The sequence below is a fragment of the Oceanobacillus sojae genome (assembly GCF_007991515.1).
GTDB lineage: Bacteria > Bacillota > Bacilli > Bacillales > Amphibacillaceae > Oceanobacillus > Oceanobacillus sojae.
The window spans coordinates 1-115343 of record NZ_BJYM01000002.1; the positions used below are offsets into that span (position 1 = coordinate 1).

Here is a 115343-nt window from a genome sequence, read left to right on the forward strand (position 1 = left end):
ACCTATCCTTCTACATACGGTTTTATTTAGGTCTGCCAATATTACTGAATGGATAAATCCGGAATGTAACTTCACCAATAATTGCCTGTTCATTTAAAAATCCAAAGAAGCGGCTGTCATTGCTGTTTCCACGATTATCCCCCAAAACAAAATAGGTGTTTTCAGGGACAGTTGAGTAACCTGTTAACTCTTCTAAAGTAAAGTTTCCGGTTTGAAAGGCGCGTTTTGCAGGACTGTTTTCATTCAGCAGGTATGGCTCATCTACCGGTTCTCCATTTAAGTATAAAACATTATTTATATATTCAATCTGATCGCCTGGTATGCCAATCACACGCTTTACATAGTAATTATCAGAGTCAGGAGCATGAAATACGATCACATCAAACCGGTCAATGGATGCAACTTTATTTACAATAATCTTATCTTGATCCGAGAAAGTAGGCTGCATGGATTCTCCCCAGACAACAGAAGGTGCCAGAAGGAAATTTTTAACAATAAATGCCGCAATAATAATAATCGCTGCTATTCTGCATAATAGATAAATTTTTCTCTTCAGAAGACCTTTCTCCATGCTCCGCACCTCCTTTAAGTAAATTATATCTCTTACCATATTTCAATTTTATTATACTATATAATCAGGAAAAATGTCACACAAATAAAATTCATTGTACAAATAGACTATATGAATTGGTATATAAGGGTTCTTCCATAAAGATAAATCATAAAAAACATATCATACAGTATTGATTTGTAAAAGAATAATACGAGAGCAGACATTTAAAGAAAGGGCTTTCTTCTTTTTTTATAAGAGAAAAACCTTAACAATATTTTCTAAATTTATTTTAGTAAAATCAACACGGCCAAACTTATTAACTATTTTTATGTACCTGTCTTCATAATTGATGCTATCAATATATCCCTGCTCCATATAAAAATTATTATCCTTATGATACTCAATTTTAATTAGTAGATTATCTTTATGGGCCATCATCAACTGAAAACCAATTTCTTGTTGTACATATAAGCTCATGCTCCGACACTCCTTTTCAACTGCCCAAAAGACAGTATGCTGTCTATTTTAAAACTTCTCACTTGTTTACGATAATAGCAGTAAGCTAAAATTTTGGTGTTATCTATGTCGACTACTCTTATTATTCGTTGGCTGATCTTTCCTTTAGAGTCTATATAATAGATCATTACCTTTTCTTTTTTCTCCATCGCACTTGTTAAGAAACCAATCATTTTAACCACCCCTCGATAAGAACTTTTGTTCTGAACATTTGTTCTTATTATATCAAAACAGATAAAGTTGTAAACATGAAATAAATGGATAAAATTATTTCAAACTAAATTAACCTTTGTTTACTTTATCTGATATAAATTCGTATTAACAGGACTATTTTTACACGTAAAAAAATAAGCCCTAAAAGGAAGGACTTATTTTTAGTAACTGATGCATTTCCCCAAGCTGCTGCCAGACAATTGTACCCGTACCAAAAAATTTTCTGTGTTTTTATTTTCAGCTTTCTTGATGTTCTCTTATTTTTTGTTTTCTTTTTAACAGTATAACTGCAATAACAAACAATGCGAGAACGGAAACAATAAAACCGATAAACAGCCAATTAAAGCCTTTATCTTCTTCTAAGATATATACTTCTACGGATTCTCTTGGTATTCCAATCCGGTAATTGCCCTCTTTGTTTTCACGTACTAAATTATCCTCTAAGATACCTTTTAATTGCATACCAGATTCTATATTATCTACATCTATATATGCTGACTCACTGCCATTATTAATAGCAGCATACATTATCTCATCTTGATAGCTACGACGGAACACCAACATCGATGCTTCAGACCCGACATATTCAAAATCACCAAACCTTAATGCAGGAAATTCATTATGCAGGGAAGCAATACGTTTATGAAATTCCTTTAAATCCTCATCTCCACTGTTAAATGGAACGAGCCGCTGTGATTCCTCAGCATCCCCGCCATACATTGGAAGCTCTGTCCCTTGAGTAATCATCGTTGCACCCGGTGTTGTATACATATATGTTAATGCCAGCGTCCAAGCAGTTACTGCATTACGTTGATTTTCTGAAAAAATATTTGTAAAACGTTCCTGACCGAAGCCGTCTATCTGTTTATAAAAATCGGTTAATCCCTGTTCTTTCCAGATATCATAAATCGCAGAAACATCATTGTCACTTTTTGCAAATGTTTCACTTAATCCTTGATTTAACTCCGGATAATTAATAATATCCAGCGATGTATTTTCTAATAAATCCACTGCTTCATCCATAGTTGCTTCTGTTATATCACCAATAAGATAAAAATCAGGACGATTTTCTTTTAAAGCCGCAGTCAAATCTTTGATAAACGCTTCTGGTGCAAGATCAACATTAGGCAGCTTAAATCCATCAATATCCGTTTCTGACTCCCAATATATAGCAGCATCTAACATATAATCTGCAGCGTCAGGATTCGTTAAGTCTAATTGAACCGTTTCTGATAATCTTTCATCATCTGAAGCAGGTGTTCCCAGCCACCAATCTTCTTTATCCGGGTCATTCGTCAAAGGATTTGTATCTGCAGCATAGTTAAACACGAAATCAATAACTATTTTCATATCACGCTGATGCACTTCTGATACAAGACGCTCAAAATCTTCCATTGTTCCAAATTGTGGATTTACTTGATAAAAATCAGTAATCCAAAACCCATGATAGCCTTTTTCTTTATTATCCATAATTGGTGACAGAGAAATCGTAGTAATTCCAATATCCTGCAGATCATCTAATTTATTTATGATTCCCTGAAAATCACCACCATGATAGTTATGAGGATCATCAATATCTATTTCTCCCTGGATTTTAGCGTCTCCATTATTAAACCGGTCAACCAATATTTGATAAAATACTTCATTATGTATATCTTCATCCTGTGCATGAGCAGGCTCTTGTATAATGAACATACTTATGATAGCAGCAAGTCCAATACTTATTTTTTTGATCATAGATTTTCCCCCAATGATAATAAAACTGTAATTTTCATTCCACCCTATTCTCTATTATCACTTATTTTCTTAAAAAATCATACCTTGATTAAAATGATGTAAAAAAGCGTTCACAATTATCTTTGCAAATAAATAAAGCACCTCAGCCAGCTGACCAAGGCACTTTATTTTATCCTGTTCAACAGGGAGTTATTGTTTTACTTATTTTAGAAATAAAAGCCCATTGGCAGGCGGAAGAATCCTAAAATAATGACAATAATCAGTGCAATAAGGAATTGAATCCATTTGCCTGTTGCTGATTTGCCCTTTTTTGCGGAAACTAATATCATTTCCATCATTACTACAATCCAAAGACCGGCAAGTGCTTTTACAATTACTTCACCAAGTATCGGCATGGAATAGCCTTGAATATAATCCCAGGTTAATAATCCTCCCGTGATGATGATAAATAAATACACAAGACGTAAAATCATATGAACAATCGTTGCAGGCTTATTACTGCTTTTTTTGTACAAGACTAATGCAATAATAAAGAGAATCAGTCCTAGTACCCACGCAGTAATATGCAGATGTGTTCCTCCCATTTAAGTTTCCTCCTTCATTTTTATAAGTACATGTAATAATCATCTTCCACATTTAACAAAAATGACTAATAATCCGTTTACTATAAGTGCTTGTTCAAAAAGTAGTCAAATTAAAAGCAAGAAGGTCAAGGCGACGTAACTTTTACGAACGGAGCGTATGCTTTTAAATACGTGAGTAACGCTTTTGGTGGGGCGAGTAATCGCAGTCCCATCGGAAAAGATACGTCAACGCAGAGATTCGCAGCTTATCATTTGGGGACTTTTTGAACATCCTCTATAATACCATTTTCTTCCCTAAGATGACATTTTAATGTCCCTTTGTCAACAAATCGCCATGATTAACGTCTGAACGGCTGCATTTTTTTATATGTGATACATCTCCATAACCACTCGACAGGCCCAAACTGAAAATAACGAAGCCAAATCGTACTGCCGATAATTTGCAGGCAGAAAATAACAAGGACAATCAAAATTTGCTGAACAGGACGAATTTCTCCATAAAGTCCGAAACCGGCACCGTAGAAAAGACAAAAGGAAATAACTGATTGGAGCAAATAATTGGACAATGCCATTTTGCCAATCGGTGTCAGTACACGAAGTATTTTTCGTGGGATATCCTGTTGCCACAATAACGTAATGGTGGTCAGATAGAAGACTGCGGATGCTGTCCCTCCGATGTTATCCTGCACAAGAGCAAACCAGAGCGGGTTACCAAATAGATAAGGTCCGATTTTAAACAGAATAAATACAACTAATGAGAAAGCCCAAATCTTTTTCAATATACTCCTGTAGGAGAGTGGATCATGAAGCCATCTCTTTCTTGCCAGATACATCCCAAATAAAAATAAAGGGAGAATAATGAATGGGTATATAATAAAGCCTAAAAGTCCATTCGACAGCTGCCAATCTTGAAAATTTTGCGCCAGAATAATAGATAAATCATTGGAGCGATAGCTTTGAAAAGCCTGCTCTATTTCGGATGTATTACCCAGAACAATAAAATCCCTTGCTAAATACTGCAGACCTGTAAATGCAATTGTTGAAAATCCTAATAGACCAATCCCCCAGCCTGCCAGGGTCTTATCTCTGCTATTTAAGAATAACAGCAGTAAAAATCCCATCGTTCCATAGGTTAAGAGAATATCTCCATTCCAAACCGCAAAAGCATGGATGATTCCAAAAACAATTAATGTTCCCAGTCTTCTTCCGAAAAAAGCATATGGTGAGATTTTCTTTTTATCCAGGCTATCCTTTTGAATTTGAATCCCAAAGCCAAAGAGAATAGAGAACAAAGTGTAAAAACTGGCTTGAAAGAAGATATCAATAAAAGCCAGACTAAATTGATCAATTCCAGCAGTCCAGGCATCTTCTGCTCCTCCATAGAGAAAATAAGGAGCAGAAAATGATCCTATATTAACCATGAATATACCTAAAATTGCAAAGCCTCTTGCAGCATCTATCCATTCTAAACGTTTATTCACTTGATAAGGTTGCACTATTATTCTCCTTTGATAAGAAGCTTTTTAGAAAAGAAATAAAGGTATGTTTCCTTAACAGGCTGCTTCCAGATTTCTTCAATTGCATACCGGTAAAGCTCCAGCTGTGTTTTATACCGTTTTCTCAGCTGCTCCTCTAATTTTTCCGTGACATCTTCTGTTATCATATCTGTTTTGTAATCAAGAATAATACAGCCCTCTTTCTGAGGAATAATACAATCGATAACCCCTTGGATTAATACCTTTTCTTTCACGGGATCCTTCCAGTCTGGATATACTTTTTCCGCTGGCAGCATCAAACTGAATGGCACTTCTTTATATACTCTATTCTCCACAAAAATTTTCTGGGCGATCGTTGATTCTAAAAAATCTACAATAGCTGAAGCGGAAACACTTTCCGCTTCGGGAGCTGACATTTTCTCCTCTTGAACCAATTTCTCAATAAACTCCTTCACTTCCTCTTCAGATAGTTTATCCTTCAAAGGAAGATGCTGCATCACTGTATGCAGTGCAGTTCCCTTCTCAGCCGCAGTTAATTTTTTTTCAGCCTGCATAAATCTCGGTCTGTTTGTAATCGGACGTACCGCAGATTGAGGAATCATTCTCTCATCACTGTATGCATCTTTCTGCTCCTGCTGACGTTTTAATTCTGTTACAGATTGCTTTGCACGGGAGTGTACAGCCTGTTGATATGGATATTGATAGGAAAGTCGTCTATCGACCCAACTATCCAGGTCTTTATTATCCTGTTCAAGCCGGTCCCAATTTCTGATTTGATTTTTTAATGCATCTTGTTTTTGCTGCAGCGTATTTTCAAGGAAAATAAGATCCTGACTCGGATGAATTTGTACATCCCACTTTGATGAGTCCTGTGTGATTTCAGATAAAACGCTGGTTCCTATCTCCTCTTTTCTCAAAATTTCTGCTTGCGGATGACGGATCAATGCAGGTCCGACCCAATCCAGATAATTCTTTGCTCCAACCCGAAAATACGCCGGTAACACCCAGTCTGCATGATGAGCAATCCATGACCATGATGCTTTCCGCTTCTCTGCAGAATTGACTGTTCCTACCATAAACAACTTCTCTTCTGCACGTGTTAAGGCTACATATAATAAGCGGATTTCTTCCGACAACTGTTCTCTTCTGATTTTTTCTCTCAACGCATGATAAAATAAAGTTGAATATTGAATCCGTTTATCAGGATCAATAAATTTACTGGCAAATCCCAGATCTTTATGAAGCAGATATTTCTCGTTTAAATCCATCATATTAAATTCTTTATCCATACCTCCGAGTATCACAACAGGAAATTCCAAACCTTTACTTTTATGAATCGTCATTATCCGGACAACATCTTCCTGTTCACTAAGGGCACGTGCAGCACCCAAATCCTTCTGCTCTTCTTCCATTCTTTCAATAAAGCGCAGGAAACGATATAAACCTCGAAAAGAGGTCTCTTCATAGCTTCTTGCCCTGTCATATAAAGCCCGTAAGTTTGCCTGGCGCTGTTTACCGCCGGGGATGCCTCCAACAAAATCATAATAGCCGGTCTCCCGGTATATTTGCCATATTAATTCTGACAACGCTCCTTGCTGCGCAGATTGTCTTAATGTATCCAACAACTCCCGGAATTCTTTTAATTGTACTGTAACCTGATTCTCTTCTTTTTCCAAATATGCTATAAGAGCATCATAAAAATTCCCATGGCGATTTGCTAATCGAATTGCTGCTAAATCATTTTCTTGCAAACCGACAACGGGCGAACGCAATACAGCGGCCAGCGGAATATCCTGACGCGGATTATCAATTATCTTTAATAAACTGATCATGACCCGAATTTCAATCGCTTCAAAGTAGCCTGATGTTAATTCTGCATAAACGGGAATGCCTTGTTTTTTCAGCTCATCCATAATAATAGATGTCCACGTCATGGAACGCATTAAGATTACAATATCACGATACATCAAATTTCTATGCTGGCCAGTTCCCTTATCTACTACTTGCATAGGTGTATCTGTACCTTCAGTGCCAATCCATTCCCGGATTTTTTTAGCATAGGCCCGTGCTTCAATTTGTGCTTTTTCTAAATCTTCTCCTGTCTCTTCCGCTTCTCCAGACTTCTGTCCTTGAGGAGTATCAATCATCAGCAATTCCGGATTAGAATGAAGTGGAAATTCATCATACACACTATTACCGTAAATAAGCTCGGCATCCTGGTCGTATTCAATATCACCGACCTCTTCATCAAAAAGCTGACGGAATAAATAGTTAGCGCCAACCAGCACCTCGTCCCGGCTTCGGAAATTCCGGTTCAAATCAATTCGTTCGGCAGGATAATTGGTTGCTGCAAACTTTTTATATTTCTCAATAAACAGGGAAGGCTCTGCGTGTCGAAATCCATAAATACTCTGTTTCACATCACCAACCATAAACATATTTCCATTATCCTCAGGATTACGGACTAACTGAAGAATACTTTCCTGCACAAGGTTTGTATCCTGATACTCATCAACGAGAACCTCTTTAAACTGCTTTTGCAGCTGCATAGCAATGGAGGAAGCACCGATTAGAGCACCTTCTTCATCTGTCTCCATTAAAATCTCCAGGCAATAATGCTCTAAATCGTTAAAATCAACAATAGCCTGTTCCTTTTTACGATGCTGAAACTTATCCATATAGTTTTCTACCATAGAGGTCATCTGTTTTAAAACAGGAGCCATGCCCTGCATATCCTGAATGTGGGCAGCCAGATTGCGGACAAACCATTTTTCCTTCATTTTGTCCCATCTATCTTTGACTTTTTTTCGGAAAGCCTTCACCTGTTCCCGTTTCTCTGGATTATCCTCTATTTTTTTTCTTGATAAAGCCGCAAACTTCGTATCATGAACAAATTGGTGTAATTCATCCCATTTTGATAATTTTCCCGCCGCAGCTTCCAGCACCGCGGTGTCTTTTTCCAACGCATCCAAATAATGATATGGCCCATCAGGCTCTCTTGCCACAGCAATAGCTAAAGCGTTCTCTTGCCTCATTGCTTTCAATTGGTTGGTAATCTCTTCCTTGACTTCCTGGAGCCAGGGAATGGTTTCTTCTGTCCAGTTTTCCTCTATTTCGTAATTTGCTGTCAGCTGGTGCAGCCACTTTTTTGGTGACGGATGTTGAACTGCAAAATTTGCTGTTTTCAGGATTAATTCTTCCACATCCCGATCACTTCTATCATTCGAAAAACGGTTTACTACTTCAAAAAATTGTTCCTGCTCCTGATTCGAATCATCATACCAGCCTTCCAGCAGATCATCCAAAACCTCCCGCTTTATCATATCCATTTCTACATCATCGGCAATGCGGAAAGAAGGATCTAAATCAATCATATATGCATTTTTCCGTACAATATCTAAGCAAAAGGAATGCAGCGTTGAAATAGACGCTCTCTGTAATAAAGAAAGCTGTTTTTTTAAATGAAGAGATCCCGGTTTTTCAGCCAATGACTTCTCCAGTGCTGCTCCGACTCTCGCCCGCATTTCCTGTGCTGCTGCGTTCGTAAAGGTAACAACGAGTAATTCATCAATATTAATCGCATCTTCTTCCTTTAAGAGTTTCTGAATAATACGCTCTACGAGGACAGCTGTTTTTCCAGAGCCCGCTGCTGCGGCTACAAGGATATCCGTACCGCTTCGATAAATTGCCTGTTCCTGTTCTTTTGTCCATTTAACCACGGATTTCCCCTCCTTTTAGCCGCTCAATAATTTCTTTTTCTTTTATATTTGGTATTTTTCTATAATTATTTCCCTGCAATGCCGGGTCAAATTGACAAACTGCATGAAAAGGACAATACGTACATGCCGCTGTATCCTTCTTCAAAAACGGATTAATCTCTACACCGCCGGATGTCATATCCAGCCCTGCCTTTTCAAGCAATACGTGGATATGGTTTTTAAGCTTATCAAAGGTATCATTATCCGCAATTTTCGAATGATGGTTGAATGTCCCATCTTTTTTCAGACCAGCAGGAATAATATTACTTGTCCCCATTTCTAACGATTCGTCCATCGCCCTGGCGATTTCTTCATCAGATAAAAGCAGCCCTCTCATTTTATAAGACTTAAAAATCTGTCCCTCTATATCACTGTCTATTTTTTCTTTATCCAGATTAATCATTGGATTGTGCACATGGAAATAAAGGACGCCTGCCGGATTCGCCTGCTGACCGAGCCATTTTTCCGAATGTGTCAATACAACATCTAAATAAGTTAACATTTGCAGGGCGAGGCCATAATAAACCTCCAGCAGATCCAAAGCACGTGAGCTTGATTTATAGTCGATAATCCGCAAATATAAATCCTGATGAAGCTCTGCTTTATCTACACGGTCAATCCTCCCGCGTAAGAGAAGCTCATAGCCATTTTCCAGTGGCAAAATAAGCGGCGGCAGCGGACTGTTCTTCTCTCCAAAACTGAGCTCCAGACCTACCGGGCTAAAATCTGTCTGTCTTGCCTGCTCACTTAATATAAATGCTGCTCTGGCAATTATTTCTTCCAGCTTCTGCTGAATATAGGTATAACGATTGGAGCTATGCAGAATTTGATGCTGGAGCACAGGTGATAATTTTTGAATTGCCCGGTGCGCGTAACTCGCTGATGTTTCCCTGGTAAGCAGTTTGAAATCTGTTTTTTCAGTTTGAACCCACTCTGTAATTAAACGTAACGCCTCATGAAATAGTTGTCCAATATCAGGAGCGTCTAATTTATAAGTCTGCCGTTCCTGTAAATTCAGGCTGTAACGGGCAAAATGCTGATAGGAGCAGCGATAGTAGGATTCCAGCCGGCTGACACTTGCTTTGATTTGTTTTGGATAAAGCTCTTCAGCTGTTTCTTTATTCAATTGCTCTGGCTGGTTTTTATAAAATAAACCTTGTAAAATTCGGTAGGTCATCCCATACTTCGGCTGATTTTTCACATACCAGTTGTAAACAGCAAACCAGGCTTCACTAATCTCATATCCCCGCTGCAGCCTGGCAAATTGCGTTGTCAGAGCAGCCCTGGTTTTTGTCTTTGTAGTAATAAATCTCAGTGTATCTGCAGTATCTTCCACATCCTGAAATAATAAATGCTCCTGGCATTTCGGAAAAAGATCCTCAATCCTGCTGATTACTTGAGAAGGAACTTTCGCTTTTCCCTCTTCATCACTGATTGGATAACTAATCATCAACCTATCCTTGGCAATCGTTAACGATAAATAGATATAAAACCAATCATCAAGCAGCTGTCTTTTTCCGTTTTCAGCAAGCTTTAATCCGTTTTGCTCCAATAGCTCTCTCTCTTCATCATCAATCATGCCGTCTACCGGCGGCTTCATTGGCCATACTCCTTCATTTACACCAAGTAAAAAAGCACAGCGGACACCTGACATCCGCGATCTGTCAATGGTTCCCACTAATACATGGTCCATCGTAGGCGGGACATGTGAAAACTCTAATGCTTCAAATCCCGCATTGATCGATACATTAAAGGTAGACAAATCCAGTTCTTCATCACCGGCAATCTCGACCATTTCATCCATCAATTGTATGAGTGCATCCCATACCTGCTGCTGCTCCCTTCCTTTTTCAGGAATACCCTGCTCATCAAAGGAAGCGCGCATTTCCTCCAGCTGTTCAGGAACCCCCAGTGATTCCAGCCAAATAAAAATAGCTTCACAGCGTTCTTTAACGCTTGCGGCCGTACGAAAGCTCTCATCAAAAGACTTTAACGCTTTTGTGATTTGGTCCCGGTATCTGTTGATTTCCTCCTGCATTTTGCTTTCAAAGCTCGTCTGCGCAGCCTGGTCAAACCCACGGAAGCGCTGATATTTCCATGGCTTATCATCTAACCACTGCTTCCGATAACGAATTCCGTACTCTATTGTATAATTCTCCAATTGATCAATTGCATCTCTTGTTAGTGGAAACTCCTCATCACTGGCAGGTATAAATTCTGTTTTTAAAACACGGAATATTGCATCCGAGCGCCAGCCATTTTCAATTGCTTCCAGCATCGAACGGATCAACTCAATTAAAGGATGATGCAGCATAGAGCGTTTCTGATCAAGAAAGACAGGAATATTATAATCTCCAAAGATTGTTTCAATTAAATCAGCATATACATCTGATTGCCTCATTAAAATAGAAATATCACGATAGCGATATCCACCGTCTCTTACCAGCGAAAGAATTTCCTCTGCAACACCTTCTACTTCTGCACGTGGATGAACCGCTTCAGCTATTTGAATGGGCGCATCTTCTGTATACTCCGGAGAGGGACGGACATCGAAATTTTGTTCCAGATGGGCAAAATAGGTCCGATCTTTAAATTGATCGTCTGCCGGATTTAAATAAACTGACTGTTCGAACGAAATCCCGGTTTCCTCGGCAATAGCTGTCAATTGCTGATAGGTCAGGTTTGTCTGATAAAAGATATCTAACTCCTCCAGCTTTTCTGCATTGGCCGGATCTAACGTCAAACCGATATGAACAGCAGCACACTTTTTCATTAATTCCCCAATCACGGATATTTCCTGCGGCGTAAAACGATGAAAGCCATCTATATAGATATGTGCTCCCTCAAGCATGCTGGCTTTTGGAATTTTTTCCTTTAATATTTGTAATCTGTCTTCATTGTCCATATAAGAATGCTGCAGCTGTTTAAGAAGCTGTTCATAAATATAAATGAAATCATCCAGTTTTCGTGCTAATCCCATTTCCGATGGAGATTGATGGACAAATTTGTTTAATTGATCCTGCTGGGCTCGAAGTGTGTCAGGTGTAATTTCATATCTTTTAAATTCTTGAATAACGGATTCCAGCTGATCAAGAAATCCCTGCTTTTTCATTGCTTTTTGAAATGCCATCCAATCTCCATTTTTCTCAGCAATAATTTTCCGAAGCATCATTTGTGTTCCAACCGAGCTGATAAAAGGCTGTAGCCCTCCTCCTGTTTCTTGTAAAACGCGCCATGCAAGTCTTGAAAAACTGGCTACCTGGGCCCTGATACTTCCACTTAAATGCTTCCGGCTAAATAAAGAGGTTTCTAATTGAAATGTCATTTGATCCGGAACAATGTAAAAAATAGCCGGTCCTATTGGCTCTTTTTGCAAACGATTTTCAATATCATTCATCATCCATTCACTTTTATCTGTACCGGATCTTCCTAAAATAAATTGTACAGTCAATCGCACACACTCCTCTTGTAGTGACATATGTATTTATATATCGAGCACATTCTATTAATGTTCAAACACAAATTTTCTTTTCTATTTTTCATACAATTATCTAACGTAACAGTAAAGCGATATAATCCCTGCCAACACAACAATAATACCGTATATAAAAACAGGAAAAAAAGCGGTGAAGGACGAGGGCTATTCAGCAATTATTTCACTTGAAGTTACCAGGATATAGTCTTCTATTTAATTTTTCCAGTAATTAGTCTATTTTATAATTTGCTTGCTTCAATACACGTTTTATATGAAGAAGCTTCCCTAATTTTAATGGTTAATCACCTGCTAAACAATATATTTATAAATTAACAAAACAAGAATTAAAATAATAAACATGGCTGTTTTATCTGGAGTAAACAAAGCTGCGAGCATTGCAAATGATACCAGTACAAATAAAGTGGCCTGTACCTATATTCCTTCCTGTTTATATGCATCTCACTACTCCTGCTGCTCCTGTTAATACAGCATATAAACCGATTAAGAAATAAATAATAATTGACATTATACTCCCTCCAATCTTTTATTATTCATACTATAAAAGATAGAGTTAACTCCATGTCAATTATATTTAATATACCAGTTCTTGGGCATTTATCATTCATATTTTCAAAGATATTCTAATATTGCCGAAGGAGCTTCTTCACATACATTTCCATAAAATGATGAAAATGACTTACTTTCAGTTTGAGTTTTATACTTTTTTAAGTGCGAAAAAAACTCCTATCTTTATTTTAGCAAAGATGGGAGCCTGTTCCTAATAAAATTATTTTATATTTTCTTCTGTTCTGCAGTGATAAGATTCTGTCCATAAGGATATTCAACGATGGCAATTTCCGCTGTTGAAACGTTCACTTGAATTAACGAGGCTGCTTAAATAACTGTGTTATCGGCCAATAAGTAATGTCAACCTTTCCAACCACCTCATCCATAGGGACAAAGCCAATGGACCTGCTGTCTAAGCTGTCTCCGCGGTTATCACCTAATACAAAAATCTGATCTTCTGGCACAGTCTCCTCACCCGTTATTTCAAGAAGGGTAAAATCTTCTGTTAATGGCTTCGTTTCTGCATTATCTTTTTCTTCCTCCAGAAAATCCTCAGCAATATACTCACCATTTACATATAACTGATCATCCTTGTATTCTACGGTCTCTCCCGGTAATCCGACTACCCGTTTTACATAATCATTTTCTTCGGTTGCATGAAATACAATAACATCAAAACGGTGGATATTTGAAATGTTACTTGTGACCGTATTTACCATCATTAAATTTCCGTCATAGAGTGTTGGTTCCATGGATTTTCCATTGACAACATAGTTCTCAAATAAAAAAGCCCGAACAATTACAAACACAGCGATTAACAAAACAGCTACAATAGAAACCCTTAAATAATTATATTTTTTCACTGTTATTCTTCCTTCGCTTTAGTTTATTACTTACATCATACCCCAAAGCAAAGGATTCTAACCTTTCTATCACAGACAGGAAGTACATATGCGTCAAAAAAAGCCCCGCTGGATAAAGGTTCACTTTATTTTCCAGCGGAGTTTTATCATGTAATGTATTATCCACTATGCTTATCCACTTTTTTATGAAGCCTTTTCTCTAAAAACTTACCGAACATCCAAAAAATAACAATACCTATACCGACTACAATCGTCCGTACCGGATTCTGGGCAAATTCCATGATACTGGAGCCGACGTAGGAAATAGAGAAAATCATTACTGTCTTTCCTAAAAGTACAGCTAATATAAATGGGTAGATATTGATTTTGGACAAACCTGCCACGACATTGATAACAGAAGACGGGGAAAACGGGAAACAAAGCAATAAGAACAAAGGTCCAAACCCATGTTTTTCCACCCATGCCGTAATTTTGCTCACCTGTTTATTATGGCGAATCTTTTTTAATAGCCTTGTATTTCCTAAACGGCGAATAACCAGAAACACAATGACAGCACCAAGACTTGCACCAAGCCAGGAGTACAGAAAGCCTTCAAATAACCCGTAGGCGGCTGCATTTCCGAGAACAAATACAATGAGCGGCAAGAATGGTAAAAAAGCTTCAAAAAAAGGCAATGCAATACCAGGCAATGGTCCCAACCCTTCATATTGCTCCAGCAGCTGACGGATAAATTCCTCCCAGCCTTCTTCTTTTAAATATTCCTGCCAATTTGAAAATGTAATATTCATTACGTACATGCGGTCAGTCTCCCTCAAAATTCCAACAATCTTATTGATGATTATATGCTACTGCAGATTTTTTGAAAAGTATAAACTTCTCTATTAAATGAAGCTTAACAAACTCAAATTGTCACCAGGGTTTACTTTTTTATTATTTTAATATTTATTCATGCTTCAAGAAAGAAATAAGCAGAGAAGTATTCATAATGATATTCTTAGAAAATAACATTATTTTATGCAGTTTTTATTATAAAAGATTTTTTTGCACTATCTAGGTAAGGGGAAATCTTAAGTTAGTGAGAATCTTTTGGAAGGAAAGCAGAACATAATAAATTTAACCATACAGAGCATTATTTATAGTCAAACGCAGTGCTCCGCTCATCGATAAGAAAGCGAATTTGGGCTGTCCGCTGTATTTGATTGATTACAATACCGTGAGAAACCTCTACATCAATCGTTTTTCCATTTTTAAATAGAATTTGTGTGGATGTACTGTCTATTTTTTTCACTTCATCTATATGGGAATGTGAGATCCAGGAACAGCTTTCATGTGATGGGGATTTCGTTGGGAAGAAGTACATCCTGTTTCTTGGGTCAACCGGTATTGGAGTTTTATGTGTGATACCAGAAATACTTTTAATACCATTTTGTCTGCCCTTTAAATCAGATCCAAAATAGGCGCATGCATACTCGATCACTTTTGTCGGTTTTCCTTCTAATACGTATTCTACTTCGTCTTCTAAAACTCTGGAAACATATTTCCCGTTTTCATCTTTAACAGATATTACCGCCATGGTATAAGGCGTTATTTCTCTCATTTTCATTTCGTATGCCTCCTAATTACCCAGTGACATAAGTGAGGTTAGAATTATTATAGCACTCAAATAAGTAAAAAGATATATTTATTTTGAATTTTTGTGTTAATTTAAAAATAAAAAGAAATTAGTAAAGCTAAAGTATATATTGTTTCAACTAAAATAATCTCTTTCTGCCAATCTATTATTTACTGATAAAAAAACTCCATTCTTTTCAAGGCTTTAATCCGCGCTTTAGAATGAAGTTTTTTCTATCTCAAAATGTATTAATAAAGCAGTTCTAAAAATTCTTCTTTAGAAATCCTTCCAAGATAATGTGAAACATCAATCTGGTCCAGTGCTTCTTTAATGGCATCACGATTATGGCGGGTGCCTGTTAAAGCATCCTCCAGCTCTTTTACATTACCTATACCAAAGAAATCACCGTAGATAATACAATTTTCGATAACTCCTTTTTTTACATCTAAACGGACATCGACCAGCCCGCCGGGAAATTTCTTAGTCTCCTGATAGTTGAAAGAAGGTGATTTACCATAATTCCAATCCCATTGCTGATAACGTTTTTCCGAAATCTCGTAAATTTTTTCCCAATCATCCTCAGTTAACACATACTGTGGAACATCTTTAACATCTTCAACATCAAAGATATATCGCAAAATTAATTCTTTAAACTCATCCATTGATATCGGATTATCAAGATATTCAGCAATATTCGCTACACGGCTGCGGATGGATTTAATTCCTTTAGATTCAATTTTGATTTTCTTCACCTTTAATGCTTTGGTTAATTCTTCTAATTGTGAATCCAGCATTAAAGTTCCATGGCTGAACATACGTCCGCGTGTAGAGAACATGGCATTACCCGAGATTTTTCTTCCTTCTACCGCTAAATCGTTTCTTCCCTGTAATTCAACTGGAACACCGATATTATTTAAAGCATCAACAACAGGCTGTGTAAATTTAGCAAAGTTTTGGAAGCTGTCGCCATCATCCTTTGTGATAAAACTGAAATTTAAATTCTGTTCATCATGATAAACAGCTCCGCCTCCGGAAAGACGCCGGACAACTTTAATTCCTTTTTCATCTACATAGTCCGTATTAATTTCTTCAATAGTATTTTGGTTTCTTCCAATAATAATAGAAGGACTATTTACATAAAATAATAGATATGTATCTTTCTCACCAAAATTTTCAAGAATATATTCCTCAATAGCCAGATTGATACGAGGATCAGTAATTCCTTTATTATCAATAAATTTCAACTTAATTCCTCCCTTATTTTGCTAGTCCTATTTTAACGCATAAACCATTGCAAATCAAAACTTCTACCTAGATACTATTCCCATACATATCCTTCACCTGCTAACACAATTTCACCTGTATAAATCTGTTTCGCTTCTTCTTTCAACTGTTCTAGTACACCGAATTGTGGCAGATGACTGAGCACTAACTGCTTTACGCCAGCAGACTGTGCAATACTTGCTGCTTCCTCACTGTTCATGTGTCCTGCTTTTGTTCCATCCTGCCCTTTAAAATAGTTGCAGTCTGTTATCAGTAAATCCGCCCCTTTTGCAAATGGAATCCATGCTTCTGTATAACTGCTGTCTGCAGTGTATACAATTGTCTTTTTACCATCTGTAATACGCATTCCAAAGCATGGAACCGGATGCTCTGTTCTTAAAAATGTAATCTCAAACGGACCTGCTTTTAAAACTTCATCCGGATGATAAGGAACCCCCTCTGTATATTGATGTGACAAAGAAAGGTAGCCATCTTTATCTTCCAAGTGACCGTATATTTTCAATTTCTTTTCATTATTATTAACATAATAATCAATGAGCTTCGCATACTGTAATACACCGATATCTGCTACGTGATCATGATGATAATGTGATAAAATCACTGCATCTAATTCAGATACAGAAAGGAATTTCTGAAGCTTGGACAAAGATCCGCTTCCCATATCCAGCATAAGTTTATAATTATCTTTTTCTAATAAGTAGCTTGATGTAGCACCATCCTTATTGGGATAGCCTCCCCAAAATCCAATTATAGTTAATTTCATTCTAACCTCTCCTTATATTTTATATAATTGTATCAATACAGTATTGACACAAATAAACTGTTATAGTACAATGTTTTTAAATCAATTAAAACCTTAGGAGGAATTGAAATGACTGGAATTATCGAATTTTTTAAAAATCTGCCAAAGAAGAAATGCGCAAAATGCGGGAACGCAATAGTAAATGAAAAAGCAGACTGTTATGGTAATATTTGCGATGATTGTGATTATCCGGGACGTTAAAGCTGTCAGTAATCGGACTATTATAAATTACTGTTTTTAACGCCTTGTTTAATAAAGTGAAACTTCAATCAGTGAGGAGTTCCTTCCTCCCCACTGATTGGGACTGCGATAAATTATGATTTCCCATAAGTTATAATCCTTCTCCTGGATAGCCTGTTATATGGCTATTCTTTTTTTGCATTCCTTTATTTTGCAAATTAACTTTTGAATTATTTAAAAAATCCTATAATTTTTTCTCTTCCTGTACTATAATTAATTAGGTAGTCGAATTAATTGATAAAGTATTGCTGTATCTTTATTTTCTTTTACATGGATCAATATTTCAAGTATTTAGGGAGGAATGAATATGTCAAATTCAAACAGACAATATCGGAAAGATGTTCCAGTCGAACAAACATGGGATTTAACAGATCTTTTTCCAGACAAAGAGAGCTGGGAAAAAGCACTACAGTCAGCCGTTCAGGAAGCTGAGCAAATAACGGCTTTTAAGGGGAGACTTTCTGAGAGTGCAAAGACTTTGTCCAAGGCTTTAAAAACAACAGAGGCTTATCAACAGAAGGTTATTCACGTTGCTGTTTATGCTAATTTATTAATAAGTGCAGACGGAAGCGACCCTTCTAATCAGAGTGCCGCAGCTAAAAGCGGCGCTGCTCTGGCAGAAATCAGTTCGAAGCTTTCCTTCTTTGAATCAGAGCTTCTTAAGCTTACTTCCTCAGACATAGAACAGTTTATAAAAGACGAACCGGAACTCGAAACATACCGTAAATATTTATTTGATATTCTTGAAAAGAAAGAGCATATCCTTTCACCTGAATTAGAGGAAGCTTTCTCTGCATTAGGTGAGGTATTAGACGCACCGCATAATATCTTTTCGCGTAGTAAACAGTCCGATATGCAGTTTGAAACAATTGTTGATGGACAGGAAAATACACAGCCAATGAGTGAACCACTATACGAAGAAAGCTACGAATATTCTGAGGATACTGTGTTGAGAAGAAACGCATATGCATCATATGTAAATACGTTTGAACAATATAAAAATACGTATGCAGCAACGTATCAGACAGAAATCACAAAACAAGTACAGCTTTCTAAATTAAGAAAATATGATTCTGTCACAGATATGCTTTTAGCTCCGCAGCAGGTTACAACAGAAATGTATCATAATCAATTAGATGTCATTCAAGAAAAATTAGCACCGCATATGCGGAAGTACGCAAAGTTATTAAAGGAAAAGCTTGGCTTAGAAGAATTGCGCTTCTGTGATTTAAAAGCACCGCTGGATCCGTCTTTTAACCCGAGCACGTCTTATGAAGATGCTTCGGAAACAATCTTAACCGCATTAGATGTTATGGGCCCAGAATATTTAGAAGGAATGAAAAAAGCACTATCAAACCGTTGGGTGGACCGTGCTCAAAACGTCGGCAAGGCTAATGGCGCTTTCTGTTCCAGTCCTTATGGAGCCCATCCATATATTCTTGTGACCTGGGCTGACAAGATGCGCAATGCTTTTATTTTAGCTCATGAGCTTGGACATGCAGGTCATTTTTACTTAGCTGGTAAATATCAGAGTTTATTCAATACCAGACCATCGACTTACTTTATCGAAGCGCCTTCTACATTAAATGAGTTACTGCTCGCAGATCATTTAATGAAGACAAATAAAGACGATCCGCGTATGAAACGCTGGGTTATTACACAATTATTAGGAACATACTATCATAACTTTATTACACATTTATTAGAAGGAGCGTTCCAGCGCAAGGTTTATGCACTTGCTGAAGCCGGAACACCATTAACTGCCGATGTTTTATGCAGGGAAAAACGTAATGTTTTAGAATCCTTCTGGGGTGATACAGTTACATTTGATGAAGGGGCTGGATTAACCTGGATGCGCCAGCAGCATTATTATATGGGCTTATATCCATATACTTACTCTGCGGGACTTACCGTTTCTACAACTGTCGCCAAACGAATTAGGGAAGAAGGACAACCAGCTGTTGACGATTGGTTAAATGTTTTAAAATCGGGTGGTACGAAGAAACCACTTGATTTAATTAAGGATGCAGGCATCGATATGTCCGATCCGGAAAACATCGAGATAGCTGTCAATTATGTCGGTTCTTTGATTGATGAATTAGTCGAAAGCTATTCCGAATAAAATTTATTTGTCAAAAACCAGGCTGGACATGAGGACAGCCTGGTTTTCTTGGATATAAAAAAAGACTGTCCCCTAATTAACCTGCAAAGACTGAAGAGAATTTTTTAACCTCTACTTTCCCATTCCCCTCTTAGCATACCGTAGACTTCTCTGTCATGTAATATATCTCCAATCACTTCATCGGCCCGGATTGTCCCCTCGTGTTTAAATCTGAGTTTTTTAGGAATAGCTGCGCTCCTGCTATTCTTTACCGCTGTTTTTATTTCGATTTTATTTAATTCCAGTTCATTAAATGCATAATCTGCCATTGCAGCACAGACACTTGTCATAATCCCCTTTCCTGTGTAAGCTTCTCCAAGCCAATATCCAATTTCAGTTTTCTTTACCTTCCAATCAAAATATAAAAATCCAGCAGAACCGGCTAAGTTTCCCTTATACCAAATGCCCACCCAAAAACCTTCCCTATTCACAAAACGAAATAATGACCTTTGTATAAAGTATTTTGAGTCTTCCAGCTTATTGGTTACAGACGGAAAGTTTAACCAATTGCCTAAAAACACTTTATTTACTGTCACTAAATTGAACAATGTTTGTGTGTCATTTTCTTCCAGTAATGAAAGCATAATATCCTCATTAACCTGATTATTAAGCAATGCTTCTCCTCCTCTTCTCTGTCTCTCGATTATATTCACAAACATGGTTATCTGGTAATGTCTATAACAATATTTCTTTAAAGTATAAAACAAAACCTCACTTAATGGGAATTTTTGTTCTTTCTCCAATAAAAGCTGATGCCATAATTACTTTGCCTAGGCAAGGGATTTTATGTTTATTTCATCAAAAATATTGTATTTAATGCCCTGTTAAGCAAACAACTTCATAATAAAAACAGCTATGAAATTATTTTCTATTTCACAGCTGTTATAAAATCAATTGTTTATTTATTTTCAGTTAATGCTTTGAGCGCCAATTCAGCACCTTTTTGTCCATGTTCAATACAATCTGGAAGCCCTGTTCCATCATAGGAACTGCCGATTAATGTCAAGTTGGGAAGATGACCGGCTACATAGTCTCTGATACGGCTGACAAGATCTAAATGGCCAGTGTGATACTGCGGGCGGGCCCCGATAAATCTTGTAATCTCATAGAATAAAGGCTCTCCCTTGATTTTCATCACTTTGTTTAAATCTTTTAACACAATATCAACCAGTACCTCATCCGATTCCTTCACTATCTCCTGATCTCCAGGCTTACCGACATAGCAGCGCAGTAAAGCTTTCCCTGCAGGTGCAGTCCCTTCCCATTTACGATGAGTCCAGGTGCATGCAGTAATTCGGTAATTACTGTTTCTCGTCACCAAAAATCCGGTTCCGTCTAAATCACGTTTAATCTGCTTTTCATCAAAAGCAAGCACAACATTAGCTGTTGATGTCGCAGGAATATCAAATAATTCCTTTAATGGCTGATGTTTGCTTAGCATCCCCGGGACCTGTGTATGCGGTACTGCAACTAAAACAAAATCTGCAGCTAAAACATTTCCAGAATCTAAAAGAAGATGATACCCCTCTTCTTTTTTCTCAATATGGTTTACTCTATTATCACGGATAATTTCTATAGTATCCAACTGTGCTTCAAGTTCATCAACAAGAGTTTGCAAACCATTTGTAAAAGAGAAGAATTGGCCTTGAGCAGGCTTTGCTTTTCTATTTTTCTCAGGCTTTGGCATTCTCTTGGCAAGACCTTTCATTACGCTGCCGTAATCTTGCTCCATCTTCCCAAAGATTGGATAAATTGCTTGAAGACTCATTTTATCAATATCACCAGAATGAATTCCAGAAAGCAAAGGATCAATTTGATTATCTACAATTTCATTCCCAAAACGGCGTCGCATAAAATGCCCTAAAGATTCATCTTCTGTACTTTTATTCTTTGGTTTAATTAAATCCATCAAACCACGGATTTTACCTGATAATGTAAATGATTTAGAACGCATGAGCGGCCCAATTTCCTTTGGCACGCCCATAAATGCACCTTTTGGCATTTTATGTAATCGATTTTGAATAAGCATAAAGGATTGACCTGTAGAGTTATATCTCGTTTGATTAAGAATACCTAATTCCTTTGCCAGCTCCATTGCAACTGGTTTACGTGCTAAAAGAGAATCTGGTCCCTTTTCAATTGTAAATCCATCACGTTTTATAGTATGAATCCGGCCACCAAGGCGGTTTGAACCTTCTATCAGAGTAATTTCGATTGGAAGCTTTGCTGATTGCACCTGTTTTTGAAGATGATAGGCGGCAGACAATCCTGTCACACCGCCTCCAACAATGACTACTCTTTTTTTATCCATCAGGAAGCACGCTTAACTTTCTTTAATACCACATTTGCTAATGTTTCAATAAATTCTGGACGGGCATTTGGCATTTCCGGACGATAGTAGCTTGCTCCAATCTCATCACAGACTACTTTACATTCATGGTCGTTATCATATAAAACTTCCAGGTGATCTGCTACAAATCCAACAGGTGTATAAACAAATGCTTTGTATCCCTCTTTGTTATACAATTCACGTGTTAAATCCTGAACATCTGGTCCAAGCCATGGGTCCGGTGTATTCCCTTCACTTTGCCAGCCAACTTCGTAATTCTTCACATCTGCTGCTTCAGCTACTAATTGTGCTGTTTCCTCTAATTGCTGCTTATATGGATCTCCATTTTGAAGAATTTTTTCAGGAAGACTGTGAGCAGAAACAATTAATACAGATTTTTCTTTTTCCTCAGCAGGCATTTCCGCAAAAGCTTTCTGCACGCCTTTTGCCCAGAAGTCAATAAACCCCGGTTCTGTATACCAATCTTGTACGGATTCGATTTTCATACCATGATTTTCTGCTGTACTATTAGCCCTTTCATTATATGATTTAACACTGAATGTAGAGTAATGAGGTGCTAAAACAATAGAAACAGCTTCTTTTATTCCATCCTTCGCCATTTCTTCTACTGCATCCTCAATAAATGGTGCAATATGTTTTAACCCGATATACGCTTTAAATTCATACTCATCCTGCACTTCATTTAACTTGCTTTCTAACGCATAAGTTTGTTCTTTTGTTATTTTTGCTAAAGGTGAAATGCCGCCGATTGCTTCATAACGGTCCTTTAAGTCCTGCAACGCTTCAGGATCAGGCTTTCTGCCATGGCGAATATGTGTGTAATAAGGCTCAATATCTTCTTCTTTGTACGGAGTTCCGTATGCCATTACTAATAATCCTAATTTCTTCTTTTCCATTATCAATACACCTCGTTACTTTTTGTTTAAGAGTAAAAATTTAGCTTATATGCATCTGTTCTAAGGACATGGTAATAACTGATTTTAAACAGTTATTACCAGGCTATGAACTTTTCTTACTTTTGCTGTGAATAATTGTGAATAAGGTCCGTCAATCGTTTTAATGTTTCCGGCTTAATATCAGGAGTAACGCCATGGCCAAGATTGAAGACATAACCTTCTGTGTTCATACCCTGGTCCAGTATAGCTTTCGTTCTTTTTTCAATTGTTTCCCAATCACTAAGTAAAATAGCAGGATCCAGATTTCCTTGTAATGTTTTTGTGACACCTAGGCTTCTGGCTTCTTCTACAGAAGTACGCCAATCCAAACCAATTACATCTACTGGCAAGTCATTCCACTCCAGTAATAGATGGCTTGCACCTACGCCAAAGGTAATCAGCGGAACATCATACTTTTTCAATGCTGAAAAAATATCTGTCATTACCGGTTTAATAAAATAACGGTAATCTTCCACGTTTAATGCGCCAACCCAAGAATCAAAGATTTGAATAGCACTTGCTCCAGCTTTAATTTGTGCTTCCACATAACGAATAATCATACTTGCTAACTTATCCATTAATGCAAACCAAGTCTTCGGCTCACGATACATTAATGCTTTTGTTTTCGTATAATTTTTAGAAGGGCCACCTTCAATCATATAGCTTGCTAATGTAAATGGCGCTCCGGAAAAGCCTATTAATGGTACATCAAGCTGCTCCTCAGTCAATAAACGGATTGTATCAAGGACATATGGGACATCACTTGACGGATTAATCTCACCGAGTTTTTCCACATCCTGAATGGTCTGGATCGGTTTTTCAATAACCGGGCCAATTCCACTTTTGATCTCTACATCAACTCCGATAGCCGGAAGAGGCGTCATAATATCTTTATAAAGAATAGCCGCATCTACTCCATAATTTTCAACTGGAAGTCTTGTAACATAAGCACAAAGCTCTGGCTGATGGGTAATTTCAAAAAGGGAATACTTTTCTTTTAATGCCCGGTATTCTGGTTGTGATCTCCCAGCCTGACGCATAAACCAGGCTGGTGTGTAATCTGTTTTGTTTCCGCGATAAGCGTCTAAAATTGTTGTGTTTTTCACTTTTACCATGCAACGTTCATCCTTTTATATTCTTTTTCCATCTCTAACTATATCTATTTATCACGCTCATGTATAGGGAAGAGAATTGTTTGTCATTAAATTGTCTCATTTTAAAATAATTCTAAAGAAATATCTTTTACAGTGTGCATTCAAAAAGTAGTCAAATAAGAAACAAGAAGTCCGTGTCAACTAAAGAGTTCGCCGCTTATCATTTGGGGACTTTTTGAACATCCTCTTATAAAGTATTAGAAAAATGATACGGATTCAGAATGTGTCCCTTCCATATTCGTAATTGGGTCAAATGGTACAACATAATAGTATTCATTGCGGAACCAGATATCATCAATGATAAATTCTGTTTCCCCTTCTACTTCTCCCACCAGTTCATCTGTACCCTCTTCCTCTTTATAAATACGGTATACAATACGGTCATCTGTTGAACCATTCCAGGTAAGCTTTCCTTTCACCAATGCCATTCCTCCAAAGGTATAGCTTGCATCTACATTCTCAATGACCGGTAAATCAATTGGATCTGGCAAAGGCTCTACATCGTCCGGCCTTGAAAAGGATGCAGTAAATGCAGATCCGGTTTGATTATCAATTTCTGTCAGTATTTTCTTAGTTAACGAGGTGGGGTAGGCACTCCCTCCTGTTAAATAATGTTCCTCATCTGACTTATCATACCCCATCCACATGGCTGTAACATAATCCGGTGTATATCCGACAAACCATGCATCCTTAGACGCTCCATCTACATAAGTATGCTGTGTAGTTCCTGTTTTACCTGCAAGCTCTTTGGCATAATAGCCGCTGCTGGCAGTTCCTGACCGGACCGTCTCCTTAAGCATTTCTGTCATATCCCAGGCAACCTGTGGTGTAAATATTTCTTTGTTACTTGTTTCTGATTGATATATCACTTCACCATTCCGGTCCTTTATCTCTGCAATAGCTGTTGCTTCAGACATACTGCCGTTATTCGCAAAAGCTTGGTAGCTTTGAGCCATTTGTAGTGGCGTCACACCTTTTTCCAAGCCTCCTAAAGCAATAGATGTCCCCTTATCTTTCTCATCGAGAGGTAAATCCAGTTTGTTCAGATAAGATTTAGAATAATCTATCCCTATCTGATCAAGCAGCCAGACAGCAGAAGTATTTGTTGATTCTACAATAGCCTGATAAATCGTAATATTATTCTTATATTCTCCACTAACATTCTTAACTTCATACTCCTCCATATATTGATCAGGAATTATAGTAAAAGGATTATATTTATCCTCCTTCATTAACGCCGGTCCATAAACAGCCACTGGTTTAAAGGTAGACCCAGGCTGGCGCTGCACATTTGTCCTGTTTAAATCACCAATGCTGAAATTACGTCCGCCTACAGCCGAGACAAGATGGCCGTTATCCTTATCCAGCATTACAAATGCCCCCTCTGTTCCCTCTGTATTTCCAGGAAAAAAAGCATCCTCCTTAAAGTTTTGATAAGCAATCTGCTGAAAATCATCATTCATATATACGGTAATTTCATAGCCGCCGCTTTGTAAATCTGCGAAGCTTAAATCATGCTTTTCTGCAGCCTCTTTTATTGCTATATCAACATAGCTGTCAACCCAGGGGTTTGTTCCTCTTTCTTCTTTTGACAAATTTATCCCTAAATCTTTTTCCTGCTCAAGCACTTTTGTTTCTTCATCTATAAAACCGGCTGATTCCATTGTCTGAAGAACGACATTTCTGCGCTCAGCTGCTTTTTCCGGATGGTTCAAGGGAGAATATCCATTCGGTGCTTTCATTAAACCGGCAAGCAATGCTCCTTCAGAGATAGTTAAATCATCAACATCCTTAGAAAAGAAATATTGTGAAGCCTTTTGGACCCCGTATACTCCCTCTCCAAAATAGACCTGGTTAACATATAATTCTAATATCTCATCCTTACTCAATCTTCTTTCCAGATATAGGGAAGCCATAGATTCTTTTATTTTTCTGGTCCACGATTTATCATTTGTAAGAAAAAGATTTTTGGATAATTGCTGTGTAATTGTACTGCCGCCTTCTACTTTACTTCTCGCTAATATGTCACGATAGACAGCCCGTCCAATAGACTGCAAATCAATCCCCTGATGCTCATAAAAACGACGGTCTTCGACAGCCACAAATGCTTGCAGCACATGGTCCGGGATATGATCTACGGATACATATTCTCTGTTTTCATTATATAGAGTTTTGACAACTTCTCCATCTTCCGTACGGACAGTGGTTGTCAAATCAAGCTGCAGATCATCCTCATCAGCAACCATTTTCCCTCCTAAAATAAGCAGTCCATAACCGCTTAACAAAAATACAAAAACAGCAGCAACAGCAATCCCCAGCCACTTTATTTTTTGTCGAAATACATTCTTTTGATTTTTTCTTCTATCTTTTCTTTTTTCATTTCTTCGTTCAGTTCTCATAAGCTCACCTCGGTGCATATACGTTATTATTATACGTTATTCTAACTTTTTGATAAAGAATGGACATCTCTGAATTACATAAAGATTCGACAGGAAATATGTATTATTTTCAATATTATTTGTATTTGTGTACAATTTAATTATAAGAGGATGTTCAAAAAGCCCGTTCATATAAGGAGGAATTTCAATGAAAGCGTTTATGTCAAGAGGAACCATCAATTTTTTGGAAACCTTAGAGAAAAAAAATACAGATATTGATTTTTACTTTATCTCCAGCAATGATGGTGGTATTGCTTATTATGAAAATAGCCCTAAAAATATTTTTTCAGCCGGTCAAGCCTTCGAAGTATTAAAAGCTGTCGGAGAATTATCCAAAGAAGGATATGTAGTTATGAACCATCTTCCTATTTCCGAAGACAGCAGTTCAACCTTCGAATATCGCATGAAGCAAAGTGACAGCGGCATTGAAGAAATGGACGGTTTCCAGGCATGGCGCTTTTTACGTCAGGAAAAGACAAGCAAATACGTTGTTTTGACACAATGGAAATCCTTTGCCGACTTTGAAAACTGGAAAAACTCTGATCAATTTAAAAAAGCACATGATTCCCAAAAAGCAAAACAGCCAAGCTACTTTATGGATCGTCCATTTGTTATTTCTGGTCACATGCATGAAAAAGAAGAATAAATGAGACAGCAGTATGCTGTATTCATAATTCTTGACTTTTCTTATTCAACTTGTAGATAAAAAAGGTTGTCCCGTCGATGGGATAACCTTTTTTTATGATAAATATTAAAAATTGTTTTAAGAAAATGTTCAAAAAGTCCAATAAAAATAACATGCACTATAAACGAATTAATCTCCAGTTGCTTTAAACAATTGATTTCGATGGACATAAACAGCAGCCTGCGTTCTATCATTAACACCCAGCTTACTTAAAATATTACTCACATGAGTTTTGACCGTTTTTATACCAATATAAAGTTTTTCACTGATTTCCTGGTTTGTCATACCGTCTCCAATACATAAGAGCACCTCTAATTCCCGTTCTGTAAGATCTTCATGTGGTTTCTTAACTGATGAACGAAAACGACTCATCATCTTTTGGGCAACTTTTGGTTCAATCACATTTTCATCTTTAGCAGCTTTACGTACTGCATCAGCAATTTCCTGTGCATTTGATGTTTTTAGTAAATAACTGAACGCTCCTGCCTCTAACGCAGGGATAACCTGTTCATTATCATAATAGGACGTAAGAATAATGACTTTGCATGCAGGATAAGCGGACATTATTTGCTTTGTCGCTTCTATCCCATTCCCGTTCTCCATTATCAGATCCATCAGAACCACTTCCGGCTGCTCCTTTAATACAAGCTCAGCACCACCAAATCCACTGTTCGCCTGCCCGATAACCTCCATATCATCTTCTGTCTGCAGAAAAGAAATAATTCCTTTCCGGACTATATCGTGATCATCAATGACAACAATACGAATCATAAAATCTTCTCCCCCTTTTAACTTCCTTGATTTGGAATTCGAATATGAATATATGTACCTTGGCCCTGCTTTGAACGAATGGCAAAGGTCCCTCCCAGCTCTTCACTGCGTTCCTTCATCGTTTTCAGCCCATAAGAAGCTTTATTGTCCTGCTGATTTTCAGATTCAAATCCAACTCCATCATCTTCAATACGGACATAGAGCTCCTCCTGCTTCCGTTTTATTTCTACCTTTACTGTATTTGCATTCGCGTGGCGCAATATATTTGACAAAGATTCCTGAATAATCCGAAAGAGATGCTCTTCGACCACTTCTTTTAAATCTGGCATTTCATCAATATCGACTTGAAATGTCAGGTTGCTCTTCTGCTCCAATGCGTCTATCAGCTTCTGTACACCTTCTTCCAATGTTTCCCCGCTTGTCAGATAAACCGGCCGTAAATGAAGCAGTAATGCTCGCATTTCTGCCTGAGCCTGATGTGCTGAATGCACGACTTCCTGCATCTGTTCTTTTGCAGTAGAAGGGCTTTTATCAAATAGCTTTAATGCTGTTTCCGATAACATTGCCAGTCCGAAAAGCTCCTGACTGACAGCATCATGAAGGTCTCTGGCAATCCGCTGTCTTTCCTCGATGACCGCTGCTTTATGAGCTGATTTCGCATAATCTGCTTTCTCATCAGCCATCCGCTGTAATGACTGAACCTGGCGCTGTAATTTGTCCCCTAAATCATTGAGTTCGTCAATAATTCGATCTGTTTCATCTATTTCTTCATGAACCTTCGAAATTTTAGCAGTATAATTCCCATTGGCATATTGCTTAATTTGAATAGAAATGGCATCTAAACGGACTTTTAAAAAGTTCCCTATTTGCGTAAATCCTGCTTGTAAGGATAAAATAAAACCGATAATCATATACAGGCCGATAAATAAAAATATACTTTGTGCGGTTAACCATTCCGGCTCCCAAATAACAAACAAGGATAGAATAATTGCCAGCAGGATACAAGCCGTTAAAAATAAATTATATAAATACAATTTTATAAAACTGAATCGGACACTTCTCCATCGTTGTTTCATTCTATCCCCCCTTATACCCGGTCAATACGAATAGAACCCGCCTTTAACCGAATAATAATATCTAATTTTTTTGCAGCATTGGCAAACTGGTCTGTTTCATAAAATAATTCTGTATTCACCCCGGTAGATTCCTGATCCAAAATATTAATATCTCCAAACTGTGCAGTTGCCTGAGCTTGAAACTCTATTTCTTCTGGAATAAGGATAGTTACATCGCCTGCTAAGGAGCGTATATGTATTTCTGTTTCTTCATCAGGGATATACGCATTCGTTAAATCCAGATAAAAACTGCCAGCCATTGTATTTATATTCATCGGCTCCAGATTCCAGTTTCCCTTTTTCTCCATATCACCAAAGGTAAATGAAGTCTCTTTATTCTTCTTTCTTTTTTCAGATTTTTTTTTCTTATTAGATCCTCTGCTGTAATCCAAATGAATATGAATTCCGCGAAATAAACTAAACCCAATAAAAATCAAAATCATCGGCCAGAGCTTAAATACACTCCAAAAAGTAAAATCAACCAATCCAAACCGATCTGCTAATAGCAATCCCCCGAAAACAAGCAGAAATGTTCCTATCATCCATCTTCCACGTCTTTTGATAATAGCTGTCCCCAACAGTACTACTCCTGTAACAACAAAGAAAAGCGGATAAATATAACCCCAGCCAAAGCTTATTTCAAAATCATCTATATTCAAACTGTTTACAATTAACATGACTCCAATCCAAATAAAGCAAATCGCCATAAAATAGGAAATAATTCTCCTCATTCGTTTCATCAACTCCTTTCTCTATGCTTCTATTTTACTTTAGAAAGCTGTTTAGAGAGAACCAGCTTAAGAATGTTTCCTTCTCCGCCTTAAGTCTGAGATTCTTTTGTCCATAAATATATAAATATAAAGCAGTGCAAAGCCAATGGTAAATCCGGCTATAATATCTGTTAAATAATGAACGTTGATAAAAAAGCGGCTGATTCCTATTAAAAATACAAGTGTGCCCAGCGCGATCTGTACAATGAATACTATTCTTTCTGAACGAATCTTTTTACATAGCAAGTATGCAATCAGTCCGTAACAGACCATTGAAATCATACTGTGGCCGGACGGAAAACTGAATCCTTCTGCATTTAGTGTAACTGAAATACTTGGTCTTTCTCTGCCTACCAGCTGCTTTATAAATGAATTCAGCAAATGTGCAAATAAAGATCCTCCTAAAAGCAATAGTCCCGGATACCAATGCTTATATAACAGCATAATCCCTATAGCTGCTACAATAGCTATTGGTATAAGTACATGGGATGATCCAAGCTCCGTAACCATCCGGAAGAAATCATATATCCTCGTCCCATGAACAAGAGGTACAATTTCTCTTGTCCATTGATCTATATAAGGAAGCATCTCAAGTTTTATTTGTATTACCCAGACAATACTTAATAGCAATCCAACTGCCCATATGCTGAATAAAATGGCTGCAGATTTATTTTTCATCCTATCTCTCCTTCTTTTCTCTCTTTTTATGCTAAACAGGTTTGATAAAAATAACAACGGGAAATATATAAAAGGAAGTAAAAAATCATAAAAAGGGTGATAAATCATGGATGCAAAATTACAAGAATTAATTAATGGATTAAATGAAGATTTATCGAATGAATATGCAGCTGTTATCCAATATACGTATAGTGCATCTGTAGTTTCAGGACTGTACCGCTCGGCTCTGAAACCATTTTTTGAATCAGAAATAACAGACGAATTAGGTCATGCACTTTATTTATCCGAAAAAATCAAATCCCTTGGCGGTACCCCGACTACCACAGCCGCTTCTATACCGCAGCCTACACAAGTTGCTGATTTATTAAAAGCTTCTCTTCAATCTGAGACGGATACGATTGAACGTTACGAAAAAAGAAAAGCACAGGCTGATGAACTGGGTTTAACAGAGCTTGTAGTTAAGTTAGAGGATTTAATCTCTGATGAAACACATCACAAAGAAGAAATTGAAAGATTATTAGAAGACCCGCGTATTAATTAAAAATAACTGATATATAACTCTTTCTATCCATGAGGTATTTACCGCTTCATGGATTTTTATATTTATTTGCATTAACAAAATTATTCCAGCCTCGAATTATTTTATTCTACAGTATAATTAATTAGTGATATAATAAAATAGATTGGCAATAAAAAGAGATTTCACATAATTCTCAGATGTACTACAATACTTAAGAGGTGATTAAATGTTATCAGCTATTCATTCGCAAATTGATAACACATATGAAGAAATGGTTGACATTCGCAGATATTTGCATCAGCATCCGGAATTGTCTTTTCAAGAAACGGAAACAGCAAAATATATTGCGAATTATTATGAAAAATTAGGTATTCCTTATGAAAAAAATGTTGGTGGAAATGGTGTTGTTGCAACACTTAAGGGAGCAAAACCGGGTAAAACGGTCGCTTTCCGTGCCGACTTTGATGCTTTACCTATACAGGACGAAAAAGATGTCCCATACAAATCACAAGTACCTGGTGTCATGCATGCTTGCGGCCATGATGGACATACGGCTATCCTGCTTACATTTGCAAAAGTTATGCAGCAGTTCGAGAATGAATTGGAGGGAACCATTGTTTTTATTCATCAGCATGCAGAAGAGTATGCTCCAGGCGGAGCGAAATCAATTGTTGAAGCAGGCGCCTTAAAAGATGTAGATGCTGTATTCGGCACACATTTATGGGCTCCTCTCCCGCTTGGTACTATCTACTCTTCACATCAGGCAATCATGGCCGGCGCAGACCGGTTTGAAATTACCATTCAAGGGAAAGGCGGGCATGGTGCTATTCCACAGGATACGAAGGACGCCATTGTAATTGGTGCTGAAGTGGTATCACAATTCCAGCAGATTGTCAGCAGACGCTTAAGCCCGTTAGCATCCGCTGTGATTTCTATTGGTATTTTTGAAGCAGGAAATGCTTTTAATGTGATTGCAGACCAATCGAAACTCGTTGGAACAGTCAGACACTTCGATATTGCTGTTCAGGAAAAAATTATTGGAGAAATGGAACAGATTTTAAAGGGAATTTGTGATTCTTTTGGAGCTTCCTATGAATTTAACTATGTTAAAGGGTATCCGCCAGTTATTAATCATCCGGAACAAACAGATCTCGTTCTGCAGACAACAAAGAAAATTGACGGGGTAGATCTCACTGCTATTACAGAGCCATTAATGGTAGGAGAGGATTTTTCTTATTATTTATTAGAAAAACCCGGATCTTTCTTCCTCACAGGCGCAAATCTGGAAGGAAATGATTACCCGCATCATCATCCTAAATTCGATATTGATGAAAAATCAATGGTCATCGCTGCAAAGGCGTTCGCCAATATTTACTTAACCTATCAGGACCAAGCAAAATAAAACAAGCTGACGGCTATCACATGACCGTCAGCTTGTTTTTTTATACTTTATCCAATTTAGGTTTTACATAGAGCTTAATATATGCCCAAACAAAGCTAAGCCCTCCAATTAATATAATCATAGTCCCCAGCCATTCAAGCTGGAATATAAATAAAAAAGTAAAAGCAAATGCCTGTACATAGCCAAGCTTCCGAATAATCCCGATAACAGCTGTTTGCTTCAAACCCGGGTTAACCGGATAAAGATCCAGCCACATTTGTGTACGATGATGCTGATAAAGAGCCATCATTTGGAAGACACTTAAATAGATAAACAGAATCGCGAATATCATTTTAATCCAGATATTAGGAATAACCCAAATAAAAATCCCGCCAATTACGACAAGCCGGAGGTACATTCCTAAATAATCACCGCTGCGCAGAAAGGAAATCTGATATAAATAATCATAGGTTGCTGACCGTTCAAATGGAATTCTGCTGATAAACGTTTTCGTCAGCCATTCCCTTCTTTTTACTTTATTTTTCAAATGCGGAACATCTGCAAATAAATTGGCAATGCGGTAAAAGGATTGTAAACGGCTCTGATCCTTCTCGATCAATAAGTCCCAAAAGATTCCAGGCTGCTTCGATGCCACAATAAAATCATACACGATGACCAGAAAAAGCAGCACAATCGTTATAACAGCATATAAAGCCAGCCCCTCAATAACAAAATAGGCTATGACAATATTAAGCAGAGTCCGTACTGTTAAATCAATTGTTCTTAAACTTTTATCCCGGACTTTCAGCATGTACCAGTTTATCAGCATATTCATCCCTTTTAAAAGAAGGAACAAGAAAATTGTAACAAGAAAAACACTCCCTGACCGTTCACTGAAGCTGGTGAAATACAACGGACTGAATGCAGCGGATGCTAACACAATCAGATATGTCTGGATGACGAAGCTATAAATAATACTATTGCGGAAATACGGTCCCATCTGCTGTTCTGCTGCTAAAAGAAATACCAGGTCCGGTTCCTGCAGCAGTGTTCTTATTGGATTATAGCTTATCAGCAGTCCTAAAACGATTCCCATGATAATGCCTGTTGGGAAATTTGTGGGGATTTGTTCCAGCCATTGCTGATAGTAATAAGCTGTTGCAGCTATGAAAAAAAACATAGCAAATGCAATATGCCCGTTGAACATATATTTTAAATACCTGCTTAAATTTTTTACATGCGCAGATAAACGTTTTTTATAAAATGCATGGGAATCAAACATGGTCATCTTCCTTTGTCAGCTGAACATATAAATCATCTAGTGTTGCATCCGGCATCTGGAACTCTCTCCGAAGCTCTTCCAAGGTCCCTTCTGCCCGTAATTTTCCATCATGTAAAATGATAAAACGGTCACAGTATCTTTCAGCTGTAGCCAGAATATGTGTAGACATTAACACCCCTGCCCCCTGCTTTTTCATGGAATCCATCATCTGCAGATAAGATTGGATTCCCAATGGATCCAGTCCGACAAACGGTTCATCAACAATATAGAGTGGCGGTTCAATAAGAAAAGCACACATAATCATGACCTTCTGCCGCATTCCTTTTGAGAAATGAACCGGGAACCAATTCAATTTCTTTTCGAGACGGAATTCTTTTAAAAGCTTTGGCAGTCTCTGTTCAAACACCTCTTCTTCAATTCCGTAAGCCATTGCGGTCAGCCTGAGGTGTTCATATAAAGTCAGTTCATCATAGAGAATTGGCATTTCTGGAATGTATGCCATCTGATTACGATATGCTTCCGGATCATTTTGAAAGCTTTTTCCCTGAACCAGCACTTCCCCTTTTTTAGGCTGCATTAAACCGATAATATGTTTAATGGTTGTACTTTTTCCGGCGCCATTTAATCCAATGAGCCCAACGATTTCTCCTTTATTTAAATCAAATGATATATCGTGTAAAACATTTTTATGGGTATAGCCTCCGTATAAGTTTTCTATATGTAATAAGGTAGTCACCCTGTCATCCTCCTTTGTTCATTACTTTGATTTTATCATCATTCCAGAAAGATTCCAAAATGAACCGTTCTACAAATTGCGGGAACTTTTGCTAAAGATAAAAGCTAGTAAGTCATATCAAATATTTAATTTCTTGAAAAATAGAGCTTAAAGCTGTCTAAGCAGCGTTTGATCAGAAGATATAATTTGTCTAGTTAGTACCTAAGCAACATTCGTTTTAATTGCAAAAAAACACAGAGTTCCTTTTTAAAATTCTATTTTTAGAGAAACCTTGTACACTTCCTTCTATAGAATAATATAGAATCCTTTACTTTACCCGACATAACTCTTTACAATAGAAAAAAGAATATTTTTTTCTATTGATAAGGAGGAACAAAAGATGGCTCATGAAGATTGTATTTTTTGTAAAATTATCGATGGAGACATACCTTCCGCAAAGGTTTATGAGGATGAAAAGGTATATGCTTTCCTCGATATCAGTCAGGTAACAAAAGGACACACACTTGTTATTCCTAAGGAACACACAAAAAACATTTATGAAACTTCACCAGAAACAGCGCAAGAGCTATTTAGTAGAATACCCGTTATTGCTAACGCCATTCGAGATGCATATCAGCCGCTGGGAATCAATCTGCTAAACAATAATGAAGAAGCAGCAGAGCAGTCTGTTTTCCATCTGCATGTACATTTGATTCCGCGTTACGGTGATGGAGACGGGTATTATCCAAACTGGACAACACATACAGAAGATTACTCATCAGAGGATTTACAAGCTGTCGCTAAAGCAATTAACGAGCAAATAAAGCGTTAGAAGCAGTGAATTTAGTTCTTTTTATTTTAAACAGTATTTGATATACTGTCTGTATCCTTTCGCGGCTGGCAATGAGCGCACAGCCGGAAAGCAGAGTTTAGAAAAGCGGAGGAGAGTTAAGCTATGAAGACAAAAATTTTAACTATGCTTGCCCTTTTGGTAAGTATCGGAACCGTACTGCACTTGGTAATGCCCCCGTTATTATTTGGAGTGAAGCCTGATATGATGCTGGCAATGATGTTTTTAGGAATTATTTTATTCCCAAAATGGAATTATGTACTTCTGATTGCATTTGCAACAGCAGCTATTTCCGCACTAACAACTGCTGCACCTGGAGGGCAAATTGCCAATCTAATTGATAAACCAATAACCGCAGTTGTTTTCTTCCTGCTATTTTTATTAGTAGGAAAGCAATGGAATACAAAGATAACAGCATCTGTATTAACTTTTGCAGGGACACTGATCAGCGGCAGTATCTTTTTATCGGTAGCCCTTTTCGTTCTTGGTTTTTTAGAAGGCGGTTTTCTTGCTTTATTTGCAGGAATTGTTCTTCCGGCAGCAGTAATGAATACAGTTATCATGTTAGTTGTTTACCCAATTGTGGAGGGTATTATGAAACGAAGTAAGATGGCTACGGTTTAAATGAAGAAGAAGGAAAAGGAAAAAGAAAACTTCTTTCCCCTTCTTCGTCTTCAAAAGCATTCGTTCCATTTTTATTTGAACGAATGCTTTTTTCTGTTATCACAAAGTATATTTATCATATATTAACTATTTTGTGTTAATATAAAGGTAGGTTAAAAACATTATTACTAGCAGAAAATGATTCCATTTCCTATAATAAGTATATAGGATTTACTTTATATGAGTGTTCAAAAAGTAGACAAATTAGAAGCAAGAAGATCAAGGCGACGTGGATTTTACGAACGGCCTTTCACAGGATGTGATGACTTCTGTGTTGTCCACAGGACGTGGACGTACTTAGCAGAAGTTCCTCTATGCTTTTAAATACGTGAGTAACGCTTTTGGTGGGGCGAGTAATCGCAAATGTTTTCGGTGGGACGAGTAATCGCAGTCCCAGTCCCATCGTAAAATCCACGTCAACGCAGAGATTCGCCGCTTATCATTTGGGGACTTTTTGAACATCCTCTTTATTGTAAAATGTTTAATTACATGTGGTAAAAGGAAAGTATATACGAAAGAAGAAAGGAGTGCGTTTCCTATGTCTAAGAAAAAATCACTAACAATCGGGTTCCTGGTTGGAGCATCCGTCAGCGCCGGCATTGCATTATTAAGCACACCAGAATCCGGAAAAGACATCCGTGTAAGAGTTAAAAACCAATCCTTAGAATTAAAAGAACTATTGATGAACCTAAAAGAGGACAGTATCCGAATTAAAGAACAGCTGCTTCGGACTTCTAAAGAAGGTGCCGTTCTAGTCAAAGATTTGACAGAAGAAATGCGAAAATCTGTAGAGGACTGGAAAAATGCTGTAGAACCTCAGCAGGAAAATATTCATCAATCATTGGAGCAAATTGAATCAAGTATTCGTGAATTAGAAGAAAAAATTAAAAACACAAATGCCAATTCATAAGAAAGAAAGCTTTTGCCTGTATACTCACTGGCAAAAGCTTTCTTTTTATTATCAGTCAATCAAAATACTTCTATTATGCTCTTCATCCCCTCTTACAGGGCAGGAAATAAAAAAACAATTTTGCCAGGTCCGCGGCAGTAGTGGAAAAACAAGGGAATAATCTCCCGCGCTACATTGATTCTGAAGAGTTCTAACAGGGGTTCTTTTTCCCGATGAATTATTTTTTATTGCACTTTTTAGGCATTCATTTGTAAAGAAAGTAATATTACATATACTTTATTACTGTTCAACACTATTTGTTTTTGATAGAGTTATAGGAGTATTATTATTGTAAAGGGGCGTTACATAGAACATGGCTATCTTCTATATTATTTTTGGTTTTTTTGTATTACTTATTTTTAACGTCATGATCAGTGCTATTTGTACGAAGATGGAGCTGTCCAGACAGAAGTCAGAAAGAATGGACCGGGTTACAAACATGATACTGGTAGCTATGCTTGTGTGTTCATATATCCGGATTTTAAATGTGACAGTTTAATGTGATTTTTAAGTAAATTGTTGAAAATATTTATTTAAAATGGAAAAGTATGATATATTAATCATGGTAAACAATAAAAGTAATATTAGGAAAGAGTAGGAGTGTATATCAGACATGAAAAAATGGACATTAGCAGCAACAATATCTGCCAGCTTGCTTGCATTGGCTGCATGTAATTCTTCGGACGGCGATGTAGTTGCAACTACGGATGCCGGCGATATCACAAAAGAAGAATTTTACGATGAATTGAAAGACCGTAATGGAGAAGCTGTTCTTGAAGAACTTGTTACTATCAAAGTTCTTGAGGATAAATACGACGTTACTGACGATCAGGTAAATGACGAAATTGAAAAAATGAAGGACGAGTTTGGCAGCCCTGAAGAATTTGATTCAATGGTAGAACAGCAATTTGGCGGTGAAGAAGCCCTTAAAGATCTTGTTTATGTAGGAATGCTTCAAGAAGCTGCTATTTCTGAAGATATGGATATTACAGATGAAGATTTAAAGGAGTACTACGATAAAAAGAATACAGAGGTAGATGCACAGCATATTCTTGTGGAGGATGAAGAAACAGCTAATGAAGTAAAACAGAAATTAGACGATGGAGAAGAGTTTGAAGACCTTGTTGCGGAGTACTCTACAGACAGCGGCAGCGCAGAAAATGATGGCAGCCTTGGTTATTTCTCTGCAGGGGATATGATTCCTGAATTTGAAGAAGTAGCGTTCTCTATGGAACCAGGCGAGATTAGCGACCCAGTACAATCTCAATTTGGCTACCACATCATTAAAGTAAATGATGTTCGTGAAAAAGAAGAAACAATCGGTGACTTCGAAGAATTAAAAGATGAATTAAGAAGTGAATTAGTGCTTCAGCAAGCTGACCAGGAACAAATCCAGGCAAAACTTCAAAAAATCATCGAAGAAGCTAATGTAGATGTTAAGGCAGATGGCCTTGAAGATTTATTTAAAACAGAAGACGAAGGTGCAGATACTTCAGAAACTGAAGAGTAATAAGCAAAAGTCTCTCTAGACAATACCTTTATAATAATTAACAACAATCGCATGCTGCTTTTAACAGCATGCGATTGTTGTTTTATTCTCATCATTATAGAAAATTATAACCTGCTTCCCCTACTCTTCTTTAGATAATCATATTTCCTCACACCTCTGGTAAAATAATAGAAAACCATTTTATCGCAATCTGAAGTTAACATTGATATAATATAGAAGCATATTGTAAAATAATTCTATATAATCGACAAAAATAAAAATTATTGTTAAACGAAATTTTTCTTCATGTAAAAATAACTGTAGCCGGCATTATCTTCTAAACGTATTAACACTGCCAGATGCTACATTATTTATATACAACAGTATCCGACTCTACGAGGTGAATATAATGCGTATCACAATGAAAGAAATAGCTAAAGAAGCCGGTGTATCTGTCACGACGGTTTCACATGTAATTAACGGCAGCAAAAAAATAACTGAAGAAACATACAACAGAGTAATGGACATCGTAAATAAATACAATTATGTGCCTAACTATTCTGCAAAAAATTTAAGAAATAACACAACGAAAACAGCCGGTCTCATTGTTCCAAGTTTCCCGGATTCTTTTGTCACACAGTATATAAATGCTATTTCCTTAAGGGCAAAGGAAATGAATTATAATTTACTTTTCGTAAATACAAATGAGGATGTAGATTATGAAGAATCTACTTTGAAGCTTTTTAGCTCCCAGATGGTGGATGGTATTATTCTTTCCCCTGCAGCCAGCTATTCCAAGCCTTTTCCATATGATATTCATAGTATTATGAAAAACCTGCCTGTTGTTTTAATCAGCAGATATCATGATGCTTTGTCAGATACCCCTATGGTTTGTCAGGATGATTATCAGGCAGGTTTCGATGGAGCAAAGCATTTTCTGTCACACGGACATAAAAAAATGGTAGTTGTGTATGCAATGGACGATATCGGACCTACTTTTAACCGTATTAAAGGATTTAAAGCAGCATTAGAACAGGAAGGATTGACATTGGATCCCGAACAGATTATTGACGGAGAAGCAACGGTTCAGGGGGCTGAGAAGGCCGTGAAGAAATTAATTAATAACCAGCCGGATATTACAGCAATGTTCCTTCTGAATGACTCTATGACCATTGGTGCTATTTCTGCTTTAAAGGATATGAATGTTTCCATTCCAAATGACATGGCAATTATCGGTTTTGGTGATTTCCCTTCCGCATCAATTATCAGCCGGCCGATTACAACAATTAGTGCATCTGCTGAAACAATGGGAAGAACCGCTTTTGATATGCTTTTAAATAAAATAAATAATCCAGACTATATTAATAAGGTTATAGTTCCAACCTATTTGATAAAAAGAAAATCCTGCGGCTGTTAGGTTAAACGTTTTTCTTTAATTTTTCTCTTTTTTCCTATATACTTTAAATAGTTATATATTAAAAGGAGGAGATTACTATATCATCGTTTAAAAAGAATACTATAATCAATATTACCGAGCAGCAGACTATTATTGAATTAAGCTATCTGCTTCAAAAATATGATTGCGAAGTGTTTATCCGGAATGAATCAGGCAATCAAATTCACGAAGTAAACCCTAAAAGTGTTTTGGGACTTGCTACACTGCAACTGAGAAATGGTGTTGAAGCTACTGTACGCGCAGAGGGAAAAGATGCTGAAGAAGCTGTTTTGGAGGTTATCCGTTTCTTTGGAGGCGAATAAACCGTACAATAAAAACAAAGCAGAAAAGTAAAAAACCATCTTATTAAAATTGATGTTTTTTTACTTTTCTGCTTTTAGTTTTCTATCAAATCCCGGACACTTGCCTCTTTAACAATCCGCTCTATTATAGCTGCTGCTGTCTGAACAGTGCCTGTCAACCCGCCCTTGCCAACAACAACTAATCCATCAGAATAACCGCCGATAACAACACCTAAATCAGCTTGCGGAATAACATAATCAACAAGCTTAATACCAACAGCCTCAAGCATTTTCAAGATGTGAACCATTGTATCTCCACCCGTCATGTATATCCCTCTAATTTTAGATGTCTGCAGCAATATTCCTTTGGTAATTTCACCTAATGCCTTATTAATATTATCTGCAGACTCGCCCGGCTGCAGCCCGTTTCTTTTTTCCTCTGCTTTTAAGTCAACTCTTTCATTTGTAACCGACGTTTCAATAACAAGAGCCTGTGGTGAAGATTTCTTTAAATGGTTTACCGCTAAATCAATTACACGCTTTATTTCTTTAGACGAAATTTCATTACAGCAAATTAAATCTTTTGCAGTGACTGGTATTTGAATTACATTCTCCTGCTTTGATAAATGATTAATTTGCTCCTTCGTTACAGAAGAAGCACTTCCTGCAACAGCAAGAACAGTTCCGTTTAGTTGATCAGCAGAAGCACTAACCTTACCAGGTGCTTCGTCTTTCTTCCCAAACCCATTATAATAAGCCATTCTTTCTGTGAACGGTCCTGGGTCAATCATCAGTATATTCCATTTTAAGCCTGAAATAACCTGGGCAATCAAGTCAATATGCTCCAAAGAAACAGCATCAGCAATTATAATTTTCGCTCCCTTATTACGAGCTTCTATAAGACTATTCCGAAGTGATTCTTTACCGGCTAATATAGTATTTAATAAAATAGTTTCAATCGGATAATCTGTTTGTTTTTCTATTAATGTAGGACAGTGCGATTCCTCAACAGGTGTACGAACATCTTTAGCTACAGGTGTCTGAGATAAAGGCACACTGTCAATAATAGAATATCCTCCGACTAAAATACGTTTAGACTGTGGCATCGCTGGAACCATAATACCAATTGTACTCTCATCCATCATCTCAAGCATAGCTTCTACTTCTGCACCGATGTTACCTCTCAGTGTTGTATCTATTCTTTTTGATAAGTATGTGGCACCGTTTTCTTTTAAGCTGATAACAGCTTCTCTAACTCTTGCTTTTGCATCTTCTTTTTTTATCGCTCTGGAATCTGTTGTTAAAACAAATGCTTCCTGTTCATTATCCCTTGATAAATTTTCTGCCTCAAAATAAGCTGCGACAGATATGTTTGACCTTGCTAATAATACACCCACCGTTGTTGCGCCCGTTAAATCATCAGCAATAATACCTAATTTCGACATTTCCGCACCTCGTTTGTCTGACCATATATAGAAATAAAAACAGGAAAGTCTCCCTCCCTGTTTTCACCTCTATTTTTATGGAGTAAAGTCTGTCAGGATGAAATTGCTATTTATCCTTGTAATGCTTTTTGTTGTTTTTTCCAATACTGAACTGGAACCAATGTAGACTCAATCATACTTACAGAGCCCGCAATTCCTTTACCAGCAATATCAAATGCTGTACCATGGTCTACAGAGCTGCGCATAAACGGAAGCCCCCAAGTAATTGTAATAGATTTTTCAAAATCATATGTTTTACAAGCAATATGTCCCTGGTCATGGTAAAGAGATAAAATAGCGTCATAGTTCCCTTGTAATCCAAGGTGGAATACAGAGTCAGCCGGTACAGGACCAACAACATTCATTCCTTCTTCTTTCGCAGCTTCCACTGCAGGAATTAAATGATCCTTCTCTTCTGTGCCAAACAGTCCATTATCAGATGCATGTGGATTTAGTGCGGCCAATGCGATTTCCGGTTTTTCGTATCCAATCCCCTTTAATTCTGTATCAATTTGACGTAAAGTATCTAAAACAACATCCTTTGTAGCATAGCGGCAAGCCTCAATCAGCGCTTTATGCCGGCTGACAAAGAATACTTTCAAGTTATGACAGTTAAACATAGTAAGTGCATAATCAGAATTCGTTAAATCACCAAATATTTCTGTATGGCCCTCATGTTTACATCCGGCTAATTTAATCGCTTCTTTGTGAATCGGAGCTGTAGAGACAATATCTATTTCTTTATTCAGCCCTAATTCAATTGATTTTGTAACGTAATCATACGCCATTTCTCCAGCTAATTTTTGTACCTTGCCGTACTCAATTTGTGAGCATTCATATTCTTTCGGCTCCAGCACATCAATAATGCCATAAGTAAATTTCGCTTCTGAAGGGGAAGCAATGTTATTAATTTCAAAATCACTGTTCTTTATCTCTAAAGCTCTTTTTACTATATCAACAGATCCGATAAGAAAAGGATTACATTCGTCATAAACCTTCTCCGTCAGCATAGTGTCCACTGTTATTTCCGGTCCTATCCCAGCCGGATCCCCCATTGTAACTGCAACAACTGGTTTCTTAAAATCTCCGCTCATGTAAACTACCCCTATCTATTTCAAGTTTTGGTTAAACGTTTTTATAACATATATTTTATATATTTAATTACAATATGTCAACACCTTTATTTTATCGTTTAACCAAACAAAAAAAAGACTAACAAATCTTTTATATCAGATAGTCAGTCTCCAAAGATATTTTCTTAAGTTATACAATCAGCTTCTCGGAACCAGGTCACAAGCTTCTGCCGGCATCCAATATTTATCTTTCCCATTCCATTTTATATTACATCCGAGCGGATTGGTGACTGGTGTTGTGATTTGTTTACCTGTAACTGCTTCCTCCAATGCATTTTGTAAATCATTTATCGATGCATCTTCCGGATTTTTAGGGTTATCCAGGCCCCTGCCAGTGTATATAAGCTCACGGTCTTCATTAAAAATAAAAAAGTGCGGTGTTTTTAATGCTCCATAGGCTTTGGCAATTTCTTGATTTTCATCTCTGAGATAAACCCAAGGAAATCGTTTTTCTTCCATTCTTTTAACCATAAAATCATAGGAATCCAATGCCTTTGTCTCCACACTGTTAGAATTAATTCCTACAAAAGCAACTCCTTTATCTTTAAAGTTATCAGCAGTTTCTCTTGTCACCTCATCAGATCCGATAACATACGGGCAGTGATTGCATGTGAAAAATACAACTAATATTTTTGCATTCTTAAAATCATTTAAACTATAATTCCTCCCATCCGTTGCCAGAAGAGAAAAACCTGGTGCCTTCGTCCCCAGTTCAATAGTATATGACATCTTCATTCCTCCACATAAATATTTTTGTTAAACGTTATCAGAATTTTTGTGTTTCGTCAATGTAAGTTCTCAAATATAAAAGCACTATATTATTCCTTCCGTTAATGGAATAATATAGTGCTTCGGTAACTTCATATTTCATTCCTGTTCTCTTCGTTTCATCCGTTCTTCCTGGATACGTTCCATATATATTTTTCCTTCACGTTCAATAAACTGCCTATCCAGCTTTTTCTCTGCCAAAAACGCACGTATTGCCATATATCCACTTAGAAAAATTAATAGAATCACTGCAAAAACCCAAATTGGAATCGAGCTCATCTTATATCCCCCTTGTCCATTCCTTACTAAATATATATGAACAAGTTAATAGAAAATGACACGAACTTCATTTTTATCTTGCAGATATACTATTTCGAATTGAAATTTACTCAAAGGACGGCTTGTAAAAAGAACGATTATCCATCGCAAAAAGCCGTTCAGTAAATTCACCCGGCTGAACTTTATCCAAAGCTTTATCCAGCATATTCATTTTTGCATCAATTAAGTCTATGATATGCAGAAGCTCTGCCTCTTTAACCATTGGAGGCTTCGGACTTCCCCACTCTGCTTTTCCATGATGACTCAGAATTAGATGCTGCAATATAAGTACTTCTTCTTTTTCTTCAACCTGCAGCTCCTTAGCCATTTCTGCTATTTCCTCTACCATTATCGTTATATGGCCAAGAAGCTTTCCTTCAAGTGTATATGTAGTCGACACAACACCTGACAATTCCTTTATTTTCCCAATATCATGAAGAATAATACCTGCATATAATAAATCTTTATTGATGGAAGGATAAAGCTCGTGAAGCTGTCTTGCAATCCCGAGCATACTGACAATATGATAAGCCAAACCCGATGCTACATCATGATGATTTTTAGCAGCAGCTGGATAAATAAGTAATTCATGCTGATATTTTTTTACAAATCCCCGTACGATACGTTGTAATGTAGGGTTCTGCATTTCAAAAATAGCTTCTGTCAGTTTTTCACCCAGCTCTTCTTGACCTATAGGAGCCTTACCGACAAAATCACTTACTTGAACCTGATCTGTAGGCTGAGACAGACGGATAGAATGAATCCGCAATTGATTTTTCCCGCGAAATTGATTAATATCTCCCGTCACATGAATAATTTGCTCTGCCAGCAAATTTTCTTCATCTTCTTTGGTGGCATCCCATAACTTTGCTTCCAATTCACCAGATTCATCGCGCAGCATTAATGTCAGGAATGGCTTTCCATTACTTGTTGTGCCTTTGGTCGCTTCATTTATTAATAAAAATCCTTCAAATTTATCCCCGACGGTTAAATTTGCAATGCCTTTTTTCATTTTTATTCCTCCTTCCAAATCAATAAAACATTATGTGGAGAGATGAATTATATCCCCATTGGCAGCTTCAGCCAGCTCCCTGCGGCATGTAAATAATATCACTTGCTGTTCTTCAGCTAATCTCCTTAACACCTTTTGCATTTTCTCTGTACGATTCATATCAAAATGTACAAAAGCATCATCCATAAGGAATGGTAAACCAGATGTTTTTGCCATCACCTCATTTATAGCAAACCTCAAGGAAATGTATAGCTGATCCTTGGTTCCCTGAGAAAGCTCCTCTACATAAAACCGCTGTTTTTTCTTACTATTTTCTACCTGAAAAGATCTTTCCGCTGCCGGTGAATATATTGTATCATATTGATTTGCTGTAATCTCTTTAAAATAGATTTGTGCTGTTTCTATAACAAGTGCCAAGTACTTGTCCTTAAATTGATTTTTAGCAGCTTGCAGCATGCGTAAAGCCGTTTTTTGCACTGCCCAATTTCTCACCAGATCCTCCAGCTCTTCCTTTTCCATTGCCAGCTGATGCATTTGCAAGGATATGTCTTCCTCGGATTCAAGCTGCTCTATCCGCAATCTCTGCTCTGCAAGCTGGCTTTTTAATTGTTCTAAGTCTTCTTCATAATCAGCCAGCGCTAATTCCAGTTCTTTTTTATTCTTATAATAGTTCTCCGCTTCTAAAGGAGCATCAGTCAATTCCTGCTGCCATTCTTCAGGAATCAATATCTGAAGCCTTTCTTTTAGCTCCTCCAGACGTTCATAAAGCTTATTATATTGCTCTTTTCTCGTTTGTTTTTCAAAATAGATCTCTTCTGACTCTGTCCCAGAGGCTTTTAAGAGTTTATCTCTTTCCTCCACATAACGGCTTCGTTTTTGTTTTAACACCGTCAGTTTATTCTGGACATCCATTATGAATTGTGTAAGCTGCTGAAGCTCGTGCTGATGCTGCTGTTCGTGCTGTTGTATATCCTCCAGTGCGAGCATCATTTCTTCCAGGTTGGTTTGATTGGCTAACCCATTTGTCTTAAACCAATTCTTGACCTGGTTAGAAAACTCGTATATCCTTTCTGTTACTCTATCCAATTCTTTTTCTAAACTTTGTTTTTCATTGGTCAGCTGAATCAGCTTTTGTAAGAGATGATAGATATCCTGCCAGTATAAAACATTCACAGTCTGTAAAAAGGGAAACTGATTTTGCTGATCAACAACATTCTCTTCCAAACTATTTTGCTGCTCTGCTAAATCAAATCGTACTGCTTCATTTGCCTCAAATTGACTGCGTGTATGCTGTAATCTGTCTTCTAATGAATGCAGCCTGCGCTGTAATTCCTGCTGCTCTTCCAGGATTTCCTTTGCCTCCCGGTACTCCGCTTCTGTCACGTCAGTTTCCTGGCCAGGATGATTCTGCTGCGGGCTTTCCCGCTGCTGCTTTAATTGTTTAATATCCTGCAGCTGTATACGCCGAAAATAATATACTCCCGCAACGACGGCAAGACTTATCAGATACAGCCAGGGAATATCTGCTGTAAAACCAGTCAAAGCTCCAGCCAAAGCTATCACTGCTCCAGTGATAGCGAGCATCCGCCCTTGCTTTTGCTTCTCTTGAATCATTTTCTCAAGGATTTGATACATATTCTTTTGCTGCCTTCCATCCTGATGATTCTTCTGTTTATAAGCTTCTATCCGCTGATTTAATTCTTTTATATGTGCTTCAGCAAGCAGTTCCTGGTTTAAATCCTTCTGCTCTTCCTCCATTCGGGATTTTTCTTTTAAAAGCTGTTCTTTTTTTTGAATACTCCCAGTAAGTTTATCCTGTATATTTTCCTGTTCTTTCCGTAAGGATCCCCATTCTTTTTCAAGATAGAATGGCAATTCCTGCTGCTCCAGTTCATCCGCTGTTATATGAATCTGCTTCTCCTGAATCATTTCTGTTATTTCACGGGTTTTATAACTGTAATCCTGTTCTAACGTTCTCTGGCGTTCCCGCATTAATGTTATTTCCGCTTTTTGATTCAAAAGAGAATCTAACTGTGCTTTTTTCTCATTCTGGAGGGAGGCAATTTCTAAATCCTTTTTTTTCTTCGTATAAGTATCCAATGTAGCCTGCTGAGATTCAAGCTCTCTATTAATATTATTTATATCTATATACAGCGTTTTTATTTGCTCTTGATCATCTAACGGGAAATCACGCACATCAGCCAGCTCTTGAAGCTCTCCAGAAACAAGTTGCATTTCTTTTCGGACAGGCAGTATTTTCTCCATAAGCTGTTCTTTCTCAAGCTGTTCATTCGTTTGTGCAATTTGTGCTTTTTTTAATGTGTGCTTTTTCTCCAGCGTATGGATTTTTTCTACCTGTTCTTTATATGATTTTTCAAGTCTCTTACTTTCTCCCAACTGCTTATCCATAGCACGTATCTCATTTAATTTTTCATTAATAACCGGCTTTGTACCAGAGGGTTTAAATTGCTTTTGTAATTCTGACTGCAGTTTCTTCTCTACCTTATAAACCGCTGCTGACCCTGTTAAACCGATACTTAACAGAAGTTCACTTATATCCGATTCCTTCATATTCTGGAAGACAGCTAGATCCTGGTTGGAAAAGGAATAAATCGATTGAAAGGCTTCTGCATTCATATTTCCCAAAAGCTTCCTGAACCAGGCTTCATCCCTTTCTTCCCCATTATTAGCAAAATATTGTACTTGTGAAGCATCCAGTCTTTCTATCCATACAGTACCCTCAAAAGGATGATCTATAATCATCCTTCCCCCCAGCTTACTGCTTGTTTTTGGACGATAAAAATCACATTTCTTTTTTGTCATACCGAAAAGCATATATATAATAAATTGATGCAAGGTTGTTTTGCCAGATTCATTATCGCCAAGAAGTGTTATCAGATTGGAATTGGAAAAGGAAAAAGTCTGATCGACCCACCGGCCAAATCCGTATATCGTTATTTCCTTTATCTTCACTCCGCTCTCTCCCTTCGCAATAACATATTCAGCAGCTGATAGGCATCCTCTTTAACATCCTGCTCCTCTTCATCGGATAAGGAGGATAGGAATTTACGTGCATTCCGGTGATGATAAATTTCATTTAAGCCTTCTTGGATAAATGAAGTATCTGCTTCTTCCAATATGTCTTTTAAAAAAGAGTCCTCCATCCAGGTCGATTCTTTCTCCAAAACAACCCGGTAATGGTAGATATACTGCCATGGAAAGGCTTCAGCCACAGATTCATTGACCACTTCAATTAAATCTTGAATGAATCCTTCATCCGGTGTGAACAATTCATTTTCTTTTGCTGTTATTTTTAAATATAATAAGCTCGGTACACTATATGCTGGCAGCTGGCTCATAATGGACTTTTCTGCATGTGACGGAGTAGGACACTCTCGGATGTCCACCTCAACCTCTTCATAACGGATTGCCTGAAGCGGTAGAAATGTCTGTTTTATATTGTGCTTGCTCAAACTTATAAGGTAACAGCCTTTTTCTCCCGTTTCCTTCCGGTGCCTCCCCTGGATATTACCAGGATAAATAACCGGCGGATTGGTATACAACTGCTGTCTTGTATGTATATGGCCCAAAGCCCAATAATCCATTCCTTTATTTAACAAGTCCTTTATTAGAAACGGTGCATACGAATCATGTTCCGTATTCGTTGCCACACTTCCATGCAGCATGGCAATATGAAATGGAAATTCTCCATCAGCAATCTTATACTCAGATGATTTATTTTCATATACCGCTCTATTTTCATAACTAAATCCATATATTGCTGCAGCTGCTTCACCGTTTTTATAAAAAGGAATGCATGTTACTCTCTCCTCTGAAAAGATGTGCACATTATCAGGATATTCCACATCAAAGGAATCACCTTTCATAAAATCATGGTTCCCATAGGATAAAAATACATCAATATTCTGTTCTGCCAGTCGTTCAAAGGCACGCCGCAATCTTATTTGTGCTTTTAAACTTTGTGATTCATGGTCGTATAAATCACCGGCTAACAAAACAAAGTCAACGTTATTGTTTATCGCTTCATCGACCAAATGGTTCAAAGCGGTAAACGTGCTTTCTTGAATTTCTTTAAATATATTTGCAGGTACATGCCTTAAGCCTTTAAACAAGCTGTCTAAGTGTAAATCCGCTGCATGAATAAAAGTAACCGCAGAATCCACAATCTCCACTCCCAGTTTAATGATATCCTTATTTTAACAGAGCTAATAATAGAATGCACGTTCTATCATCAAATAAAAAAGCCTGCCCAGGGCAGACTTTTCAAAACATATTTTATTTTGTAAACTGATGAAGTACATCCATCAGCTCTTCAATCGCTTCATCGCCTTCTCCAGACTTCACTGCATCGCTGACGCAGTGTTTGACATGACGTTCAGCTACTTCAAATCCTACACGCTTCAACGCTGAATTGATGGCACTGATTTGAACAAGAATATCCACACAGTATCTATCTTCATCAATCATTTTTTGAATGCCGCGCACCTGGCCTTCTATTCTTTTTAATCGATTGGTAACTGCTTTTTTCTCTGTTTCTGTTCTTGGTTTCAATGTATGCTCATGTAAGGAATCCATCGTATCCCTCCTTTTATCTTCATCTATAAAATACCACCCTGCCGTATATATGTCAACGAAGAAGCGTTCACTTAAAGGCTGAGAGTATAATTACTGAAAAGAAATGAACTTAAGGTATAATAATAGCGCATAATAAACTTTATCTTTAATATAACATAAATTATCCATTATTATTTTATAGCTGTTTTTTATATTATTCCTTATTAGCAGTAATTATATAAGATAAGATTTTTTTCGGCAAATACATTTAGCATAAGACTGAAAAGGGATTGTTAGAATACGGGAAGTGGAATAAATAAAAATTTGAAATATAAGTGAAAAACCTCCAATCGCTGGAGGCTTTTTGCATCTATTCTTTTTTCGATAAGTTTATAGCGCGTTTTAAATCCTTCAATGATCCAGACTTACCATACATCAGTACACCGCCTTTGTAGACTCGTGCTGCCAATGCAGCAAATGCAGCTATGGTCAAAACAAGAATACTGATGGACAAGGCTATTTCCCAGATTGGGATATTCAGCATGCCGATTCGAAGAAACATAATCATCGGCGCAAAGAAAGGTATATAGGATGTTACAGTAATCATTGTCGATTCAGGCACGCTTAGACCTGTTGCCGCAAGTATAAATGCAATAACAATTAACATAACCATTGGCATAATTAATTGATTAACATCCTCTATCCGGCTGACTAATGATCCCAGCATCGCAGCTAATGTTGCATAAAGGAAATACCCTAATAAGAAAAAGACAACTGCGTAAATATAAATCACCGGATCATTATTTGTAAGTCCCATTACTTCAAAAAATTCGCCTGCCATCGTGTCTTGATTTGCTTGGATGGCAAAATAACCTCCACCAAGCAGTATGATAACTTGTGTTAATCCTAAGAAGGCAATCCCAATAATTTTTGCAAACATATGTGTAATTGGAGGAGCACTGGAGATAAGAAGCTCCATCACACGGGAAGATTTTTCTGTTGCAACATCTGTGGCAATCATCTGTCCATAGACTAAAACAGTCATATACAGAACAAACAGCATCACGTAAACTAGACCTCTTGACTGATTCATTTCTTCCGCTGTTCTTGCACTGTCATCCAGTTGTTCTGTATCTAAGGTCACAGGAGCATAAATAGTCGCCAACGTTTCCTGGTCAATCCCGGTCTCCTGTGTTCCAACAACCGTTTTCAGCTGCTGTAATACCTGCTCAATTTCTACTTGTTCTCCCATTTCAGAAATACGGTTTGCGTAATAACTTCCCTCAGGTAAATTATTTTCATCCGTTGTAATTATAAGTAAACCATCGTATTTTTCATCTATTACTTCCTGTTTGGCAGATTCCTCTGTTCCTTCAAAATTTTCAAAGGTAATCCCGGCCCCGCCACTTATCTCATCTTCCTGCAAATAACTGCTGTAAATTTCAGATTCATCCATGACAAGTACATGTTCGGATTCGTCATCACTTGAAAACATTTCAAGAATGGAAGGTAAATTTGCTAAGCCAATAATGATTGCCAATGTAATAGCCGTTGTAATAATAAATGATTTCGCTTTAACTCTGGAAAAATATGTGTGTCCAACAATCGTCCAGAACTTATTCATAAGAAGCACCTACCTTTGCGATAAAAATGTCATTTAAAGATGGTTCTTCTATTTCGAACTTTCGGACAAAACCTTTCCCATGTAAACTTGAAAAGATATCCTGCGCCGTCTTCTCATCCTCAATCTGCAGTGCACATCCATCCGGCAATTCTTTATAAGAAGCCACGCCACGATAATCCTTTAAAAATTCCATGGAAAAATCGCCGCGGATATTAAGATTTTTCTTTCCAAAGCTGCGTTTAATTTCCCGTAATGAGCCATGTACAACAGGAGCCCCTTTTTGCAGAATACAGATATGCTGACACATCTCCTCCACATGCTCCATCTGATGAGAAGAGAAAACAATGGATGTTCCTTGATTTTTTAAATCCTTGACAGCACCTTTTAACATCTCCACATTAACCGGATCTAACCCGGAAAATGGTTCATCTAATATTAATAACTTGGGCTCATGAATTACGGCAGAAATAAACTGTATTTTCTGCTGGTTCCCTTTCGATAATTCCTGTACTTTTTTATCTAAGTACTCAGGCACTTTAAACCGTTCCAGCCATTCATCAAGCTTCTGAAGAATATCTTGTTTTTTCATTCCTCTTAATCGACCTAAGTAAATAATCTGCTCTTTCACAGTTAATTTCGGGTACAACCCTCTTTCTTCCGGCAGATAACCAATTAAATGGCTTTCATTATAAGAAATGGGTTTATCCTGCCAGGTGATATCTCCAGATGTTTTATCTAGTAACCCGAGAATCATCCGGAAGGTCGTTGTTTTACCAGCTCCATTTCCTCCTAAGAAACCAAACATCTCACTTTCTGGTATCTCAAGAGATAAATTATTCACAGCAGTATGTTCTCCAAACCGCTTCGTTACATTTGATAATTTCAGCACATACCTCTCTCCCTTCCTTTTACTAACTTATACAATTGAACGAATGAAAAGGTTCAATTATATTCAAATTTTTATTTATTCAATTTGTAATACGCACAAAAGATAAAATCGTTTCATCTTTTCTTATATTTCCTCATGTATATTTTGTCTGGTACCTATGTCTTAAACGCTTTCCATTCAAAAATGAATAGATATTCATTGCAATATTTACTCACTTTGATTTACAATTTATAAATAAAGCGATTTCATTTATTGGAGGGTATATCATGGCTGCATATTATTTAACGGTATTTTCAAAAACTGGGGAAAAGCTGCTGGATGAGCAGTTTGAAGCTTCGAATGATTTAGATGCGAAAGAAATAGGTAAGGGTAAACTTGAGAATGAAGGATACGCCGAACATACACATCGTTGTGCCAGTTCAAGTGCTAAACTGGTCCTCTTCCATCGTTAAAAATACCCCGCTGCTACAAAATGTAATGTAGCAGCGGGGTATTTATCAAACTGTTTATTCAGCAGCACCGTAGAGTTCTTCTAATGGTTTTGTGATAATTTGAGAAATTTCGTTAATCACATTGTTTAGTTTTTGCTCTTCTTCCATTAATTTCGAGATTGCTTCATGCTGTTGTACAGTCTCAACAATTTGTCTTGCTTTTTCAATTTCTTCTTCGGAAATATCTAAGCCTTGCATATGCTTTTCTTGTAAGTTGAGTTGTGTTTCACGGAAGTTTTCAAACATTTGCTTTGCAGCAGGGTCAGACATCACTGCATCATAAGCCTGTTTTAAATCTTTAAATTCTGCGCTTTCACGAAGTGCTTGTTCTAATTGATTTGCTTGCTCTTGTAAATTTGCCATAAAATATAATTCCTCCTTCATCGTCTCTTGCTACTATAACAAAGCTGTTAACGTATGTATAGCTATATCTATTTGGTGTCACGAAAAAATTCTACAGTTATATTTCAGGTATAATGAAAAGGAGTATATATATTTTCAAGGAAAAAGCTGCTGCACTAATTATTATTTATATGTAGGATTTTTTATTCTTACATAAATGAAAAAGGGGAAATAAGATTGAATTTACAACGATTAAAAAGACTCTACCCAAGTTTAATAAAATTGCCCAAAAACCGCGAGGATATTAATCCTGATTATCGATGGTATCAATTTGAAAATACAATTATCGGTATTGATAATAAAGAATTGACTGAGAGAGATAGAATACTTTTAGGCACCTTTCTTCCCGCTTATCAAATTCAATTACCAGTCCAAACATCCAAAGAAAAGGAATGGGAAATTCGCATTCAAGAAAAGAATAACCAAAACCTTGGAAAAGAAGGACGCTATCGTTTTATTTTCTTTCAAATTGAAAAAGGACAGGTTGATCTGGATACATTTAAACAAATCCTGCAAGAATTTTTTTATGGAGATTTATCTATTCTTTGGAATAATGGAAATAAAGGATTTATTATTGAAGACCGCAAGAATTATTTGGAAGAAGATTTAGCTTATCATCATCTTGCGGATACATTAATGAGCGAATTATATGTAAAAACTACTTTCTTCATCGGTCCTTACTTGGAAAATGACAGTGATTTAGAAGACTATATCCAACAAATCACACAGATGGCAGAGATGAGCTTTCGCAAAATGGATACTGCTGTGATTGACTATACCCAAGTATATCCTTCTTTTCTTATTGAAACTCTCTCCTCCAAAGAACAGCAGCAGCTGAGCCAATGGATTTTAAAGGAGTTTACAACAGATCAGGAAGCATTAGATACCATTCAGATGTTTATTGAATGTAATTTAAATGTCTCAGAAACCGCAAAAAAATTATATATTCACAGAAACAGCTTACAGTATCGGCTCGATAAATTTCATGAAAGCACAGGTATTGATATCAAACAATTTGATAAGGCTTTTACCGTTTATTTAGCTATTCTGGCAAACATGCACAATTTCCACACATAATTTTGTGCAACATTTCCATATTGTTTTTACAGCTTTTTCAGTAAAATAAAACCAGATGTTAAAACGCTTTCAAATATAAACTTTTGAAATTTAAACAATCGAGGGAGATGTAAGCATGGCAGAATTAAAATTAGAGCATATTCAAAAGAAATATGATAAAGATGTATTGGCGGTAAAAGATTTCAATCTACATATCCAGGATAAAGAATTTATTGTATTTGTCGGCCCATCCGGCTGCGGAAAATCGACGACTCTGCGTATGATTGCCGGCCTAGAAGAAATATCTGATGGAGAATTATACATTGATGAAAAGTTAATGAACGATGTCGCACCAAAAGATCGTGATATCGCTATGGTATTCCAAAACTATGCTCTATATCCGCATATGAATGTATATGATAATATGGCATTTGGACTTAAGCTTCGTAAATTCAAAAAAGAAGAAATTAAACAGCGGGTTGATCAGGCTGCTAAAATTTTAGGTTTGGAAGCATACTTAGATAGAAAACCGAAAGCATTGTCAGGTGGACAAAGACAGCGGGTTGCATTAGGACGTGCGATTGTCCGTGATGCAAAGGTATTCCTGATGGATGAGCCTCTATCCAACCTAGATGCCAAATTACGTGTACAAATGCGTGCAGAAATCCAAAAGCTTCATCAGCGCCTGCAAACGACTACCATCTATGTAACGCATGACCAAACGGAAGCAATGACAATGGCAACAAGACTGGTTGTTATGAAAGACGGTGTTATCCAGCAGCTTGGAGCTCCAAAGGATGTGTATGATTTACCAGAAAATATTTTTGTGGGCGGATTTATCGGCTCCCCATCCATGAATTTCTTTACTGGAACACTGGAAGGAAACAAATTCAAAATTGGCGGCAGCACTTTCTTAATTCCAGAAGCGAAGCTGATACCTCTGCGTGATCAGGGATATGAAGGAAAAGAGCTGATTATTGGTGTTCGTCCTGAGGATATCCATGATGAGCTGGTTTTCCTGGAAGCTTCTCCTGATTCAAAAATAACAGCAAAAATTGAAGTTGCTGAGTTAATGGGAGCTGAATCTATTCTTTATTCCAGTATTGATGGACAGGAATTTGTTGCACGTGTTGATTCCCGTACTGATGTACAAGGCGGAGACGAATTAGAGCTTTCCTTTGATATGAATAAAGTCCACTTCTTTGATAAAGACAATGAACAGCGTATACGTTAATACAATTCTAAAATAAAAAATTGGTAAGGGGGAGCTCATAATGAGCTCCCCCTGTTAGCCAGTAATATTTTTTTAATAAAATTATTTACCATGCATTTGTTGTTGAGCAGTTTGCACTAAACGTTTAGTGATTTCCCCACCTACAGAACCGTTTGCACGAGAAGTTGAATCTGGACCAAGGTTTACACCAAATTCTTGAGCAATTTCGTACTTCATTTGATCAAGAGCTTGTTGTACTCCAGGCACTACTAATTGGTTTGAATTGTTATTTGCCATAGTTATCACCTCCTGTAAACATATCATCTGCATTTTTTCTGAACTTATGATAGTTAATTATTGGTAATTATGATGGCAAATAGCTTATCGTTTATAATTATAAAATTTTACTGCAGCCAAACACTTTTATTCAAACTCCTTACATTTTATACATATAAAAGAGATGACTCAAAAACGATGTTACTTCTTCACTTTTTCAAACTCTTTTTCTATTTCATCCAATAATACAGTATCGGATAAAATATCATAGCCGGTACAAGCTAATGCCAGTGCACCATTAACCAGAGCCTGCTTCCCAGCTGGACTAACAGTCTGATCTGCGAACGCTTTTGTATGCAGAACCAGTGAAGCGTCACCTATTCCAATCGATGGATGTATTGCCGGTACAACCCGACTCACATCTCCCATATCCATAGAAGCTTTCAAAAGCTGAGGAGGATATACAATTTCACCAGTTGCTGCTTTTAAATTTTTTGTAAATATATCTGAAAGCGTCCGGTTAGTCACCATATTATTATAACTACCTTCCTGTTCTATTATCTCGATTTCCGCGCCAGTTATTAATGCTGCTCCTTTTGCAATCTGCATGACCCTCTCTTTGGCTTCATCTAAAGTTTGGCGTGATTGGGCCCGAATATAAAATTCAGCCGCAGCCAAATCAGGGACAACATTCGCTGCCTCTCCGCCCTTAGTAATGATTCCATGTATACTGACGTCATCTGGTAAATGCTCTCTCAAAGCATTTATACCATTGTATAATTGAATAACACTGTCAAGCGCGTTAATTCCCTCTTCAGGAGATGCGGCTGCATGCGCTGCTTTTCCTGTATATTTAAATTCAAGCGCATCATTTGCCAGTGAAGCTCCACTTTCTCTGGATTCGCCTTCCGGATGAAGAATCATGGCCACATCCATATCATTAAAGATACCTTCTTTGCTCATTGGCACCTTTGCTCCGTTCGTTTCTTCTGCAGGTGTACCAAAGACAATCACTTTCCCTCCTGTTTGATCGAGCACCTTGCTTAAAGCTATTCCTGCACCAGTACTCATCGTTCCAATTAAATTATGTCCACAGCCATGACCAATCTCGGGCAGTGCATCAAATTCTGCCAAATAGGCGATTGCCGGGCCTGGCTTGCCGCTGTCATAAGCTGCTTTGAATGCAGTCGGACGATTAATAATATTTGTCTCCACTTGAAATTGATGTTCTCTTAACAAATTCGTCAAAAGCTCCATTGATGCAAATTCTTCATCTCCCAATTCCGGGTTATGGTACATTTTTTCGCTTATATCCCATAATCGCTGTTGAATGTCTGCTAATTTCTCTTTTAAGATCTTTTCCATCCGAATACCCCGCCTTAACTGTTATCTGATTTGTAAAATGGAGAACGCATCCCTCTGCGCTCTCCACTGTCTTTTAATATTCTAATAAATCACTTTTCCCAGGCTTAAAAAGCTCATTTGCTACTTCTCTCTGATATCTTTTTTGTTTTTCAGCTTCCATAAACAAATGCTGTACATTTTTCCGGCACAGCTGTTCAATATCATCTATCACAGCTTGAGGCGTCGGGTCTACAAGACCGAATACCACTACATCATAAGCACGTACAGATCCTAAATTCACTACATAATCATTTACTAAATGAATTCCTTTTTCTTTAATGATTTTGTCTCCTCCAGCAGAAATCGGAATATTTGCCGCTTCTGCAATCAGGCTTGCATTGACTTTATCTGCATTGGATTCATTAATCACATCTTCCAGTGCACAAGGAATTAAAATATCTGTATCTACGTCCAGCCACTCATTGTTTGGTCTTACACGATAGTCTGGTTCAAAATAAGCCTGATCCATTTCACCATATTCATTTTTATGTTCGATAAGGGAAGGAATATCTAATCCTTCTTCACAGCTTACCAATAAATTAGCATCAGAAATACCCACTACCTTGTATCCCAGGTTATGCAATTTTAATGCGCAGCTGGCACCAACACAGCCAAACCCCTGAATAACTACTTTTGCCCCACCTTTTCCATTCGTAAACTTCCATGCTTCATCTGTTGCAAATGCAGCTCCGTAGCCTGTAACAATATCGTTTAAAAGAAGCCCATCCATTTTTTGTGTTAACAAATAATCATAGTCTTTTATTCCTTTTAAGACGACGGGATCTTCTTTCATTGATTTTGTCAGCGGGATATCAATACCAAATTCATGGAAGACTTCCAGGATATCTTCGTATTTTGTTCCTAAATCATTCCCTAAGGACACACCGTTATCAATATACGGCATCATAGCGATTAAAAATCGTTTTAATACACCGTGTGCATCCGGCGCTTTATAATCATAAGCAATTCCTGCTTTACATCCGCCTGTGGTTTGAGAACCGCTTGCTACATATTTATAAGCCATTGCTTCAGCAAGCCGGATCACTTCTTCTTTCGTTACGGAAGGATGCATTCTGGTTCCTCCGCCGGAATATCCCTTTTTTAAATTTTGAACAACAAGCCAGCCTTGAGCATCTGTTTCTGTATCATTCCATTCTAGAACTAAGTATGGTTTTAACATTTCTCTTCTCCTTTATTTTTCTTTCAAATTATTTATTTCCATCAAACCAGTCAAGTCTCTCAGGGTTTATGCTGATATTAATTTGTTTTGTCTCCTGATATTCATTCAACCCATATTTCCCAAGACTTCTTCCGATACCGCTTGTTTTATAACCTCCCCACGGAGATTGTACACTGGATAAGTGATATGTATTCACCCATGTAATGCCGGCACGTATCTTCTTTATAATGCGGATAGCCTTGCCCTGCTCCTTGGTAAATACTGAACCTGCAAGCCCGTAATCGGTATCATTTGCGATTTGAATTGCATCCTTTTCATCTTTAAATTTCTGAATAACAATAACAGGACCAAAAATTTCTTCCCGGACGATACGCATATCGCTTGTAACATCCGTAAATATTGTCGGCTCAATGAAAAAGCCTTTCTCCAAACCGTTTTTTTCTATACGGTTGCCGCCTAAGGCCAGACGTGCACCCTCTTCTTTTCCAATTTGGATATAGTTTAAAATGCTTTCCATGTGTCTTTCGCTGACAATCGCTCCCATTTCTGATTTTGTATCCTTTCCAGGACCGACACGAATGGCACTCGCTCTTTCTATATATTTTTCTATAAATTCATCATAAATGTTTTCCTGAATAAGCAGCCGGCTTCCGGACGTACAGACTTGTCCAGCTCCCATAAAAATACCGAATAAAGCATAATCTACTGCTAAATCAATGTTTGCATCACCTAAAATAATATTCGGAGATTTCCCGCCCAGCTCAAGGGAAACTTTTTTTAAATTTCCCGCCGCAGCCTGCATAATTTGCTGCCCGACCTTCGTGCTGCCTGTGAAGGAAACGATGTCCACATCATTACTTTCAGCAAGTGTCTGGCCAACAACAGATCCTGTTCCCAGCAGCAGCTGCGCAACACCTTTAGGTAAATCTGTCTGTTCTATAAGTTCATAAAGCCTAACTGCTGTTATCGGAGTTATCTCTGCAGGCTTTAAAATAATGGAATTCCCTGCGGCCAGAGCAGGTGCTATTTTCCATACGCTCATCAGAATTGGAAAATTCCAAGGTACAATTAAACCGGCTACTCCTATCGGCTCTTTCACAATCACTGTTTGCAAATCTTTGTCTGCCTCAAAGGTTTCATCAGTTTGATTGTGTAACAACCCGGCATAATAACGGAAGGTATTTACGGCGTCTTCCACATCGGCATCAGCTTCTCTTTTTGTTTTACCGTTATTCATTACTTCAAGCTCTGCCAATTCATTCAAATTCACTTCTATCTTATCTGCAATTTGAAACAGTATCTCTGCTCTTTCTCCCGGCGTTAGTTCCGACCAGACGCCGCTTTCAAATGTTTTTTTAGCAGTACAAATTGCTTTTTCTGTTTCCTCTTTTGTAGCTTGTGAGGCTTTCGCAATAACCTCCTGGTTTGCAGGGTTAATCACGTCCTGCATGTTTGGATTGGCAGAATCGGTCCATTCTCCATCTATATACAGCTTTAAATGTTTTGTCATATTACGATTCTCCTTTGATAAAATCTGATTGATTCTAGCTGCTTTATTATTGATGCGGTCGGAATGATTGAATATATTCTGGTGAATCTTCATATTTCAAATCACCAATTTTATTGGCATCGACAACAATCATATAGGATTGATTGCTTGTAAGTGCTTTTTCCAGAACGCTATCAAATTCACTGGCAGATGTTACTTTTTCCGCTTCAAAGCCCATCGATTTTGCCATCATCGCAAAATCAGGATTTTTCAAATGAACAGCTGTCTGTCTGCCATACGCTGCTTCCTGATAATACTGCAGGATTCCATAGCCACCGTCATCAAACAGCAAAACAATGATTGGCGCATCCTCCTGAATAGCTGAAATCATCTCTCCGGCATTCACCATAAATCCTCCATCACCAGCTATTAAAACGACCGGCTTTTCCGGCTGCGCTATTTTTGCGCCGACTGCCATCGGCAACCCCTGCCCAATTCCTCCACCGGTCATATGCAGATAGTTCCCAGGCTCATGAATATTTACCAGTTTGTTTCCCCATATATATCCATGCATCGTTACATCCGTTACTAAAATTGTGTTTTCCGGCAATTGCTTGTTCATAATACGGGCAAAATCTCCATAAGGCTGGATGGTCTCGTTTAAATCATTCCGAACAGCTTGGCGGCACGCTTTTATTTCTTCGACATAGGAATTGTCTGATTGAACATGTTTTTCTGCAAGCGTTTTATTAATTGTTTGTAAAACTGCTTTCGCATCACCAATTAATCCGTATTTTGTAGCATAATTACGATTAAAAGCATGTGGGTTCAAATCAATATTGATATGATTTTCCGGCAAAGGCAGCGTACCTTCAGCGGTTTCTGTTTCACGAAATCTGACGCCGATACTAATAAGTAAATCTGATTTTTTCAGAAGCTCTGTAAATTGTGGCGTTGCAGCAAAATTTCCGATACAAAGCGGATGATTTTCCGGGATGCCGCCTTTTCCAGATTCACTTGTCACAACTGCCGGATGAAGCTTTTCTACTAATGTTAAAAGCTCTTCAGATGCTCCGGAATGAATAATGCCATCGCCTGTCCAAACAATCGGCCTTTTCGCAGATATAATTGCTTCAATTATTTCTTCTGGTACAGTAATTTCTGTCTTCTTCGGCTGTATTTCTGTCTCGATAATCTGGTTTTGCGGGATAATCTGTGCTTGGAAATTCGTTGGAATAGATACAGTGACAGGACCTTTAGGGACTTCGAGAGCCTCGTTAATGGCTGTCCGCATAAATGGTATAATCTGACGAGGCAGCCGTAATAAGTAAGATGTTTTATTAACACCCTCCATCATTTTTTGCTGATCTTTACATTCATGAATGTAGCGTAAATCTTTTCCAATATAGCTATAATTTGCTTCTCCTGTAATGTGAAGAAGCGGTGTTCCTGAATTCCAGGTTTCCGTTAATGAGCCTGCCCCATTACCTGCTCCGGCCCCTGTACTGGTAAGCACAACACCTAATTTACCTGTTGTGCGTGAATAAGCATCTGCCATATTAACGGCACCACTCTCTCCCCGTGCAGTCGCCATTCGGATGGAACCTTCCTCCAGCATCGCCTCATAAATAGGCATATTATGGATACTGACAATTCCAAAAATTGTATCTACTCCTGCCTTGACAAGTTCTTTTACAATTGCATCTGCAACTGTAAATTCCTTCTGTTTTACCATGATAATCCTCTCCTTGCTGCATGAATGCTTTTTTCACCTTTTTCATCGGACACCTCCATTATAGTTCCGCTCCAAACAGAACAGTAAAATATAACTGGCTGCGTAAAACCTATTAACTATTTCTATGTATTTTATAATTATTCGCATGTAAATCTTCTCTTCAACAATAAATAATAGAGAAAGGAAAACAATAAACCGATTATAAGTGAGAAAAAAGTTCAAATGGAAGTTTTTAATTTAAGTTCAGCTTATAGTACCCTTCAAAAGATTGCAAGGGAAGCGAAGCGATTTCCTTGGTGTTTTCCAGCTTTCGATAGCGGTTACATCATTTGCAGAGAGTCTTGTCCTGCATATTGGATTTTCACACAAAAAAGTTTACTTTCACACCAATATTCCGCTTTTTCTACTCAAAAAAACTGTTGAGTTTTAAAATAGAAACTCAACAGTTTTTCCGGATTGCTTGTACTTATTTTGGATGTGTCATTTCTTCTGGTTTCACGTATTCGTCAAATTGCTCAGCTGTCAGTAAGCCTAGCTTCACCGCTGTTTCTTTTAATGTTGCATTATCAGCAAAGGCTGTTTTAGCAATTTTCGCAGCATTTTCATAGCCGATATGCGGGTTTAAAGCTGTTACCAGCATTAGCGAGCCATGCAGGTTTTTCTCGATTTGCTCCAGGTTTGCTTCAATTCCTACAGCACAACGCTCATCAAAGGAAAGAATGCTGTCTGCTAGCAATTGACTGGACTGTAAGAAGTTATAAGCGATGACAGGTTTGAATACATTTAATTCAAAATTCCCTTGACTCGCAGCAAAACCGATTGCTGTATCATTTCCCATTACCTGTGTCGCAACCATGGTTACTGCTTCACTTTGGGTCGGGTTTACTTTCCCTGGCATGATAGAGCTGCCCGGCTCATTTGCTGGAATCGTGATTTCTCCAATCCCGCAGCGTGGTCCACTTGCTAACCAGCGGACATCATTGGCAATTTTCATCATATCTGCAGCAAGTCCTTTTAATGCTCCGTGGGCATAAACAGTCTCATCATGACTAGTTAATGCATGAAATTTATTTTTTGCAGAAATAAAGCTTTTTCCAGTATACTCTGAAATAGCTTTACAAACCTTTTCTGAGAAATCTGGATGTGCATTTAAACCAGTTCCTACAGCTGTTCCGCCAATAGCCAATTCCCGCAGATGTTCGTTACTTTCTTTGATCATTGTGTACGATTTTTCTAACATCCGATGCCAGCCGCTGATTTCCTGACCTAATGTCAGTGGTGTTGCATCCTGCAGATGAGTTCTGCCAATTTTTACAATATCAGCGAATTTATTTTGCTTTTCTTCCAAGGTTCCCTTTAATTGTTGAATGGCAGGCAACACTGTATCTTCCAATTTTAATACCGCTGCTACATGCATGGCTGTAGGATATGTATCATTTGAGCTTTGCGATTTATTCACATCATCATTTGGGTGAAGCTTTAATTCACTGCCCTGCTCTTTTAACCATCCATTACCCACATAAGCCAATACTTCATTTACATTCATATTTGATTGTGTCCCGCTTCCTGTTTGCCAGACTACCAGTGGAAAATGTTCATTTAATTTATCTGCTAATACTTGATCTGCGGCATATTTTATTGCTTCTGCTTTTTCTTCTTCCATTAAGCCCAGCTCAAAGTTAGCAATTGCTGTACTTCTTTTTAAAATTGCAAACGCTTTAATAATTTCTACAGGCATTGTTTCCTGACCAATCGGAAAGTTCTGCTTACTGCGCTGTGTCTGTGCTCCCCAATATTTGTCTGCAGGGACCTTGATTTCCCCAATCGTATCTTTTTCTATGCGATAATCCATCCTGATTCCTCCTTGAACTTTTCCTGAATCCATATCTAGTGTACCAAATTATTTCATTTTTTTCGATTTCTTTTTCGTGATATGATATAGGTAATCTTATTTTCAGAAAATATTATCTTTTTCATCCATTTTAAACCTGACAGAAATGAGGAATAAAACATGCCGAATATCTGGACACATATTTTTTTCGCAGAAGATGCTTGTAATTCACTATCATTTGATATACCCGATTCTCCTGACAGAAATGCTTTATTTCTGGGCGCACAAGGTCCCGATCCTTTTTTCTATTATCGATTCTGGCCTTGGCTTTCCGGTCAAAAGGCCGGGCATGATATCGGTAATGCATTACATACAAAAGAATGCGGCCCTTTTCTACTGTATCTTATTGAGAAGGCAAACAGACAACCAGACGAGGTAAAAGCTTATGTAATTGGGTTTATCACACATCATTTTTTGGACCGTCATACACATCCCTATATCCATTACCGTGCCGGTTACCAAGGAAGCAAACATCAGCTGCTGGAAACAATTATTGATACAAAAATGGCTTTAAAACATCGGCAAAAAGAGATTTGGAAGCATCCGGTATTTGAAGAGATTTACCTCGGCGAAATGCTGTCGCCAGCCATTCTATATCTGTTGGATGAAGCTATCCGGAAAGTTTATCCTGATTTGTCTTTTCAAACAAACACTGTTCAAACTGCTTACCAGGATATGATTACCGCTCAAAAGCTTTTTTCTGATCCGTCAGGCTTGAAAAATAAACTGTTGAAACCATTTATCCGCTCCTATTCACATCAGCCGGCTGATGAATATGTCGATTATCTTAATGAAGGAAAAACATCCTGGGTTCATTCAGCTACAGGAGAGTTATATGAGGAAAGCTTTGAAGAATTATATACGGATGCCTTAAATGATGTAGTTAGCGTACTTCCTCTGGCTTTTGACTATTGGAATGAAGCCGAAGAATCTATAAAAAAACAGCTGATCCGCCGTATTGGTAATATTTCATATGATACTGGTACACATTTAGCAGATCATTTCACAAACCGTTTTAGTGCACCAATTGTATAATAAAAAGAAGCACATGTTTTTTGATTTCGTATAATCAAACAGCATGCGCTTCTTTTTGTTTTTATTCAATTTATTGCGGACGTATTTTTACTTCCTCATTTTTATTCGAAGCTCTTTTCGCCTCTTCTATTCCTTTATCAATATCTACAAATTTCAGGAGAAGTATTCCAATAATAAAGAAAAAGATAAGTGACAGAATTCCTAAACGGCTATTCCCTGTCAGCTGTCCAATAAGCGCAAACATAAACGGTCCAATGACGGCTGCAAATTTGGATGAAATACCGTAAAATCCAAAAAACTCAGCGTGCTTGCCAGTCGGAATCATTCTTCCAAAAATAGACCGGCTCAATGATTGCGCTCCTCCTTGGACCATACCTACAATAATCGCTAAGATATAAAAATGTAATGCTGTACTCATAAAATAACCAATAATAACTATTCCTAAATAAACATATAAAGTAATAAATAAGGCTTTTTTTGCTGTAATTTTTACCGCCAGCCAGCCGAAAAAGAATGTAAATGGAATCCCGACAAACTGCGTAATTAATAATGCAATAATTAAATCATTTTGGCCGATACCTATCTCACTTCCATAAACAGTAGCCATACGAATAATGGTGGAAATACCGTCATTATAAAGCCAGAAAGCTATCAGAAAAATAATCAGCTGTTTGAATTGTTTCATTTCCCGGAAAGTATTACCCACTCGTTGAAAACCGATTGATACATATGATTTCGTCCGTTCCACTTTCTCTTTTTTCTCTTCTTTTATATTTTTAAGCAGCGGAATCGTAAAAATAAGCCACCATATTCCTACAGAAGCAAGTGAAATTCTGGTTGCCCACTCTGTATCTGCAATACCAAACCATGACGGATTTAATACCATCATGACATTAATGGCTAGTAGAATTCCGCCGCCAATATATCCATATGCAAAGCCTCCTGATGATACTTTATCCATCTCTTCTTTTTCTGCAATCTCTGGCAGAAAACCATCATAAAATATATTTCCGCCGGAGAACCCGATCGAACCAATAATAAATAATAAAGAAGCGAGCAAATAATCGCCTTCACTGATAAAGATCATTAGAATACTTGCAATAATCCCCATAAACGCAAAAAAACGAAGAAATTTTTTCTTTGCCGCAGAAAAATCACTGATAGCACCCAGAATTGGTGCAAGGATAGCTACGATTAAAACAGAGATAGATTGTGAATAACCCCAATAACTCGTTGCTAAATGATCATCCAGCCCCGAAGCAGCAACAGTTGAATAATAAACCGGCAGTACTGCCGCCATAATCGTTGTTGCAAAAGCAGAGTTTCCAAAATCATACATCATCCAGCTGCGCTGTATTTTCTTTTTCGATTTTGAGTCCATCTTATCCCCCCTCTTACTTGCATTATAATGGATTTATTTGGTTTATCCTATCAGTTTTTTAATCAATATGAATTTACTAAATATTCACTTCGGTAAAAAGCATAATTACAGAAACAAAAAAAGCATAGGCACGCTTTAGACAGCGTCCTATGCTTGTATGCTTAATCTTCCCAAACATATTGTTTGTAAGCTTTACTATATTTCTTAAAATCATTATAATTATTTGTTTCAATTGCATGATTTATTTTATCTTCCAAGTGAGACTTATTCCAGTTAAAACAAAGCTCGTCCAATAATAATTGTGCATACAACTGCTCTTCAAACGCCAGTTCTTTTCTTGCTGTTAACGGCTCTCCTACATATTGAAAAAAGCGATAAACGACTTTTTCTTGTTTCACGGAAAATTCCCCCCTTAAGCCTTTTTCCCATTATGCACAAACTTTCTATAAATTTCAACTAAAATATATTTTAAAATATTTTTTTCTGCTTATTTGGTTTATTGCCTTTATTTAAGGTACGCGCAAACTAAGTTCTTAGATACGGTGAAACATGTATTTTCAAGGCTTTAGGAAGGTATTTATCAAGATACCACATCATTTTAATGTTTCAAATGGTTGATTTGGCAATTTAAATGATGTCACAGCATGGGATAGTAAATATCGGGAATAGCTTTTATACATAGAAAGTAATCATGACGGACATTTTTATATGCACCAAGAAAAAAATGTTCTTTACTGGTCTAATTTCTATTGGCTAAGTTGTATTAAACAGTACAGGATCTCCTTCTAGCGGAGGCGGGCTGTTTTGACTCCTAAGGGAAAAGCATCATCTGAAGATCCACTTTTACCAAGCGCTCTTCTTAGAAAAGGTTAGCTAAAGAGCATGTCTCTAGGAAAGCAAAACGGTCCGCTGCAGCAGTGACCTTACACGTTATCTTCGTTCTAAATAGAGTTTATGCTTTGTATTTTGAAATCTTATTTCCGAATTATTTTTCAAATAGAGAGCCACAATAAATACTGCCTGAGTAATGTTTTTTTCCCAAAGGAAAATATGCTTGCAGCTTTCAATAACTCTTCCTGTGGTCTGTTATGTTTCTCTAGACCCACCAGCAGGTGATTTGATAGACTATATAAGCTATCTTCTTAAAAGAGGATGTTCAAAAAGGAATTCTTCATCGCTAAACAATGAATATTAAAATATGGTGGGATTAAAATGAATAATCATAATGAAAACTTAAAAACCGGGGAAAAGGGCGCCTGGTTAAGCATCGTTGCTTATATCTTCTTAGCAGTTATGAAGCTTTATATTGCTTCCATCGGAAGTTCTGACGGATTGCGGGCAGATGGATTAAATAACTTTACAGATATCATCGCTTCCATTGCTGTATTAGTGGGATTAAAAATAGCACGGAAACCAGCAGACTCCGTACACCGTTACGGCCATTACCGGGCAGAAAGTATTGCTTCTTTATTTGCAGCTTTTATTATGATGCTTATCGGCCTTCAAGTTATATTTACTGCCAGCCAGACGCTGTATCTATCCAACTACTCTCAACCGGATATGCTGACAGCCTGGGTTGCTCTATTTGCTGCCTTCGTTATGCTTGGTGTTTACAGCTATAATTTGAAGCTGTCAAAAAAAGTAGGAAGCAGCGCACTTTTTGCAGCGGCAATGGATAACCGCTCTGATGCTTTTGTAAGTGTTGGTGTATTTATCGGTATTATCGGAGCACAATTTGGGCTTTTCTGGCTAGATCCTGTCGTTGCTGTGTTAGTTGGATTAATTATTTGTAAAACAGCCTGGGATATTTTTAAAGACTCAACTGTTACATTAACAGACGGGTTTGATTATAAGAAATTGGATGAAATGAAGAATGCTATTCGAACATTTAAAAATGTCCGTGATATTGTTGATATTAAAGGCAGAATTCACGGAAACCAGGAGCTTTTAGATATAACTATTCTGGTGGATCCTACACTGAATGTCGTTGACAGTCATGCTATCACAGAGCATATTGAAGACTATCTTTACAAGGAATACGGAATTAATCACGCATTAATTCATATTGAACCTTATGAAGAAGACAAAGAGTCAACAACTCGAGACTGAAATCACAATTTTATATTTGTACGTAAATTAGAGCATTATCAAAATCTGTTATTGACAATTCCAGTAAATTAATTGTATAGTCATTATTAACAATTCTATCGTTCTGACAGTAAAAGTCCGAAGTAAATCATTATATGACAGCTTATAGAGACAAGGTGGGTGGTGAAAACCTTGGTATATAACGGATTGAATTACAGACTTTGTAATAAAACTTGTCACTGCAATCAAGTGGATGTGCTTTTGTGCATCAAGCAGGGTGGTAACGCGGAGATATACTTCGTCCCTATTTTAGGGGCGGAGTTTTTTTGTTGAATAAAATAATCACCTGATTTTTTATAGAAGTAAGATAATGATATATAGAATGTAAATTCAAGGAGGAAATAAAATGAATTCAATTGAGGCAAAGCATAATCCTTCATTAGCTGTTTCAATCATCTTCTTTATAATGATTGTTGGTATTATCAGCTTTTTTATGATTGTACTGGAGACCGCTCCTCACATCCCAATTCTTATTGCTATTTTTATTTTAATCGGTTATGGTCTATGGAACAAAATCAGCTATCAGTCTCTTCAGCACGCAATGGCTTTAGGCGCCGGCTCTGCCATGGGAGCAGTATTCTTGTTTTTCGTTATCGGTATTTTAATCAGCAGCTGGATGATTAGCGGCACCATCCCGGCACTGATGATGGTAGGGTTATCTATTATTTCTACAACCTGGTTCTATGCGATTGTATTTGCCATTACAGCAATTATCGGAATTTCTTTAGGAAGCTCACTGACAACAACAGCGACAGTCGGAGTCGCGTTAATTGGAATGGCTGGAGCAATGGATGCTTCTTTAGCAATTACAGCGGGCGCAATTGTTTCTGGAGCTTTTTTTGGTGATAAGATGTCACCTTTATCCGATACGACCAATCTTGCTTCAGCTATTGTCGGGGTAGATTTATTTGAGCATATTAAACATATTAGTTTAACTACTATTCCTGCTTTTATTATATCTTTTATTGCTTTTGCAATTTTATCACCAGGTAAATCCTATGCCAACAATAATATTGCGCAATATCAGGATGCTTTACAGGCTACAGGATTGATTCATTGGAGCTCTTGGATTCCATTGATTGTATTAATCGTTTGTACTATCTTTAAGCTTTCTGCTTTCTTATCATTGTCTATCAGCAGCTTGGTTGCCAGTATAATAGCTATGGCAGTGAATAAATTTCCATTAAGTGACGTCCCAAAAGCTTGGTTTGAAGGGTATACTGGCGGTTCAGACTTCGAGCCTGTTAATGAATTAATAACAAAAGGCGGTATGGAAAGTATGTTTTTCACTATTGCCCTTGTGCTCCTTGCTTTAAGCTTTGGCGGGTTATTGTTTGTTACTGGTCTACTGCCCACAATACTGGATGCACTTCAAACACGGCTCAAAAGAACGAGATCAATCATTGCTTCAACTGCCGGTACAGCCATTGGTGTGAATGTTTTTATCGGAGAACAGTATTTATCCATCCTGTTAACCGGAGAAACATTTCAACGGATTTATGAACGCGCTGGGTTAACAAAGAAAGCACTATCGCGAACTTTAGAGGACGCTGGAACTGTAATTAACCCGCTCGTTCCCTGGAGTGTGTGCGGTGTGTTTATCGCAGATGTCCTCGGTGTTCCTGTATTGGCTTACCTGCCGTTTGCATTTTTCTGCTTGTTAAGTCCAATAATCACTATTTTATTTGGCGCGAGAACAGCTAAAAAGTAAAAGTTAATCCCCAATGAACGAGCGTTTCAACACTCTCATTGGGGATTTTTCTATTTCTAAAAATTATTTATCCTGCTCTGTTAAAATAATCGCTTCATCCTTCGTGATAACAATTTGATGTTCAAATTGTGCAGAACGGCCTTTATCCACTGTTCTGGCAGTCCACCCGTTATCATCCATCTTACTGCGCCAGTCACCTTCATTAATCATCGGTTCAATTGTAATAACCATGCCTTCTTTTAGACGGATACCTTTATTTGGCAATCCGTAATGTGGAACATGTGGATCTTCATGAATGGTAGGTCCAATTCCATGGCCAGTAAAGTCACGTACAACAGAAAATCCTTCCGCTTCGGCATAAGACTGGATGGCATGGCCAATATCACCTAAACGATTTCCGTGTTTCGCCTGAGCAATTCCTTTATATAACGCTTCTTTTGTCACATCAATCAGCTTCTGCCCTTTTTCGTCTACATTTCCAACTGCATATGTCCAAGCAGAGTCTGCAAGCCCTCCATTTAAATTAACGACCATGTCCACCGTCACAATGTCACCGTCTTTTAAAGGCATATCATTTGGGAATCCATGACAGATTTCGTCATTTAAGGAAGCACAGATTGCATAAGGATAACCGTTATAGCCTTTTTGCTCCGGTGTTGCACCATGCTCCTCTAAAAATTTTTCCACAAACGTATCTAATTCCAGTGTAGTAACACCCGGTTTAATACGCTTTGCAATTTCTTTATGTGTTGCCACCAGCAAATCCGCAGCTTCCTGCATTTGCTGTACTTCTCGTTTACTTTTTCTAGTTATCATTTACTTTTCTTCCTTTCTATGTTCTATATACGCAATACTTTATGGGTAATAAGCTTATTTTAAATGCTGTTTCGTATCCATAGTCCATTGTAAATTTTAACACAACCGCTCTAAAACGAACAGAAAGTTAACTTTCTCATCCTTATGAAAGTCCATATTCTTGTTGTATAAATTGAGTAATACTTTCAGAAACAATTTTTTGTGGTTAAAGTTAGAAAATTCCTATTTTGCTAAACTTAAACAGCGTGTTACGATAAAGATATATTTTTTCTTGCTATTTTAGTTTTTTACTCTATTAACAGAAATGGAGGCTTTCCAATGATAGAAATATCTCAAATTAATAAAAGCTTTGATGGGAAGAATCAAATTATTGATAATTTAACATTAACCATTCCTGATGGGAAGATTGTCGGCTTCCTTGGACCAAATGGAGCAGGTAAATCTACTACCATCAATATGATGACGGGAATTTTACCAATTGATAAGGGAACAATTACGCTAAATGATATTGATATTGACAAGGAGCCTTTAAAAGCAAAAAAAATTTTCGGATTTGTTCCTGACCGTTCAGATATCTTTCTAAGATTAAAAGGGTTAGAATATCTTAATTTTATTGCTGATATTTATCAGGTTCCTGAAGAAATACGGCAGGAGAAAATCAAATACTATACAGAACAATTCGCAATCGATCATGCGCTCGGAAATTATATTCAGAGTTATTCCCATGGAATGCGGCAAAAAATAATGGTTACATCTGTTCTTCTGCATGATCCCGACATTTGGATTTTAGATGAACCGTTAACTGGACTGGACCCAAAATCCTCACATGCTTTAAAGCGAATGATGCGAGAGCATGCTGACAAAGGAAATACTGTCTTTTTCTCCAGTCATGGTCTGGAGGTTGTTGAGCAGATCTGCGATGAAGTAGCTATTATTAATCACGGAAAGCTGTTATTTTATGGAACGATTGAAGAGCTCCAGGCAAAATATCAAACAGACCAGTCACTTGAAAATGTATTTTTGGAGTTGACAAATGATGCGTAACACATGGATAGTAACTAAAATTATGTTAAAAATGCAATATTCGTCCACCAGCAAACAGAGTAATACATGGATTTATGGTTTACTTGTTGTTATTCTGATTCCATTTTTCCTTATAATAATGATGCAGGTCTTCCGTTCAATTATTGAAAATGTTTATCACTTGCTGGCAGAGGTAAATCAGGAAAGCATGCTGCTTGGTCTAGCATTTCTTTTTATTACCGCTGTACTGCTCTTCTTTTCTTTTATTACCATTTTATCAGCATTTTATTTTTCAGATGATATTACAGCATACATCCCGTTACCTTTACATCCTCATCAATTATTAATTGGCAAAGCAGCAAATCCGTTAATTTACAATTACTTAATATCGGCAGTTATTTTTATTCCATTTCTGTTTATTTACGGAAGCATCAGCAATGCGCCTATTCTATTTTATGTTTATGGTCTTATTTTGTTTATTGTTTTCCCAATTATTCCGTTTACTATTGTAGCGGTTATACTTATGTTCGTTATGAGATACGTAAATATTGCCAAAAATAAAGACCGTTCCAAAATCTTTATGGGTGCCGGTTCCCTGCTATTTGTTATTCTGATTAATGTGCTTGTCCGCTTAAATTTAGATGATGCGGCGCTCATGAATACCTTCACTGTCTATATGCAGGAGCAGGAAGGTATATTGAAAATGATTACAATGATTTTTCCACCTGCCTATTTTGGTGCACTCAGCCTTCATTTCGCCGGCAGCTGGTCAGGCTTGCCGGCTCTTGCGGCCCTTCTGGCTATTTTTACAATCACGGCATTGTTATTTATCCTGGCAGGCCACCACTTTTATCTGAAGGGTGTAAGAGGCATGAGTTCAGGAAGTAAAGGAAAATTATCTGAGAAAGCCTCACATAAATTAACAAAAGAGCGTTCCATTTTAAAAACATATATACTGAAGGATATAAAAATTATTATTCGAACCCCGGCTTTTTTAATGCAGTGTGTTGTTCAGCCATTGTTCTTTCCTGTATTTATAACTGTTATTCTGTTTTTAGACCTGGGAGAAGGTTTGTCATCACTGGGCTCTATTACAGCGGAAAAAAATCTGTTTCTTATCTTATTTATGTTCTCAATTATTATGCTAAGTGCCAATGCTACAGCATTTACCGCTATTTCCAGAGATGGAGCAGGCCGAAAAATAAATTTATTCCTGCCTATCCCTTTTCACCATTTAATTTTTGCAAAATTACTGGTTGCTTACCTTATTCCGCTCATACCATTTATACTTATTACCTGTGTTGGAATTTATGTAAATATCCCGATTCATATATTAATCGGCTGGATAGGTATTTCCTTATTGTATAATTATTTGGCAGTAATTATTAACTTTCTTATCGATGTGTTTAGTCCAAAGCTTCACTGGACAGATGAACAGGAATTATTTAAAGGAAGATTTACACCATTTTTTATTTCCCTTGTGCAGACAGCTGTTTTTGGTATTATAACACTTGTACTTTGGAATACAAATATTAAGAATGTTTATCTGATAATGCTCATTCTGCTGATTGCAGTAGGAGCTTTAACAGATATTGCAAAAACTTATTTACGGAAAAAAGTAACCTTGGAAACGTTGCAGAATCTGGATAGTTAATCTAAAAATCACATTCGCTTTTCCAATAGCAAATCTGCAGCTTTTCTTATATTTGCTGTTTTATAATTTTACGGCATCAAATTTCGTCGTTGCGATCACAATTACAGTCTCTCTAAAGGCATCAGCTAAAATTTTATACTTTCCAAACCATGTAAAAAGACTTGCCAGGAATATAACCCGGCAAGTCTTTTTTTAATAATTAACAGTAATACCCGCCAGTGTAACACTGGTTGCCGCCTGAATAAGCAGTTCCAATAATAATCAACAAGATAAATAACACAACTAATAACGCAAAGCCAGCTGAGCCGAAGCTTTGACGATCTTCACAACATTCTTCTCTACCCATGTGTATAACCTCCTCTATCTGAACTACTTTAACTTATGCAGCTTCATCCAAATTGGGAAGGCGAATGACCATTTTTTTAAATATACTCCCGGACATCATAAATTTTTCCGTTTTCTAAATGTTCATCCATTAGGATATCAATCAATACACCACCGATAATGTCTGCATCCTTTAATTGATTATTCTCTTTTAATGCGCGAAAGCTTTCTACATCTTTAAATGCACCCTCTGAGCTGGCACGAATTGTCTTTTGCATTCCTGTATCCATGACTCCCGGGCTAAATGCAATGATAGCATGCTCTGTTTCTTGTTCCATCTGTTCTAAAGCAACTGTCTGCGTATACATATTCATACTGGCCTTTGTAGAACAATATACGCTCCATCCATACTTTGGTTTTACAGCTGCTCCCGAGGTCACTATTGCTGCGATAAGCTGAACATTATTTTCTGATGCTTTCTCTAAGAAATGGTTCGTTAAAATCATCGGTGCAACTGTGTTTACATGAACTTGTCTCATTAAATCATCTATTTCAATATTCTCGGCACGATCAATCGGATCAACTAAGCCTGCATTATTAATTAAGTATACTTTTGACACACTATTATCTTTAAATAAAGTTTCATCAAGGCCTTCCATTGCTTTCTGTATGGAAGCTTTCTCAGATAGATCACATGCCACATAATTATAATCGGCATTGTTTTCTTTAGCATATGCATATAATTTGGTATTATCTGTTCTGGAAATCCCCACTACATTTATTCCGGACTCTAAAAAAAGTTTTGCAAGCGCTGCACCTAACCCCTTCGAAGCCCCAGTAATAATTGCTGTCTCCATACGCTTTACCCCTCTCTATTCTAATTATTATTTATTTCCCCTTTTTAAATAAAACAAATCTAATGTGTCCTAAACACACATCCGTTATATGTATGACTGACATCACAAGTACAAATAAATACTGTATTTTCTTTAAATCTGATATTATTCTTTATCCTTTGTAAAAAGATCAGCCTTAACCAGTACCAACCGATCGAAAGCTGATCTTTTTTCAACACTTACAATATATTACAGCTCGCTCCAATAATAAGCTAATGTTTCCATACCCTTTTCGAAGCTGTCAACCGGAAAGCTTTCATTTGGCGAATGAAGCCGGTCTTCCGGTGTACCAAATCCTAAAAGAACAATTGGATATTGATAAGCAGCTTCCAGCCATTCCACTACAGGGATGGAGCCTCCCATTCTCAGGAAAACTGTTTCTTTTCCAAATGCTTTTGTATAGCTTTTGGCTGCTTTTTTAATTAATGGATGATCCGGTTCTACTTTATATGCTTTTGCAGAGAGCTTTTCCTTTTCCACATGAACATGGACACCCGAAGGAGCATGTTTATAAATATGGTTTACTAATTTTTCCTGGACATCCCGTGGGTCCTGGCCAGGGACAAGACGACATGTAATTTTGGCTGTTGCTGTAGAAGGAATAATTGTCTTCGTACCTTCTCCCTGATAGCCTCCAAATAGTCCGTTCACTTCTAATGTCGGTCTGCCCATGGTATGTTCTTTCGCTGTATACCCTTTTTCAGATACTGTTTCCGGAATGTTTGTCGCTTCTACAAAGTCTTCTCCCGGAGCTTTCTCCATAAGCTCTCTTTCATCTGGTGTCAAATCCTTCACGCCGTCATAAAAACCAGCAACAGTAATGACTTCCTCCTCATCCTTCATAGATGCCAGCAAATGACTCATTGCCATTAAAGGATTTCGGACTGCTCCACCGTACATACCAGAGTGAAGATCATGGTCCGGTCCTGTTAATGTAATTTCAATCCCTGTAAAGCCTTTTAAACCGTACAAAATAGTCGGCTGATTTTTTTCTGCCATACCAGAATCAGAAATAACTGCAAAATCTGCCTGGAATTGCTCTTTCTTCTCGTGCAGAAGTTCATAAAGATTCTCACTGCCAATTTCTTCTTCCCCTTCAATACAAACCTTTACATTCATCGGAAGCTTCCCTTCCGTTTTCAAAAACGCTTCAAAAACAGCAAGATGCATGAAAGTTTGCCCTTTATCATCACTTGATCCACGGGCATAGATTCTTCCATCACGCACTTCTGGCTGGAAGGGCTCACTATCCCATAAATTGATTGGATCAACAGGCTGAACATCATAATGACCATAAAGTAAAACTGTTGGTGCCTCAGGTCCGGCTGCTGTATATTCAGCATAGACAAGCGGATGGCCTTTTGTTTCCATTTTTTCTACGTTTTCAAATCCCAGCTCATTTAAATACCCGGTTAAAAAATCAGCAGCACGATGTACATCATCCTTGTGTGCCGGGTCTGTACTTACACTCGGAATTTCTAAGAATTCATATAATTTTTTTAGTAATGCTTCTTGATTTTCTTTTAAGTAAGCAATTGCTTTTTCGCTCATAATTTTATTTCCTCCTTCAACATTATGTAATTAAAATAAACAGCTGCCTATAATAAATTAATGTATTACGTAACTGCCTCATATCCTTATTCGAATACTTCATGCTGTGCTTTTGATGGTTCAATATTTTTGTGCCTTCCAGAAAGCAACCGGCTGCCCAGCCCTGTTAAATTTCTTTACAAGCTGGAATCTCTGCTGCTTCTCATATATCCTGCCTTAAAACTTCCTTGTATTTCAAAAATTGCAGTGCTTTGAACCTTTATATATCATACATGAAAAAAACGTCAAAGAAAAGTAGAGAGCGGTGCTATCCATACGCCGGTACATCCTTTTTATACTTTTCACACAAGTCTTCCATCAGAAAATAAAAATCCAATTCCTGCTTTAAAGCTGGCGGAATTGGATTTTTATCACATTAATTTGTGGAAAAATTACTAATCAATGGTGCTGCAGTATTATTTCGCATCTGGGAAAACACGATCAATCATGCTGCCGATTTGATCAAAGAAGCCTTCTACCGGATGACCATTATCCATATCGTTTACATATCTGTCCGCCAGATCCAAAAAGTCTGGGTTAGTTGTTACATAAACGTTATCGATAGATGGATCAACAGAACGGACGATATCTGCAATTTTGTCTTTTACATCATCAGTTACTTCCATTCCATTACCATTGTCATGCCCAGCTTCATTATTGCCAGTGTCTAAATTAGCTCCAACGTAAGCATTATTTTTTGTTGTTAATACATAAGCATTGTCAATGTCATCCATTTCAGCTGCTATTTTTTCAGCTGCCTCTTTGGAGACATCGTAATCCGCGTCACCGTTACGGTCAGATACTCTTTCTAACGTATGGTCACGGCCCTGATTCCTTGCATCATCACCCATGTTATGCCCCTGATATCGTGTCGGCTCTACATTTCCCTCGTTATCGTTAGGATTCGTATCCCCATTATCCGTATTTTGACAAGCTACTAGCACCATCATAAGAACAGTTAAAACTGCAAATAAGCGTAATTTCATTTTCATTCCTCCTTACCTGTTTGCCTTTATTATGGATAGGCAGGTAAGGATTTATGCACGTAAATAACGTTAATTTTTGGAAACGAGACCATGAAAGTAGCAGGGATATTTAATGAGCAATGGAGAAGATATAAACGAGGTAATTTACCTTTTTAACTTAGCCTGTCTATATTAAGATGGTCTTCCTTCTTTATAAAGGAGTGATAATTTTGATACCTGAGATGCCTGATTACGACAAAGCTTTATACTACACTATATGGGGACAGTGGGATAATTTATTTTTGTTAATGTCACGGACAGATGATGATTTACTTGCAAAAAAAATTGAACGTTTTCTTTACGATTACCACCATTCATCCAGTCAAAAAAACGTTGAACAATCTCATGATACACTGCTTTACTATTTAGAACATGCACTCCAAATCAGCAGTCCATGGATGTATGAAGTTGAATAATTTACTTGCTTATTAAGCAGATGCCGGTCAAATAATTTTGGCTTACATCTGCTTACAACCTTACCCTGTGTATGTGACTATTTCAGGCTCTGTTTCTTCCTCCTGAACAGGAGGAAGCTCATCCTGTTCTATATCCGCATCTTCTTCGTCTTCACCAGCCTGTGTTTCGTTTCGAGAATTATATTGCTCTTGTTCATGCCTGTTTACATTTTTCTCTGTTTCTTCTGGAAATACATTTACCTTTTTTTGCGCATAGAATACATCAGCTGGCTTTTTATTTTCTTCCTTTTCCTTGTTGTACTGTTCTATTTCCTTATACTGGTTATATTCAATATTTGTATCATTTTCCGACGGCTTCTCTAACTCCTGTATCATATTACCATCCTTGAAAGAGTGGTCTTGATCCGGCTCCTCCTCAACTTCTTGAGTTGTATCAGCCTGTTGGCTTTGTTCCTCATCCTTCTCGTCATCATCTAAGTCAGGTACATCATCTGTAAATTTATTATTTCGTTGTTCCGCAGGATCTTCATCTTGCTCGATAGAACGGTCAACATCAGCCTCAGACTCTTGTTCTCCATAGAAAAAATCAATAATAGCACTATCTTCTTCTGAGTCTGTTATAACATCATTCACCTGTTCTATTTCACCTTCTTCACCGTTTGCCATTTCAAGAGCCATTATTTCATTCATTGATTTATCTTGATTTTGCGCAATTTCCCGGACCTCTTCTGGAATAATCAAAGTTGAAACCTCCCAATCAGGAAGCGATTCTATGTATGGAGTAATTTCTGTGATGACTTCATCTTTGCTATACTGATCCTCATAACTAATTCCTACAATCATCGTTTTATGATCTGCAAAACCCTTATCTTCACTTTCATCAACAATACTGGCTAAAACAGAGGTAATCGGCTCGTCCTGAATACTGCTTACCTCGTCTATCAACTCGCATGCAGATTCATTTAATGCATTGACATCTGTAACAATTAAGTCCTCATTCAATTCCAATTCAAGACTGGGGTTTATATCAATGGCAACATAAGCATGGGTTTCTGTATCGCTTAACCCTGTTTTAAACAGAGGAAAACCGAAAAGCAACAAGGCCAGGATGAAAATTGCAGATAATCTTACAGTAATATGTGATTTTCCCCAACATCTTTTCCATTCGAATTTTTCATATACCGGCTGAAAAATAACCTCGTCCCCTATTTCGGCATTCTCCGTTAAAATAATCCCCTTTTCAAAACTGCCATTTTTGGAAAGTAAAATGGCATATTTGCGATGGATTTCCATCACAATTCCTTTTTTCATTATTCCACATCCTTGAGATAATCCTTAAGGTAATCCTTAAGGTAAGCATACTCACTGCTCAATACAATAAAAATAGCTATAATAAATTTCCGGTTTCTTTCTAATGTTTTTTTGCTCACTTCTACTTTCTTTAATAATTTCTTGATTGGCAGCTTTTTTTTGCGATAAACATACTCACTTAATTCGCCATCCAGGTATAAAATATAAGCTACCTGAACCGCAGATTCTCTGGCATCCCTATGCTTAGGAGAAGCCTTCGTCAGTTCTTCCAATGTAAGCTTGTACGTTTTTAATTTTTCATTAAATAAAGCTATTTCTTCTTTCCTTTTAATATTTTCCGCTTCTATTTGATGTTTTTCTTTTGCGGCAGCAATAACGAGCGGATTTTCCATCTGCTCTGCATCGTTTATTTCATCTAATGATAGCAGATTCGGCCTTTTTTGATGATAACGAATATAATCAATTACTTTTCTTTTTACGACAAGTTTTGCAAACGACAGAAATGAGCTGCCCTTATCTTGCTCATAGGAAAAAATAGCGTCATTAAATGCCATTAATCCGACACTGAATTCATCGTCCTTCTTAGGATCAATATATCTTTTACATACTTCCGAAACACATTTGGCGATAAATGGCTTGTATGTTTGAAGAATTTCATTTTGTAATACAATATCACCTGCCTGAATTGCTTCTATTTTTTCTTCAATAGGGGTATCTGTTAACTGCTTTGTCATGATCATTGGTAGATTCCCCCTATCATCATATTATTCGAACATATTTTTATTTTTTCGGGTTTTAAATTTATTTTTATGAAATGTTTCTTTTTATTTTCTATTCTCATATTAAATAATCTCCATTTTTTTGTCTTTCTTAATTATTTATAATTAAAACGAATAAATTGTTTTAGTCAGCAATAAAAATCAATTTTATTGGTTATATATATACAGCCTTCATAATGCCGTATACATAATACTACCCTATAATCACAGCACTTACTATCACAAATGAATAACATTTCATTTAAATTAATATGACGGAAATCAATATTTTTGTAAAATATAGCAGAACAATGTAGAAGTTTGTAAGAAATATTTAATCAAGGAATATTTATGAAAAAATAAAGAATCTTCTTTCTTAATCTCTGGTAAAAATTGAGAGAGTGCTTAAATAATAAAGCTTACCAGGTAATACTTATCTGATTGGATAATGACAAATTTTTCATTATCTGGATATCTTCCGTCACCTGGCATATTAATAAAGAGGATTACCATAGGGGCAATCCTCTTATTAATATAAAAAAGCTATACTTTTTTCAGCTTATATAACATTTGCCATTTTTTATTAACTTCGCAAGTAAATCGGTGTCTAATAGAACAAAAAAAGTATCTACTGCAAATAATATAAAGTCATTTATGAATGATTTAAATGTTGGAATACTTCTTCTTTGTTTTTAAATGGTGTTACCAGCTCCATGCCTTTTACAGAATCATCTAAATACAAATCTTTTTCAAACCAATCTACAGATGTTACCTGATCAGCCCGATATAAATATAAGCTGTTTTCTACATAGCTTTCGCTGCTATTTACAACTAGATACTGTATCCTTCCATCTTCTGTTAAAATAACATCGTCCAGCATACCAATTTTACCGTCTTTTGCATGTACTTTAAACTCCAAAAATTCATCAATACTTCTAAGGTTATCATTCTGTCCCTCATCCGGTGCAGCCAGATCCGGTTCCGGTGGTATGTCTCCGTTATTGTATTCATTATTACCAGTTGTTACCGGACCATGATCTGAGTCAAGCACAGCATTTTCCTTATAATTATTCCAGCCAAAATAATCTAATACAGTTCCTTGATAAGACGAAATTAAATCATTATCTTCTGGAACTTTAGGACTTTCGCGAATCGTTTCTTTATGTCTGTCTACTTTCATATAGCCTTCCTCTAAATTAATCTCCTCTTGTACATGGAAAGGCAAAAGAACTTTCTTGCCGGGCAGCCATTTTCTTGTATCCACAATAATAAATCGTAACTCCCAATCATCATTAAAGTATAAATCCTTTACTTTTCCTATTTCTCCGTCTACAGCATGAATATTTAAATTTGTTAATGTTGAGCCGAGAAACATAAAAACACCCCCGTAAAAGGTTTTATTATCTAATACCCTTTTACCGGGGAATTAAACAGCTCTATTTGGATTGTTAATAATTTGTAAAATAATCTATAGGCACATAAAGACCTACACGTCCATGCTCCTCGTGATTCAATGTTGCGAAAACAACTCCAATCACGTAGCCTTCTTCATTAATTACAGGACTGCCGCTATTCCCGCGATACACAGGGGCTTTGATCATCATGACCTCCAGCTCCCAGCTGGAGAGCTGCAATGGACCTAATACAGTACCTTCATTGGCAATTCCATTGAAAAATAATGGATTACCTATAAAGCGAATATAATCTCCATGTTCTACAGAAGCATCTTCCTCTAAAGTTAAATATGGAAAGTTTTCACCGTCAACTTCAACAACTGCTAAATCAATCTCGGGATACTCTTCTACTACTTCTCCTTGAAATAGACCTTCTTCAGGGAAAGCTACAGTAACACTCTGATTATCTTCAATGACATGATAATTCGTTAAAATCGTCCCTTCCTCAGAGATAGCAAATCCTGTTCCTTTACTATCCCCTGCTTCAATAACAACTACTGCCTCTTTGTATGCTGCCACTTCTTCATCCTGCGATAAGCGGCTGGATGCCTGGAGAAACTCTATAGCAGGAATGGATATGACTCTGGGGAATAATGAAATGACATAAAAAGTCATTGCAACAGCTATCAAAATTGTTATTATCTTTGAAAATCGCCGCTTTGGTTTAGGCTCATTTTTTTCTGCTTGTGCTCTTGCCAACGCTTCTGCCTTCGCCTGCATAACCAGTTCATGCATTTCCTCATCATCTATATCTTCAATTAAGTCTTCATCCATCTGTTTATTTGTTCGGTCATCTTCATCCTGACTGTACAACACCCAGCCTCCCTTCTGCTTGTAAATCAATCATCTTTATTTTAACAAATATTATTAAAAGCAGCCTTTTTTTCTATTTAAAAAACTCATATACTCTTTTGTTTAAGAATATATGAGCCTTCTTTTGACAATCATTCGATTTTATTTTAAACACTAACCTTCAAGGACCCTTGCTGCATTTGATACATCTGATAGTATGACCCGCGCTCTGCAATCAGTGTATCATGGTTCCCCTGCTCAATAATAGTTCCCTTATCCAGAACAATAATTTGATCTGCCTGCTGTATGGTTGATAACCTGTGAGCGATAACAAGTGTTGTTCTTCCTTTTTTCAGCACCTCAAGTGCATGTTGAATCAACAGCTCTGTTTCTGTATCAATATTTGCTGTCGCTTCATCCAGGATTAAGATAGATGGATCAAAGGCGAGCGCCCGTGCAAAGGAAATTAATTGTCTCTCGCCCAATGAATAGGTAGACCCATTTTCAGTTACCTCTTCCTCATAGCCATTCGGCAGCTTTTCAATAAACCGGTCTGCCCCCACCGCTTTTAATGCAGCAATTGCTGTTTCTCTTGTAATTTTTTCATCCTGCATTGTTACATTACTCAAAATAGTACCAGAGAATAAAAACGGATCCTGAAGAACGATCCCCATATGACTACGGACCTGCTGTCTGGATAAAGAAGATGTGGCCATCCCGTCTATGGTAATCCTTCCTTTTTGCGGATCATAAAAACGGAACAGTAAATTCATAATAGAGCTTTTCCCTGAACCTGTATGACCTACAAAGGCAGTTGTCTGGCCGGCATCTACCTTAAAAGAAATATCCTTTAGAACATAATCTTCTTTTTGATAAGCAAAATATACGTGGTCAAAGCAAATAGTTCCTCTATACTTGTCAATTTCGGTGTTATCTGTTTCTTCAGCAGGCTGATCCAGCAGTTCAAATACCCGGCTGCCTGCTACTCTTGCCTGTTCAATTAACGGGAGCTGGTTCACAATATCCGTCACCGGCTCAAATAAACGGTTAATATAATCCACAAAAGCATATAGAACACCGATAGAAATCATACTTGCCGTATCAAAGGAAGAAGATCCAAAATACCAGATGAAGCCGACAAATGTTATGTTACGAAATACGGTTACTAAATTATACGATGTTAACGCACTTAAGCGGATCAATTTCTTTTGAAATGTATAATTACGGTTATTTAATACTTCAAAATCCTCTTTTACCGCTTTTTCCTTATTGAAAGCCTGAATAATCGGCATTCCTTGAATTGCTTCATTGATGTTCCCATTAATTTGACTGATTGTTTTTCGAATGACCTTATTATACTTACTGCCAAAATACTTATAAAGCTGCATCCATCCGTATAATAAAGGAATGACAAGCAGGCAGAGTGCTGCAAGCTTAGGGTCTAAAATAAATAAAGCAACAAAGATTCCAGCCATATATATTAAACTGGTAACAACAATAGATAAAACACGCTCATATAAATCACGAATTGCTTCGGTATCATTTGTAATTCTCGCAACAATCGTTCCAGCCGGCTGATCAATATAATAATTAATCGGCAGCCGCTCTGTGTGTGCAAATAAATCCGTCCGCATCTGCTTTACAATCTGATTTGCAGACTTTTGCAATAAAAATGTCTGATAAAACTGAAAAACACCAGCGATCACTAATAAAACCATATATAATACCAATAACCAGATAATTGGTGTTTTCTCCGGTTCAAAAAATGGATACGCTTCTTGAACAGATAAACGCTCTCCTTCAACATGAACAACGTTATCATTTAATTCGATAGTTAATTCGTCATCATTCATCTCCCGTTGTCCTGTCAACGGCAGTTCCCCTTCAAAAATGTAGTAGGAAATACCGATTTGCAACAAAGTATAAGTATCCCCCGAGAGAATATCTTCCTCTGAAATACGATCTGACCGTTTTAATAACACGCCATGATAAGGAGCCGCTGTATCATCGGCTGATTCCACTGCTTTCCAATAGCCCTCCACACCTAAAATATGATCATCAATAACCCGTTTGGCAATCAAAGGACCGGCAAGCTCCAAAGCAACAGCTATGACTAAACAGATAAGACCGATAATAATTCCTTTTTTATATTTTAAGGCATATTGAAATAACCGCCGCTCTGTACTCTTCTTCATTCTTACACCTCCTCTTCCATTTGCTGCTGAACGTATTGTGTATAGTACCAGCCTTTTTCTTTCATTAACTGCTCATGACTTCCTTCTTCTGCAATCCTGCCGTCCTCCAGAACAATAATATGATCAGCATGTGTTACAGCAGATAAGCGATGTGCAGCTATAAATGTGGTTTTATTTTTGCGTTCCTCTTTTAGATGAGCAATAATTGCTGCTTCCGTCTTGCCGTCCACTGCAGATAAGGAATCATCTAAAATAAGAACCTCCGGATTTTTAATAAAAGCCCGTGCCAAAGCTACTCGCTGCTTTTGTCCTCCTGATAATGTAATCCCGCTCTCCCCAACCTGGGTATCCAATCCTTCAGGCAGCTGCAGAATGTCACTTGAGAAATACGCAAGCTCAAGCGCATGGAATATTTCTTTATCTGTCGCAGCTTCCTTACCGAATTGAATATTTTCACGGATTGTTTTGGAAAACATCATTTGATCCTGTGGTACATACCCTATCCAATCACGGATTTGCTTTAATGGAATGGTTTCTATTTTCTCTCCGGAGATGAGTATATTTCCTTGTACGTCCGGATACTGTCTCAGCATTAATTTAAATAACGTTGTTTTTCCTGCTCCTGTTTTCCCGACAACACCAATGGTCTCTCCAACCTGCACATCCAGGGAAACTCCCTTTAAAGCCTTCTCTGCCGTATTTGGATAGTTAAAGGATACATCCTGAAAACAGATTTCTTTAACCGTTTCAACCAGCTTCGGCTCCAGCACATCCCGGACATCCGGCGTATAGGATAATGTTTTATTTACCCGGTCCAGGGATGCGTTTCCCCGCTGCAGGATATTAATCAGCTCTCCCACTGCAAACATTGGCCAAATCAGCATTCCTAAATAGACATTAAAGGTAACAAGGTCTCCTAAAGTCAATCTGTTTTCAAAGACAAGCATTGCCCCGTAACCAATTCCAATGGTGTAAGACAACCCGACCAGAATTTTCATCGTCGGTTCAAATAAAGCATCAATTTTAGCAACTTCTATATTTTTGTCATACACATCCTTCGTCATATCCTCAAACCGTTCTTTCTCGTGCTCCTCCTGAACAAATGCTCGGATAGCCCGAACACCGCGTATGGATTCCAGGACACTGTTATTCATTTCTCCAAAAGCCTCCTGAGCTTTCGTAAAACGCTGGTGGATTGCGCTGCCGTAAAAATTCATAATGACCGCCATGATTGGCAGAGGGAGTAAAGCAGCAATAGTAAGAGGCCAGCTGATTGTTAACCCCATTACTGCAATAATCATCAGCATAAATATACTGGAGTCAATCAGCGTCAGTACTCCAAAACCTGCTGTCAGGCTGATTGCTTTTAAATCATTAGTCGACCTGGCCATTAAATCACCAGTCCGGTATTTCCCAAAAAATGTCGGTGACATGGATAGAAAATGCTTCATCAGCTTACTCCGCATCCAGCGTTCTAAAATAACAGCTCCGCCAAAAAGTGTATAATCCCATAAATATGAAATAATATAATGCACAATAAGCAATACTATATATCCTGCGATAACTGCTGTCAGGATTTGCGCCGTTAACGTTTCAAATTGAATATGATCTATAATATATCCCACTAATTTTGGAGGGATTAATCCAATTGCACTCGCAAGAACTAACGCTATAATTGCAAATGTATATCGTTTCCAATAATGTGCAAAAAACCAGCTTAATTTCTTAAAAACCGCAAACATCTTTTCACCTGCTTTCTATGTAGCATCCTACATCTTAAACTTTTTCCATTAAATTTGTTTACATTCCATTTTCTGTTTAAAAAAGCACCAAAAAAGCATATACCATTTGTCGGCATATGCTTATAAAAAACCTATTTATCCCCTTATCAGCCGGCCACATGGAAATTCGCGGCCATACACGCACTTTTCTCCCCAGAAATTTAGAAGAAAAAGCATCCTTTTGTTTTTGGAGGCCACAAAATCATATTCTGTTTTAATTGGTTAGATTGATTCGTTTGATTAATTTGATGCTGTAAGTTATTCATTTTGTGTTATCCTCCTTTTCTCATTTATTTGAAAATTGAATGCCTTATCATTATATATTTTTCCAAATCGCAAGTCAATTGTTTTTTTAATTTTATCAAAATTATATATTATTTTTTCACTGCTGTTTATCCCGATATAGTATATAAATTATGTCCTTTTGCTTACCTTCATAAAAAGGGATAAATGATAATATACATTTGCAAAGATTTTTGATAGAAATGCGATTAACCGCACTTTGACGCCAGATTTAGACCTTTCATTTAACTTATTCATTAAATTTTATAACCGATTTTAACATTCTATTTATTTTCATATTTTATATTACGTGCTATTATTTTTAGTTAAGGAGATGAGAAAATGAATTTAGATCAACTTTTAGATTTCAATGAAAAATTTGTCGATAGTAAAGGATATGAAGAATATACAACGGACAAGTTCCCAAATAAACGGATGGTCATTTTTACATGTATGGACACCCGTTTAGTAGAGCTGCTTCCAAGAGCATTGAATATTCGTAATGGTGATGTGAAAATGGTTAAAAATGCCGGAGCAATTATCCGAAAACCATTTGACAGTATTATGAAAAGTTTACTTGTAGCAATTTATAGTTTAAAAGCAGAGGAAGTTGTTGTTATCGGGCACCATGGCTGCGGAATGTCCAACGTAGATACAGAAGCATTACAACAGTCTATGCTGGATCGTGGAATACCAGAGGAAACGTTACATACCCTGGAGCATTCTGGTATTAATCTTCACAAAGAGTTCCATGGCTTTGAAAAAATCGAAGACTCTGTAACACAGAGCGTAGGGATAATTCGTAATCATCCGCTGTTGCCAAAGGAAGTAAAAGTTCACGGACTTGTTATTGACCCCGAAACAGGCAAATTAGATGTTGTTACAAGAGAAGACTAAAAGAAATAAGAGGAGGACCTGAGCGTTTGCTGAGGTCCTTTCTTTAAAAATGCAGCTTTCTTATTTTTTTTGAACCGATTCAATAATTTCAATTACTTTATTTCTTGATTCTTCACTTTTATATTTTTTCATTTCATCCAGCATGATTGGAGCAGCTTTTTTCAGAGCAGCTGTTTCCTGGATAAGCTTTTCAGTTGTTAATGTTTCTTCTTCAAGAACCTTGGCATAGTTTTTTTTCTTAAAAGAATTTGCATTAATAATCTGATCTCCTCTGCTCACTCCTCGTGAAAGCGGAATTAGCAGCATCGGCTTCCGTAAAGCCAGAAATTCAAAAATGGCATTGGAGCCGGCCCGAGACACAACAAAATCTGTTGCTGCAAAAATATCCTTTAATTCTTCATGCACATATTCAAATTGGGCATATCCTGGTACTCGAAGAGATGAATCTACTTTCCCGCTTCCGCAAATATGAATAATTTCAAAGGTAGTCAGTAATTCACCCAACGCTTCACGGATAGTTTCGTTAATCTTCTCAGATCCGCCGCTCCCTCCCATAATCAATAGAACAGGTTTTTCTCCCTGGAGCTGCGCAAATTCCAATCCTGTCTTTTTATCCCCTGTGAATAATTCATCACGGATAACCGCTCCAACATAAGAGGCTTTCTTCTCCGGAAGATATTTCATTGTTTCAGGAAATGTTGCCAGTACCTTTTTTGTAAATGGTATGGACAGCTTATTAGCCAGACCTGGTGTAAAATCCGACTCGTGAATAACAGACGGAATTCCTCTTAATTTTGCAGCCGCAACTACTGGTACGGATACAAAACCGCCTTTAGAAAATACAACTGCCGGCTTTTTTCTTTTTCCCAAAATGCGAAAAGCCTGCATCGTTCCTTTTAAGACTTTAAATGGATCTTTAAAGTTTTCTTTAGACATGTAGCGACGCAGTTTACCAGTAGATATTGGATGATACGTTACGCCATCCAGCTTTTCAATCAAGTTTCTTTCAATTCCTTCATATGACCCGATGTATTCTACTGCATAACCCTGCTCCTGATAATATGGTATAAGTGCTAAATTAACAATGACGTGCCCGGCAGTCCCGCCGCCAGTAAATATAATACGTTTTTTATTTCTTTTTTCCATGGAATTAATTCATCCTTTCCCAAATTATTATATCAGCGTATAATTACCAATGCACCTATTAATTTAACTAAAAACTTAATTACGAAATGTTAGGATAGATTAACTATGTATGAAACAACAAACCGAAGACAAAAGATTAAACTTTTTATTATCATTATGCTGCCAATCCTTGTAACCCAGGTCAGTATGAACCTGATGAATTTTTTTGATACCGTCATGTCCGGGCAGGCCAGTGCAGTAGATTTAGCTGGAGTTGCGATTGGTTCCAGTCTTTGGATACCTATTTTAACAGCTGTAAACGGCATTGTTCTCGCAATAACTCCTATCATCGCTCAGCTGATCGGTGCTAAAGAGAAAAAAGATATCCCGCAAGTTATTCAGCAAGGTATTTACCTTTCCATTGTATTATCCTGTATTATCCTTATTGCAGGCTTCTTTATTTTAGATCCTGTTTTACATCTGATGAGTCTGGAGCCTGACGTACATCATGTAGCAAAATATTATTTAGTATCACTCGCTACCGGTATTATGCCATTATTTATTTTCCATACCGTCCGAAGCTTTATGGATGGGTTGGGACAAACAAGAGCTTCTATGATTATTATCTTAATTTCTCTGCCAATTAATGCACTTCTAAATTATATATTTATTTTTGGCAAGCTGGGAATACCGGCATTTGGCGGTGTTGGAGCAGGTATTGCAACAAGTATCACCTATTGGATAGTCAGTATTATTTCTTTATATATGATACATAGAGTGGCTCCTTTTACGTCTTATCAAATCTTTCAGGTTCGTTTTAAACCACAGATTTCTTATTGGCTCAGTCAATTAAAAATTGGCTTGCCCATCGGACTTGCCATGTTTTTTGAAACAAGTATTTTTTCTGCAGTAACCATTATGATGAGTGTCTATGATACGAATACCATTGCAGCACATCAGGCAGCCATGAACTTTGCCGGATTATTATATATGCTGCCATTAAGTGTCGGCATGGCTCTCACAATTGCTGTCGGATTTGAAATAGGAGCAAAACGCTTCAAGGATGCCCGTTCTTACACATATTTAGGAATTACAGGAGGGATACTCATAGCTGTATTTACCGGTATTATTCTATTTGTATTTGACGGGGCTGTTGCACGGTTATATCATACAAATCCAGAGGTCATTACATTGACAAAGCAATTTATTCTTTTTGCGATTTTTTATCAGCTTGCAGATGCAATTGGGGCTCCGATTCAAGGTGCTTTAAGAGGATATAAGGATGTTAATGTAACACTTGTTCTCGCATTAATTTCTTATTGGCTCATCGGATTGCCTGTTGGATATTTATTTGCAAATTATACAGACTTTGATGCCTTTGGCTACTGGATTGGAATTATTGTCGGTTTAAGCGCAGGTGCGGCAGCTCTGCTTTTCCGTTTGTTATATATCCAGCGTAAGGTTAAGGTAAAACAGAATTATCAGATGAAACGAAGCTAAAAATGATTTTATAAATATGATTAAAAGCACGATGCATCTTTTTTTAAGATGCATCGTGCTTTTACGTTCTTCTATAGGAACAGTCCGACAATCGATGCTGAAAGAATGGATACTAAAATCGATCCTGCCAGCAGCTTCATTCCAAATTTAGAAACAATAACTGCTTTTGCACTGTCAATTCCTTTTACAGTACCCGCGATAATACCGATTGAGGAGAAGTTGGCAAAGCTTGTTAAGAATACTGTTACAATACCAATCGTTTTCTCAGATAATTGGTTTAATAGAGGCTCTAACTGCAGCATTGCGACAAATTCATTTGTAACAATTTTCGTACCCATAATACTTCCGGCCTGCAATACCTCTCCAGGTGTGATTCCCATAAGGATTCCAATAGGATAAAAAACATACCCTAGAATTTCTTCCAGTGTAATTCCTCCAAATACAGCCTGGATAATCCAGTTTACCAATTCTAATGATGCAATAAATGCAATTAGCATCGTTGCAACAATCAGTGCAATCTTCCCGCCTTCTAAGGCACCATTTCCCATTGCTTCAAAAATACTTTTATCGTTACTGACATCTTTTATATCCACTTTGTCTTCCTCTTTCGGAACATTCACCGGTGCAATAATAGAAGCAATCATTAATCCGCTGAACATATTTAATGGAAGAGCCACTAAAATATATTTGGGAGGCAGCATAAGAATATACGAGCCTACGATCGATGCAGAAACAGAGCTCATTGCAGAAGCACAGATAATATAAAGCCTGTTCTCCGATAAATGATGAAATTGTGAACGGATTGCAATCAAAGCTTCGGATTGGCCAAAGAAAATACTGTTTACACCATTAAATGATTCAATTCTTGGAAGACCGGTAATTTTTGAAATAGCAGCCCCGATATATTTAATAATTAACGGTAGGATTTTTAGATAAGTTAAAACAGACAGCAATGTGGCGAAAAAGATAATTAATAGAAGGACGTTAAAAAAGAATACGCCATTCTCATCTAAGATAAATCCTCCCACGACAAAACTTATACCTTCTTGTCCAAATTCAATTAATTTATTAAAAACATTTGATATTCCAGTAATAATTTTTGTACCAATAGTTGTTGAAAACATAAACCAGGTAATCAACAGCTGTAAGACCAGCATAATACCAATGCCTTTAAAATTGATTCTCTTCTTATCATTTGACATTAAAAATGCTAACCCAAATGTGATGATAATTGCCAGGATGCCTAAGAGAATGTCCAAGCTAGTTCCTCCTTTTTATAAAAGCGCTTTATTTAATGTACAAACCTATCTGCAGAAAATAAATATCTGATACATCTAATCATTTATAACAACATTCGTTTCCTTGCCTATACAAGTTGTCCGTACAAATACTATCATATTCGTAATGAAAAAAAATTTCAATGCTCTCAAAAAGAATTAATTATTAAAATAATTCCCAAATTAGTAAATAAAATGATTGTGGTTTTAAAAATGTACTACTTATTATTGTTCGTATTTAATAACCATTTATTCCAGTTATTTTTTATATAATCTATTTACCCGATTTTAATAAAATAATCCTCATATTTATGTTGTATCTTTATTTCAATAAAAAAAGCCTTGATACTTCAATACCTATCCCTGAAAGCCCGTTTTCGTACTGACTCTCAGGATAGATACCTCTATATCAAGACTTTGTTTATCTTTTAACCTTCCAGCAATAAATCGTATGGATCTTCAAGCATCTGCTTAATTCGAACTAGGAATTGGACAGCTTCTTTACCGTCAACAATACGGTGGTCATATGATAACGCAATATACATCATCGGGCGTACTTCAATGGAATCATCCGGCATAGCGATCGGACGCTTGATGATGTTGTGCATTCCTAAAATACCAACCTGCGGCGCATTTAAAATTGGCGTAGACATCATAGAGCCGAATGTACCGCCATTTGTAATTGTAAAGGACCCGCCTTGCAAATCGTTTAAGGATAATTTATTATCACGTGCTTTTTTACCCAAATCAACGATATCCTGTTCAATTCCTGCGAAGTCTTTACGATCTGCGTCACGAACAACTGGAACAACAAGACCATCGTCTGTGGAAACAGCAATACCAATATCATAGAATTTCTTAATGACTAATTCATTACCTTGAATTTCTGCGTTAAGAAGCGGGAATTCCTTAAGTGCTCCTACCACAGCTTTTGCAAAGAAGGACATAAACCCAAGTTTCACACCATTTTTTTCCAAAAATTTATCCTTCCGCTGCTTGCGAAGCTCCATCACTGAAGTCATATCTACTTCATTAAATGTAGTTAACATTGCAGTGTTATGCTGTACCTCTACAAGATTTTTAGCGATCGTTTGACGGCGGCGTGTCATTTTAACACGTTCTACCGGCTTATCAAACTCTGTTTTCTCTGATTTAGGCTCTTCTTTAGGAGCCGGCTTTGATGGTGCAGACTCATTTTTAGGTGCATTATTATGTGCATTCACATCATCCGGGCGAACTCTGCCTAGAGGATCACGTGTCTGTACTTCACTTAAATCGATACCTAATTCACGAGCACGTTTTCTAGCTGCCGGTGAAGCAATGACATTGCCATTATTTTGCTCAGATGCAGTTTCCTGCTTATTTTCTACAGCAGGCTCTTTCTTAGGCTCTTCTTTAGGAGCTTCCTCCTCTTTTTTACTTTCTTCATCACCAGAAGATGCCCCGGCTTCTCCATTTTCATCCAGTTTGCCAATTATATCACCTACAGAAACATCTTCCCCTTCTGTGCTGATAATTTCCGTAATAACACCTGTAAATTCTGAGTTTACTTCCACATTTACTTTATCAGTCTCTAACTCTACAATAGCATCGCCCTTTTCTACTTTATCGCCTTCTTTTACAAGCCATTCTGCTATTGTTCCTTCTGTGATGGATTCCGCTAATTCAGGTATCTTAATTTCCTGCACTTGATTTTCCTCCTTCAAATTCGCTTAATGCTTGGTCAATAATATATTTATGAGCTGTTTTATGCACAGTAGGAATACCTCCAGCTGGTGCTGCACGCTTCGGTCTGCTGATAACATGTAATTCTTGGTTTTCTTCAAGAAGATCTCTTAAATAGTCGTCTACAAAATCCCATGAACCCATATTTTTCGGTTCTTCCTGTACCCACACAATTTCTTTTAAATTAGGAAGCTTTTTGATTTCTTCCTGAATTGCTTTTTTAGGGAATGGGTAGATTTGTTCTACACGCAGAGCGCGAATCCAATCACAGGCTTCTTCCGCTTCTTCCATTTCCCCTTCAATATCAAGCATAATTTTTCCGCTGCCTAATAAAAGTCGTGTTGCTTTCTCAGGATCAGTATCAAAATATGGCTGCTCACGTAATGTTTTAAATCCGCCGCTCGTAAATTCTTCTGCACTTGAAGCCATTTTATAATCTCTAATCAAACTGCTCTTTGGTGTCATCAGAATCAATGGACGCGCCTCTGGACGGGAACGCATCACTGCCTGACGGCGAAGAAGATGGAATAATTGAGCAGATGAAGTAACATTAGCTACAATCCAGTTATTTTCTGCAGCCATCTGCAAGTAACGTTCTAGACGGGCACTCGAATGCTCTGGGCCCTGTCCCTCATAGCCATGAGGAAGCAATAACACCATATTTGATTTTTCATTCCATTTAGCTCTTGCTGATGCAATAAATTGATCAATAATAACCTGACCGGCGTTGGCAAAGTCACCAAATTGTGCTTCCCAGATAACTAGAGTGTTTGGCGAATAAACACTATAACCATATTCAAAGCCTAACACCGCAGCCTCTGATAACGGGCTGTTCCGAACGTCAAAGGATGCCTTTACATCCGATAATCCATGCATCGGGCTATATTTTTCACCTGTTTCCACATCATGAAGAACAACATGACGGTGGGCAAAGGTCCCTCGCTCTGTATCCTGACCTGTCAAACGAATTGGTGTACCATCTTTTAAGATAGATGCAAATGCTAAAGCTTCTCCCGTGCCCCAGTCAGCTTTATTGCCTTCTTTCAGCGCATCTTTTCTGCGCTGCAGGATTCTTTCGGTCTTTTTAAAGCCTTTAAAACCTTCTGGACGTTCCAGCAACTCTTCGTTTATTTTCTGTAAAGTTTCTAAATCTACTGCCGTTTCAAATTGATCTAATCTATTAGACAGTACTTCCGGCATTGATTTTGGCTGAGGTTCTCCAATCTCACTTTCTGTCATTCCTTTATAAATATCAGAAAGCCTTGTTTCAATCTCATTTTTAATTTCGTCGAATTCCCCAGATTCTAATAGATTTCTTTCTTCCATCGCACGAGCAAATAATGTTGATACCGATGGATGATTATCAATTTCGCTGTATAGTTGCGGCTGTGTCGTTCTTGGTTCATCCATTTCATTATGTCCATAACGGCGATAACCTACTAAATCAATTAAAATGTCTTTATGGAATTTTTTACGATACTCACAAGCTATTTTAATAGCAGAAATACAGGAAATTGGATCATCTGCACTCACACGAATAACAGGAATCTCGAAACCTTTTGCCAGGTCACTCGCATAACGTGTTGAGCGTCCGTCTACACGGTCTGTTGTATAACCAAGCTGGTTATTTGCGATAAGGTGCACCGTTCCACCTGTTGTATACCCCGGTAAACCGCTGAGATTAAGCGTTTCAGCAACTACACCTTCTCCGATAAAAGCTGCATCTCCATGAATTACGAGCGGCATTGCTTTATTAATATCCCTTTCAGGATAACCGCTTACATCACGTTCATCCTGTGCTGCCCGTGCAAATCCTTCTACGACCGGATTTACAAATTCAAGATGTGACGGATTATGTGCAAGTGTTATTTTAGTATTTACTTTACTTCCATGTATAACTTCTTTTTCTGCACCAAAATGATACTTCACATCTCCGGTCCAGCCATAATTAATCGCTTTTGAACCTTCTGACGGCATTAATTCCTTGTCTCTTGTATAATTAAACTCGGAAAAAATCTTATCATATGGCTTTTTCAATACATTCGCAAGTACAGCTAAACGACCGCGGTGTGCCATCCCCATCATCACATGTTCGATGTTATCCTCATTTGCATATTTTACGAGAAAATCAATCATCGGAATCATAGATTCAAGGCCTTCGATAGAAAAGCGCTTTTGACCGACAAATGTTTTATGAAGGAATTTTTCAAAACCCTCTACTTCTGATAAACGTTTCAGAATATCTTTTCTCTCTTCCTGATCAGGATCAAACCTTGCATTACCTTCTTCAATTAAATCAAAGAGCCAGGTACGTTCGTCATCATTATTTACATGATCATATTCAAATGTAATGGTACCTGTATAATATTTCTTCATCAGGTTAATAACATCTAAACCTGTTTCGACTCCTTCTTTTTCACGTTCCCAGATCCAAGATGCCGGGATTTTTCTTAAATCAGCTTCTGTTAAATCATAATGTTTTAAGCTCAGCATTTGTGACGGAGCACTTTTATATCCGCCAACTGAATAGATATCAGCATCTGTATGACCGTAACGCCGAATAGCCTCAACAAGTTTGATTGCTGAGGTTAGTTTAGTCACATCAAAATTTTCTGATACATTTAGATTAGAAGCCGGTTGTTCACTGATAGGACTGATTACTTCTTCTCCTGTCATCCAAGCAGGTGCTCCATGTGTATCAAATAATGATTTTATAGAAGATTCGACTAGCTCCGGATCTTCTTTATACAATTCATATTGCTGTTCCAAATACCCCGCATTTTGTCCGTGAAACTGTCCCCAAAATTTTTCTGCAGACTCTTCATTTCCTGGCACGACTGATACCCCCATTGAATTAACTAATCCGTTCATGAAAACGGTTCAAATTATTTGTGATAAGATTGATTTCTTTACATCAACTAATATACATGATTTTTAGTGAGGTTACAAGGAATCGGAACGGATTTATTGGGATAATTCGACATTTTTCAAGAATCAATAAAAATACACTCTAATCAATTAATTATCGAACTATTCCGATAATTAATCATTTGAATTACCTGTTGGATAAATCATTGCTTTTTTAAACAAAATTAATGACATCTATGATTGAATTTCTTCTCTGTATAAATAAACATAGGAATAGTTCACAATATGTGATTTTTCCGTTATAATAAGGACAAATTATTAAATAAAACTTCATTCTGTCAGATAATCATTGATTCTGCAGGGTGAGAAAAAGTGTATCCATATTTCCAAATATAATATACTGCTTTTCTTTTTGATGTAAAATTGGGTACCATTACTACATAAAAGGAGGAACCACATTATGAAATTAGCATTACTTATGGGTGTTATTGTTACATTCCTCGTCTCCTGCTTCACAGCCGGCTACGAATCAAAACCAGGAGTACCAAAAGAAGACCAGCGCACTTGAGAACCAATATAATACTTTTTCAAAAACGTTTAGATGTTAAAAAAGATGTCTCCACAAAATTGGAGACATCTTTTTTTAATGTAAATTTGGAAATCCCTGCTGTCTTAATGCTTCATAAATAATAATGGAGGCAGTGTTTGAAAGGTTTAATGAACGAACCTTATCATTCATATGAATCCGCAGGCATTTATCTTCTTTATCCGTCAGCAGTTCACGCGGGATTCCTGTGGACTCTTTTCCAAACACAAAAAATTGATCCATGTCTACAGGTGAAAAATCAAAATCTGTGTAATATTTTGTTCCAAAGTTTTCTATATAGTAAAAACTTCCTTCTGGATAGGTTTTATACAAATCTTCTATGGAATCATATTCTTTTACATCGACATGCTCCCAGTAATCCAGACCAGCACGGCGGACCATTTTACTATCTGTTGAAAAACCGAGTGGACGGATAAGATGTAAAGTCGTTCCAGTTGCTAAACATGTTCTGCCGATATTCCCTGTATTAGCCGGGATTTCCGGTTCAAATAATACAACGTGCAAACTCACCATTCATTCTCCTTCAGTTACAAATTCTAAGAGATTAGTATTTTGCCTTCTATCTCTATTCAAAAATTAATTATACACTAACTTATCTCAATCCGAAAAAATTTATATTGAATTTCCGGCGTCCAGGCTGCAGAATCCTCATAAGACCAATAACGGTTGCGGCTATTATTTGTATGTGCATTGACAAGCGGCATATTATCAGCATCTTTTGCCACTACAATAGTCGTATGATTCCAGGCGCCATCACCATCAAAATCATAGCAGATCACATCACCTGGATTAAGCTCTTCCGGCTGCTCAACCTCTATTCCTCTAATACCGCGTTCAGATCCGCTTAAATACCACCTGAAAGAATGCGCCACAGACCAGCTGAAGCTCCATGAATCCCTTCCATACCACCAGCCGCGCTCACGGACCGGTTCTCCCCACATCGGACCTCCACCTGCCCGCAGACATTGCGAGATATAATTCGTACAGTCATCTTCAAAGCGGCGATATTCGGGATTGAAACTGTTCCACCAGCGTTCAGCATATTTTACTGCTTCCAGCCGGTTATATTCTATTTGACGCTTACTTTGCTTCATATTTTCCTGTTTTAATACGGGAATCTGATTACTGGTATTTTCTGCTGGAGGCTTTTCAATATATTGGTGTTTGACTTCTCCGTTCGATTTTTCCGTAAGCTGATAAGGGATAATCTGTTCTTCTGTGTAAAAAAAATCGCCCTGCTTCATTAAATATACCAGATGAACTGCATACCCCGTATTTCTGATTGTATCGTAGGATTGTCTGCTTAAAACAATTCCTTTTCCTTTTATCTTTACAATTTGTGCCTTCCTTTTCTTGCAAAGAGCCTTCTTTTTATGCCACCAATCCTGGCTTTCTTTATTCTCCCTGAAAAAATGCTGCCAATAGGTAGTGATATCTCCCATTAAAAATCGCCTCCTCGTCAAAGCTTATGCATAGAGGAGGCGAATTAGGTCAAAAAAACAGCCTGTCTGGCTGCGACAAAGTCTATTTGAACATAGACTTTACTTTATATTCATTGCAGACAGTGCATTTTGCATTTCATATTGTACTTGTTCATTATCTTCTTTTTCCAGCGCTTTAGAGAGTGCTTCTTTTGCTGCATCTGTTCCTATTTTCCCTAATGACCAGGCAGCAGTGCCACGGATAACCGGCCTGGGATCATTCTTCATCAAAGCAATCAAATCATTTTCAGCAGATGCTTCTTTATAGTGACCCAATGCTAAAATAACATTACGCTGAATCGGCTTTTTTCCTCTCCAGGATCCTGACATATGCCCAAACTTCTCTTTAAACTCCCGATTCGACAAATGCAGCATTGGTTTAAGCTTAGGTTTAACCAATTCTGGATCCGGCTCCAGTTCTTTATGAAAATGAGAATCCTTATCCCGGTTCCAGGGACAAACCTGCTGACATGTATCACAACCGTATAATCGATTTCCTATTTTGGTCCGGAATTCCTCCGGCAGAAAATCTTTTGTCTGTGTTAAGAAAGCTATACAGCGCTGGGCATTCAGCTGTCCGCCCTGTACAATAGCACCTGTAGGGCAGGCATCTAAGCAAATGGTGCAATCTCCACAGCCATCCTCTATCTTTTCATCAGGAATAAATGGAATATTGGTCAGCATTTCTCCCAGATAAACAAAGGAACCATGCTCCTTTGTAATAATCGACGTATTTTTGCCGCTAAAGCCCACACCTGCCCGTTCAGCAACGGCCCGGTCACTTAATTCTCCTGTATCTACCATAGACTTGATGATAGCATCAGGTACTCTTGCTTTAATATATTCCCCCAGCTTATCCAACCGCTTCCGTAAAGCTATGTGATAGTCAATTCCCCAGGAAGCGCGTGCGAAAATACCTCGTCTGTCTCCTTTTGTTCCTCGCGGTGTTTTCTCCAAACGCGATGGATAGGCGACGGCAATGGAAATAATAGACTGTGCTTCCGGGAGCAGCCTTTTGGGCTCTGTTCTTTCTTCAATGCTTCCCTTTTCAAAGCCGGATTGATATTTTAACTCCTGCTGACGTTTTAGACGCTCCTTCATTTCTGTGAAAATATCCGCTGTTGTAAAGCCGATTTTGTCTATTCCAATAGTTTTTGCATATGCTTGAATATCTTTTTTCAGTTCGTCCACTCTCACCTTACCGCCCCCCTTCTATCTACTTTTAATTTCTGTCAATCCACTTTAAATATTGAGGTTATGAAAACTTATTCCGTTAAAAACACTCCTGAGCGCATTCTGTTTAATACCGCTGCAATTTCATTTTTTCTTGGTCTTGCTAAATCTCCCGGATGTTTTCCGTTACTTTTAGTCAGCTTTTCCAAGCCTTGATCCATTTTATCATCTATATGCTCTATTAATGCTTCAAACGAAGAAAAATTCTTTCCTGCATTCCTGTAAAGATATTGAATGATTTCTGCAATCATTCTTGTTTGCGAAGAGTCTGTCAGCTGCTCTGTATAAGCAAAGGTGATTGGTTCTTTTCCAAATAAAATTTGAAATTGCCCCTTTGCCTGGATTTTAAATCTTTTATCTGTCTGTTTGGAAAATGTAGAGGCTGATAACTGCCGATTCTTCAAACTTGTAAAATCTGCGGGTTCCACATTACTATGTGCAATAGGTTCTTCCTTTATGATTTGCTTTGCTCTTAGTGTTACATTCTTTGGCTTATATTCCTCCATAAGAATAACTGTATCCGCTACGGAAAAATAATCTCCAGATCCGCCCGTTACTAAAATCACCGATTTGCCTGCTTCATCCACCAGCTGCCTAATTCGATGTATGAAAGGTGTTATCGGTTCATTTTTTTGGTCAATCAGCTTTTGCATGCGACTGTCACGAATCATAAAATTTGTTGCACTTGTATCTTCATCAATAAGCAATGTTTCCGCTCCTACTTCCAGTGCCTCCATTACATTGGCAGCCTGTGACGTACTACCGCTGGCATTACTTGTTGAAAAAGAAGTTGTGCCTTTTCCATGGGGCAGGTTAGAAATAAAAGGAGAGATATTTACAGACGATATTTCCCTTCCATCCTCTGCTCTAATTTTAACTGCACTCGGGTCAGTACAGATAAATTCACGTCCGTCCCCTTCGCAATGAGGGTAAACACCACGTTCGATTGCCTGGAGCAGTGTACTTTTCCCATGATAACCTCCTCCGGTGATTAATGTGACTCCCTTTTTAACTGCCATTCCTTTTACTATTTTATCATGAGGAAGCTCTAATTCCACCTCATCTTCTTCAGGACTTTTAAAGGCTACCGCACCTTTAGCCGGCAAATCACTTACACCGCTTTTTCTTGGTAAAATAGAGCCATTGGCAATAAAACTCACCCAATTATTTACTTTCATTGCTTTCCATATCGCTTCTTGCTGATCCGCCAGCTGAACAGTTTTCTCAATATCTTTATCTAAGATTTGGAAGACTGAATCCTCCAATAAACCAGGAATAGCCTGATTGAATAATTTCACTGCTTCTTTTCCGTTAATGGAACGCCCATTAGCAGGTAATCCTGCCGATAAACAAACAGTAATTTCCTTTTTGGTAACACTTACAGCTGTCCGTTCTAATATTTCCTGACCAGGGCCGTCAAAAGCAACTATGCCGCTTTTACCCGAACCTTTAATGAAAATCTTATTTTGATTCACTGCTTTACCAACCACTCTTGCAAAAGCATCCTCCACAGCAATCCGGCGGGCTTTCGTTTCCAGCCATTCAGCTGCCACGTGACGCTCTTTCTCAGGAATTACCACTCTTATTCTCGAAGGGCTTGCAAATGGATCACCTTGTACATAGTCAATATGGAGCGTGTAACGAGGATACGTATAGCTTCCTGCAATTTGCTTATACGACTTGTAACTTTTCCGGTCAATTTGTAATAAACTGTTTTTAAGACGATTCATAATAGCTTCTCCTATCTGTTATGATTTTTACTATACCCTCTTTTATAGACAGGTTACTATTGTTTTAAAGAAGTTAAACAAATATTTTATTAGGAAAAACCTGCATTCGTTCAATCTAATATATTCTAGTACAAAATAAAAACGCAACACTTCGTAGACTAAGTACGAAACACTGCGTTATCACATATGTATGGAGCGGGTGAAGGGAATCGAACCCTCATCATCAGCTTGGAAGGCTGAGGTTTTACCACTAAACTACACCCGCATGATTTTCAATTGTTTTTCAATGACAAAATTTATTATAGCAACGTATTCGCTAAAAATCAACAATAAATTTATTTTTTTCATAAAAAGTTAATCAAAAGTAATATTTAGAAATAATGGACTTCAAGAATAATATAAAATTCCAGCGCATACACTTCTAAAATGCTGAAGTTTATCTTGTTATCTATTTACAATCATCTGGTCGCGTAATAAACTATTGTTATGCTTCACGGAGAGGAGAATTTTAAAATGTCAGTATATTCAACTATTCTTACCCAATCAGAGTTTGTTGATAAGGATAGTCTAAGCTACCCATTTGAAGAAAGAGGATTACAGTTTGGCGACGGAATTTATGAGGTGATTCGTATTTATAAAGGTGAATACTATCTCCTGACAGAACATGTCGATCGTCTGTATCGTTCTGCCGAGGCCATAAAAATTAAAATCCCATATAATAAAGAAAAGATGACGGAACTATTACATCAATTAATGGAAAAAAATAATATGAAAAATGATGGAAAGGTATATATGCAAATCACACGTGGTTCAGCTCCGCGAGATCATATCTTCCCACACGAAGTCACACCTAATATCTATGCATATCTTCAGGACTTACCAAGAAATGAAAAGATATTGGAAAACGGTGTGAAGACAATTTCCCAGCGTGATGTCCGATGGGAAAACTGTTACATCAAAAGTTTAAATCTGCTGCCGAATGTTTTGGCAAAACAGACAGCAAAAGAAAATAACTGCTATGAAGCTATTCTCCATCGTGATGGTGTTGTAACGGAATGCAGTTCTTCCAATATCTACTTAGTAAAAGATGGGAAAGTATATACACACCCGGCTACCAATAATATCTTACATGGTTGTGTACGAATGGCAGTAGAACGCTTCTTAAAAGCAGAGAACATTCCGCTGATTGAAGAAGCCTTTCATATTGAAGATATTCAACATGCTGATGAAATGTTTTTATCCAGCAGTACATCCGAAGTATTGCCTGTAATCCAACTTGATAATGTTGTCGTTGGTAATGGTGAACCTGGCAAAATTACTCGTATACTTCAAAGAGCATATGAACAGGATGCTAAAATTACTGATAAATTAATTACAAACTTGTAATTAGAAACAGCCGTCTTTTTTTCAAGATGGCTGTTTTTGTATTAATAAATGCTCTATGGCAAATCACAAGTATACAGCTAAATATTATTGATTCGCAACCCGAAATAGTTTAAACTGAAATACAGATAGAATGAAATACATTTTTTAAATTCAGGAGGGGTATTATGACTGCATCGACAAAGAAAAGAGCTATTACCGCAACAGATTTTCAGAATATTAAGGTTCTTAGCGAGCCGCAATTTATTTCAGAAGACAGGTATAGTTATGTCACCACATTTGTTAATGAAGATAAAGAATATGAATCACAGGTTTATGTACATAATCTTATCGATGATTCACATAAACAGTGGACTTCAGGAAGTCATCGAAATCATACGTTTTGCGTTTCTCCAAACAAGGAAAAAGCCTTCTTCCTTTCCAATCGCAGCGGTGCTTCACAAATTTGGCTGACAGATATGGGTGGCGGGGAAGCAAAACAAGTTACTACATTTCCAAATGGTGCTTTCTCACCTGTCTGGTCAGAGGATGGAAAATCTATTTTATTCTGCTCCTACCTTGAAAAAGATGATGATATTTCTGCTTTAAAAGAATTAAATAAAGAAGAAAAAAAGGCAAAGCAAAAAGAAGCGCAGACAAAGCCGCTGGTTGTGGACCGCCTAAGATATAAATCAGATGCACGAGGATTCCATGATAATTCCAAAGTTCAAATTATTCAATATGATCTAACATCAGGTACTTTTCATCAGCTGACGGATAAAGAGGCTGATCACCACTTGGTGGATGTTGCTCCTGATAACAAAACGCTTATCTTTGCTGCTAATTTGGAGGAAGATGCTGATTCTTCACTGGTTTCTGATCTGTATTTACTTGAATTGCAATCGAAAGAAATAATCAAATTAACAGACAGTAAAGGAAGCTATCACGGGGCATCCTTCTCGACAGACAGTAAAAAAATTGTTGCTTACGGTCACGGATTTGAATATGCTGGTGCTACATTGACAAAGCTGTTCATATACGACGTAGAGAGTAAGGAAAGAATGCTCCTGTCCAGAGATTGGAGCATCCAGCCCGGAGATACAATGGTCGGAGATACACGTCTTGGCAGCTCGGAAGCTGGTCCTGTCTGGTCTGAGGACAACGAATCTATTTACTTTGTCGGGTCAGATAATGGAACCGTTTCTTTATATGAAACAGATTTAGAGGGTAATTTAAAAATACGCTACAGTGATAATAATCATCTATTCGGCTTTTCTTATAACCCGGATACTAAAAGCTTTATATTAGGAATCAGCCTTCCGACAGATCCTTGTAATTTTTACAAACTGTCAGCAGACGGTACATTAGAGCAGCTGACAGATGTAAATAAAACATTTATCAGTGAGATAGCTTTAAGCAGTCCGGAGGAGATTACTTTTACTTCAAGTGACGGTTTAGAAATACAGGGCTGGCTGCTTCGTCCATACGGTTTCCAGGAAGGTAAAAAATATCCTTTTGTATTGGAGATTCACGGCGGTCCGCATGCCATGTATGGACAAACCTTCTTCCATGAGCTGCAGCTTCTGGCAGCTAAAGGATATGTTGTACTTTATACAAATCCCCGCGGCAGCCATGGTTATGGACAGGAGTTTGTCAATGGTGTGCGTGAGAACTATGGTAAAGGGGATTACCACGATCTGATGGAGGCTGTTGATTATTGTCTGGAACAGTATTCCTTTATTGATGAAAATCGCTTAGGTGTGACAGGAGGCAGCTATGGCGGGTTTATGACAAACTGGATTGTCGGTCATACAAACCGCTTTAAAGCAGCTGTTACACAAAGGTCCATTTCCAATTGGTTAAGCTTTTATGGTGTAAGTGATATCGGCTTCTTCTTTACAAAATGGGAGCATGGTGTGAACTTAATGGAGGATCCGACAGAGCTTTGGGATATATCTCCGTTGAAATATGCAGAAAACGTGGAGACACCACTGCTTATTCTGCATGGTGAAAAAGACTACCGCTGTCCAATTGAGCAGGGCGAACAATTATTTATTACCTTAAAACATTTAAATAAGGAAGTGGAATTTATCCGGTTCCCGAATGCTAACCATGAATTGAGTCGAAGCGGCAATCCTACACTTCGGGTAGCCCGGTTAGATAATATATGCCGCTGGTTTGAAAAGTATCTCTAATAATGAACTCGAAAAAATAGAGGCGACAGCTCCTGTCAGCCTCTATTTTTATGGTTTTAGATACATAATGCTTTCTTTCCGGTAATTGTTATCAAGCCTCACACTTTTATTGGTTAAATAGGATTACACCAGATAATGATGCTGATATCATTAGGAATTATCCCTGCGTGCAGGCAGTTTTTTCTGTTTATTTACAAGGTAACACTGTCAACTTTATTCATTGTTTTTAAATATTCTTGTAAAGATTGAATATCCTTCTGCTCTAGATGCTGATATTTCCATACAAGCTTTGCCGTTTCCAGACTGGTAAAGTAAGGAATATTCAATTGAATACAAAGCTCTCTAAGCTGAAAGCCGAATCGTTCTTTATCTCTTCCGATACTTGGAATATTAATCACATACCCCGGTGGATCATGCAAAAACAGCTTTTTGAGATCAGCTATTTCACGATCCGCAGTTATAGAAGGAATTTGATTGTTTTCCAGATATGTGCTTGTTCCCTGAGTAGCAATGATTTCTGTTTTTTCGGCAATTTCCTGAATAAACGGTATGCTTTCTTCCTTATGGTGATTGCTAACTGATACAAACCACTTTTTTGTGTTATTCAACTTATGCTGAGAAAGTATGACCGCTTTTCTAATTGCCTTTTCCAAAGTAACGTCCATACCGATTGCTTCCCCGGTTGATTTCATTTCCGGTCCTAAAATATGATCGACACCTTTTAATTTATTTTTAGAAAAAACAGGTGCTTTAACTGTATAATAATCCGGTTCTTTATAAGCAGAGAATTCCTTCATAAAGACTTGCAGGGACTCACCTATTTGCGCATTTACTGCTAAAGCAACCAGCGGAATTCCTGTTACCTTGCTTACTACCGGCACAGTGCGGGAAGATCTCGGGTTTACTTCAAGGACATATACTTCTTCCTGATAAATGACAAACTGGATATTCATCATTCCTACAATCGGCAGCTCTGTGGCAATTTTTTTCGAGATGTGATAAATTTGTTCCTTTTGCTGATTTGTTAATGTGATCGACGGGAATACGCTCGTACTGTCCCCCGAATGAACTCCTGCTTTTTCAATATGCTCAAAAATCCCCGGAATAATCACATTTTCCCCGTCACTCACTACATCTACTTCACATTCTAATCCTGGCAAATACGAATCCATCAATAATGGCCAGCACTGGTCATAGGTATCTACCTGCACTCTCTCTACGTTACTGATTAACTCCTCCTTGTTGTAGCAGACAAACATTGACTGGCCGCCAATAACATAAGAAGGACGGATTAAAACAGGATAACCAAGCTGATAAGCTGCTGCTTTCGCCTGTTCAGCACTATGCACAATTTCTCCGTGTATATGCGCAATATTTAATTGCTCTAAAAAAGCATAGAATTGTTCCCGGTCTTCCATTTTATCCATGTTTTCAGGAGTAGTACCTAAAACAGAAACACCTGCTTCTTTTAACTGCTCCATTAAATTGATGGCCGTCTGTCCGCCAAACTGAATAAGGACTCCTTCAATCTGCTCTATTTCCATCACATTTAACACATCTTCAAGAGTCAGCGGTTCAAAATAGAGACGGTCTGCCACTGTATAGTCTGTACTGACTGTTTCCGGGTTATTATTGATCATTACCGCTTCATAGCCGGCCTTCTGCAGAGCCTGCACAGCATGAACAGAGCAATAATCAAATTCAACTCCCTGCCCGATACGGATTGGTCCAGAGCCGATAACAAGTACTTTCTTCTTATCAGACACGGGAAGCACTTGATTAAAATCTGACCAGGTTGAATAAAAATAAGTGGAATTTTTACCCGAAGTACCTGGACATGTATCGACAAAACGGTAATTAGGGGAAAGACCGTGATTTTTATAATATTGACGTAAACCTGCAGGCTGGATATCAAATAGCTGAGCCAGGCGTACATCACTAATATTATATTGCTTTGCCTGTAATATTAATTCTTCTGTTATATTCCCCCACCCAGTTGCTGCTAAATTTTTTTCCAGCTCTATCATTGCTGCAATCTTTTCTAAGAAATAGGGCTGAATTAAAGTCAGTTCAGATACCCTTGCAATAGAAATTTGACGCTGGAAGGCCTCTGCAATTGCAAAGAGACGTAAATCATTTGGTTCTTCAAGCAGCGCCATTAATTCTTCCTCCGATTTTTCTGCAAAAACCGGCCAGTGCAATGATTGAACATTCATTTCCAGCGAACGGACTGCTTTATTTAATGCACCTTCGAAGGTTTTATCCAAAGACATAACCTCCCCCGTTGCTTTCATCTGTGTCCCCAGACTGCGATCTGCTTCTGAGAACTTGTCAAATGGAAAACGTGGAATTTTCACAACCGTATAATCTAAATCAGGTGTAAAATGAAGGTAGGTTGCTCCGCTGACTGGATCCACTAATTCATCCAGATGATAGCCGACTGCACATTTTGCTGCTACTCTTGCAATAGGATAGCCTGTTGCTTTAGATGCTAATGCTGAAGAACGGCTGACACGGGGATTTACCTCGATAATACAGTATTCATTCATTTCCGGATGCAGGGCAAATTGAATATTACAGCCGCCGACTACTTCCAATGCCCGAATAATTTTTATAGATGCGTCACGCAAGATTCTGCTTTGTTCTGGTGTTAATGTCTGAGCCGGAGCAACAACGATTGAATCACCGGTATGAACCCCGACCGGATCAACATTTTCCATATCACAAATAATTTGACAGGCATCACTTTCATCACGCATTACTTCATATTCAATCTCTTTCCAGCCTTTGATACTGCGTTCTACAAGCACCTGGTGTATAGGACTTAAATGGAGGCCTTTTGCTAATAAGTCACAGAATTCTTCCTTGTTATTCGCAAATCCCCCGCCTTCCCCGCCTAATGTATAGGCTGGACGGAGAATAACCGGGTAACCAATCTGCTCAGCGAAAGACAGACCATCCTCTATATTCGTCACAATTTGTGATTCAGAAATAGGTTCCTGGATGGCAATCATTAAATCTCTGAACTTTTCTCTGTCTTCTCCTTTTTGAATAGAAGCAATAGATGTTCCCAGTAATTCTACATTATATTTTTCCAAAATTCCTTTATCATGAAGCTCCATGGATAAATTCAATCCTGTTTGCCCACCCAAGGTTCCAATTAAACCATCCGGTTTTTCTTTTTCAATGATTTTTTCGACCACCTCTACCTCTAATGGTTCTAAGTAGACCTGGTCTGTGATAGCTTCATCTGTCATAATAGTCGCGGGATTGTTATTGATAAGAACTACTTCCAGCCCCTCTTCTTTTAAAGCAAGACAAGCCTGTGTTCCTGCATAATCAAACTCTGCTGCCTGCCCGATAACAATTGGTCCCGAACCTAAAACAAGCACTTTCTTAATCCCTGGATGTATAGGCATATATTATTCTCCCTTCTCCTCTAAATCTGCTGCAATAGCCGTTATCACTCCGATAAAAGTGAATAACTCTTCTTTCTCTGTTGTTAATGGAGGTAAAATACGCACAACATTCTCCCCTGCTGTTAAAACAAGAATTTGTTTTTCTCTTAATTTTTCGACCCAGACACCAGCTTTATTTTCAACTTCCAATCCGATTAAAAATCCTTTTCCTCTAACCGCTTTAATGAGTGAATTAGTTTCTGCCAGCTTCGTTAACGCTTCTGTTAACAGCAGGCTTTTCTCCTGTAACCCTTCTAAAAAATTAGTATCTGTAATTTGCTCCAATGTAGCCAGCCCTGCTGTTGCTGCCAAAGGATTTCCGCCAAAGGTACTGCCATGCGTTCCGGGAGAAAAACTCTCTGCCGCTTTGTTTTTTGCTAATAATGCTCCAATAGGAAAACCAGAGCCTAAGCCTTTAGCCAAAGTAATCGCATCCGGTTCTATTTCATATTGCTCGTATGCAAAAAGAGATCCCGTTCTGCCGATTCCTGTCTGGATTTCATCAACCATAAACAAAATATCCGCTTCCTTGCAATACGCATATAGAGTTTTTACCCACTGCACATCTGCCGGATGAACCCCGCCTTCTCCCTGCACAAGCTCCAATAAAACACCTGCTGTTTTATCGGCATCTATTTGCTCAATTGCCTCCTGCTGATTAAACGGTAAATAAGTAAACCCGGGCGTTAATGGCGTAAAGCCGTTATGAATTTTCGTCTGTGCAGTTGCCGCCATTGTCGAACCAGTTCTTCCATGAAAGGAATTTGAAAAGGTAACGATTTCTGTTCTTTCCGGCTTCTGATGGTCTTTTGCATACTTTTTAGCTAATTTGATAGCCGCTTCATTCGCTTCTGCGCCACTGTTACAAAAGAATGCCTGGTCGAAGCAGCTTAAAGAAGCTAATTTCTCAGCCAATGCTTCCTGCTGAGGAATCCGGTATAAATTAGAAACATGCCATAAATTCTCTAATTGCTCTGATATTTTTTCCTGCACATAATCTGGTACATGTCCCAGACTGCATGTAGCAATCCCTGATGTATAATCAAGATATTTCACACCCTGATCACCCCATACATAGCTTCCCTTACCTTTTAAAATAGTAATTGGCAGGCGCTGATAGTTTTTCATTAATGCTGATGTTGTCATTGTACTAGACATGTTCTGCAATCTCCTTTTCTCTTAAAATAGTTCCTACCTTTTCACCATCTAAATATTTTAAAATATTATCAGGCTCCAGGCCGTTTAAAATCACTGATTCTTCTACGCCCCCCTTTAAACTTGCCAGAGCAGAGCGCACTTTGGGTATCATGCCGCCATAAATTACTCCCGAAGCTATCATTGCTTCCACATCATTCTTTGTTAAATGATGATAAATAATTTCTTTCTGGTTGATTGTTTCCATTACTCCGGGGATATTGCTGATTAGAACAAGCTTGCAACCTAATGCCTCTGCTACAGCTCCGGCTGCTGTGTCACCATTAATATTTAAACGGCTTTCCCCTTCACCTGCTGCAATCGGAGAAATAACGGGGATGCCCCCCTCTTTCAGTATCATGTCAATCCAGGCTGTTTCCACTTTTGTGATTTCTCCCACTAATCCCAGCTTTCCATTATGAATAGGTTTAGCCTGCAGCAGCCTGCCGTCTACGCCGCTTAATCCGATTGCTTTTCCATTCTGTCCCTGAAATAAACCGACAATCCGTTTATTGATTGTTCCGCTCATAACCATCTGTGCTACTTCCAATACTTCTTCTGTAGTAACACGAAGCCCGTCAACAAAAGTACTTTCAATATTCATTTGTTTTAGCGCCTGATTGATTTCCGGCCCGCCGCCGTGAACAATCACAGGATCACAAATCCCTTTTTCCTTCAAATCAATCAGCAGCTGATAAAAGGATTTCGGCAGCTCTTGTAATATACTTCCGCCTATTTTAAATACTGCTTTTGTCATTAAAACACCTCATGTCCGATAGGATGCATTGATTTTTACGTAATCATAGGTTAAATCACAGCCCCACGCTGTAGCTTTTTCCGAACCATCCTTTAAGCCAATAAAAAGCTGAACCGTATCCTTAACCAGCTCTTCCACACAGTTTGGTTCATGGAAGGACAATAATTGACCATCCTCAATAATACGTTCAGAGCCGATGGCAATGGATAGACTGTTCTTATTAAAAGGCACACCGCTTGCCCCAAGCGCACTGACAATTCTTCCCCAATTGGCGTCCTCTCCGTAAATTGCTGTTTTAACAAGACTTGATGCAATCACAGCCTTAGCCATCTGCGCAGCCTGCTCCTCTGTCTCAGTGCCTTCAACTGTGACCTCCACAAGCTTCGTTGCCCCTTCTCCATCCTTGGCAATCATTTTGGCAAGCTCCCGGCTGACAAATTGCCATGCCTCCATAAATCTGTTCCATTCTGGATGCTTCTGATGAAGTGTTTCGTTATTCTGCATTCCATTAGCTAATATCAGCACCATATCGTTTGTACTGCAGTCACCATCCACGGTAATACGATTAAACGTCTGATTAGTAGATTGCTTTAATCCGTGCTGGAGGCTCTCTGCTTCCACCTTGGCGTCAGTCGTAATAAAGGAAAGCATTGTCGCCATATTCGGGTGAATCATGCCGGAGCCTTTGGCAGCACCTGCAATCGTTATCGGCTTTCCATCTATTTCAACCTCTACCGCTATATGCTTGGTTTTCGTATCCGTTGTTAAAATAGCATGCTCAAAAGCATCTGCATCTTTATTTTCATCAATTCGTGCTATTGCTTCTTTTATCAAATTCATCGGCAGCATCTCACCAATAACACCTGTTGAAGCTACAGCTACCAGAGAGGGATCAACACCTGTTTTTTTTGCAGCCAGCTGCTGCATTTGAACAGCATCCTGATAGCCCTGCTCACCTGTATAGGAATTGGCATTCGCTGAATTCACAATAATTGTCTGCAGCTGATCAGATTGCTTTAATGCTTCCTGTGTAATCTGAAGCGGAGCAGCTTGAAAAGTATTCTGTGTATAAACACCTGCAGCAGTTGCTGGAACTTTCGAATTAATCCACCCAAAATCAAGCTTTGATCTGCGCAATCCGGCATGAACACCTCCTGCTGTAAACCCCTTGGGCTGATCGATATGTGCATTTTCTATAATCTTAAATGGCTTTAATAAAGTCTGTTCCATTTATTCTCCTCCTATCGAGTGCGTGTTCAAAAAGTCCGATAAATAGAACCAATAAGTTCAAGGCGACGAGCTTTTTACGAACGGACTTTCACAGCATGTGATGACTTCTGTGTTATCCACAGGAAGCGGACTGTCTTAACAGAAGTTCCTCTATGCTTTTAAATGCGTGAGTAACGCTCTTGGTGGGACGAGTAATCGCAGTCCCAGTCCCATCGGAAAAAGCTCGTCAACGCACTTCTCACGTGTTGCGGTGGCTTCTACGTTGCCCACACGACGCGGGCGTTCTTAGTAGAAGATCCTCTTATCGCCGTGTCATCTTTATTGAACTTTTTGAATATCCTCCTATTTACGGAAATACCGGTATAAATTCCAGTCCCATAGTCTCTTCCCATCCGTTCATAATATTGGCATTTTGGATTGCCTGGCCGGCAGCTCCCTTTACCAAATTATCAATCGCTGATACAACCACAAGGTTATTTGTCCTCTCATCCACATATGCCCCAATATCACAGAAGTTGCTGCCCGCTACCCCTTTCGTTGTCGGGAATATTCCCTCCGGTAAAATCCGGACAAAGGATTTTTCCTGATAATATTCCTCAAGATAATTTAAAATAGAAGCCGTTGTTTCCCGCTGTTTTATATCCGCATATATCGTACACATCAGGCCTCTTGTCATTGGAACTAAATGCGTTGTAAAAGATACTTTTAAGTCCTTTCCAGCAAACTTTGAAGCATAACGTTCAATTTCCGGAATATGCTGATGCTGCCCAATTTTATATGGAATAACATTTTCATTTGTTGTAGAGAAATGTGTTTTTTCACTCAGCCCTTTTCCCGCTCCGGATATTCCTGTTTTTGCATCAATGCGAATCCCTTTCGTCTGAATCTTATCCCCATCGATAAGAGGGATTAACGCTGACAAAGCAGCAGTTGGGAAACAGCCTGGATTAGAAATAATAGAAGCTGTTTTTATATCCTCTGTAAAAATATCACTAAGACCAAACACCGCTTTTTCCAAGACCTCCGCCGAGGCAGGCTCTTTTCCGTACCATTCACTGTATTCCTCCCCTGTCAGCCGGAAATCCCCTGATAAATCAATACATTGAACGGAAGTGTCCTGGAAAGAAGGGATAATATTCTTAGCGACACCCGCTGGAGTTGCTAAGAATAAAATATCAATCTCTTTTTTCAGTTCCTCTAAATCTAGTGATTCCATCTTTTTAGTAATAATTACCGATAAATGAGGATAAGTAGATGATAAATCCTCCCCTGCTTGTGATTGCGAGATAATTTTAGTAAGCTGGATTTCTTTATGCGATTGGAGGAGTCTTATAAGCTCAATTGCCCCGTAACCAGTTCCTCCAATAATTGCTGCTTTTTTCAATAACCTTCTCTCCCTTATCTGAAAAATTAATTATTAATCATTATAAATTTTTATGTATGTTTATGCAAGAGAATTTATAAATATTAATAAATTTTCTTTAAATAACAAGTTAACACGTATTAAAAATGTATAAAAAAAAAAAAAAAGACATCGACCAGCTGATCAATGTCTTTTTTTATTTCATTCTAATATAATGCCTGCCTATTTAACCGGAATCCAAATTTCTGAATAATAGTTCTCTTCAGAAGCATCACCATCTGAATACACTTCTAATTCTGGTGTACCTGCATGCTCATAATTACTGGACGGAAACCATTCTGAAAATATTTGCTTCCACACTTTTTGAATAGCATTAGGCATTGCTCCATGAACTTCAAATATCGCCCACTTAGATGCCGGAATCTCCGTGGCTTCAAACCTTTCTGGTGTTTCATTCTGATAAGCTGTTCCAATCCAATAGTCAATGGATTTATCATTTTTATCATCACATACACCTATAACACCTTGTACTGGTCCATTATTCAGACTGCTTAATAATTCATCTGTACCATCTGTATGCGCCAGCTGCCACATCTCAGAAATTCCAGTCAGATTTTGCTCGTTAATTAATGAAAATTCTTTTCTTACTCCAATCACCTTAAATGCCTCATGGTCAACAATCTTGTAGTTCATAGGATTCTCCCCTTTTAAATTCACCTGAATAACCAGGCGGTTATATGATGTGAAGTTTCCTGAATACTTCCGCGCCTCTCTTGGTGTAATTCCATGCTGTTTACGAAATGCTTTCGAGAAAGCTTCCGGGGTTTCATACCCATATTTGTGGGCAATATCTATAATCCTTTCATCTGATTTTCTTAACTCATTGGCTGCTAAGGTCAGGCGACGCCGTCGAATATACTCTGCAATTGTGATTCCTGTCATTATATTAAATGTTCTTTGAAAATGAAACACGGAAAAATTCGCCTGCTTTGCAATTTCTTCAATGGATAGCTCCTCCAACATTTTTTCTTCCATATAATTCAAAGCTGTTTGTATTGATTTCACCCACATCAAGTGATTCACCCCTTAATGACATCTTAGCAAGACTTCCCGATGAAATCCTGTTCTTCCGTGCTCACCTTTGACAGATTTATAGGTAACCATCTGCCGCGTCTTTGCTAGTCTTCCTTTACAAAACGCTCTAAAAATTCATCCAAAGTTTTCTTATATAGTGTTTCGTCCTTCACAAAGGATTCTCCATGGCTTGCACCATCCACAAGTAAAAGTTCTTTCTCAGTTTTTGTGTTTTCATAAAGCTCCTCTGTCATTTCTGTCGGCACAAAGACATCCTTTTTTCCATGAATAAATAAAATCGGGACTTTTGCCTTTTCGACCTGATCCAGTGCAGAGGCTTCCTTCAAATCATAGCCGGCCCGAATCTGTGTTACCAGACTGGTAGACGGAATAAACGGGAACGCTGGCAGATGGAACATCCGGTCAAGATGATAAGCGAATAGATCATTGGCATCTGTATAAGATGCATCTGCTACAATTGCTTTCACATTAGCAGGAAGCTCTTCTCCACTCGCCATTAAAACAGTGGATCCCCCCATAGAAACGCCGTGAAGTACAATTTCCGCGTCATCACCAACCCTTTCAATAACCTGATCAATCCAGTTGATTAAGTCCAGACGGTCATGCCAGCCAAAACCAATATAATCTCCTTCACTTTCTCCATGCCCGCGCATGTCTGCAGTAAAAACATTATATCCCAGGTCCTCATAATAATGCTGACCAAATAAAGACATATCCTTTCCGCGCCCTAAGTAGCCATGAGCGAAAATAACTACTTTCTTCGTCGGCTGTTTTGCCTCCAGGTAGTATCCCTGCAAGTCAAGTCCGTCAAAGGAAGTCTGATGCCATGTTTCAAATGGCTGTTCATCCGACCAGTCACGCCAATCTCCCTCCAGTAATATATCCAAAGTCTCTGCCTCAACCTCTAAATCAGTATTTCCGTTCAAAAAATCCTTTACATTACGCTCAACGGCGAGATTATAAAAGAAAACGGCAGCTGCAAAATTTATAATAAGGAGTATGACAACTATCCCTGAAATAATCCAAATCCATTTTTTCTTTTTCTTCACACCATGACCCTCTTTTCTATCTGTCTATCTTTCTATTTCATTATACAAGAAATTCACTTATGTATATAATCCAAGTTATGGGAGATATTATGACATTTTTATAGAATAGATAGGCATTTCTTAAGTCATTCATCTCTTAAATTCTCCTGATTTTTCATACCCTTAGATACATAAAAACGTAGAAGAACCTGTATGAATACAAATTCTTCTACGTTTTATCGACTTACTTAATTAAATATGACGTTTTTCCATTAAATGAATGCCGATTCCGGTAAATAAAACAGCCATCAATGTCAATATACTGATCGGCTGCAGAAGCTCCGTAAAAGAGTATCCATATACTGCCGCTCCTTGGATAATATCCAATCCATATTTAATTGGATTCAGCTTGGCTAAAAACAGTAAAACAGGATTACTGACAATTTCCAGCGGCCAAAATGCCCCGCCAATCATCGCTAAACTTACTGTAATAATGCTGATTGCTGCATTAAATTGCTCCACATTTTTAACAAGCGCTGTAATTAAAATTGACATAGCAACAATTGCTAAAGCATATGGAATTAACATCAGTAAGATTTCAATCATCTGATCATTGAAGGTAATCCCTCGCCAGAAATAGAAGACACTGAAAATAATTAAAATTTGCAGATATCCCTCGATAAAGCTGTATAGCAGATTAGCAATATACATTTCTGATTTTTTTACCGGCGATAAAATTATTCGGTCCCAGACACCCATCCGCTTCTCTGTCAAAATTTTCACTACTCCATATGCAATGGTATAAATTGCGAAAAATAATGCAAAGCCGCCGATACGATGAACATTATCATCGTATTTCCACGACTCTTCCCCTGAAAAGCTGTTTACAGCCAAATCGAATGTTCCATCAGATAATGTTTCTTTGTAGGCTGAAACAGCTTGATCTGCCTCCATCCCCGCTGCATCAGCTGTATCTCCGATTAACGTTTCCTGAATATCTGTTGTATATACCTCCTGAACCGTTTGTTGAATCAGACCAGCATTCGGTGATTCTACACCTACTAAAATATCAAACCGATTTTTAGATAAAATGACACCCGTATCTGCTTCGCCTTCCCTGAGCTCTTCTTCTAACGTTTCTTTATCTACTGGATAAAATTGAAAAGCCTCCTGTTGTTCAAGAAAACTCTGATAGCCGTCAGCTCCTTCTTCTACATATACCGGTACCGGAAGACCTCCTCCCCCGCCACCAACGTTCATAGATGAAATCACCCAGGCAAATACAATAGACATTCCTGTAAAAAGGAGGAAAGTAAATGGATTACGAATAAATTCACGTACCC

The 115343-nt window shown here is 37.7% G+C and carries 95 protein-coding genes and 1 tRNA gene (1 of these 96 running past the window's edge); 25 read left to right on the forward strand and 71 right to left on the reverse strand.

Annotated features, from left to right (window positions below; translation table 11 throughout):
- Nucleotides 1-22 precede the first annotated feature (22 nt).
- The 13 genes from lepB (OSO01_RS01870) to OSO01_RS01930 all read right to left on the reverse strand — a co-directional run bounded on the left by lepB (OSO01_RS01870) (nt 23) and on the right by OSO01_RS01930 (nt 17421).
- A complete protein-coding gene (gene lepB, locus OSO01_RS01870) occupies nt 23-571 on the reverse strand; it encodes a signal peptidase I (RefSeq protein ID WP_147208080.1) in 549 nt (182 codons plus the stop codon).
- A gap of 231 nt (nt 572-802) precedes the next feature.
- Complete coding sequence (locus tag OSO01_RS01875; protein ID WP_147208082.1) at nt 803-1030, reverse strand: YolD-like family protein; 228 nt, start codon at nt 1028-1030, stop codon at nt 803-805.
- Entirely contained in the window at nt 1027-1242 is a 216-nt protein-coding gene (locus tag OSO01_RS01880; protein ID WP_147208084.1) for a hypothetical protein, read from the reverse strand. The genes OSO01_RS01875 and OSO01_RS01880 overlap by 4 nt, the downstream gene beginning before the upstream one ends.
- Nucleotides 1243-1519: 277 nt before the next feature.
- Nucleotides 1520-3019, reverse strand: a complete 1500-nt coding sequence (locus OSO01_RS01885) for an alpha-amylase family glycosyl hydrolase (RefSeq protein ID WP_147208086.1) — start codon at nt 3017-3019, stop codon at nt 1520-1522.
- Nucleotides 3020-3225: 206 nt separating this feature from the next.
- Nucleotides 3226-3603: a YisL family protein gene (locus tag OSO01_RS01890; protein ID WP_147208088.1), complete on the reverse strand. Its 378-nt coding sequence runs from the start codon at nt 3601-3603 to the stop codon at nt 3226-3228.
- A gap of 338 nt (nt 3604-3941) precedes the next feature.
- Nucleotides 3942-5099 (reverse strand): DUF418 domain-containing protein, encoded by a 1158-nt coding sequence (locus tag OSO01_RS01895; protein ID WP_307725828.1) that lies wholly within the window; start codon nt 5097-5099, stop codon nt 3942-3944.
- A 2-nt stretch (nt 5100-5101) separates the two neighbouring features.
- On the reverse strand, nt 5102-8818 hold the full coding sequence (gene addA / locus OSO01_RS01900; RefSeq protein WP_147208092.1) for a helicase-exonuclease AddAB subunit AddA: 3717 nt from the start codon (nt 8816-8818) through the stop codon (nt 5102-5104).
- On the reverse strand, nt 8811-12308 hold the full coding sequence (gene addB / locus OSO01_RS01905) for a helicase-exonuclease AddAB subunit AddB (protein ID WP_147208094.1): 3498 nt from the start codon (nt 12306-12308) through the stop codon (nt 8811-8813). The genes addA and addB overlap by 8 nt, the downstream gene beginning before the upstream one ends.
- A gap of 905 nt (nt 12309-13213) precedes the next feature.
- Nucleotides 13214-13762, reverse strand: coding sequence for a signal peptidase I (gene lepB / locus OSO01_RS01910; protein ID WP_147208096.1), 549 nt, complete (start codon nt 13760-13762; stop codon nt 13214-13216).
- Between the two features lie 158 nt (nt 13763-13920).
- Entirely contained in the window at nt 13921-14559 is a 639-nt protein-coding gene (locus tag OSO01_RS01915) for a TVP38/TMEM64 family protein (protein ID WP_147208098.1), read from the reverse strand.
- Nucleotides 14560-14891: 332 nt separating this feature from the next.
- Nucleotides 14892-15365, reverse strand: coding sequence for a competence protein ComK (locus OSO01_RS01920; protein WP_147208100.1), 474 nt, complete (start codon nt 15363-15365; stop codon nt 14892-14894).
- A gap of 257 nt (nt 15366-15622) precedes the next feature.
- Complete coding sequence (lplA, locus tag OSO01_RS01925; protein WP_147208102.1) at nt 15623-16618, reverse strand: lipoate--protein ligase; 996 nt, start codon at nt 16616-16618, stop codon at nt 15623-15625.
- A gap of 74 nt (nt 16619-16692) precedes the next feature.
- On the reverse strand, nt 16693-17421 hold the full coding sequence (locus OSO01_RS01930) for an MBL fold metallo-hydrolase (RefSeq protein WP_147208104.1): 729 nt from the start codon (nt 17419-17421) through the stop codon (nt 16693-16695).
- A 108-nt stretch (nt 17422-17529) separates the two neighbouring features.
- Between OSO01_RS01930 and yhfH the strand changes: the two genes are divergently transcribed.
- Both yhfH and pepF read left to right on the forward strand, forming a co-directional pair.
- Nucleotides 17530-17661 carry a protein YhfH gene (gene yhfH / locus OSO01_RS01935; RefSeq protein WP_077603296.1) on the forward strand — a complete coding sequence of 44 codons (132 nt, stop codon included), beginning with the start codon at nt 17530-17532 and terminating at the stop codon, nt 17659-17661.
- A 340-nt stretch (nt 17662-18001) separates the two neighbouring features.
- Complete coding sequence (pepF, locus tag OSO01_RS01940) at nt 18002-19822, forward strand: oligoendopeptidase F (protein ID WP_147208106.1); 1821 nt, start codon at nt 18002-18004, stop codon at nt 19820-19822.
- 104 nt (nt 19823-19926) lie between these two features.
- Here pepF and OSO01_RS01945 read toward each other — a convergent pair whose 3' ends face one another.
- The 5 genes from OSO01_RS01945 to OSO01_RS01965 form a co-directional block, all read right to left on the reverse strand.
- Nucleotides 19927-20475 carry a GNAT family N-acetyltransferase gene (locus tag OSO01_RS01945; RefSeq protein WP_186813518.1) on the reverse strand — a complete coding sequence of 183 codons (549 nt, stop codon included), beginning with the start codon at nt 20473-20475 and terminating at the stop codon, nt 19927-19929.
- A 284-nt stretch (nt 20476-20759) separates the two neighbouring features.
- Nucleotides 20760-22172 carry a protoporphyrinogen oxidase gene (hemY, locus tag OSO01_RS01950; protein WP_307725829.1) on the reverse strand — a complete coding sequence of 471 codons (1413 nt, stop codon included), beginning with the start codon at nt 22170-22172 and terminating at the stop codon, nt 20760-20762.
- Entirely contained in the window at nt 22172-23107 is a 936-nt protein-coding gene (gene hemH, locus OSO01_RS01955) for a ferrochelatase (RefSeq protein WP_147208112.1), read from the reverse strand. The genes hemY and hemH overlap by 1 nt, the downstream gene beginning before the upstream one ends.
- Before the next feature lie 116 nt (nt 23108-23223).
- Complete coding sequence (gene hemE, locus OSO01_RS01960) at nt 23224-24261, reverse strand: uroporphyrinogen decarboxylase (RefSeq protein WP_147208114.1); 1038 nt, start codon at nt 24259-24261, stop codon at nt 23224-23226.
- A 236-nt stretch (nt 24262-24497) separates the two neighbouring features.
- Nucleotides 24498-26699: a transglycosylase domain-containing protein gene (locus OSO01_RS01965; RefSeq protein WP_147208116.1), complete on the reverse strand. Its 2202-nt coding sequence runs from the start codon at nt 26697-26699 to the stop codon at nt 24498-24500.
- Between the two features lie 187 nt (nt 26700-26886).
- On the opposite strand from OSO01_RS01965, the gene OSO01_RS01970 reads away from it, so the two are divergent.
- Nucleotides 26887-27384, forward strand: a complete 498-nt coding sequence (locus OSO01_RS01970) for an antibiotic biosynthesis monooxygenase family protein (protein ID WP_147208118.1) — start codon at nt 26887-26889, stop codon at nt 27382-27384.
- 168 nt (nt 27385-27552) lie between these two features.
- On the opposite strand, the gene OSO01_RS01975 is transcribed toward OSO01_RS01970, so the two are convergent.
- From OSO01_RS01975 to OSO01_RS01990, 4 genes are all read right to left on the reverse strand, one after another.
- Nucleotides 27553-28194, reverse strand: a complete 642-nt coding sequence (locus OSO01_RS01975; protein WP_147208120.1) for a response regulator — start codon at nt 28192-28194, stop codon at nt 27553-27555.
- Nucleotides 28195-28211: 17 nt separating this feature from the next.
- On the reverse strand, nt 28212-29270 hold the full coding sequence (locus OSO01_RS01980; RefSeq protein WP_147208122.1) for a sensor histidine kinase: 1059 nt from the start codon (nt 29268-29270) through the stop codon (nt 28212-28214).
- Nucleotides 29271-29281: 11 nt separating this feature from the next.
- Nucleotides 29282-30040: a cell wall-active antibiotics response protein LiaF gene (gene liaF / locus OSO01_RS01985; RefSeq protein ID WP_186813519.1), complete on the reverse strand. Its 759-nt coding sequence runs from the start codon at nt 30038-30040 to the stop codon at nt 29282-29284.
- A gap of 66 nt (nt 30041-30106) precedes the next feature.
- On the reverse strand, nt 30107-30757 hold the full coding sequence (locus OSO01_RS01990; protein ID WP_147208125.1) for a phosphatase PAP2 family protein: 651 nt from the start codon (nt 30755-30757) through the stop codon (nt 30107-30109).
- Between the two features lie 106 nt (nt 30758-30863).
- Between OSO01_RS01990 and OSO01_RS01995 the strand changes: the two genes are divergently transcribed.
- Together OSO01_RS01995 and OSO01_RS02000 are read left to right on the forward strand one after the other, a co-directional pair.
- Nucleotides 30864-31298, forward strand: a complete 435-nt coding sequence (locus OSO01_RS01995; protein WP_147208127.1) for a ferritin-like domain-containing protein — start codon at nt 30864-30866, stop codon at nt 31296-31298.
- Nucleotides 31299-31503: 205 nt separating this feature from the next.
- A complete protein-coding gene (locus OSO01_RS02000) occupies nt 31504-32679 on the forward strand; it encodes a M20 family metallopeptidase (RefSeq protein ID WP_147208129.1) in 1176 nt (391 codons plus the stop codon).
- A gap of 40 nt (nt 32680-32719) precedes the next feature.
- Here OSO01_RS02000 and OSO01_RS02005 read toward each other — a convergent pair whose 3' ends face one another.
- Together OSO01_RS02005 and OSO01_RS02010 are read right to left on the reverse strand one after the other, a co-directional pair.
- Nucleotides 32720-33940 (reverse strand): ABC transporter permease, encoded by a 1221-nt coding sequence (locus OSO01_RS02005; RefSeq protein ID WP_147208131.1) that lies wholly within the window; start codon nt 33938-33940, stop codon nt 32720-32722.
- Nucleotides 33933-34676 carry an ABC transporter ATP-binding protein gene (locus OSO01_RS02010; protein WP_147208132.1) on the reverse strand — a complete coding sequence of 248 codons (744 nt, stop codon included), beginning with the start codon at nt 34674-34676 and terminating at the stop codon, nt 33933-33935. The genes OSO01_RS02005 and OSO01_RS02010 overlap by 8 nt, the downstream gene beginning before the upstream one ends.
- A gap of 358 nt (nt 34677-35034) precedes the next feature.
- On the opposite strand from OSO01_RS02010, the gene OSO01_RS02015 reads away from it, so the two are divergent.
- From OSO01_RS02015 to OSO01_RS23610, 7 genes are all read left to right on the forward strand, one after another.
- Nucleotides 35035-35487: an HIT family protein gene (locus OSO01_RS02015; protein ID WP_281289814.1), complete on the forward strand. Its 453-nt coding sequence runs from the start codon at nt 35035-35037 to the stop codon at nt 35485-35487.
- A 123-nt stretch (nt 35488-35610) separates the two neighbouring features.
- Complete coding sequence (locus tag OSO01_RS02020; RefSeq protein ID WP_147208135.1) at nt 35611-36129, forward strand: tryptophan transporter; 519 nt, start codon at nt 35611-35613, stop codon at nt 36127-36129.
- A 577-nt stretch (nt 36130-36706) separates the two neighbouring features.
- Entirely contained in the window at nt 36707-37078 is a 372-nt protein-coding gene (locus tag OSO01_RS02025; RefSeq protein ID WP_147208137.1) for a YtxH domain-containing protein, read from the forward strand.
- Between the two features lie 352 nt (nt 37079-37430).
- Entirely contained in the window at nt 37431-37616 is a 186-nt protein-coding gene (locus OSO01_RS02030; RefSeq protein WP_147208139.1) for a hypothetical protein, read from the forward strand.
- Between the two features lie 114 nt (nt 37617-37730).
- Nucleotides 37731-38627: a peptidylprolyl isomerase gene (locus tag OSO01_RS02035; protein WP_147208141.1), complete on the forward strand. Its 897-nt coding sequence runs from the start codon at nt 37731-37733 to the stop codon at nt 38625-38627.
- Nucleotides 38628-39015: 388 nt separating this feature from the next.
- Complete coding sequence (locus OSO01_RS02040) at nt 39016-40023, forward strand: LacI family DNA-binding transcriptional regulator (protein ID WP_147208143.1); 1008 nt, start codon at nt 39016-39018, stop codon at nt 40021-40023.
- A gap of 146 nt (nt 40024-40169) precedes the next feature.
- Nucleotides 40170-40364, forward strand: coding sequence for an HPr family phosphocarrier protein (locus OSO01_RS23610; RefSeq protein ID WP_281289815.1), 195 nt, complete (start codon nt 40170-40172; stop codon nt 40362-40364).
- 74 nt (nt 40365-40438) lie between these two features.
- Here the strand turns inward: OSO01_RS23610 and OSO01_RS02050 are convergent, their stop codons facing one another.
- The 10 genes from OSO01_RS02050 to OSO01_RS02095 form a co-directional block, all read right to left on the reverse strand.
- Nucleotides 40439-41788, reverse strand: a complete 1350-nt coding sequence (locus OSO01_RS02050) for a four-carbon acid sugar kinase family protein (protein ID WP_147208147.1) — start codon at nt 41786-41788, stop codon at nt 40439-40441.
- Between the two features lie 110 nt (nt 41789-41898).
- Complete coding sequence (gene pdxA, locus OSO01_RS02055; RefSeq protein ID WP_147208149.1) at nt 41899-42921, reverse strand: 4-hydroxythreonine-4-phosphate dehydrogenase PdxA; 1023 nt, start codon at nt 42919-42921, stop codon at nt 41899-41901.
- A 177-nt stretch (nt 42922-43098) separates the two neighbouring features.
- A complete protein-coding gene (locus tag OSO01_RS02060) occupies nt 43099-43689 on the reverse strand; it encodes a thioredoxin family protein (RefSeq protein ID WP_147208151.1) in 591 nt (196 codons plus the stop codon).
- 138 nt (nt 43690-43827) lie between these two features.
- Nucleotides 43828-44007 (reverse strand): sporulation YhaL family protein, encoded by a 180-nt coding sequence (locus tag OSO01_RS02065; protein ID WP_147208153.1) that lies wholly within the window; start codon nt 44005-44007, stop codon nt 43828-43830.
- Nucleotides 44008-44113: 106 nt separating this feature from the next.
- Nucleotides 44114-45058, reverse strand: coding sequence for a 3'-5' exoribonuclease YhaM (gene yhaM, locus OSO01_RS02070; protein ID WP_147208155.1), 945 nt, complete (start codon nt 45056-45058; stop codon nt 44114-44116).
- A gap of 30 nt (nt 45059-45088) precedes the next feature.
- Nucleotides 45089-48031, reverse strand: a complete 2943-nt coding sequence (locus OSO01_RS02075; RefSeq protein WP_186813520.1) for an AAA family ATPase — start codon at nt 48029-48031, stop codon at nt 45089-45091.
- The gene (locus OSO01_RS02080) at nt 48028-49242 is read right to left on the reverse strand and encodes a metallophosphoesterase family protein (protein ID WP_147208160.1); all 1215 of its coding nucleotides are present in this window, start codon (nt 49240-49242) and stop codon (nt 48028-48030) included. Before OSO01_RS02080 ends, OSO01_RS02075 begins: the two co-directional genes overlap by 4 nt.
- Nucleotides 49243-49354: 112 nt before the next feature.
- Nucleotides 49355-49654: a metal-sensing transcriptional repressor gene (locus OSO01_RS02085; RefSeq protein WP_077603324.1), complete on the reverse strand. Its 300-nt coding sequence runs from the start codon at nt 49652-49654 to the stop codon at nt 49355-49357.
- A 349-nt stretch (nt 49655-50003) separates the two neighbouring features.
- Nucleotides 50004-51257 (reverse strand): ABC transporter permease, encoded by a 1254-nt coding sequence (locus OSO01_RS02090; protein WP_147208162.1) that lies wholly within the window; start codon nt 51255-51257, stop codon nt 50004-50006.
- A complete protein-coding gene (locus OSO01_RS02095) occupies nt 51250-52146 on the reverse strand; it encodes an ABC transporter ATP-binding protein (RefSeq protein WP_147208164.1) in 897 nt (298 codons plus the stop codon). Before OSO01_RS02095 ends, OSO01_RS02090 begins: the two co-directional genes overlap by 8 nt.
- A gap of 266 nt (nt 52147-52412) precedes the next feature.
- Between OSO01_RS02095 and OSO01_RS02100 the strand changes: the two genes are divergently transcribed.
- Complete coding sequence (locus OSO01_RS02100; RefSeq protein ID WP_147208166.1) at nt 52413-52598, forward strand: YhzD family protein; 186 nt, start codon at nt 52413-52415, stop codon at nt 52596-52598.
- A gap of 54 nt (nt 52599-52652) precedes the next feature.
- Here OSO01_RS02100 and OSO01_RS02105 read toward each other — a convergent pair whose 3' ends face one another.
- Nucleotides 52653-53000: a YlbF/YmcA family competence regulator gene (locus OSO01_RS02105; RefSeq protein WP_147208168.1), complete on the reverse strand. Its 348-nt coding sequence runs from the start codon at nt 52998-53000 to the stop codon at nt 52653-52655.
- Nucleotides 53001-53216: 216 nt separating this feature from the next.
- Here OSO01_RS02105 and OSO01_RS02110 point away from each other — a divergent pair, with 216 nt between their 5' ends.
- Both OSO01_RS02110 and OSO01_RS02115 read left to right on the forward strand, forming a co-directional pair.
- On the forward strand, nt 53217-54116 hold the full coding sequence (locus OSO01_RS02110) for a PucR family transcriptional regulator (protein ID WP_147208170.1): 900 nt from the start codon (nt 53217-53219) through the stop codon (nt 54114-54116).
- Between the two features lie 115 nt (nt 54117-54231).
- Nucleotides 54232-55329 (forward strand): ABC transporter ATP-binding protein, encoded by a 1098-nt coding sequence (locus OSO01_RS02115; protein WP_077603335.1) that lies wholly within the window; start codon nt 54232-54234, stop codon nt 55327-55329.
- An 81-nt stretch (nt 55330-55410) separates the two neighbouring features.
- Here OSO01_RS02115 and OSO01_RS02120 read toward each other — a convergent pair whose 3' ends face one another.
- The 6 genes from OSO01_RS02120 to fumC form a co-directional block, all read right to left on the reverse strand.
- Nucleotides 55411-55605 carry an alpha/beta-type small acid-soluble spore protein gene (locus OSO01_RS02120; protein WP_077603336.1) on the reverse strand — a complete coding sequence of 65 codons (195 nt, stop codon included), beginning with the start codon at nt 55603-55605 and terminating at the stop codon, nt 55411-55413.
- 180 nt (nt 55606-55785) lie between these two features.
- Nucleotides 55786-56949, reverse strand: a complete 1164-nt coding sequence (locus OSO01_RS02125; RefSeq protein ID WP_147208172.1) for a M20 family metallopeptidase — start codon at nt 56947-56949, stop codon at nt 55786-55788.
- A gap of 73 nt (nt 56950-57022) precedes the next feature.
- Nucleotides 57023-58168, reverse strand: a complete 1146-nt coding sequence (locus tag OSO01_RS02130) for a Glu/Leu/Phe/Val dehydrogenase dimerization domain-containing protein (protein WP_147208174.1) — start codon at nt 58166-58168, stop codon at nt 57023-57025.
- Between the two features lie 28 nt (nt 58169-58196).
- Nucleotides 58197-59678 carry an aldehyde dehydrogenase family protein gene (locus OSO01_RS02135; RefSeq protein WP_147208176.1) on the reverse strand — a complete coding sequence of 494 codons (1482 nt, stop codon included), beginning with the start codon at nt 59676-59678 and terminating at the stop codon, nt 58197-58199.
- Nucleotides 59679-59724: 46 nt separating this feature from the next.
- Complete coding sequence (locus tag OSO01_RS02140; RefSeq protein WP_147208178.1) at nt 59725-61392, reverse strand: thiamine pyrophosphate-binding protein; 1668 nt, start codon at nt 61390-61392, stop codon at nt 59725-59727.
- Nucleotides 61393-61858: 466 nt separating this feature from the next.
- Nucleotides 61859-63244, reverse strand: a complete 1386-nt coding sequence (fumC, locus tag OSO01_RS02145; RefSeq protein ID WP_147208180.1) for a class II fumarate hydratase — start codon at nt 63242-63244, stop codon at nt 61859-61861.
- A 159-nt stretch (nt 63245-63403) separates the two neighbouring features.
- On the opposite strand from fumC, the gene OSO01_RS02150 reads away from it, so the two are divergent.
- Nucleotides 63404-64318, forward strand: coding sequence for a zinc dependent phospholipase C family protein (locus tag OSO01_RS02150; RefSeq protein WP_147208182.1), 915 nt, complete (start codon nt 63404-63406; stop codon nt 64316-64318).
- Between the two features lie 70 nt (nt 64319-64388).
- Here OSO01_RS02150 and OSO01_RS02155 read toward each other — a convergent pair whose 3' ends face one another.
- Nucleotides 64389-65699, reverse strand: a complete 1311-nt coding sequence (locus OSO01_RS02155; protein WP_147208184.1) for an MFS transporter — start codon at nt 65697-65699, stop codon at nt 64389-64391.
- Between the two features lie 161 nt (nt 65700-65860).
- Entirely contained in the window at nt 65861-66097 is a 237-nt protein-coding gene (locus OSO01_RS02160) for a hypothetical protein (RefSeq protein WP_077603344.1), read from the reverse strand.
- 814 nt (nt 66098-66911) lie between these two features.
- Between OSO01_RS02160 and OSO01_RS02165 the strand changes: the two genes are divergently transcribed.
- Nucleotides 66912-67808, forward strand: a complete 897-nt coding sequence (locus OSO01_RS02165; RefSeq protein ID WP_147208186.1) for a cation diffusion facilitator family transporter — start codon at nt 66912-66914, stop codon at nt 67806-67808.
- Nucleotides 67809-68193: 385 nt separating this feature from the next.
- The gene (gene nhaC, locus OSO01_RS02170) at nt 68194-69558 is read left to right on the forward strand and encodes a Na+/H+ antiporter NhaC (protein ID WP_147208188.1); all 1365 of its coding nucleotides are present in this window, start codon (nt 68194-68196) and stop codon (nt 69556-69558) included.
- Nucleotides 69559-69621: 63 nt separating this feature from the next.
- Here nhaC and map read toward each other — a convergent pair whose 3' ends face one another.
- Nucleotides 69622-70374, reverse strand: a complete 753-nt coding sequence (gene map, locus OSO01_RS02175; RefSeq protein ID WP_147208190.1) for a type I methionyl aminopeptidase — start codon at nt 70372-70374, stop codon at nt 69622-69624.
- A gap of 318 nt (nt 70375-70692) precedes the next feature.
- Between map and OSO01_RS02180 the strand changes: the two genes are divergently transcribed.
- Nucleotides 70693-71418 (forward strand): ABC transporter ATP-binding protein, encoded by a 726-nt coding sequence (locus tag OSO01_RS02180; protein WP_147208192.1) that lies wholly within the window; start codon nt 70693-70695, stop codon nt 71416-71418.
- Nucleotides 71408-73051, forward strand: coding sequence for a putative ABC transporter permease subunit (locus tag OSO01_RS02185; RefSeq protein WP_147208194.1), 1644 nt, complete (start codon nt 71408-71410; stop codon nt 73049-73051). The genes OSO01_RS02180 and OSO01_RS02185 overlap by 11 nt, the downstream gene beginning before the upstream one ends.
- A 199-nt stretch (nt 73052-73250) precedes the next feature.
- Here the strand turns inward: OSO01_RS02185 and OSO01_RS02190 are convergent, their stop codons facing one another.
- The 4 genes from OSO01_RS02190 to OSO01_RS02205 form a co-directional block, all read right to left on the reverse strand.
- On the reverse strand, nt 73251-73397 hold the full coding sequence (locus OSO01_RS02190) for a YjcZ family sporulation protein (protein ID WP_147208196.1): 147 nt from the start codon (nt 73395-73397) through the stop codon (nt 73251-73253).
- Between the two features lie 76 nt (nt 73398-73473).
- Nucleotides 73474-74232, reverse strand: a complete 759-nt coding sequence (locus tag OSO01_RS02195) for a (S)-benzoin forming benzil reductase (RefSeq protein WP_147208198.1) — start codon at nt 74230-74232, stop codon at nt 73474-73476.
- 228 nt (nt 74233-74460) lie between these two features.
- A complete protein-coding gene (locus OSO01_RS02200) occupies nt 74461-75822 on the reverse strand; it encodes a dipeptidase (RefSeq protein WP_147208200.1) in 1362 nt (453 codons plus the stop codon).
- A 455-nt stretch (nt 75823-76277) separates the two neighbouring features.
- Nucleotides 76278-76847, reverse strand: coding sequence for a YhcN/YlaJ family sporulation lipoprotein (locus tag OSO01_RS02205; protein WP_147208202.1), 570 nt, complete (start codon nt 76845-76847; stop codon nt 76278-76280).
- A 221-nt stretch (nt 76848-77068) separates the two neighbouring features.
- Between OSO01_RS02205 and OSO01_RS02210 the strand changes: the two genes are divergently transcribed.
- On the forward strand, nt 77069-77302 hold the full coding sequence (locus tag OSO01_RS02210) for a YhdB family protein (protein WP_147208794.1): 234 nt from the start codon (nt 77069-77071) through the stop codon (nt 77300-77302).
- A gap of 60 nt (nt 77303-77362) precedes the next feature.
- On the opposite strand, the gene OSO01_RS02215 is transcribed toward OSO01_RS02210, so the two are convergent.
- The 6 genes from OSO01_RS02215 to OSO01_RS02240 form a co-directional block, all read right to left on the reverse strand.
- Complete coding sequence (locus OSO01_RS02215; protein WP_147208204.1) at nt 77363-78613, reverse strand: anti-sigma-I factor RsgI family protein; 1251 nt, start codon at nt 78611-78613, stop codon at nt 77363-77365.
- Entirely contained in the window at nt 78613-79353 is a 741-nt protein-coding gene (gene sigI / locus OSO01_RS02220; protein WP_147208206.1) for an RNA polymerase sigma factor SigI, read from the reverse strand. The genes OSO01_RS02215 and sigI overlap by 1 nt, the downstream gene beginning before the upstream one ends.
- A 670-nt stretch (nt 79354-80023) precedes the next feature.
- Nucleotides 80024-80746 (reverse strand): PRC-barrel domain-containing protein, encoded by a 723-nt coding sequence (locus tag OSO01_RS02225; protein WP_147208208.1) that lies wholly within the window; start codon nt 80744-80746, stop codon nt 80024-80026.
- A gap of 73 nt (nt 80747-80819) precedes the next feature.
- The gene (locus tag OSO01_RS02230) at nt 80820-81641 is read right to left on the reverse strand and encodes a S1C family serine protease (protein ID WP_371863278.1); all 822 of its coding nucleotides are present in this window, start codon (nt 81639-81641) and stop codon (nt 80820-80822) included.
- A 143-nt stretch (nt 81642-81784) separates the two neighbouring features.
- Nucleotides 81785-83812 (reverse strand): ABC transporter ATP-binding protein, encoded by a 2028-nt coding sequence (locus tag OSO01_RS02235; RefSeq protein ID WP_147208210.1) that lies wholly within the window; start codon nt 83810-83812, stop codon nt 81785-81787.
- Nucleotides 83813-83814: 2 nt separating this feature from the next.
- Complete coding sequence (locus OSO01_RS02240; RefSeq protein WP_147208212.1) at nt 83815-85554, reverse strand: ABC transporter ATP-binding protein; 1740 nt, start codon at nt 85552-85554, stop codon at nt 83815-83817.
- 663 nt (nt 85555-86217) lie between these two features.
- Between OSO01_RS02240 and OSO01_RS02245 the strand changes: the two genes are divergently transcribed.
- Nucleotides 86218-86772: a beta-class carbonic anhydrase gene (locus OSO01_RS02245; RefSeq protein ID WP_147208213.1), complete on the forward strand. Its 555-nt coding sequence runs from the start codon at nt 86218-86220 to the stop codon at nt 86770-86772.
- Between the two features lie 60 nt (nt 86773-86832).
- Here the strand turns inward: OSO01_RS02245 and murG are convergent, their stop codons facing one another.
- Nucleotides 86833-87918, reverse strand: coding sequence for an undecaprenyldiphospho-muramoylpentapeptide beta-N-acetylglucosaminyltransferase (gene murG / locus OSO01_RS02250; RefSeq protein ID WP_147208215.1), 1086 nt, complete (start codon nt 87916-87918; stop codon nt 86833-86835).
- A gap of 105 nt (nt 87919-88023) precedes the next feature.
- On the opposite strand from murG, the gene OSO01_RS02255 reads away from it, so the two are divergent.
- On the forward strand, nt 88024-89397 hold the full coding sequence (locus OSO01_RS02255) for an MATE family efflux transporter (RefSeq protein ID WP_147208217.1): 1374 nt from the start codon (nt 88024-88026) through the stop codon (nt 89395-89397).
- Nucleotides 89398-89468: 71 nt separating this feature from the next.
- Here OSO01_RS02255 and OSO01_RS02260 read toward each other — a convergent pair whose 3' ends face one another.
- The 8 genes from OSO01_RS02260 to OSO01_RS02295 all read right to left on the reverse strand — a co-directional run bounded on the left by OSO01_RS02260 (nt 89469) and on the right by OSO01_RS02295 (nt 100583).
- The gene (locus tag OSO01_RS02260) at nt 89469-90656 is read right to left on the reverse strand and encodes a NupC/NupG family nucleoside CNT transporter (protein ID WP_147208219.1); all 1188 of its coding nucleotides are present in this window, start codon (nt 90654-90656) and stop codon (nt 89469-89471) included.
- Between the two features lie 446 nt (nt 90657-91102).
- Complete coding sequence (gene odhB, locus OSO01_RS02265; protein ID WP_147208221.1) at nt 91103-92362, reverse strand: 2-oxoglutarate dehydrogenase complex dihydrolipoyllysine-residue succinyltransferase; 1260 nt, start codon at nt 92360-92362, stop codon at nt 91103-91105.
- Nucleotides 92349-95234, reverse strand: coding sequence for a 2-oxoglutarate dehydrogenase E1 component (locus OSO01_RS02270; RefSeq protein WP_147208223.1), 2886 nt, complete (start codon nt 95232-95234; stop codon nt 92349-92351). Before OSO01_RS02270 ends, odhB begins: the two co-directional genes overlap by 14 nt.
- A gap of 676 nt (nt 95235-95910) precedes the next feature.
- Nucleotides 95911-96384: a tRNA (cytidine(34)-2'-O)-methyltransferase gene (locus OSO01_RS02275; RefSeq protein ID WP_147208798.1), complete on the reverse strand. Its 474-nt coding sequence runs from the start codon at nt 96382-96384 to the stop codon at nt 95911-95913.
- 77 nt (nt 96385-96461) lie between these two features.
- Entirely contained in the window at nt 96462-97316 is an 855-nt protein-coding gene (locus OSO01_RS02280) for an amidase domain-containing protein (protein WP_147208225.1), read from the reverse strand.
- Between the two features lie 99 nt (nt 97317-97415).
- Nucleotides 97416-98552 (reverse strand): tRNA epoxyqueuosine(34) reductase QueG, encoded by a 1137-nt coding sequence (queG, locus tag OSO01_RS02285; RefSeq protein WP_147208227.1) that lies wholly within the window; start codon nt 98550-98552, stop codon nt 97416-97418.
- A 68-nt stretch (nt 98553-98620) separates the two neighbouring features.
- On the reverse strand, nt 98621-100318 hold the full coding sequence (locus OSO01_RS02290; protein ID WP_147208229.1) for an ABC-ATPase domain-containing protein: 1698 nt from the start codon (nt 100316-100318) through the stop codon (nt 98621-98623).
- Nucleotides 100319-100509: 191 nt separating this feature from the next.
- A tRNA-Gly gene (locus OSO01_RS02295) sits at nt 100510-100583 on the reverse strand.
- A gap of 248 nt (nt 100584-100831) precedes the next feature.
- Here OSO01_RS02295 and dat point away from each other — a divergent pair.
- The gene (gene dat, locus OSO01_RS02300; protein WP_147208231.1) at nt 100832-101704 is read left to right on the forward strand and encodes a D-amino-acid transaminase; all 873 of its coding nucleotides are present in this window, start codon (nt 100832-100834) and stop codon (nt 101702-101704) included.
- Between the two features lie 164 nt (nt 101705-101868).
- A complete protein-coding gene (locus tag OSO01_RS02305; protein WP_147208233.1) occupies nt 101869-103875 on the forward strand; it encodes a S9 family peptidase in 2007 nt (668 codons plus the stop codon).
- Between the two features lie 191 nt (nt 103876-104066).
- Here the strand turns inward: OSO01_RS02305 and carB are convergent, their stop codons facing one another.
- The 8 genes from carB to OSO01_RS02345 form a co-directional block, all read right to left on the reverse strand.
- Nucleotides 104067-107294: a carbamoyl-phosphate synthase (glutamine-hydrolyzing) large subunit gene (gene carB, locus OSO01_RS02310; protein ID WP_147208235.1), complete on the reverse strand. Its 3228-nt coding sequence runs from the start codon at nt 107292-107294 to the stop codon at nt 104067-104069.
- 3 nt (nt 107295-107297) lie between these two features.
- Nucleotides 107298-108491, reverse strand: a complete 1194-nt coding sequence (locus OSO01_RS02315) for an aspartate aminotransferase family protein (RefSeq protein ID WP_147208237.1) — start codon at nt 108489-108491, stop codon at nt 107298-107300.
- Complete coding sequence (gene argB, locus OSO01_RS02320) at nt 108484-109284, reverse strand: acetylglutamate kinase (protein ID WP_147208239.1); 801 nt, start codon at nt 109282-109284, stop codon at nt 108484-108486. The genes OSO01_RS02315 and argB overlap by 8 nt, the downstream gene beginning before the upstream one ends.
- A gap of 9 nt (nt 109285-109293) precedes the next feature.
- Nucleotides 109294-110514 (reverse strand): bifunctional ornithine acetyltransferase/N-acetylglutamate synthase, encoded by a 1221-nt coding sequence (gene argJ, locus OSO01_RS02325; protein ID WP_147208241.1) that lies wholly within the window; start codon nt 110512-110514, stop codon nt 109294-109296.
- Between the two features lie 346 nt (nt 110515-110860).
- Nucleotides 110861-111898 carry an N-acetyl-gamma-glutamyl-phosphate reductase gene (gene argC, locus OSO01_RS02330; RefSeq protein ID WP_147208243.1) on the reverse strand — a complete coding sequence of 346 codons (1038 nt, stop codon included), beginning with the start codon at nt 111896-111898 and terminating at the stop codon, nt 110861-110863.
- A 201-nt stretch (nt 111899-112099) separates the two neighbouring features.
- Complete coding sequence (locus OSO01_RS02335) at nt 112100-112951, reverse strand: AraC family transcriptional regulator (RefSeq protein WP_147208245.1); 852 nt, start codon at nt 112949-112951, stop codon at nt 112100-112102.
- Nucleotides 112952-113055: 104 nt separating this feature from the next.
- On the reverse strand, nt 113056-114021 hold the full coding sequence (locus tag OSO01_RS02340; RefSeq protein WP_147208247.1) for an alpha/beta hydrolase: 966 nt from the start codon (nt 114019-114021) through the stop codon (nt 113056-113058).
- A 231-nt stretch (nt 114022-114252) separates the two neighbouring features.
- Nucleotides 114253-115343, reverse strand: partial view of an ABC transporter permease gene (locus OSO01_RS02345; RefSeq protein ID WP_147208249.1) — the 3' portion only. 22 nt of this gene lie beyond the right edge of the window; only the last 1091 of its 1113 coding nucleotides appear in the window; its start codon lies beyond the right edge, outside the window — the gene reads right to left on this strand; it ends in the stop codon at nt 114253-114255.

Coding starts and splice junctions, on each gene's coding strand:
- lepB (WP_147208080.1), bottom strand. CDS start 571: ATGGAGAAAGGTCTTCTGAAGAGAAAAATTTATCTATTATGCAGAATA.
- OSO01_RS01875 (WP_147208082.1), bottom strand. CDS start 1,030: ATGAGCTTATATGTACAACAAGAAATTGGTTTTCAGTTGATGATGGCC.
- OSO01_RS01880 (WP_147208084.1), bottom strand. CDS start 1,242: ATGATTGGTTTCTTAACAAGTGCGATGGAGAAAAAAGAAAAGGTAATG.
- OSO01_RS01885 (WP_147208086.1), bottom strand. CDS start 3,019: ATGATCAAAAAAATAAGTATTGGACTTGCTGCTATCATAAGTATGTTC.
- OSO01_RS01890 (WP_147208088.1), bottom strand. CDS start 3,603: ATGGGAGGAACACATCTGCATATTACTGCGTGGGTACTAGGACTGATT.
- OSO01_RS01915 (WP_147208098.1), bottom strand. CDS start 14,559: ATGTACGTAATGAATATTACATTTTCAAATTGGCAGGAATATTTAAAA.
- OSO01_RS01920 (WP_147208100.1), bottom strand. CDS start 15,365: ATGAAAATGAGAGAAATAACGCCTTATACCATGGCGGTAATATCTGTT.
- OSO01_RS01930 (WP_147208104.1), bottom strand. CDS start 17,421: ATGAAATTAACTATAATTGGATTTTGGGGAGGCTATCCCAATAAGGAT.
- yhfH (WP_077603296.1), top strand. CDS start 17,530: ATGACTGGAATTATCGAATTTTTTAAAAATCTGCCAAAGAAGAAATGC.
- pepF (WP_147208106.1), top strand. CDS start 18,002: ATGAATATGTCAAATTCAAACAGACAATATCGGAAAGATGTTCCAGTC.
- hemY (WP_307725829.1), bottom strand. CDS start 22,172: ATGGATAAAAAAAGAGTAGTCATTGTTGGAGGCGGTGTGACAGGATTG.
- hemH (WP_147208112.1), bottom strand. CDS start 23,107: ATGGAAAAGAAGAAATTAGGATTATTAGTAATGGCATACGGAACTCCG.
- hemE (WP_147208114.1), bottom strand. CDS start 24,261: ATGGTAAAAGTGAAAAACACAACAATTTTAGACGCTTATCGCGGAAAC.
- OSO01_RS01965 (WP_147208116.1), bottom strand. CDS start 26,699: ATGAGAACTGAACGAAGAAATGAAAAAAGAAAAGATAGAAGAAAAAAT.
- OSO01_RS01970 (WP_147208118.1), top strand. CDS start 26,887: ATGAAAGCGTTTATGTCAAGAGGAACCATCAATTTTTTGGAAACCTTA.
- OSO01_RS01975 (WP_147208120.1), bottom strand. CDS start 28,194: ATGATTCGTATTGTTGTCATTGATGATCACGATATAGTCCGGAAAGGA.
- OSO01_RS01980 (WP_147208122.1), bottom strand. CDS start 29,270: ATGAAACAACGATGGAGAAGTGTCCGATTCAGTTTTATAAAATTGTAT.
- liaF (WP_186813519.1), bottom strand. CDS start 30,040: ATGAGGAGAATTATTTCCTATTTTATGGCGATTTGCTTTATTTGGATT.
- OSO01_RS01990 (WP_147208125.1), bottom strand. CDS start 30,757: ATGAAAAATAAATCTGCAGCCATTTTATTCAGCATATGGGCAGTTGGA.
- OSO01_RS01995 (WP_147208127.1), top strand. CDS start 30,864: ATGGATGCAAAATTACAAGAATTAATTAATGGATTAAATGAAGATTTA.
- OSO01_RS02000 (WP_147208129.1), top strand. CDS start 31,504: ATGTTATCAGCTATTCATTCGCAAATTGATAACACATATGAAGAAATG.
- OSO01_RS02005 (WP_147208131.1), bottom strand. CDS start 33,940: ATGTTTGATTCCCATGCATTTTATAAAAAACGTTTATCTGCGCATGTA.
- OSO01_RS02020 (WP_147208135.1), top strand. CDS start 35,611: ATGAAGACAAAAATTTTAACTATGCTTGCCCTTTTGGTAAGTATCGGA.
- OSO01_RS02025 (WP_147208137.1), top strand. CDS start 36,707: ATGTCTAAGAAAAAATCACTAACAATCGGGTTCCTGGTTGGAGCATCC.
- OSO01_RS02030 (WP_147208139.1), top strand. CDS start 37,431: ATGGCTATCTTCTATATTATTTTTGGTTTTTTTGTATTACTTATTTTT.
- OSO01_RS02035 (WP_147208141.1), top strand. CDS start 37,731: ATGAAAAAATGGACATTAGCAGCAACAATATCTGCCAGCTTGCTTGCA.
- OSO01_RS02040 (WP_147208143.1), top strand. CDS start 39,016: ATGCGTATCACAATGAAAGAAATAGCTAAAGAAGCCGGTGTATCTGTC.
- OSO01_RS02050 (WP_147208147.1), bottom strand. CDS start 41,788: ATGTCGAAATTAGGTATTATTGCTGATGATTTAACGGGCGCAACAACG.
- pdxA (WP_147208149.1), bottom strand. CDS start 42,921: ATGAGCGGAGATTTTAAGAAACCAGTTGTTGCAGTTACAATGGGGGAT.
- OSO01_RS02060 (WP_147208151.1), bottom strand. CDS start 43,689: ATGTCATATACTATTGAACTGGGGACGAAGGCACCAGGTTTTTCTCTT.
- OSO01_RS02065 (WP_147208153.1), bottom strand. CDS start 44,007: ATGAGCTCGATTCCAATTTGGGTTTTTGCAGTGATTCTATTAATTTTT.
- yhaM (WP_147208155.1), bottom strand. CDS start 45,058: ATGAAAAAAGGCATTGCAAATTTAACCGTCGGGGATAAATTTGAAGGA.
- OSO01_RS02085 (WP_077603324.1), bottom strand. CDS start 49,654: ATGGATTCCTTACATGAGCATACATTGAAACCAAGAACAGAAACAGAG.
- OSO01_RS02090 (WP_147208162.1), bottom strand. CDS start 51,257: ATGAATAAGTTCTGGACGATTGTTGGACACACATATTTTTCCAGAGTT.
- OSO01_RS02100 (WP_147208166.1), top strand. CDS start 52,413: ATGGCTGCATATTATTTAACGGTATTTTCAAAAACTGGGGAAAAGCTG.
- OSO01_RS02105 (WP_147208168.1), bottom strand. CDS start 53,000: ATGGCAAATTTACAAGAGCAAGCAAATCAATTAGAACAAGCACTTCGT.
- OSO01_RS02115 (WP_077603335.1), top strand. CDS start 54,232: ATGGCAGAATTAAAATTAGAGCATATTCAAAAGAAATATGATAAAGAT.
- OSO01_RS02120 (WP_077603336.1), bottom strand. CDS start 55,605: ATGGCAAATAACAATTCAAACCAATTAGTAGTGCCTGGAGTACAACAA.
- OSO01_RS02125 (WP_147208172.1), bottom strand. CDS start 56,949: ATGGAAAAGATCTTAAAAGAGAAATTAGCAGACATTCAACAGCGATTA.
- OSO01_RS02130 (WP_147208174.1), bottom strand. CDS start 58,168: ATGTTAAAACCATACTTAGTTCTAGAATGGAATGATACAGAAACAGAT.
- OSO01_RS02135 (WP_147208176.1), bottom strand. CDS start 59,678: ATGACAAAACATTTAAAGCTGTATATAGATGGAGAATGGACCGATTCT.
- OSO01_RS02140 (WP_147208178.1), bottom strand. CDS start 61,392: ATGGTAAAACAGAAGGAATTTACAGTTGCAGATGCAATTGTAAAAGAA.
- fumC (WP_147208180.1), bottom strand. CDS start 63,244: ATGGATTATCGCATAGAAAAAGATACGATTGGGGAAATCAAGGTCCCT.
- OSO01_RS02150 (WP_147208182.1), top strand. CDS start 63,404: ATGCCGAATATCTGGACACATATTTTTTTCGCAGAAGATGCTTGTAAT.
- OSO01_RS02155 (WP_147208184.1), bottom strand. CDS start 65,699: ATGGACTCAAAATCGAAAAAGAAAATACAGCGCAGCTGGATGATGTAT.
- OSO01_RS02165 (WP_147208186.1), top strand. CDS start 66,912: ATGAATAATCATAATGAAAACTTAAAAACCGGGGAAAAGGGCGCCTGG.
- nhaC (WP_147208188.1), top strand. CDS start 68,194: ATGAATTCAATTGAGGCAAAGCATAATCCTTCATTAGCTGTTTCAATC.
- map (WP_147208190.1), bottom strand. CDS start 70,374: ATGATAACTAGAAAAAGTAAACGAGAAGTACAGCAAATGCAGGAAGCT.
- OSO01_RS02180 (WP_147208192.1), top strand. CDS start 70,693: ATGATAGAAATATCTCAAATTAATAAAAGCTTTGATGGGAAGAATCAA.
- OSO01_RS02185 (WP_147208194.1), top strand. CDS start 71,408: ATGATGCGTAACACATGGATAGTAACTAAAATTATGTTAAAAATGCAA.
- OSO01_RS02190 (WP_147208196.1), bottom strand. CDS start 73,397: ATGGGTAGAGAAGAATGTTGTGAAGATCGTCAAAGCTTCGGCTCAGCT.
- OSO01_RS02195 (WP_147208198.1), bottom strand. CDS start 74,232: ATGGAGACAGCAATTATTACTGGGGCTTCGAAGGGGTTAGGTGCAGCG.
- OSO01_RS02200 (WP_147208200.1), bottom strand. CDS start 75,822: ATGAGCGAAAAAGCAATTGCTTACTTAAAAGAAAATCAAGAAGCATTA.
- OSO01_RS02205 (WP_147208202.1), bottom strand. CDS start 76,847: ATGAAATTACGCTTATTTGCAGTTTTAACTGTTCTTATGATGGTGCTA.
- OSO01_RS02210 (WP_147208794.1), top strand. CDS start 77,069: ATGCCTGATTACGACAAAGCTTTATACTACACTATATGGGGACAGTGG.
- OSO01_RS02215 (WP_147208204.1), bottom strand. CDS start 78,613: ATGAAAAAAGGAATTGTGATGGAAATCCATCGCAAATATGCCATTTTA.
- sigI (WP_147208206.1), bottom strand. CDS start 79,353: ATGATCATGACAAAGCAGTTAACAGATACCCCTATTGAAGAAAAAATA.
- OSO01_RS02225 (WP_147208208.1), bottom strand. CDS start 80,746: ATGTTTCTCGGCTCAACATTAACAAATTTAAATATTCATGCTGTAGAC.
- OSO01_RS02235 (WP_147208210.1), bottom strand. CDS start 83,812: ATGAAGAAGAGTACAGAGCGGCGGTTATTTCAATATGCCTTAAAATAT.
- OSO01_RS02240 (WP_147208212.1), bottom strand. CDS start 85,554: ATGTTTGCGGTTTTTAAGAAATTAAGCTGGTTTTTTGCACATTATTGG.
- OSO01_RS02245 (WP_147208213.1), top strand. CDS start 86,218: ATGAATTTAGATCAACTTTTAGATTTCAATGAAAAATTTGTCGATAGT.
- murG (WP_147208215.1), bottom strand. CDS start 87,918: ATGGAAAAAAGAAATAAAAAACGTATTATATTTACTGGCGGCGGGACT.
- OSO01_RS02255 (WP_147208217.1), top strand. CDS start 88,024: ATGTATGAAACAACAAACCGAAGACAAAAGATTAAACTTTTTATTATC.
- OSO01_RS02280 (WP_147208225.1), bottom strand. CDS start 97,316: ATGGGAGATATCACTACCTATTGGCAGCATTTTTTCAGGGAGAATAAA.
- OSO01_RS02290 (WP_147208229.1), bottom strand. CDS start 100,318: ATGAATCGTCTTAAAAACAGTTTATTACAAATTGACCGGAAAAGTTAC.
- dat (WP_147208231.1), top strand. CDS start 100,832: ATGTCAGTATATTCAACTATTCTTACCCAATCAGAGTTTGTTGATAAG.
- OSO01_RS02305 (WP_147208233.1), top strand. CDS start 101,869: ATGACTGCATCGACAAAGAAAAGAGCTATTACCGCAACAGATTTTCAG.
- carB (WP_147208235.1), bottom strand. CDS start 107,294: ATGCCTATACATCCAGGGATTAAGAAAGTGCTTGTTTTAGGTTCGGGA.
- OSO01_RS02315 (WP_147208237.1), bottom strand. CDS start 108,491: ATGTCTAGTACAATGACAACATCAGCATTAATGAAAAACTATCAGCGC.
- argB (WP_147208239.1), bottom strand. CDS start 109,284: ATGACAAAAGCAGTATTTAAAATAGGCGGAAGTATATTACAAGAGCTG.
- argJ (WP_147208241.1), bottom strand. CDS start 110,514: ATGGAACAGACTTTATTAAAGCCATTTAAGATTATAGAAAATGCACAT.